We start from the raw sequence: 115,076 nt of genomic DNA on the forward strand, positions 1-115,076 counted from the left end.
GTGCTGCGGTGGAAGTGGATCGGGCCGGGTTGTGCGCGGCGGCGGCCGCGCCCGCCGGTCACAGGTGACGGGTGGTGTCGATGCCCAGGGACATGCCCGCGAGCCCGCGGGAGCGCACGGCCAACTTGTTGGCGATCTCGGTGAGCGCGGTCCCTGCCGCCGACTGGGGGGCGCTGAGCACGATCGGCGTGCCGTCGTCGCCGGCCTCGCGCAGCGCGGGATCGAGCGGGACCTGACCGAGCAGTGGCACGGTCGCGCCGACCGCGCGGGTGAGCCGCTCGGCGACCGCCTCGCCGCCGCCGCTGCCGAACACGTCCATCCGGCTGCCGTCCGGCAGTTCCAACCAGGACATGTTCTCGATGACCCCGGCGACCCGCTGACGGGTCTGCAACGCGATCGCGCCGGCCCGCTCGGCGACCTCCGCGGCCGCCTGCTGCGGGGTGGTGACCACGAGGATCTCGGCGCCGGGGATCAACTGCGCCACCGAGATGGCGATGTCGCCGGTGCCGGGCGGCAGGTCGAGCAGCAGCACGTCCAGGTCGCCCCAGAACACGTCGGCGAGGAACTGCTGCAGCGCGCGGTGCAGCATCGGCCCGCGCCACACGACCGGGGTGTTGCCCTGGGTGAACTGGGCGATCGAGATCAGTTTCACGTCGTGCGAGACCGGCGGCATGATCATCCGCTCGACCTGCGTGGGCTTGGCGTCGGTGCCGAGCATGCGCGGGATCGAGTGGCCGTAGATGTCGGCGTCGAGCACGCCCACGGACAGCCCGCGGGCGGCCATCGCGGCGGCCAGGTTCACCGTCACCGATGACTTGCCGACCCCGCCCTTGCCGGACGCGACCGCGTAGACGCGGGTCAGCGAGCCCGGCTGGGCGAACGGGATGATCGGTTCGGCGGAATCGCCGCGCAGCGACTTGCGCAGGGCGGTGCGCTGCTCGTCGTTCATCACGTCGAGATCGACCTTGATCGCGCCCACACCGGGCACGTCGGCGACCGCGCGGGTGACCCGCTCGGTGATCTCGGTGCGCAGCGGACAGCCGGCCGTCGTCAGGTAGACGGTGATGTCGACGGCCCCGCCGGGGTGTACGTCGATGCTCTTCACCATGCCGAGCTCGGTGATCGGCTTGCGGATCTCGGGGTCGTCTACCTTGGCCAGAGCGGCGCGGATCGCTGACTCGGTCGGGCCGGGTTCGTTGATTTCGGACATCGACCTCGATGATAGTGCGTGTAACCGGCCGATCACCGGTCGAGCCGGGAGCGGGCTGTTACGGGTGCCGGGTCGCGGTGCCCTCGCCGGCGTCGGGGGACGGTTCGTCGAGGTGCGCGGCCAGCAGCTCGCGCAGGTCGTCGAGCTCGCGACGCAGGTAGTCGCGGGTGGCCACCTCGCCGACTGCGATCCGCACGGCGGCCAGTTCGCGGGCCAGGAACTCGGTGTCGGCCTTCGTCTGCGCCGCGCGCGAGCGGTCCTCCTCCAGGGCGACGCGGTCGCGGTTTTCCTGCCGGTTCTGGGCGAGCAGGATCAGCGGTGCCGCGTAGGCCGCCTGGGTGGAGAAGGCCAGGTTGAGCAGGATGAACGGGTACGGGTCCCAGCGCAGCCGCACGGCGAACACGTTGAGCGCGATCCAGGCCGCCACGATGACCGTCTGGATCAGCAGGTATCGACCCGTGCCGAGGAAGCGGGCGATGTCCTCGGTGACGCGGCCCGCGGCCTCGGGGTCGAAGCTGAGCCGGAAGCGGCGTCCGGTGCGCGGGGTGTCCATCCGCGAACGCGCGGACGAAGCGGAACGGTCGCTCATCGTCGATCACCTCCGTGCCTGGGGTGGGCGGCCAGGTCGTCCTCGTCCTCGTGTTCGCGCCAGTCCTCGGGCAGCAGATGGTCGAGCAGGTCGTCGACAGTCACCGCGCCGAGCAGGTGGTGCTGTGCGTCGAGCACCGGGCCACAGACCAGGTTGTAGGTGGCGAAATATCGGGTGACCGCGGTGATCGAGTCCTCCGGTTGCAGGCTGGGCAGATCGGTGTCGAGGATGCCGCCGACCAGGCTGGCCGGCGGTTCGCGCAGCAGGTGCTGCAGGTGCACGCAACCGAGATACCGTCCGGTCGGGGTCGCGGTCGGCGGGCGCACCACGAACACCGTCGACGCCAGCGCGGGAGTCAGGTCCGGGTTGCGCACGCGGGCGAGCGCCTCGGCGACCGTGGTGCTCGGGTTGAGGATCACCGGTTCGGGGGTCATCAGACCGCCGGCGGTGTCGGGGGAGTGGGTCAGCAGCCGGCGCACCGGCTCGGAGTCCTCGGGGTCCATCAACTGCAGCAGCGACTCGGCCTCGGCGTCGGGCAGCTCACCGAGCAGGTCGGCGGCGTCGTCGGGATCCATCGCCTCGAGCAGGTCCGCGGCGCGCTTGTCGCCGAGATGCATCAGCAGGTCGGTCTGGTCGTCGGCCGGCAACTCCTGCACGACGTCGGCGAGGCGTTCGTCGTCGAGCGCGGCGGCCACCTCGTGCCGGCGCTTGTCGGGCAGTTCGCGGATGGAGTTCGCGACGTCGGCGGGACGCATCCCCTCGAACTGCATGAGCAACTGCGCCACGCCCTGGCCGGGCAGCGAGAGCGTGTACTGGTTCAGCCCGTGCACGTTCTCCCAGTCGGCGACCTGGATCGCCGAGCGTCGACCCAGCCGTCCGCGATGTCCGCGCACCGCGACCCGGGAGACCACCCAGTCGCGGGTGCGGGTCAGTTCCAGACCCAGGTCCACGACCACCGAGTCCACGTCGGCGAGCTCGGGGTGCTCCGGGTCGTCGATGCGGACCTTGCTGTCGAGGACCTGCGCGAACGCGAGGGTCTCGGCGGGACGCTGGTTGAACCGGCGCAGCGATACGTTGCCGGTGGTCAGCGTGACCGCGTTCGGCTCGATCGCGGTCACCCGCAGGATCGGCACGAAAATCCTTCGCCGCGTGACCATTTCGACGACGATGCCGAGGACGCGCGGGGGCTGACGGCCGAACCGGATGGCGAGGACGATGTCGCGGACGCGCCCGATGGACTCGCCGTCCGGGCCGAGGACGACCAGACCGGCCATCCTCGCCGCGTACACCTTGCTCACCGCTGCCATGGCTGAAAGGCTAGAGCCTCGGTTGTGCGCCCGGGAAATGAACGGGTGGTGAGCGTGCGCACGTCGTGTGCGCGGGATCGGAGGAATCGGTGACGGGTGGTCAGGCGCGTGCGCGTCGGTCGGTGCTGGCGGTGCCGGGCAGCAGCACCAAGATGATCGCGAAGGCGCGCACGCTCGCCGCCGACGAGATCTTCCTCGACCTCGAGGACGCGGTCGCGCCGATCGCCAAGGAACAGGCGCGCGCGACGGTCGTCGCCGCCCTCAACGAGGGCGGCTGGGGCTCGAAGATCAAGGTCGTGCGTGTCAACGACTGGACCACCGAGTGGACCCACCAGGACGTCATCGAGGTCGTCACCGGTGCCGGTGAGCACCTCGATGCGATCCTGCTGCCGAAGGTCACCGAGGCCGCCCAGGTGCAGGCCCTCGACCTGCTGCTGACCCAGTTGGAGAAGCGCTGCGGACTGCCCGTCGGGCGGATCGGCATCGAACCGCAGATCGAGAACGCGCCGGGGCTGACCAACATCGACGCGATCGCGACCGCCAGCGGCCGGGTGCAGACGCTGGTGTTCGGTCCCGCGGACTTCATGGCCAGCCTGAACATGCGCACGCTGGTGGTGGGGGAACAGCCGGAGGGATACGACACCGGCGACGCGTACCACCACATCCTGATGACGATGCTGATCGCCGCCCGCGCCCACGGGCTGCAGGCGATCGACGGTCCGTACCTGCAGATCCGCGACGTCGAGGCGTTCCGGCGGTCGGCCGCCCGCACCGCCGCGCTCGGGTTCGACGGCAAGTGGGTGCTGCACCCCGGGCAGATCGACGCGGCCAACGAGATCTTCAGTCCGCGCCAGGCGGACTACGACAAGGCCGAGATGATCCTCGACGCCTACGAGTTCCACACGTCCGCGGCGGGCGGCGCACGCGGCGCCGTGATGCTCGGCGACGAGATGATCGACGAGGCCAGCCGGAAGATGGCGCGGGTGATCGCGGCGAAGGGTCGTGCCGCGGGGATGGCGCGCACCACGACGTTCACGCCGTAGCCGCCGGCCGGCGGATCGGGCGAAACGGGCACGAAAGGGGCCGGTCGCGCGTTGTCTGTGTGAGAGCATGCACGATCACACGCCGGAATGAACCCGCGTCCGATTGATCGCGTGCCCGACCGACCCCGTTCAGCAGCGAGGAGCCACGCCATGACGAACCCGATGGGCCGGCCCGGTCCGATGGGCCAGCCCGGTCCGATGGGCCAAGCGAACGCCCAACGCCGCGCGCCGCAGCTGCCGACGCCGCCGAGCGGATGGCCGATCGCCTCCTACCCGACGTACGCCGAGGCGCAGCGGGCGGTGGACTTCCTGTCCGATCAGCAGTTCCCGGTGCAGGACGTGACGATCGTCGGCGTCGACCTGATGCAGGTCGAGCGGGTGCTGGGCCGGTTGACCTGGAAGAAGGTCATCGCCGGCGGCATCGTCTCCGGCATCTGGCTCGGTGTGTTCTTCGGCCTGCTGCTCGGCATCGTCACCGGCGGGTTCCTCGGCCCGCTGATCGTCGGCATCATCGGCGGCCTTATCTTCGGCCTGATCTCGGCCTCGGTCCCGTACGCGGCGACCAAGGGGCAGCGCGACTTCTCGTCGACCATGCAGTTGGTCGCCGGCCGCTACGACGTGCTGTGCGACCCGAAGACGGCCGAGCAGGCACGGGACATGCTCAGCCGCCTGTCGCTGTAGGCTGTCCGGTCACTTCTGCCCGGTGAGCCGCGCGAGCAGCAGTGCCTCCGCGACCGCGAGCCGTTCGATCTCGGCCGGGTCGACGCTCTCGTTCGGGGCGTGGATCCGGCACTGCGGCTCCTCGACACCGATCAGCGCGATCTCGGCGTCCGGGAACCGTTCGGCCAGCGCATTGCACAACGGGATCGACCCGCCCTGGCCCGAGGCGACCATCGGCGCGCCGAACGCCTCCGCCATCGCCGCGGCCAGCGCCCGGTATCCGGGGCCGTCGGTGCGGGCCGCGAACGGTGCTCCGGTCGCCTCGCGCTCGACCGTCACCCGCGCACCCCACGGGGTGTGCGCGTGCAAGTGTGCGACCAGCGCATCCTGCGCGCCCTGCGGATCCATGCCGGGCGGCACCCGCAGGTTCAGCCGCGCCGACGCCCGCGGCGGGATCGCGGCCGCCGAGCCGACCACCGGCGGGCAGTCGATTCCCAGCACGGTCAGCGCCGGCCGGGCCCACACCTGTTCGGCGACTGTGCCCGACCCGACCAACTCGACGCCGTCGAGCACGCCCGCGTCGGCGCGGAAGCGCGCGGCGGGATACTCGGCGCCGGACCACGGCTGATCCCGGTCGAGACCGTCGACGGTGGTGTTGCCGCGGTCGTCGTGCAGCGTGCCCAGCAGTGTCACGAGCGCGGTCAACGCATCCGGGGCGGCGCCGCCGAACATGCCGGAATGCACCTCGCCGGTGAGGGTTTCGAGCCGGACCACCACGTTGGCGATTCCGCGCAGGGTGGTGGTCACCGTCGGCACACCGACCTCGACGTTGCCGGCGTCGGCGACGACGATCAGATCGGCCTCGAACAGGTCGGGCCTCCGGTGCACGAGGTCTTCGAGACCGCCGGTGCCCATCTCCTCGGACCCCTCGGCGACGATCCGCACCCCGACCGGCAGTTCCCCGGCGGGCAGGACGTCGTCGAGCGCTCGCAGCGCGGTCAGGTGCACCGCGAGGTTGCCCTTGCAGTCTGCGGCCCCACGCCCGTACCAACGGCCGTCGCGCTCGGTGAGCGTGAACGGATCACTGTCCCACAGTCGTTCGTCACCGGCGGGCTGGATGTCGTAGTGGCAGTACAGCAGTACCGTCGGCGCGCCGGCGGGGCCGGGACGGTGACCGATGACCGCGCTCGACCCGTCGCTGGTCTCGATCAGCTCGACCGAGCCGATGCCGGTCGCGGCGAAGGCGTCGCGCACCCACCCCGCGGCGCGCGCGCACTCCTGTGGCGGGGCCTGCCGCGGATCGGCGATCGACCGCATCGACACCAGTTCGGCCAGATCGGTCCGGGCCCGCGGCATCAGTGAACGCACCGCGGAACGCAGCGCGTCGACGGTGGGGATGCGGGGTGTCTCGGCCATGGCGGTCCTCCGGTTCGGTGTGGTCGGGTGCCGCCCCGGACGGTAGCGCGGTCCGGACCGATCGGCGGGCCGCACGGGTGCGGGCGTGTTAGATGGGGTGGTGGCAGAGAACGTCAGTGATGCCGTCCGAGCGCACCTGCACCGGTGCATCGGCGGACCGGAACCGGAGTCCGCGTCGGTGACCTTCCTGGGCGTCGAATCGCTGGAGGTACTGCGGTTCGCGCCCCCCGCGCCGGACGGGGACGTCCGGTACGTCTCGCTCGGCTGCTCCCGGTATCCGATGGGCGACCCCACCGCGATGGTCTCCGATCCCGAGAGGGGACCGCGCGCCGAATTGGAGCTCACGCTGCACGCCTACACGCCGACCCGCGGTGTGCACCGGGCGCTCGCGGTGCTCGCCGCGACCCCGGCGGTCGAGGGCCTGGTGCTGGTCGCGGACGCGCTGCTGGACCTGGGCGAGCCGCTGTGGGAGGGCTCGCCATTCACCGGCGTGCTGCTCGGTCCCGGCGACATTCCCGACCTCGAACTGCCCGAGCCGCGCGACCCGGTCCGGTTCTTCGACGCGGTGCCTGTCACCGGCACCGAGGCCGCCTGGGTGCGGGTGCGCGGCGCCGACGCGCTGCGCGAGGCCTGGGTGGAGGCGGGCATCGACATCCGGGATCCGCGGCGCTCCTCGGTGAACCTGTAGCGCCCGTGCATCTGCCGGCGCCGGTGAACCGGTAGCGCCGTGCTGGGTCGAGAACGGCCGCGGAGCTGACAGACTGGGGCGGTGCGCATCGACCTCCACACCCACACGAACGCTTCCGACGGCACCGACACCCCCACCGAGCTGATGCGCAACGCGGCCGCGGCGGGACTGGACGTCGTCGCGGTCACCGACCACGACACCACCGACGCATGGCGGGAGGCCGCCGCCGCGCTGCCGGACGGGATGACGCTGATCCGCGGCATGGAGATGTCCTGCGAGGGACGCGACGAGCGCGGCCGCCCGGTCGCCGTGCACCTGCTGGCCTACCTGTTCGACCCCGACCACGCCGACCTGGCGGCCGAGCGGCGACGGCTGCGCACCGAGCGCGCCACCCGCATCCGCGCGATGGCCACCCGGATGGCCGACGCCGGGCTGCCGATCGACCCGCAGCAGGTCCTCGCCGACGCGGGCCCGTCTGCCGGGCGTCCCCACCTGGCCCAGGCGCTGATCCGGGCAGGGGTGGTGGCGTCGACCGACGAGGCGTTCGCCGGTCCGCTCAGCGCACGCAGCCCCTACTTCGTCGACAAGGTCGACACCCCGCTCGAGGACGCGGTCGCGATGATCGCGGCGGCCGGCGGCGTCAGCGTGCTCGCACACGCCCGCGCCGCCACCCGCGGGCGGCTGATGGCGGTCGAGCAGATCCGGGAGCTCGCGGGTGCGGGCCTCGGCGGGCTCGAGGTCGACCATCCCGAACACGGCGAACAGGACCGGGCGCTGCTGACGCGCGTGGCCCGGGACCACGACCTGATCGTCACCGGCTCGTCGGACTATCACGGCCGCAACAAGACGGTCGAGCTCGGTCGCTGTACCACCGCACCGGGCCAACTCGACGCGATCGTGGCGCGGGCGAGCGGGGTCGGCGTGCTGGTCGGCGGCGCCCCGGACGCGGCGGGGCGGATCTGATGCGGCCGAGGACGAAATGGGTGACGTCGGCGGGCCGGCCCGGCCGCGATCCGGCGACCGACGCCCACGATCCGGACGCGAACGGGTTCGAGGACATCCTTTTCGGGGAGGGCGTCGTCGAGGACGACGCCTGTGACGGCCGCGTTCCCGAGGGTCGCGCGCTCGGGGAGGAGGGCCTCCGGGAGGGACGGTCCGGCGTCGGGATCGACGACGGTCCGGGCGGGGCGAACGTGGTGGTCCGCGGATTGCGGGCGTGCAGCGGCGCGGTCGCGGTCGGCGTCGTTGTGCTGGCACTGGTCGTGGTGGTCACCGCGGTGCTCGGCGCGCGCCGGCATTTCCCGGGCCCCGGCGCGGAGTCGCTGACGGTTCACGTCCTCGCGGCGGTCGCGGTGCTGGTCGCCCAGCACTACGCGGATCGGCGGCGCGGCCTCCTCGCCGTGGCGGCCGCGCTGGTGGTGCCGGTCATCGCGGGCGCGGTGCTGTGGACGCAGTGGTGGACGTGACGACCTGCGGGTTTGAGCGGAGTCGGGTCGATCTGCGATACTGACGGTCACGTACATCGGGCCGACCGCACCGATGCGCGCCGATCACAACAGCACGATCTTGCATACCGGGGCGGACCGCCAGGTATTTCATCGCGCCGGGACCGTGAACCCGACCTTGGTGAGTAACCCACGTCACCGTCCCGGTAGTCTGCTTTAACTATCTTGTCGGGATGCCGGAGCTCGGCGCCCGAAGCCCAGACCCGCGCTGGGCCCAGAGCATGCAGGAGTGACACGTGTCTACTGTTTCGGAAGCCGGTCGGTCGCAGCAGGGTGCCCTGTCCGAGATCACCACCGAGGAGATCTTCGCCGGACATCTCGGCGGCAAGCTCTCGGTCGAACTCACCGCTCCGCTCGAGACCCAGCGTGACCTGTCGATCGCGTACACCCCGGGAGTCGCGCAGGTCAGCCGCGCGATCGCCGCCGACGAGACGCTGGCCAAGCGTTACACCTGGACGGACCGGCTGGTCGTCGTCGTCTCCGACGGATCCGCCGTGCTCGGTCTCGGCGACATCGGCGCCCGCGCCTCGCTGCCCGTGATGGAGGGCAAGTCCGCGCTGTTCAAGAAGTTCGCCGACCTGAACTCGATCCCGCTGGTGATCGACACCAAGGACCCCGACGCGATCGTCGAGACCCTGATCCGGCTGCGCCCGAGCTTCGGCGCCGTCAACCTCGAGGACATCTCGGCCCCGCGCTGCTTCGAGATCGAGCGCCGCGTCATCGAGGCGCTGGACTGCCCGGTCATGCACGACGACCAGCACGGCACGGCGATCGTGGTGCTCGCCGCGCTCAACGGTGCGGTCAAGGTGCAGGGGCGCGACGTCAAGGACCTGAAGGTCGTCATCTCCGGCGCCGGCGCCGCCGGTGTCGCCTGCGCGAACATCCTGCTGGCCGCGGGCGTCGACGACGTCGTCGTGCTCGACTCGAAGGGCATCGTCTCGCGTGGTCGTGACGGGCTCAACGAGTTCAAGGCGGATCTCGCCGAGCGGACCAACCCGCGCCAGGTGACCGGTGGTGCCGCCGAGGCCCTCGCCGGTGCGGACGTCTTCCTGGGCGTGTCGGCGGGCACGATCGGCGAGGAGCTGATCGCGAGCATGGCCGAGGGGGCGATCGTGTTCGCGCTGTCGAACCCGGACCCGGAGATCCACCCCGAGGTCGCCCGCAGGCACGCGGCCATCGTGGCCACCGGGCGCAGCGACTTCCCGAACCAGATCAACAACGTGCTCGCGTTTCCCGGCGTGTTCAAGGGCGCGCTGGACGCGGGCGCCCGCCGGATCACCGAGGGCATGAAGATCGCTGCGGCCGAGGCGATCCTGTCGGTGGTCGGTGACGAGCTGTCGGCCGACAAGATCGTGCCGTCGCCGCTGGACCCGCGGGTCGCGCCGGCGGTCGCCGCGGCGGTGGCCGCCGCCGCGCACGCCGAGGGCGTGACCGGCTAGACCGCGCGCAGAATTTTCGGGGAGGGTCCGTTCCGGGTTGCCGGGCGGGCCCTTTCCCGTCTGTGTGATCTGCTGTCTGGGTGAGCTTCTGGAGGCCGGTCCGGGGACGACCGGATCGAGTGCAGGACGTGCGGAGGAGGAACGGGTCGATGAGTGGTGGCGTCGGGCGCGCACGCGGTTGGCTGCGGGCGGTGTCGGCGATCGGGGTGGTCGCGGCGGTGCTGGCGTTGTCGGCGTGCGGGAGCAACGAGACCTCGTTGACCGGGCGTAGCGGGTCCGGCGAGGTCGTCGTCGGATCGGGGAGTTCCCCGCTGGGCGAGGTCGTCGCCGAGATCTACGCCGGCGCCCTGCGCGACGCGGGCGCAAAGGTGCGGACCGACCTCGGGCTCGGTGCGCGCGAGCAGTACCTCGCTGCGCTCGACGGCGGGAAGGTCAACCTGGTGCCCGAGCTCACCGGCCAACTGCTGGACCACTACGACCGCGGCGCCACCGCGACCGAGGGCAAGGCGGTCTACGAGGCGCTGAGCCGTTCACTACCCGAACAACTCTCGGTGTCCGATCCCGCCGCTGCGGAGGATCGCGAGGCCCTGGTCGTCACCGAGACCACCGCGCACCGCTTCGACCTCAAGAGCATCACCGACCTCGCGCCACACTGCGCACAGCTGACCCTGGGCGGGCCGTTCGCGGTCTCGGGGAGCAGGGCCGGACTGGTCGGGCTGCGCGAGGTCTACGGCTGCGGCTTCGAACAGTTCGCCGGATTCCCGCTCGACACGGCCACACCGGATCCCGCCTCCGCAGACCGGCAGTTGGCGGACGCTTTGAGGACCGATCGGGTGCAGGTCGCGGCGCTGTCCACTGCGACTCCGGAGGTCACGGCCGACTCGTTCGTCGTGCTGCAGGACGACAAGTCGCTCTTCCCCGCGCAGAACGTGATCCCGCTCTTCCGCAAGGGTGCGCTGACCGCCGATCAGATCAAGGTGCTCGATCGGGTGGCGGGTGAGCTGACCACGGGCGATCTGGCCGACATGATCGGCCGGGTGCAGGCCGGACAGAAGCCCGCGGCGGTCGCCGCCGAGTGGTTGCCTGCCCACGGACTCTGAGGCGGCTGCGCCGCCCGTACCCGAGTTGCGGGGCCGGGACACCGCAACTCGCTCACCGGTGGCGGAGCCGCACTCGCAGGAAGTCGTTGATCTCGTCGACGGCGACCGCGGCGTCGCGCAGCAGGGACGCCTGCAGCTGGGCCACGTGCCACAAGGTGGATTCGGACAGGGTCACCTCGACCCCACCGGCGCGCAGTTTCTCCGCGTACGCGAGATCCTGCGGGTAGAGGATCTCGCCGGTGCCGACCTGGATGAGAGTCGGCGGCATGCCCTCGGTCGCCGCATGCGCCGGGGCGAAGCCCGGATCGGTGGGGCTCGCATCGCCCAGGTACGCCCGGGCGGCGGGCCGGCTCCAGCCCGTGCTCACCACGAGATCCCGTGCGGCGGGCGCATTCTCGTCGGCGGGGTCGACCCACGGCGAGAGCAGCACGAGCGCGCCGGGCCGGATGCCGTGCTCGTCGATCAGCCGGCGGGCGCTCGCCGCGGCGAGCCCGCCGCCCGCGGAGTCGCCGACGATGGCGACCCGCTCCGGCGCCAGGCCGCGGCGCTCGAGCAGTTCGAGGTAGGCGGCCACCGCGTCGTCGACCGCCGCTGGATACCGATGCTCCGGCGCGAGCCGGTAGTCGAGGGTGACCACCATGGCGCCGGTGCCGCGGGCCAGGTGCCCGGCGAGCGACCGGTGTGTCTTGGGGGAGCCGATCGTGTACGCGCCGCCGTGCAGATACAGCACGGCGGTGTCCGGATCGCCGGCGCCGCGGGCGGTGAGCTTCTCTGCCGGACGCCCGCCGATCCGGATGTGTTCGACGACGACCCCGCTCGGGACCGTCTGGAGGACCGCCCCCGCGTCGAGCAGCGTGCGCTGCGCCCGCCACGACAGCCGCGGCGTGAGCACAAGGCGGTAGAAGACGCCCATACCCGCCGCGACCAGCGGCCGCGGCAGGTAGGGCAGTCTCATCGACCGGCCTTGGGCATGACCCGCCCGGTCACGACGGCGAAGATCCGCTCGTAGGAGGAACCGACCAGGCGTACGAAGACGTCCAGGAACCGCGCGTCGAGGCCGATCAGGACGCGGGGGCGGTTGCCCTCGACACCCTTGAGGATGCGGCGGGCCGCGGCCTCGGGGCTGGTGTGCGCGAGGTAGCGGTCGAAGAACTGCGCCAGGGCGGCCGCATCGCCGGAGGCGACGGTGCCGTTGCGGGCGATCGCGGTCTTGATGCCGCCGGGGTGCACACAGGTGACCTTGACGGGGTGCTTGGCGATCTGCATCTCCATCCGCAGCGCCTCGGTGAACCCGCGCACGGCGAACTTGGCCGAGTTGTACGCGGCCTGCCCGGGGATGGACAGCAGGCCGAACAGGCTCGAGGTGTTGATGACGTGGCCGTCGCCGGAGGCGATCAGGTGCGGCAGGAATGCCTTGGTGCCGTTGACCACTCCCCAGTAGTCGACGTCCATGACCCGCTCGATGTCCTTGAACTCGCTGATCTCGATGTCACCGGTGAAGGCGATGCCCGCGTTGTTGAACACCAGGTTGACCTTGCCGAAGTGCTGCGCCACCGTGTCGGCGTACTCGAGCACAGCCTCGCGTTCGGCGACGTTGAGCCGGTCCGTGCGGACCTCGGCACCGAGGGCCTCGGCCTGGCGCGCCGTCTCGGCGAGCCCCTCGGTGTCGACATCGGACAGGGCGAGCTTGGCGCCGCGGCGGGCCAGGTCGAGCGCCAGTGCGCGGCCGATGCCCGATCCCGCGCCGGTGATGACGGCGACCTTGCCGGTGAAGTCGGTCATTGTGCGTTCTCCGCTCCGCTGAGTTCGAGGTCGGTGTCGGCGTTCGTGCCGGCACCCGTGGAGCCATTCTGGGTGGCGACGGATTCCGGCGTGCGGTCGACCCGCGGAATCGCGCGGACCGCGGCGGACTCGGTGTGATACGCGGCGACGTCGAAGGTCCTTGTCTCGCGCCGGAACTCGAAGGTGAAGCCCGGCCACAGCGTGGTGTTGTTCCCGTGCTTGTCCAGGTACCAGCTGGCGCACCCGCCGGTCATCCACACCGACGGCTGCAGCTTGCGCTGCAGTTCGACGTTGTACTCGTGCTGCACGTCCGCGCGGACCTCGACGGTGCTCAGGCCCTGACGCGCCATGGTGCCCAGGGCGTCGGCCACGTAGTTGATCTGCGACTCGATCATGAGGACCATCGAGCTGTGTCCGAGGCCGGTGTTCGGCCCGACGAGGAAGAACATGTTGGGGAAGTTGGCGACCGCCGAACCCTTGTAGGCCTGCATGCCGCCGTCGTCGAACGTCGCGGCCAGCGTGCGCCCGTCGCGGCCGTGGATGGCCTCGAAGGTCGGCGAGTCGGTGACGTGGAACCCGGTTGCGACGATGATGGCGTCGACCTCGCGGACCGTGCCGTCCTTGGTGACGACGGCGTTCGCGGTCACCTCGGCGATGCCGTCGGTGACGACGTCGACGTTCGGCCGGTCCAGCGCCGGGTAGTAGTCGTTGGAGATCAGCATGCGCTTGCAGCCGATCTCGAAGTGCGGGGTGACCTTGCGGCGCAGCGCCGGGTCCTTGATCCCGCGGCGCAGTTGCACCCGGGCCGCGATCTGCAGCGGCTTCATCAGCAGCGGCTGCCGGGTCAGGCCGACGACCTGCGTCTCACGGATCGCGTACACGCCGGCGCGGGCCAGGCGCTGGAAGCCCGGGACGTACTTGTAGGCGAGTCGCTCGGCCTTGGTGTATTCACGGTCGGCGCGGGGGAGGATCCACGGCGCGGTGCGCTGGTAGACGTCGAGGTGGCCGACGCTCTTGGCGATGGCCGGCACGATCTGGATGGCCGAGGCGCCGGTGCCGATGACCGCTACCCGCTTGCCGGTCAGGTCGGCGTCGTGGTTCCAGCGCGACGAGTGGAAGATCTCGCCGGTGAAACCCTCGATGCCCTTGATGTCCGGCAGCGACGGCTCGCACAGCGCGCCGACCGCGGAGACGACGACCTTGGCCGTGAAGTCGCCCTTGGTGGTCACGACGTTCCACTGCTCGGCGGCGGCGTCCCAGGTGGCGTCGAGCACCTCGCACCCGAACACGTGGCGGTCCAGCACGCCCGCGGTGCGGGCGGTCTTCTGGATGTAGGCCTGGATCTCCGGCTGCTTGGAGAACGACCGGCTCCACTCCGGGTTCAGCGCGAACGAGTACGAGTACAGCTGCGACGGGACGTCGCACGCCGCGCCCGGGTACGTGTTGTCGCGCCAGGTGCCGCCCACGTCCTGGCCGCGCTCGAGCACCAGGAAGTCGTGCCGACCCTCCTTCGCGAGGCGGATCGCGGCGCCGAGCCCGGCGAATCCGCTTCCGATGATCAGCACGTCGATGTGCCGTGAAGTCGCGGGTGCCGAGTCGTCCGGCTTCGTCGCTGTCGTCATGTCACCGAGCGTAGGTACCTATTGAGAACGAGTCAATAGCTATTGACTGCAATTCAGTAGATTATTGACTCTCGTTCATTAGTATGGGGGCATGGCAGGCAAACGCACCCGACTCAGCCCGGAGGCGCGCCGCGCGCAGCTGATCGAGCTGGGCGTGCAGATGCTCGCCGGGCGCCCCCTCGACAGCGTCTCGGTGGAGGAGATCGCCGAGCAGGCCGGGATCTCACGCGGGCTGCTGTTCCACTATTTCTCGTCCAAGCACGACTTCCACGTGGCGATCGTCCGGCACACCAGCGAGGAGATGCTCGCCGTCACCGAGCCCGACCCCGCACTGCCGCCATTGGGGATGCTGCACGCCTCGCTGACGGCGTACATCGATTACGTGACCGATAACCGCGGCGGCTACGTCTCGCTGCTGCGCGGAACAGCCAGCGGCGACCCCGCGATGCGGGAGATCTTCGAGCAGACCCGCACCGCGATGGCCGAGCGGGTGCTCGCGCAGGCGCCGAACATCGGCATCGAGCGCACGCCGCGGGCCGAACTGGCGGTCCGGGGGTGGATCGCGTTCGTGGAGGAGACGGCGATCAGCTGGTTGACCGACCCGAAGCTGACCAAGGGCGAACTGCTCGAACTCGTCGGGCAGGCGCTGCCCGCAGTGGCGTTGCCGCCCGAGGTGGCCGCCGCGCTGCTCGGGGCCATGCCGGTGACCGGCCGGCCTCCGGCGCAAGCGGCGGTGTGACGGCTAGAGGTGCCGGGTGAACCGGTGCGGATCCGCGAGGAACATCCGCCACCCGCGCACCATGTCGAGGTCCTCCCAGGTGCTCGGCATGGGGTCGTCGAGTGTGCCGTCGAGCACGCGGATGTCGGCGTCCGGGCAGGCCGCGAGGATCGGGGAGTGTGTCGCCAGGATCACCTGTGAGCCCTCGGCGGCGAGATCGCCGATGATGCCGAGCAGCGCCAGACACGACTGAAACGACAGCGCCGCCTCGGGCTCGTCGAGCAGCCACAGCCCGACCCCGACCGGACGGTCGGCGATGTATTGAAGAAACGACTGCCCGTGCGAGAGTGCGTTGAGTTGCTGGTCGCCCTCGCGGGGGCGGGTGGCGTCCGCACTGTCGAAGAGCGCGTGCATCGACTCGGCGCGCAGGAAGCACCCACCGTGCGGGCGGGGCCGCGGCCCGATGCACGTCAGGTGCCGGCCGAGGTCGGTGTCCTCTGTGGAAGAGCCGGCCGACCACAGGCGGTCGGCCGCGGTGAGCCCACTTCGCCAGGCCGCGGCGACCGCCTCCAACAGGGTTGACTTGCCGGTGCCGTTCTCGCCGACGATCACGGTGACGGGACGGTCGAACGCGAACCCGTCCGCGCACAACCGCTCGACGACGGGCAGCCGCAGATACCACGAAGCCGGGTCGAATCCACTCCGCGGAGTGAACTCGACCCGGCTCAGTGGCAGGTCGCTCATGCGATCAGGCAAAGGCCTCGTCGATGATGGCCTGCTGCTCGACGGCGTGCACCTTGCTGGACCCGGACGACGGCGCCGACATCGCTCGGCGGGAGATCCGGCGGAAGTTGCCGAACAGGTCGGGCAGCATCTCCGGAAGCGCGAGGCCGAGGGACGGCCACGCACCCTGGTTCGCCGGCTCCTCCTGGACCCAGACGATCTCCTTGTGGTTCGGGTACCGCTGCAGGGTCTCGCGCAGGCGCTTGTCGGGGACCGGGTAGAGCTGCTCGAGGCGGACGATGCCGATGTCCTCGCGGCCCTCCTTGTTCTTGCGCGCCAACAGCTCCCAGTACAGCTTGCCGCTGACCATCAGCACCCGCTCGACCTTGCTGCGGTCCGCCTCGTTGTTTTCGTACGCCGGCTCCTCGAACACCGAGCGGAATTTGCCCGTGGTGAAGTCCTTGACGTCGCTGACGGCGGCCTTGTTGCGCAGCATCGACTTGGGAGTGAACACCACCAGCGGACGGCTGATGCCGTCGAGCGCGTGGCGGCGCAGCAGGTGGAAGTAGCTCGCCGGCGTCGACGGCACCGCGACGGTCATCGAGCCCTCGGCGCACAGCTGCAGGAACCGCTCGATGCGGCCGGAGGTGTGGTCCGGACCCTGGCCCTCGTGGCCGTGCGGCAGCAGCAGCACGACGTTGGACAGCTGACCCCACTTGGCCTCACCGGACGAGATGAACTCGTCGATGATCGACTGCGCGCCGTTGACGAAGTCGCCGAACTGCGCCTCCCACAGCACCAGGGCGTCGTGGTTGCCGACCGAGTAGCCGTACTCGAAGCCGACGGCCGCGAACTCCGAGAGCGCGGAGTCGTAGACGAGGAACTTGCCGCCCGGGACCTGCGGGTTCAGGTTGGACAGCGGGGTGTACTCGCCCTCGGTGACGCGGTCGATGATCACCGAGTGACGCTGGGTGAACGTGCCGCGCCGCGAGTCCTGACCGGACAGCCGGACCATGCGGCCCTCGTCGACCAGCGAACCGAAGGCGAGCAACTCGGCGAACGCCCAGTCGATGCCGCCGTTGCGGGACATCTCGTGGCGGCGCTCGAGCACCGGCTTGACGCGCGGGTGCACGTTGAAGCCCTCCGGCACGCCGACGAACGCGTCGCCGATCCGCTCGAGGACCGACTGATCGACCGAGGTGACCAGCTTGACCGGGATCTGCTGGTCCTCCTGGATCGACGGGCTCGGCAGCGGCTTGTACTTCTCGAGGTCGCGGACCTCGTTGAACACCCGCTCGAGCTGACCCTGGTAGTCACGCAGGGCGTCTTCGGCTTCCTTCATCGAGATGTCGCCGCGGCCGATCAGGGCCTCGGTGTAGCTCTTGCGGACGCTGCGCTTGGTGTCGATCACGTCGTACATCTCGGGCTGCGTCATCGACGGGTCGTCGCCCTCGTTGTGGCCGCGGCGCCGGTAGCAGATCATGTCGATCACGACGTCCTTGCCGAACTTCTCGCGGAAGTCGACGGCCAGCTTGGCGACCCACACGCAGGCCTCGGGGTCGTCGCCGTTGACGTGGAAGATCGGCGCGCCGATCATCTTCGCCACGTCGGTGCAGTACTCGGACGAGCGCGAGTGCTCGGGTGCGGTGGTGAAGCCGACCTGGTTGTTCACGACGATGTGCACGGTGCCGCCGGTGCGGTATCCACGCAGCAGCGCGAGGTTGAGCGTCTCGGCGACCACACCCTGACCGGCGAACGCGGCGTCGCCGTGCAGCATCAGCGGCAGCACGGTGAACCCTTCCTCGCCCTTGTCCAGTAGGTCCTGCTTGGCGCGCACCAGGCCCTCGAGCACCGGGTCGACCGCCTCGAGGTGCGAGGGGTTCGCCGTGAGCGAGACGGTGATGTCGTTGTCGCCGAACATCTGGATGTAGGTGCCGGTGGCGCCCAGGTGGTATTTGACGTCACCGGAGCCGTGCGCGGCCGCCGGGTTCATGTTGCCCTCGAACTCGGTGAAGATCTTCGAGTAGGGCTTGCCGACGATGTTCGCCAGCACGTTGAGCCGGCCGCGGTGCGGCATGCCGATGACGACCTCGTCGAGGCTGTGCTCGGCGGACTGGTCGATGACCGCGTCCATCATCGGGATGACCGACTCGGCGCCCTCGAGCGAGAACCGCTTCTGTCCGACGTACTTGGTCTGCAGGAACGTCTCGAACGCCTCGGCGGCGTTCAGCTTGCTCAGGATGTACTTCTGGTGCGCGACCGGCGGCTTGATGTGCCGGATCTCGACCCGCTCCTGGATCCACTGCTGCTGCTCGGGCTCGAGGATGTGCGTGTACTCGACGCCGATGGTGCGGCAGTACGCGTCGCGCAGCGTGCTGAGCACGTCACGCAGCTTCATCCGCTCCTTGCCGGCGAAGCCGCCGACCGTGAACACCCGGTCGAGGTCCCACATCGTCAGGTGGTGGGTGAGCACGTCGAGGTCGGGGTGGCTGCGGAAACGCTCGGGGTTGATCCGCAGCGGATCGGTGTCGGCCATCAGGTGACCACGGTTGCGGTAGTCGGCGATGAGCTCGAGCACCCGGGCGTTCTTGTCGATCACGCCCTCGGGGATGTCCTGGCGCCAGCGGACAGGCTCGTAGGGCACCCGCAGATCCGTGAAGATCTCGTCCCAGAAGTCGTCGGCGAGCAGCAGGTTGTGGATCGTGCGCAGGAAGTCGCCGGATTCCGCGCCCTGGATGATGCGGTGGTCGTAGGTGGAGGTCAGCGTCAGCAGCTTGCCGACACCCATCTCCGCGATCCGCTGGTCGCTCGCACCCTGGAACTCGGCCGGGTACTCCATCGCGCCGGCGCCGATGATCGCGCCCTGGCCCCGCATCAGGCGCGGCACCGAGTGGACGGTGCCGATGGTGCCCGGGTTGGTCAGCGAGATGGTGACCCCGCTGAAGTCCTCGGCGGTCAGCTTGCCTTCGCGGGCCCGGCGGACGATGTCCTCGTAGGCCGCCCAGAACTGCGAGAAGTTCATCGTGTCGCAGCGCTTGATCGCGGCGACGACGAGCGAGCGGCTGCCGTCCTTGCCGGGCAGGTCGATGGCCAGGCCGAGGTTGGTGTGCTCGGGGGTGACCACGTTGGGCTTGCCGTCGACCTCGGCGAAGTGGCGGTTCATGTTCGGGAACGCCTTGACCGCCTTGACGATCGCGTAGCCGAGGATGTGCGTGAACGAGACCTTGCCGCCGCGGGTGCGGGCGAGCTGGTTGTTGAGCACCAACCGGTTGTCGATCATCAGCTTGGCGGGGATCGCCCGCACGCTGGTCGCGGTCGGAATGTCGAGCGAGGCGGTCATGTTGCGTGCGACCGTGGCGGCGGCGCCGCGCAGCACCTTGTTCTCGGTGCCGTTGACGGGGGCCGCCGGGGCGGCCTTGGCGGCGGGCGCAGCGGCCGCGGGCTTGGCGGCGGGTGCGGTCGCGGCGGGCGGGGTGGTCGTGGCGGTGGAGGTCACAGTCGTGGGCTTCGCGGTCGGAGCGGACGGGGTGGCGGCGCCGTTGGCGGCCGCGGTGCCGTTGGTCGCGGCGGGCTTGCCGGATCCGGCGGCGGGGCGCTGAGCGGGCGCCGCGGTGGTCGGGGGACTCGGGGGGGAGGAGGTCGCCACCTTGTCGCCGTTGTCACCCCCCTGGCTGCCGGCACCCGGGGTGTAGTCGGCGAGGAACTCGTGCCAGCTCGCGTCCACGGACGACGGATCATCCTTGAACCGCTGGTACATCTCCTCGACAAGCCATTCGTTCTGACCGAATTGTGACGTCGAACTGCTGCTCACGGCAGGGTTTCGCCTCGTTTCCTTATCGCGCACGGATCGCATGCATCCCCATAGAGGCTAGCGCCATCCTCCGGGCAGGGTGTGGGCGGCACGACATAACTTTGCTCACCGCACCGGGGCCCGCGGATCGGCTTCGTCGGTACCGGTCGCCTGGGCCTCGCCGTAGGCCTCTGATCTGCCCGCTTCCCACAGTCGGGCGTAGTGCCCGCCCGCCTCGCGGAGCCGCTCGTGGGTGCCCGACTCCACTATGCGGCCGCCGTCGACGACGACGATGAGGTCGGCGCGGGCGGCGGTCGCCAACCGGTGCGCGACGACGACCGCGGTGCGCGAGCGCGCCAGGTGCCGGCCTGCCTCGAGCACGGCCAGCTCGGTGACCGGATCGAGCGTCGCGGTGGCCTCGTCGAGCAGCAGCAGGTCGGGGTCGACGAGCTCGGCGCGGGCCAGCGCGATGAGCTGGCGCTGGCCGGCGGACAGCCCCTGGCCGCGTTCGCCGACCGGATGGTTCATGCCGCCGGACAGCGCCGCGATCGTGGGGAGCGCGCCGACCGCCCGGGCGGCCGCGGCGATCTCGCGCCGGCTCGCATCGGGACGGCCGAAGGCGATGTTCTCGCCGACGGTTCCGGTGAACAGGTGCGCCTCCTGCGGGACCACGCCCAGCCGGTGCCGGTAGGCGTGCAGCGGATAGCGACGCACGTCCACCTCGTCGACCCGCACCGACCCGGAGGTCGGGTCGTAGAAGCGGGCCAGCAGTTTGACCACCGTGGACTTGCCTGCGCCGGTCTTGCCGACCAGCGCGACCGTGGTGCCCGCGGGGATGTCCAGCTCGATGCCGTGCAGCGCGTCGTCGTCGGCCCCGGCGTACCGGAAGCCGACCCGGTCGAAGGCCACGTCGCCGCGCAGGTGCCCGGCGATCGCCGTGGCGTGCTCCGGCCGGCTCTGCTCGAGCGTGCTGGGGGTGGCCAGTAGGTCCCCGATCCGGCGCAGGCCCACCCGCGCCTGCTGGTAACCGTCGAAGACCTGGGACAGCTGCTGGATCGGGCCGAACAGCAAGCCGAGATAGAGCACGAACGCGACGAGCGTGCCCTGACTGGTGTGGCCGGAGGCCACCTGGTGCGCGCCGACGAGCACGACCGCCGCCAGGACCAGGTCCGCGAGCAGCGTGATGAACGGGAAGAACACCGAGATGGCGGTCTGGGCGCGCATCCGGGCGCGGCGGTAGCTTTCGGCGCGGTCGGCGAACCGGCGGGCCGCGAAACCCTCGCGGCGGTAGGCCTGCGCGGTGCGCAAGCCCGCGATGTTCTCCTGGAAATCGGCGTTGACCAGGGAGATCCGCTCCCGTGAGGTGGTGTAGGCGGTCGAGGAGATCCGGCGGAACACCACGGTCGCGACGATCAGCGGCGGCAGCACGGCAAGCGCGACCGCCCCGAGCAGCACGTCGGTGGCCAGCAGTGCGGCGGCGATGCCGGTGAGGGTGAGGACGCTGACGACGGCGGTGGACATGCCCGTCTGCATGAACGAGGAGAGGGCGTCGACGTCGGTGGTCATCCGCGTCATGATCCGGCCGGACAGCTCGCGCTCGTAATAGTCCAGACCGAGCCGCTGCAGGTGCGCGTAGCTGCGCACCCGCAGCCCGTACAGCACCCGCTCGCCGGACCGGGCCGTGACCACGGTCAGGGTCGCCACCACCAGCCAGTCGGCGACGACCACGGCCAGGCCGGCCGCCGCGGCCCACCACAGCGCCGACGGATGACCGGGTACGACCCCATGGTCGATCGCGAAGCGAACGATGATCGGGAAGACCAGCCCGGCGGCCGCGTCGAGGGCCAGGCACACCACCACGGCCAGCAACAGCCACCGCACCGGCCGCAGCAGTCCGGCGAGCCGGAACCGGGGATTCTCCGCGCGCAGTGCGCGGTCGTCCATGTGCGGATCCTCGGTGGCCGGTGGCAGTGCGTCGACCGCGCGCCGCAGTTCTGGGGTCGCGCTCAGTCCGGCCAGCGCGCCGGCGCCGGGACCGGACCTTCCGCCGCGTCCGCCGCCGATCCGCGGCGCAGTCGCCGGAATCCGTGTCGCGCGGGCGGAGGAGGCGCCGTCCGTGGCGCCGTCGACCGGTGGCCACAGCGCGGACTCGTCGGGCTCGGCCGGCACCGGCACGAGCGCGGCCGGAGCGCTGTCGGGCGTGGTGGCGAGCAGCGTGCGGAACAGCTCGCAGCGCGCCTCCAGCTCCGCCTCCGTGCCGATGTCGACCACCCGGCCCCCGTCCAGGACCGCGATCCGGTCCGCGAGCGAGAGTGTCGAACGACGATGTGCCACAGCGATCGTCGTTCGTTGTGCGCGGCCCGAGCGGAGCGCGGCGAAGATCTGCGCCTCGGTGGCCGCGTCGACCGCGGAGGTCGCGTCGTCGAGGATGAGCAGCCGCGGATCGCCGAGGATCGCGCGCGCCAGCGCCACCCGCTGGCGTTGTCCGCCGGACAGCGTCAGCCCGCGTTCGCCGACCACGGTGTCGTAGCCCTCGGACAGGGCGGAGATGAACTCGTCGGCCATCGCCGCGGTCGCGGCGGCACGGATCTCCTCGGCGCTGGCGTCGGGCCGGCCCAGCGCGATGTTGGCCGCGATCGTGTCGGAGAACAGGAACGGCTCGTCGAACACCAGCGTGACCGACTCGCGCAGCTGGTGGGCGGCGAGGTCGCGCACGTCGATGCCGACGCTGCCCGCGGTCAGCTCGATGCGCCCGGCGTCGGCCGCATAGAAGCGGGGCAGCAGCAGCGACAGCGCGGTCTTGCCCGAACCCGACGGCCCAACCAGCGCGATCGACTCGCCCGGCTCGACGGTCAGGTCGACGCCGTCGAGCACCGGCAGGTGCGGGTCGAAACCGAACCGCAGGCCCTCGATGCGCACGCCGATCGGGCCGTCGGGCAGATGACGCGGATGCGGGAGGTCCGCGACCTCCGGCTCGGTGTCGATCACCTCGAACACCCGCTCCACCGCGGCGCGGGAGAGCTGTGCCATCACCACCATGCTCGAGACCACCCGGGCGACCGAGGCCATCGAGGTCACATAGGTCGCGAAGGCGAGGAAGGTGCCGATCGAGATCGACCCGTGCAGCGCGAGATAGCCGCCGACCGCTACGACGCCGACCAGGCCGACCTGGGGCAGCGCGGCCATGGTGGGGGCGAAGCGGGAGTTGATCCGCGCCGCCCGCATCCGTTTCGCGTACAGCGACCGGCCCAGCTGCTCGAGCCGGCCGACCGCGCGCGCCTCCTGCCCGAAGCCCTTGACGACGCGCACCCCGGTGACCGTCTCCTCGACGTGCTGGGCGAGGTCTGCGGCGCTCTGCTGCGCCGACCAGGTGGCCGCGAACAGCGACCGCCGGCTGACGTAGGCGGCGAGCGCGATCGCGGGGGTGATGGCCAGCGCGACCACGGTCAGCAGCGGCGAGAGCAGGAACATCACGACCAGGGCCAGCACGAACTGCAGTGCAGACCCGACCGACATGGGTGCCATGGCCAGCAGGCTCTGCACCAGCTGCAGGTCGGTGATCGACCGCGAGACGACCTGTCCGGTGCGGATCTCGTCCTGGCCGCGGCCGTCGAGTCGTTGCAGTGAGCCGAGCAGGTCCAGCCGCAGGCTGTGCTGGACGTCGAGGGACAGCTTGCCCGCCAGCATGCGCCGGCCGAACTGACAGCCGAACCGAACTGCGCCGAGCGCGGCGATCGCGACCGCGATCCCGACGATCGCGTCGGTCCGGCCGCGTCCGGCGTCGTCGACCGCGGCGCGGGTGAGCAGAGGGAAGGTCACGTCGATGACGGTGGCGAGCGCGGCCACCGCGAGCGCGCCGACGACCGACCACGGATGCTGCCAACACGCGCCGAGCACCCGCCGCAGCCACCCTCTGGGCCGGTCGGCCGGATTCGCGGGGGTCTCGGAGTATGTCATCGCATCGACGAATCTATCCCTGACCCACGACAACGCCGGTCGACGCCGGGCGCGGACACCACGAGCGGGCGGACCGCGCGTGGCCCGGGTGCGGGCGGAAACTAGAGTTCTCGCAGTGGCAACCCGAACCGCGCCGCCGGCGCACGGTACCCGGCTGATCGCGCTGCGCGCGGCGACGGCCCTGGTGGTCGCGATGGGCGTCGGCCGCTTCGCCTACACGCCGATACTGCCGCTGATGGAGTCCCAGGCGGGCCTGTCGCGGTCGGCGGGCGCGGCGCTGGCGACCTCCAACTATTTGGGCTATCTGGTCGGCGCGATCGTCGCGAGCGTGCTCGCCGGTCCCGCGCGCAGCACCGCCGTCCTGCGCGGGTCGCTGGTCGCGGTGGTCGCGACCTTGGCGTTGATGCCGGTGACCACGGCGCAGCCGGTGTGGCTGGTGCTGCGGTTCGTGGCCGGTGTGGCCAGCGCGCTCGTCTTCGTGTTCGCGGCGCGGGTCGCGCACGACCAGCTCAAGGGCTCGCCGCACGGGGCGGGCTGGGTGTTCGGCGGGGTGGGTGCGGGCATCGCGCTGTCAGGGGCCGCGGTGCTGGCGCTCGGGGACCAGGGATCGTGGGTGGCCGCCTGGGCGACCGTGGCGGCGCTGGCCGCGGCGGGCGGCGCGATCGCATGGAATCTGCCCGGCGGCTCGGTGACCGGGACGTCGGTGGCGGACGAGGCGGTGAACGGCCGGGCCGGCGGCGCCGGTGGGGGCAACCGGTCCCGGTTCGGCTGGCTGGTCGCCGCGTACTTCTTCGAGGGCCTCGGCTACATCGTGACCGCGACCTTCCTGGTCGCGGCGCTCGCGGCCTCCGGTGGGCCGAGTTGGCTCGGCAGCAGCGCCTGGATCGTCGTCGGACTCGCCGCGTTCCCGTCGAGCGTCGTGTGGGCGTGGCTCGGCCGGCGGGCATCGCGCCCACTGCTGTTGTTCGTCGCGATGCTCGTGCAGGCGGTGGCGGTCGCGTTGCCCGCGTGGTCGGGTTCGCCGGCGGCGGCGCTGGTCTCCGCGGTGGTGTTCGGTGGGACCTTCATGGGCATCGTCGCGCTGGCGCTGGGCGAGGGCAACGAGCTGATCGGTCCGCGTGCGCCCGCGGTGCTCACCGCCGCCTACGGCGTCGGCCAGGTGATCGGCCCGCTCGTCGTCGCGCCGCTGCTCGCCCACGGATACAGTGCCGCGCTGGTCGTCGCGGCCGGCATCGTCGCGGTGGGTGCGCTGTGCGTGCTGCCGTTGCTCGCCCGGCGCCGCGGCCCGGCCGGGGCGCGGGGATCGCACGGATTCGCCGCGCCCGCGGCCGGTGACGGGGCCGAGGTCAGCCCGCCAGCATCTGCTTCATCTGGCCGATCTCGGCTTCCTGACCGTCGATGATCGACTGGGCCAGCTTCTTCGCGTCGGGGTTCTGTCCCTGAGCCAGTTCGGTGCGGGCCATGTCGACTGCGCCCTGGTGATGCTCGATCATCATCTCCAGCCACGCCTTGTCGAACGCGGAACCGGTCAGCTGGTGCAGCGAATCCATCTGCTCGGGGGTCATCATGCCGTCGCCGTGGCCCATCGAGGAGTGGTCCATCGCGCCGGGCTGGGCGTTCCATAGCTTCAGCCACGCGCTCATCTGCTCGATCTCGGGTCCCTGGGCGGCGTCGATCTTGCGGGCCAGCTCGATGAGCTCGGTGTTCTGGGTGCGGCCGTTCACCATCGCGGTCATGTCGATGGCCTGCTGGTGGTGCGGGACCATCATCGACGCGAACATGACGTCGGCCTCGTTGTGCGCCGCCGCGCTCGCGCCCGGGGCGGGGCTCGCGGTGGCGGTGGCCGTGGGATGGGTCATCGCCGAATGGTCGGAGGAGTCGGTACCGCTGCCGCAGGCGGCGAGCACGACGGCGGCGCCGAGGACGCCGGCGATGGACATGACGGACTTCGTCGTGAGGTTGCGCATGGTCTTCCTGTCTGCTGACTGAACTTCGCTGAGGGGTCGGGCCGGAGCCACGGCACGCAGGCGCGCCGCGGTGGGCCTGTCACACCCGCAGGATGCTCAGTGCAGACAGTCGTCGAGAGGTCGATGGCGACGGGGGAGGTCCCCGCCCGATCCGCCGTATCCGGGTCAGCACGGCTCGCAGAGCCGACCGTAGGTCGTCGAGGACGCCGAGCGCGAACAGCGCGATCGTGAGCAGCAGCACGGCCACGAGGGTCGCGGGGCAGTCGTGCAGCATCGCGTGCCCGCCGAGCGGCGCCGCGAGGACGGACTCGGCAAGGTCCGGGGGTGCGGCCGTCGGGGCGAGGGCCGGATGTACGGGCGCGGGGGTGACGTGTGCGGGGGTGACGTGCCCCGAGACCGCCTGCGCCGGCCCGGCGTGCACGGCGCCATCGTGCATCGAGCCGCCGTGGACGACGAGATGGTGCATGGCGAGCAGACCGACCGCCACCGCGAACGCGAGCAACGCACGCGCCAGCAGCGGGGCACGGTCCGACGACATGCCCACCACGGTAGCGTGCGCCGGCGACGGACCAGGTCAGCCGTGCTTCTCGAGCCAGTCACGCAGGACAACCGCCTGGTTGTGCTCGGTGTCCTTGGCCGAGTACAGGAGCACGATGTCCCCGTGCGCCGCGGCGTCGAGGATCGGGCGCGCGGCGTCGGCGTGGTCGTCGAGTTCGGCGAGGTAGCGGCGGCGGAAACCGTCGTACTTCTCCGGATCGTGGCCGAACCACTTGCGCAACTCCGTGCTGGGTGCCACGTCCTTGATCCAGTCGTCATAGGACAGGTCACTCTTGGCGATGCCGCGTGGCCACAGACGGTCCACCAGGAATGTCGGGGTGTGCTTCTGAGTTCCACGCGCGTCGTAGGCGCGTACCAATTCGATCGTGCCCATGACCCCATGCTAGGACCGCGGGGCCGAGGCTCGGGGGTCGAATCCGTTGCGTCGCGGCCGACGAAGCCGGTCCGGCTGCAGCGGATCAGCGCGTCGGGCTCACCGTGACCAGCCACCCGCACTCGGCGAACCCGACGGACACGGCGAGCCGGCGCGCGGTGTGGTTGTCCGGGTGGATGCGGGCCTGTGCGATCAGGCCCGCATCCAGGGCGTCGAGTGCGGCGAGCCTGCAGACGGTCGAGCCGTCTCCCGTGCGCCGCGATCGAGGGTCGGTCAGCACCCGCAGGTCGGCGAGGAAGCCGTCCCGAACGGCGTATCCGCTGCAGGCGCGCGGGGTGTGCGCGTGGTCGAGGAGGGTGAACGACCGCTCGAGTCCGGCGACCGCGGCCTCGTTGACGTCGTCGGGCGGGCAGGTCCCGGCCACCGCGTCGACGTCCGAACTGTCGTGCGAGATCAGCGGTTCGGCGCCGTCGGGACTCGGACCGTACGCGTCGAGGTACCAGAGCGACTCGGTGGTCGCCGGCCGGATCGCGCCGACGGCGCGGGCGAGTGCGGCTGCAGTGGTCGCAGCAGCAAACGTGCCGGTCGCCGCCGCACGGGGATCCCGGAGCATGGCCGGGTCGATCCGGTCGAGCGCGCCGGGGGGACCGGTCAGGACCGTGCTGCCGAACACGTGCAGGAGTCGCACTCGGTCGGCGGCCTCGTCGGCCACCCGGTGGGGTTCGTCCACACGGGTGAGGGTGTCGTCGTCGAGGCCCAGCCTCCGGGTCCATGCCAGCAGCACGATCGCGGCGGTGTTGGTGTTCATCAGGTCACGGTAACGAGTGGTGCGGGTGGCGATGGTCGAGGTTGCGATGGTCGGGGTGACGACGGTCACTGTTGCCTCGCCGTGTGGCACGGGCTTAATATTCCAGATGGAATAGTTCATGTGGGCCATGTTCAGGAGTCGCGTCGCCCACGATCAGGCAAGGGGGTTCGCGCGGTGGCGGTGTCGCTGACCCCGCTGGCGGTGGCCGTGTTGGCACTGCTGGCCGAACGTCCGATGCATCCGTACGAGATGTATCAGCTGACGATCGAGCGCCGAGAGGACCGTCTCGTCAAGGTCCGGCCGGGCTCGCTCTATCACACCGTTGCGCGCCTCGCCCGCGACGAACTGGTCCGCGCCATCGGTGTCGACCGCGAGGGCAACCGCCCCGAACGCACGACCTACGAGATCACCGAGCCCGGGCAGGTCGCGTTGCGGTCGTGGATCACCGAGGCTCTCGGCACTCCCATGGCGGAGTATCCGCGCTTCTCGCTGGCGGTGGCCGAATCGCACAACCTGCCCAAGGACGAGGTCATCGCATTGCTGCGGCGGCGCCGTGAGCTCGTCGACCGCCGCCGCGACGAACTTGTCGGTGGGGTGGAGGATGCTGAGCGCGCGGGTGTGCCGGCGTTGTTCCATCTCGACATCGGTTATTCCATCGCCATCGCCGAGGCGGAGTCCCGCTGGCTCGGCGCCACACTCGACGACCTGACCTCCGGGCGGCTGGGCTGGCTCGACTGCCTGCCGACCGCACCTACGCATCGAACGAACTGAGGATTGACGATGGAACAACGCATCCGTCCGTGGCCGGCGCTGTGGGCGCTGTGTCTCGGGTTCTTCATGATCCTGGTGGACAGCACCATCGTCTCGGTCGCCACACCGGCGATCATGGAGGGGCTGCACGCCGACATCAACGCCGTGGTGTGGGTGACCAGCGCCTACCTGCTGGCCTACGCGGTGCCACTGCTGGTGACCGGTCGCCTCGGCGACCGTTTCGGCCCGAAGAACCTCTACCTCGTGGGGCTGGTCGTCTTCACGCTGTCATCGGCCTGGTGCGGGTTCGCCGGCGGCATCACGATGCTGATCGTCGCCCGCGTGGTCCAGGGTCTCGGCGCCGCGTTGATGACGCCGCAGACGATGTCGGTGATCACCCGGATCTTCCCGCCGGACAAGCGCGGCGCGGCCATGGGCATGTGGGGCGCGGTGGCCGGCGTGGCGATGCTGGTCGGCCCGCTGCTCGGCGGCGTGCTGGTCGACTCGCTCGGTTGGGAGTGGATCTTCTTCATCAACGTGCCGGTCGGCGTCGTCGGCTTCGCGCTGGCCATGGCGCTGGTGCCGAAGCTGCCGACCCACTCGCACAGCTTCGACATCCTCGGCGTGGTGCTCAGCGCGGGCGGCATGTTCTGCCTGGTCTTCGGCATCCAGGAAGGCCAGACCTACGACTGGGGCACCATCAAGGGCATCCTCTCGGTGCCGCTGCTGATCGTGGTCGGCGTGGTCCTGTTCGTGGCGTTCGTGATCTGGCAGGGCGTCAACAAGAAGGAGCCGCTGGTCCCGCTGTCGCTGTTCCGCGACCGGAACTTCTCGCTGGCCAACATCTCGATCAGCACGATGGGCTTCGCGGTCACCAGCATGGTGCTGCCGCTGATGCTCTTCACCCAGATGGTGCGCGGCTACTCGCCGACCCAGTCGGCGCTGCTGATGGTGCCGATGGCGGTGCTGTCCGGTGCGCTGGCCCCGGTGGTCGGCAAGCTGGTCGACCGCACCCATCCGCGCTACATCGCCGCGCCGGGTCTGTTGCTGTTGGTGATCACCCTGGTGTGGCTACAGCAGGTGATGACGCCGCACACCGCCGTGTGGAAGCTGTTGCTGCCCATGGCCGTGATGGGTGTGGCGATGGCCTGCATCTGGTCCCCGCTGTCGGCGACCGCCACCCGCAACCTGGCGATGAACGTGGCCGGTGCCGGCTCCGGCGTCTACAACGCGACCCGCCAGCTCGGCGGCGTGATCGGCAGCGCCGCGATCGCGGCGATGATGGAGTCCCGGCTGTCGGCCAACGGCATTCCGTCGACCGGCGGCGCGGAGGCCGGCGCGGGCAGCCTGCCGTCCTTCCTCTGGGACGGGTTCAGCCACGCCATGGGGCAGTCGATGCTGCTGCCGGCGGCAGCGTTGGTGATCGGCGTGATCGCGGCGGCCCTCTTCGAGCGGCCCAGCCATGCCGGGATGGTCAAGACCGACGCGCAGGCCGCCTCGGAGTCCGAGCCGGCCGGCGTCTGAGCGGGGTTCACCACCCGGTCAGGGCCCGCAGCCGGCTCTCGGTGCGGGCCCAGTCGACGTCGGGGACACCGCCGAAGGTGACCTGCGGAGGGTGCTCACCGGCCAGGACGACGTGTGCGTCCCGGTCGGTGAGCACGTCCAGCAGGTTGCAGAGGCGGCGCCGCGGCTCACGGTCGGCCTGGACGAGCACGGGGACGTCGGTAACGACCCAACTCGAGAAGCGGTCGGCGAGCAGGAGATAGTCCGCGGTCCCGGTCGGTGCGCCGCACAGGTCCGAGAACGTGAACCGCACCTCGGTGCCGCGCACCTGCCGTGCGGTGACCGATCTCCCGCCCAGATCCAGCGGGACCGGTTCGTCAGCCGGGTCCTCCGGCAACGCCGCCGGTGCGCCGCCGTCGTCACGACCCGCCCCGGGCCACAAGTAGGCACCGCGAGGGCCTGCGGTGGTGCGGTAATCCCGGCCGCCGTCGACCTCGACCACGTCGAGGTGCTTCTCGATGGCCGCGATCGTGGGTGTGAAGCGCTGGTGCGCAAGCGGATTGGGCAGGAGCTCGCCGGGTGGGTAGTTGGACGTGACGACCAGGATCAGCTTGCGCCGCAGCACCGCCTCGCTCAGCGCCGCCAGGTAGCGGGCGTCGGCTACGTCGTGCACATGGAACTCGTCGAAGCACAGCAATTCGGTGTCGCCCAGCAGACGGTCGAGGACGGCGTCGAGGTCGTGCTGGGTCGCCAGCATGCGCTGGAGTTCGTGCAGGAACTCGTGTAAATGCATGCGCCGCTTGGCGTCGACGGACGCGGTGGCGAAGAACGCGTTCATCAGCCACGACTTTCCCCGCCCCGAGGGGCCCCACAGGTAGAGCCCGCGGGCAGTGCTGCGCCGACGGTGTCGCCGACGGTCGGCACCGACCAGGCCGCGCAGTTTCTGCAGGGCTGCCTCCTGGGCAGGGTCCGGATTGTGGCCGGTGCGGGCGAGGTGTTCCGTCAACGGGTCCATGATCGACATACCGCGACTCTATAAATGTAGAGTGTGGTGAACAGGCGGGAGTGGGAAGTGTCACTCGACAACGGGTCATCTCCGGACCGGCGGGCTGCGATCGCAGATGCCGCGATCGCGGTCATCGCGGCCGACGGTGTGCGGGCGCTGACGCATCGTGCGCTGGACCGACGTCTGGGGCTCCCGCCCGGATCGGTGTCGTACTACCACCGCACCCGAAAGGCCTTGCTGGAGGCGGTGGTCCGGGAGCTCGCGGCCCGCAACCGTGCCGACTTCGTGGCGTCGGGACAGGGATTCTCAGCCCCAGCCCCAGCCCCAGCCCCAGGCCCGGGCGCGGACTCGGTCACCTCCGGGCCGGGCGCACGCCGGGACGACCTGGCGGTGGCGGTGCGGGGGATGGCGGTGCTGGTCGACCGGATGATCGGAGTGCGCCGCGCGGACTCGGTCGCCCGCTATGCACTGACCCTCGAACTGGCCGCGGACCCGGATCTGCGGGACCTGCTGGCGACACCGTTCTTCGCGCACGGCGCCGCCGCCGATCTGCTCGCCGGCTGCGGTGTGGCCGACCCGGCCGGAGCCGCGGACGACCTGATCAGCCTGGTCGACGGGTTGGTCTTCGACCGGTGTGTGGGGCGGCGCGCGCGGACCGCCCCGGCCGCGGGCACCGCGGCGAGCATCGACGAACTCGCCCGGGCACTGCACACGTTCGTGCTCGGGTGCCTACGCTGGCCGCATGACCGGTGACTGCACCCGACTCGAGCGATCCACCACCGACCGCGGGGCCGCCCTCGCCGTGCTCACGATCGACCACGGCGACCTGAACCTGTTCGACCGGGCCATGTTCGACTCGCTCACCGCGGACATCGCGGACTTGGCGGCGGGTCCGCCGCGTGCGGTGCTGCTGCGCGCCGAGGGGCGGGTCGTCTCCGGCGGCGTCGACGTTCACCTCTTCGACGGGTTGACCGTGGAGCAGGGAACCGTCTTGTGGCGCACGCTGTTCGAGCGGATCATCGCGCCGATCGAGGCCCTGCCGTGCCCGGTGGTCTTCGCTGCGCACGCGCTCACGCTCACCGCGGCCTTCGAGATCGCGCTGGCCTGCGACCTGATCCTCGCCGCGCCGAAGGCGAAGTTCGGTCTGGTCGAGACCGTGGTCGGCCTGACCCCGTCGATGGGCGGTCCGCAGCGGCTGGCCGAGCGTGCGGGCTCCGGCAGGGCACGCGAGTTGGTCATGACAGGCGACCGCTACGACGCGGCGACCCTGCACGACTGGGGCGTGGTCAATCAACTCCACGACGACGTCGATGCCGCCGCGCGTGCACTGGCCGTGCGGCTGGCCGACGGGCCGACCCGTGCCCATGACGCGACCAAGCGGATCATCGCGGGGTGGCGCTCGGCCGGGGTCGGGCACGCCGACGCGGTGACCCCCGAGGTCTCGGGTGCGCTGTTCGGCACCGAGGACCTGCGTGGCGCGGTGCGCAGCTTCCTGGAGGCCGGCCCCGGCAAGGCGGTCTACACCGGTCGCTGAGCCATCTACACCGGGCGCTGGGCGGGCGGCCCCGGTGTCGGCCAGTTCGCCGGCGGCGGGCCGAATGCCTTGCGCGCGTTGCGGATCAGCACGTGCCCGAGCGAGCGGTTGCCGCCTGCGCCGACCACCGCGCCGATGCCCATCGGCGCGAGCTTGCCGAGGGTGACCAGGCCCTGCTTGGTGCCCACCTTCAGCGCGAACTTGCGCACCAGCGCGCTGTTGACCACGCGGACCGCGGTGCCGGGGACCTGACCCGGATACAGGACCGTCAGCCACCCGTTGCCGAACCGTTCCATCGCCCGCTGGACCAGCATCGTGCCGGAGTCGCCGAGGGCCACCGCGAGCACCAGCGTGCGGCGGCGTTCGACGTCCTCGACCGGCAGCCCGTACACCTCGGCGATCGACAGCGTCAGCAGGGCGGCGGCCGCCATGAAGAAGGCGGTCTCGCCGCCCACCGCGGCCAGTGCGGTCCCGGTGCCGGCGGCGGGGATGGGCGCCGCCGCGCCGACGGCGGCGCCGCTGGAGGTGACCGTGTCCAGGAACCGCTTCTCGAGCCGGGCGAGGATCAGCGCCGGCGGCTCATCGGGGTGTGCCCGACGGATCCGTGCGACGGACTCGACGATGACCGGGGTCGGCACCGCGATGCCCTTGTCGAGGGCGGCGAGCAGCGGATGCGCGTCACCCGTTGGTCGAAACCAGTTCCTGGCCACCGGCCCTCCCACCGTCCTGCTGTCGTGCCGCCAGGATACGGGCCGCCGGCTTCGCGGCGTCGGCCCTGCCGGTGTCAGTCCAGGACACGCTCGAGGTACTCGTTGCCGAACATCCGGTCCGGGTCGACCTTGTCGCGCACGGTGACGAAGTCGTCGAAGCGGGGGTAGGCGGGACGCAGGTCGTCGGCGGTGCGCTGGTGCAGTTTGCCCCAGTGCGGGCGACCGTCGACCGACCGCATGATCGCCTCGACGTCCCGGAAGTACGCGGTGTGGTCGAGCCGGTGGTATTGGTGTACGGCCACGTAGGCGCTGTCGCGTCCGTGCGCGGTCGACATCCAGACGTCGTCGGCCTGCGCGAAGCGGACCTCGACGGGGAAGCTGATCTTGTGGCCGGACAGCTCGAGGCGACGACCGAGCTCGGCGAGCACCCGGGGGAGCGCCTCGACGGGTATCGCGTACTCCATCTCGCGGAACCGCACGCGGCGGGGCGACGCGTAGACCCGGTAGCTGCGGTCGGTGAACTCGCGCGCGGACAGCACCCGGGAGGAGAGCCGGTTGATCGACGGCACCAGGTCCTGGCGCCGCGCAGCCAGCCGGTTGACGCCCTCGAAGACGGTGTTGGAGAGCAACTCGTCGTCGATGTATGCGCGAACGGGGTTGAGCGGCGCCATCTTCGCGGTGCGCGGCAGCCGGGTGTTGCGCTTGGTGAGTACGCGGTCGGTGTGCGGGAACCAGTAGAACTCGAAGTGATCGACCGAGTCGCGGTCGTGGTCGAGGCGTTCGAGGGTGGCGCCGAGCGTGTCCGGGGCCTCGATCGCGTGCAGGGCGAACGCCGGCTCGCACAGCAGGGTCAGCTTGGTCAGGATGCCGACCGCGCCCAGTCCGAGCCGGGCCGCCTCGAAAAGTTCCGGGTTGTTGTCGGCGTCGCAGTCGAGCACCGAGCCGTCGGCGGTGACCACCTGGACGCCGCGCACCTGGGTGGCCAGTCCGCCGAAGCGTGCGCCGGTGCCGTGGGTTCCGGTGGAGATGGCGCCGGCGACGGTCTGGACGTCGATGTCGCCGAGGTTGGTCATCGCCAGCCCGAGGCTCCACAGCATCCGGTTGAGTTCGTGCAGGCGGGTTCCGGCGAACACGGTGACCAGGGTGCCGCCCTCGGTCGGCCGGACCGATTCGATGCCGACGAGCCGGTCCAGGTCGAGCAGGACACCGTCGGTGACCGCGCACGAGGTGAAGGAGTGTCCGGCGCCTACGCTCTTGACGCGTAGGCCGTCCTCCGCGGCGCGGAGTACCTCGGACCGCACCGCGTCGACGGTGGCAGGGGTGCTGATGCGGTGCGGTCGGGCCTGGGCGCAGTCCGCCCAGTTGCGCCAAATGGTCGATTCCACACCGGTAATACTATGTGGACGCTTGTTCAAGTCAATGCTTTCGTCACGGTAATTGTGACCGCCGGTTTGTTTGACACGATGTCACCGGGCCGTATCTACTCAGGCCATGCTTTCGAGATTGCCTGCCGAGGAACGCCGGGTGCAGCTCGTCCAAGCGGCGCTGGCCCGAGCCGAACAGGACGGCATCGGCTCGGTGACCATCCGGCGGGTCGCCGAGGATGCCGGCGTGTCACTCGGTGTGGTGCACTACTGCTTCGAGAACAAAGAAGAGCTGATGTCCGCCGCGATCGAGACGATCGTGACGGACCTGTCCGGCGCGCTGCGGAATGCGTTCGCGCAGGCCGGCGACGCGGCCCGTGGCGACCGGGGCGCCGAGGCGCTGCGCGAGATGTTGCGCGCCGGGATCCGTGGGATGTGGCAGTTGATCGAGAACACCGCCAACGTGCAGCTGCTCACCTACGAGATCACCACCTACGCGCTGCGGGGTGGGTCCGAGGAGTCGCGCGGGCTGGCCACGCGCCAGTACGAGTTCAACACCGCCGAGGCGACCACGTTCCTACGTGACTGCGCCGCGCGCACCGGGACCCGGTGGATCCGGCCGGTCGAGCACGTCGCGCGGCTGAGCCTGTCGGTCATCGACGGCATCGTCCTGCGCTGGCTCGTCGACCGCGACAGCGAGGCCGCGCTGGCCCAGTTCGACGACGTCCTCGAACTCGTGGTGGGGCTGGCCGCTCCGGCCGAGTGATCGTCGCGTCCGACGCCGGAGCGCGGCGATCCCCATCAAGATCAACTCCTGCCTGTCGGGGCTGATCCCGAGGCGGGTACGGTCGGTGCCGATCACACCCGGTTCGATGTCGGCGCGCCGGGTGCTGTTCGTGCTGCCCGAGACCGCCGACGTGGGAGTGGTTGGGGTGGTTGTGGAGCGTCTGGATCCTGCCGATGTCGCACTGGTACGCGAGAACGCGGCGATGTTGCGGCCGCGCGCCGATCGGATCGGCAAGTACTTCTACGCACACCTCTTCCACGCCGAGCCCGCCCTGCGGGCGATGTTCCCGGACACGATGCGGGTGCAGACCGATCGCTTCGTGGAGAGCCTGCTGCAACTGGCCGAGGGGCTCGAGGATCCGGACTCGCTCGCGGTGTACCTGCGGCGCCTGGGTTTCGGCCACCGGCGCTATCGGGTGCGACCGGAGCACTATCCGGTTGTGGGGGCGAGCCTGCTCGCCGCCCTCGAGCATCTGTCCGGGCCCGTGTGGAACCCACGGCTCGCGCAGGCCTGGCTGGGCGTCTACACGGCGGCCGCCGACGTCATGGCGCCGGCGGAACACCGCTGACCCGGCCGGTCACGCCGGTGTCGCGACCAGCGTCACCCGCTGGGCGCCCGCGGCGCTGCGGACCTGCAGCACAGGGGAATTCGGGGCGGAGACCACCTCTGCTCCGATGACGTTGACCGTGTAGCCGGTCGGGTACTCGATCTGCGGCATGGCGACGGTGGTCATCGATCCGGCGCCGAAGCTGCCGCGTCCGTCCGCGCGCGCCGTCGAATACCGCACCCGCAGTGTCGAACTCGCGCGGTCGAATCCGTAGGACTCGGGAGTGCCGGCGATCAGGCGCGGGTGGGGGACGGCGAGGGTGCGGACCTTGCTCCAGCGGACGTTGTCCCCGGTGGGCGGCTTCGCGGGGTCGAGCACGAGGGCCTGGCCGGCGAGGTCCTGGGTGGTCGGGTCGTCGCATCCGCAGTACGCCCAGTACTGCCAGCCGACCCGGTTCTGCGCAGCCCGGTCCACGATCGAGGCCAGGACCGACTCGTCGTCGGTGGCGCCGAACTCGGTGAGCAGCAAACCCGATCCAGTGGCGCGCGAGTGTGCTTCGGCATTGGCGAAGACTGCCGAGTCGAACGGGTTGCACACGGTTCCCGGGGAACCGGCTGATCCCGCCGACCCGCTGCCGAGGGCCGCGAGCGTGCAGTAGTCGTGGAAGGACAGCGCCTCGTTCGGGTCGCCGGCGGTGCCCGGGTTGGGCGGGAGACCGGTGTTCGAGAGCGAGAACGGTTCGTAGAACAGCGTGGTGTTCGGGTCCTGGGTCCGGATGGCCCGCGCGACCCGGTGGTGCAGGTCGGTCAGGCGCTCGTTCGCGGACCGGCACACGCCGAGCAGGCAGGCGGGGTAGGAACTGCCCGGCCACGGCTCGTTGAACAGGTCGTAGCCCATCACGCCGGGCGTGCCGCGGAAGAAGCCGGCGGTGTGCGCCCACGCCGCGGCGAACCGGTGCTGCACGCCCACGCCGCCCGGTCCGGGCCGGTTGTCAAGGAAGTTGTCGTAGGTGGTCAGCAGCGCGGGCATCGTGAACTGGTTGAAGGTGAAGCCGAGTTTCGGCACCGCGGGGATCTTGTCGTCGAGCACCGCCCAGTCGGGCATGCCCTCGCCCTGGAAACGCTCGTTCGCCAGGTCCTGGTGCATGTCGATCAGCGAGGAGATGCCGTGTCGGGCAAGTGTTTCGACGGTGCCCTTGATCCGTGCCAGGTAGGCGTCGTCGTAGACGCCGGGCTGCGGCTCGATCGCCTTCCAGATCACGCCGAGTCGCACGCTGTCGAATCCGTTGTCGGCGAGGAACCCGGCGTCGTCGTCGCCGAAGCCGAGGGCGTCGGGCGCGTACGGCGGCCTCTTGGCGACCATGTTGACGCCGCTGGTGATCAGCACGCGTCCCTCGGCGTCGGTCAGCCAGCGGCCGGTGTCGGCGATCCCGGCGGGGGTGTCCGGCGACGATCCGGGTGCGGCCCCGGCGATCGCCGGCGACCAGCATCCGAGTACGAGCGCTGCCGCCGCGGTGAGCACGGTCAGCATCCGCGCGGAGACGGTCGGGGTGCGGCGGGAGGACATGGCCGGTGCGGTCTCCTGACGATGCGACTGCGACCTGGACGGTTGTCCTGATCGGCTGCACAGTGTCTACCATCCCCGGACGGTCCGGGGCGCCGAACGCGCCGATCACGACGCGCGCCTGTGCATTCCGGGCGGGGCCAGTGCCCTCCCCGTCGCCTTCCCCGTCTGCGCCGCTGTGCTTTGCCGCCGATCGGCCTACGCTGGGAGCCGTGGCGTTGACATTGGGCATCGGCCCCCTCGCCAGGCCGTCGGGTGGCCGGATCAACGGTGACCTGTGGTCGGGGCTGCCAGGGCATGCGGTCTTCACTCATCCCGTGCACAAGCGCCTGCGTGCCCGTTTCGGCGGCATGACGGTGCTCGAGACCACCGCGGCGGTGATGCTGCACGAGACCGGTCTGCTACCGGTCTATTACCTGCCGTTCTCGGATCTCGCCCCCGGTGTGCTCAAGCCGAGCGAGACGGTCACCACCTGCCCGTTCAAGGGCGTCGCGCGCTATCACCATCTGATGGTCGGGGACCGGATCGCGCAGGACGCGGTGTGGTCGTATCCGGAACCGATCGAGGGGATGGAGGTCCTCGCCGACCTCTGTTCGCTGCGCTTCGAGGTACCCGACCAGTGGTGGGAGGAGGACGAGCCGGTCCACGGGCACCCGCGCGACCCGTTCCATCGCGTCGACTGCCGCCCCAGCGGACGGCACGTGCTCGTGCGTCGCGGCGACACCGTGCTCGCGGAGAGTCGCCGTTCGGTCGCACTGTTCGAGACCGGACTTCCGCCGCGGTTCTACGTGCCCGTGGAGAACGTGCGGGTTGCGTTGTCGCCGAGCAAGACTCGCACCTTCTGCCCCTACAAGGGCGAGGCCACCTATGTCAGCGTCGACGGCGTCGAGGACGCGGCGTGGCGCTATGCGGAGCCCTACGACGAGGCCCGTGCGGTCGCCGGGCGGTACTGCTTCGCGGGGCCGGGCATCACGACGCTGGTCGACGGGAGCGCGGTGGAGTAGCGAGCAGCCGGCAGACGTCCTCGCTGTCGGTCTGGGTGAAGTCCAGGTACCACGCCCCGACGCCCATCAACTGGGCGGGGACCAGCGGGCACACGAGTTCGTCGACGTGGGGGCGCAGCCGCGCCACGGCCTCGCGTGAGGCCACGGGGACCGCCAGCACCACCCGGTCGGCGCCGTCGGCGCGGGCCACCCGGCACGCCGCCTCGGCGGTCGCGCCGGTGGCCATGCCGTCGTCGACGACGACCACCGTCCGCGTCCGCAACGGGGTTCGCGCTCGGCCCGACCGGAACAACGCGACCCGCCGGTCCAGTTCGGCCTGCTCGCGCCTGGTGACCGACTCGAGCGTCTGGGGGTCGATGCGCGCGCCACCGATGATGTCGGGGTTGAGGATCCGGACGCCACCCTCGCCGAGCGCGCCCATGGCGAGTTCGGGATCGCGGGGGACGCCCAGTTTGCGGACCACGATGACGTCGAGGCGGGCGCCGAGCGCGCGGGCGACTTCGAAGGCCACCGGCACGCCACCGCGGGGGAGCCCCAGTATCAGCGGCTCGGACGCTCCCAGATGGTCGAGCCCGGTGGCCAGGACCCGGCCGGCGTCCACACGATTGCGATACGACATGATCGGCCTCGAGGTGTCTCGACGCTCACTTGGAAGCGTACTCCCGGAGCAGGACATCGACGCGGATGCGCGTGTGCCCCGCCCGAGGCTGCGACGGCAGACTGCGGGCGGGGCACACGGGGCCGATCACTTGCTGTAGATCGCCTCGATCTCGTCGGCGAACGACTCGTGGATGACCTTGCGCTTGAGCTTGAGCGTCGGGGTCAGTTCGCCGGTCTCGACCGTGAAGTCGACGGTGAGCACGCTGAACTTCTTGATCGCCTCGGCCTTCGACACGGCCTGGTTCGCCTGCTTGACCGCCGCGTCGATCTCGGCGATCAGGTCGGCGTCCTTGACCAGCTTCTCGATCGGCAGGTCGGCGGGCTTGCCGTTACGTTCCATCCACCCCGGCACCGCCTCCGGGTCGAGGGTGATCAGCGCACCGATGAACGGCTTCGCATCGCCGACCACCAGCGCCTGGCTGATCAGCGCGTGGGCGCGCAGGGTGTCCTCGAGACCGCTGGGCACCACGTTCTTGCCTCCGGCGGTGACGATGATCTCCTTCTTACGGCCGGTGATCGACAGAAACCCCTCGTTGTCCAGGGAGCCGAGGTCGCCGGTGTGGAACCAGCCGTCGCGGATCGCGTCCTCTGTGGCCGCCTCGTTGTGCCAGTAGCCGGAGAACACGACGTCGCCGCGCAGCAGCACCTCGCCGTCGTCGGCGATGCGTACGCCGTTGCCGGGCACCGGCTGTCCGACCGTGCCGACGCGCTGCGAGCCAGGCCTGTTCACGGTGACCGCAGCCGTGGTCTCGGTCAGGCCGTAACCCTCGTAGATGGTCACGCCGACGCCGCGGTAGAAGTGGCCGAGCCGGGCGCCGAGGGGCCCGCCGCCCGAGACCGCCGCCTCGCACTGCCCGCCGAGCGCGGCGCGCAGCTTGCCGTAGACCAGCTTGTCGAACAGCAGGTGCTTGAGCTTGAGCAGCAGCGACGGCCCGCCCTTGTCGAGGGACTCGCTGTATTCGATCGCGGTGGACTCGGCGGCGCCGAAGATCTTGCCCTTGCCGCCGTCCTCGGCCTTCTGCTTGGCGGTGTTGAAGACCTTCTCGAACACACGCGGCACCGACAACACGAACGTCGGCTTGAAGACGGCGAAGTTCTCGACCAGGTGAGGGATGTCGGCGAAGTGTCCGACGAGGATCTTGGTCTCGAAGGAGGCGACCGAGATGACACGGGCGAAGATGTGCGCCATCGGCAGGAACAGCAGCGTGCTCTTGCCCTCGACCATCATGTCGCCGAGTGCATCCTTGACCGACGCGGACTCGGCGAGCAGGTTGAAATGGGTCAGTTGGGCGCCCTTGGGGCGGCCGGTGGTGCCGGAGGTGTAGACCAGCGTGGCCGGATCCTCGGAGGTCACCTGTGCACGGTGCTGGTGGACCTGCTCGTCGGTGATGTCCTTGCCGCGTTCGACGAGCAGGTCGATGGCGCCCGGAGTGCCGTCGATCTGCAACAACTCGCCGACGTTGTCGAGTTCCGCAACCACGGCGGCGACGGCCTCGGCGTTGCGCTCGTGCTCGACGACGAGGATCTTGGTGCCGGAATCCTGCAGGATCCAGCGGGCCTGGTCTGCGGAGGAGGTCTCGTAGATCGCGACCGTGACGCCGCCCGCGGTCCAGATCGCGTAGTCGAGCAGCACCCACTCGTATCGGGTCGCCGACATGATCGCGATCCGGTCGCCGTGCTCGACGCCGCCGGCGATCAGCCCCTTGGCGACCGCCGTGACCTGCGCAGCGAACTCGGCCGCGCTGACATCGACCCAGCGTCCGCCGACCAGTCGACGGAACGGCACATGGGTCGGGCAGTCCGCGGCGAATCGGAAGACGGTATCGGCGAGCGATGCCTCCTTCTCGACGGTGTACGGCGCCGGGACAACAAACTCACGCACGAGAACCCCCTATGGGATACGGGTGTAGGCGGTGACCGCGGGCACCGCTGTGGTCGGAAAACCCTAGCGGAACCCACGATCCTGGTGTGTCTGGCGTCATGCTCCGGGTGAGGGGGCGATGACGGTCACAGGCAGCGGAGATGATGTTACTCATGGGTACGGTATCTGCCCCCATCCCGGTCGCGGAAGCGCGGCGCACCGCCGTTGCCGGCCGCATCCGCTAGCTGCACCCGCTGGTCGAGCCGCAACCCTCGCAGACGAAGCAGGACCCGGCCGGACGCATCTTGGTGCCGCAGGTCATGCACAGCGGCGCGTCGGCGGAGGACCCGGTCATGGACTCGAGCAGTTCGGTGGAACTGTGCGCCCCGCGACGGGGGGAGTCGGCCTCCGGGTCGTCGGACGTCGGCGCGGACTGCGCGAGCGTCTCGAAGTCGACGGCCTCGGTGTCGGGGGTCGCGGGCTCGGCAGTGTACGAGCCGGTCTCGACCTGTCGGGTGCGCTCCTCGGCGGTGAAGATGCCCAGCGCCGCACGTGATTCGACCGACAGGTGATCGAGTGCGAGGCGGCGGAAGATGTAGTCGAGGATCGACTGCGCCATCCGGATGTCGGGGTCGTCGGTCATGCCGGCCGGGTCGAAGCGCATGTTGGTGAACTTCTGCACGTAGGTCTCCAGTGGCACCCCGTGCTGCAACGCGACGGAGATCGCGATCGAGAACGCGTCCATCACCCCCGCCAGTGTCGAGCCCTGCTTGCCGAGTTTGAGGAACACCTCGCCGAGCCCGTCGTCCGGATACGAACCGGCGGTCATGTAGCCCTCGGCGCCGCCGACTGTGAAGGAGGTCGTGCGCGACGGGCGCGACTTGGGCAGTCGCTTGCGGGTGGGCAGCACCCCGTGCGGGCCCGCGACCGCGGACCCCGTGGCGGCGGACTCGTTGGTGGTGGTGGACTCGGGGCCGTCCGACTGCGCCTTCGCCGACCTGCCCGCAGAGAGCGGCTGTCCGACCTTGCAGTTGTCCCGGTACACCGCCAGCGCCTTGAGCCCCAGCTTCCAGCCCTGCTGGTACACCTCGGCGATCTCGTCGACGGTCGCGGACTCCGGCAGGTTCACGGTCTTCGAGATCGCGCCGGACAGGAACGGCTGGCAGGCCGCCATCATCCGGACATGGCCCATCGGGCGGATGGCCCGGATGCCCATCGCGCAGTCGAACACCTCGTAGTGCTCCGGTCGCAGCCCCGGCGCGTCCACGACGTGACCGTGCTCGGTGACGTACTCGACGATCGCCTCGATCTTTTCCTCGCCGTAGCCCAGCGCGTGCAGGGCCCGCGGCACCGTCTGGTTGACGATCTCCATCGAGCCGCCGCCGACGAGCTTCTTGAACTTCACCAGCGCCAGGTCGGGCTCGACGCCGGTGGTGTCGCAGTCCATCATCAGCCCGATCGTGCCGGTGGGTGCGAGCACGCTGGCCTGGGCGTTGCGCCAGCCGTTGCGTTCGCCGAGCGCGTTGCCCTCGGCCCACTCGGTGGTGGCGGCGGCGAACACCTCGCGGTCGATCGCGTGCATGCGGCGGGCGTCGTCGTTGGCCGCGGCGTGTTTGCGCATCACCCGGGCATGCGCGTCGGCGTTGCGCGCGTAGCCGTCGTAGGGGCCGACGACGCCGGCGAGTTCGGCCGAGCGCCGGTACGCGGTGGCGGTCATCAGCGAGGTGATCGAGGCGGCCAGCGCGCGCCCGCCGTCGGAGTCGTACGCGTGGCCCGAAGCCATCAGCAGCGCACCGAGATTGGCGTACCCGATGCCGAGCTGGCGGTAGGCGCGGGTGTTGGTGCCGATCGCCTCGGTGGGGAAGTCCGCGAAACAGATCGAGATGTCCATCGCGGTGATGATCAGTTCCACGGCCTTGACGAAAGTCGCGGTGTCGAAGCGCGTGTCGTCTGTCCCGTTGTCATCGGTGAGGAACGTGAGCAGGTTCAGCGAGGCCAGGTTGCAGGACGTGTCGTCCAGGCTCATGTACTCCGAGCACGGGTTCGACGCGGTGATGCGGCCGGTCTCGGGGTTGGTGTGCCAATCGTTGATGGTGTCGTCGTACTGGATGCCGGGATCGGCGCACTCCCAGGCCGCCTGGGCGATGTCGCGGAACAGCTTTCGCGCGTCGACGGTGTCGGTCACCTCGTGGGTGGTCCGCGCGCGGAGGCCGAACCCGGTGCCGTCCTCGACGGCTCGCATGAACTCGTCAGACACCCGCACCGAGTTGTTGGCGTTCTGATACTGCACGCTGGCGATGTCCGCGCCGCCGAGGTCCATGTCGAACCCGGCGTCGCGCAGCACACGGATCTTGTCCTCCTCGCGCGCCTTGGTGGCGACGAACTCCTCGATGTCCGGGTGGTCGACGTCGAGGACGACCATCTTCGCGGCGCGCCGGGTCGCCCCGCCGGACTTGATGGTCCCGGCCGACGCGTCGGCCCCGCGCATGAAGCTGACCGGACCCGACGCGGTGCCGCCCGACGAGAGCAGTTCCTTCGACGAGCGGATCCGCGAGAGGTTCACCCCCGAGCCCGACCCGCCCTTGAAGATCTGTCCCTCCTCGCCGTACCAGTTCAGGATCGACTCCATGGTGTCGTCGACCGAGAGGATGAAACACGCCGAAACCTGCTGCGGCGAGGCCGTTCCCACGTTGAACCAGACGGGGGAGTTGAAACTGAACACCTGGTGCAGCAGCATCCAGGTCAGCTCGAGCTCGAAGACCTCGGCGTCCCGTTCGCCGCGGAAGTAGCCGTGCGCCTGGCCGGTGTCGCGGTAGGTGCGGACCACGCGGTCGATCAGCTGCCGCAGCGACCACTCGCGCGCGTCGGTGCCCACCGCACCCCGAAAGTACTTGGACGTGACGATGTTCGTCGCGTTGACCGACCAGGACGACGGGAACTCGACGCCGCGCTGTTCGAAGACGACCGAACCGTCGCGCCAGTTGGTCATCACCACGTCGCGGCGTTCCCAGCTGACCTCGTCGTACGGGTGCACGCCGGGGGAGGTGAACACCCGCTCGACCACGAGCCCGTCCGGCGGGTACACCGGCAGGGCGGGCTCGGCGGCCGAGCGCGTGCCCGGCCTCCCGTTGCTCGCCGCGCGGTCCTCGGTCGAATGCTGCCGGGTTTCACTCATCGGTGCCGGATCCTTCCTCGCGCGCACGCGGGGGCCGAGGGTGTGCGCATCGGAAGCCGGACGGTCGATGCGTCGACTGACCCCAAATTGTGGATGACTCACATCGGTGTAACCACTAGATCTTGTGGTTACACGCTAGAACCGCGCGGAGGCTTCCGCAAGCGTTTCACGCCGCGCGTCGCGCCGGCGGCGTTTCGCCCGGGACGCTGCCCGACGTCCGGCCGGAGGGCGCGCACAATCGAGGCATGCCGTTCTTCACCGGGGTCTCGGGGCAGGTCTTCTACCGCCGATGGGAGGTCGACGACCCCAGCGCCGTCCTGGTGTTCCTGCACGGTCTCGGCCAGCACACCGGCCACTATCACCGCTTCGCCAAACACCTGCGCGGCGGCGGCGTCGAACTGTGGGCGCTCGACCATGTCGGGCACGGCATGACCGAGGGGGACCTGGGCGAGGTCGCGGCCCTGTCCGAGCTGGCGGAGAACTCGCGGCGGCTGGTTCAACTCGCCCGCGCCGCCCGGCCCGGCCTCCCGTGGGCGCTGATGGGGCACTCGCTCGGCGCGGCGACCGCGATGACGGCGGTACTGGACGACCCGGCCGACTGCGCCGCGGTCGTGCTGTGCGGATCCCCGATCGGGGCGGCCCGGCGCCGCGGCGCGGCCGACCCCGAGGCGGCCGCCCGGCGTACCGAGGCGGATGCGGAGCTGCGCGCCCGGTTCGCTCACGGCCTGGAAGGGCTAGGGGTGCCGATCCTCGCGTTGCACGGCACCGACGACCGGATCATCCCGATCGACGGGGTGCGCGAGTGGATCGGCTCCGTCGCCGGCGTCGAGTTGATCGAATACCGCGATGCCGGACACGACCTGCTGCACGAGAAGGTGCACCGGGAGGTCGCCGACGACGTGCTGCACTTCCTGCGCGCGCGGGTATGAGGGTCGGCCGTTTCTGTCGACCGGCAGTTCGGGGGTATGTTGTCGGCCATCTCACGGGAGCCTGACAGGCGAACGGAGTTGTGGGCACAGCCCGCCGACAGCTTTCGCGCCTAGGGTCGCGGAGGTCCCAGCCACTCCCTGCCGACGATGAGGTGCCGTGCCCGACCGTGACGTGATCTATCTGGTGGCGCTCGCCGGGAACCCGAATTTCGGCGACGAGTTCATCACTCGTGCGTGGCTGCGCCGCCTGGCCCGGGTCCGTCCGGACGCCGACGTGGTCGTCGACTGCCCGAACCCCGGTCAGGCCGCCGTGCTCCACCACCCGACGCATCCGCGGGTGCGGTTCGTCGACACCGTGTGGCGGATCTGCGCGGAGGTGCGCGAGCGACCGACGGCCGAGGCGGTCGACTTCGCGCGGCGGGTCGTCGCCGAGCCCGGACTGCTGTGCCGGTGCGTGGACGGCATCGAGCTGCTCGGGCGGGCGCAGACGGTGCACGTGATCGGGGGCGGCTATCTCAATGCGGTGTGGCCGCAGCACCTGCCGGCGTTGGCCGCGGCGGTGGCGGCGGCGCAGCGGTCCGGTGCGCGCCTCGTCGCCACCGGCCAGGGACTGGCTCCCGGCGGTGACGACGAGTGGGCCGAGCTGATCCGGTCCCTCGCGCGGGCGTGCGAGATCTTCGATGTGCGGGACACGCCGTCGTGGGAACTGCTCGGAGACTCGGTCTCCACCCGGTCCTTCACCGGGGACGACGCCTGGCTCGGGATCCGCGATCACGGCGTCTACGACGCCGAAACCGAGGCCGCCCGCCGGCGCTACGTGCTGTGCCTGCAGACCGACCTCGTCGAGGACTTCGCCGGTGGTCGCGGCGTCGACGGGCTGGTCGCGCTGGTCGGGGACCTGATCGAGCGGTGGCGGATCCGCGGGGATGAGGTCGCCGTGGTCGAGGGCATCCCCGGCGTCGACCGGATCGTGTACGACCGGCTCGGACCGCTGCTCGACGGCGCCCACTTCACCCCGTTCACCGATCTCTGGCGGTGGGGGCTGCCCGCGCGTCATGGTCAGGTCTGGATCAGCACGCGTTTCCACCCGCATCTGCTGGCCGCGGCGGCCGGCGTCAGCGGCCTGGCGGTGAGCGGACGTGCGGACTACTACCCGGTCAAGCACCGCTCGTTGCAGGAGGCGGGGTCGCGGTGGTCCCTGCTCGACGGCGCGACGACGGAGAGCGAACTGCCGATCCGGCCGCCGGATAGCGGCGGATTCGAGCGGCGCGACGTGGAGCGGTTGCGGCGTGGCAAACGCGAACTCGCCGAACGGATCTATCCGAGGTGGTCGTCGCGGATCCGGCGCGGCGTGCGCCGGTCCCAGGGCGCCTGACCCCAGGCCCCCCGACCTCAGGCCACCACGCGCAGCGGCCGGCGGTCGCCCGTCGACTCCGGAAGCGGGACCCGGTCGGTGCTGTTGCATTCCCACCGCCAGATCGCGTGATCGAGATCGGCGGCGGACAGCTGCAGGTGGTCGGCGGCGGCGTGGATCAGTTCGCGGGTCAGTGCGGTCGGTGCCTGGTCGCGGCCGAGCGCGGTCGCGACGAACCTGGAGTCCGACCCGTGCTGCTGCCGGCCGGGCACCCCCGCCAGCGAAAGGAAGTACTGCCAGTTGGCCTCGTCCATGTCGTCGGACACCGACAGCCAGGCCCGCTCGAGTTCGGCGAGCAGGGCCGGCCGGCCCGCCGCGGCGCGCAGGTCCTCGGCCGAGTCGATCCGCAGGCGGTACAAACGGTCGGCGGCGTCCTCGATGCTCTGGGCCCTGGGCGGCTCCTCGTCGTCGCAGTAGCGCCGTTTGTAGCAGCCGATCTTGCCGGCCCAGGCCATCGACCCGCCGACCTCCTCGAAGCTGTGCAGCAACGCGCGGGCGCCGTCGGTGGGGTCGGTGTCGGCGCCGCGGGCCCGACGGTAGGCACGGTAGCGGTCCACCACCTGGACCACCCGGTCGTAGCGCGCGGCGGCCGACTGCACCGCGTCGATGATGCACAGCGCGAGGTCGTGGCGATACTCGTCGGGATCGGTCCACTCGGCGGGATCGCCCAACCGGTCACGGCACGATGCGATCATGGTGTCGAGTTCATTGGCTGACGTGCTCACCGCAAGGCCTCCGTCGCTGGAGTCTCAACTGTCTTCTGTTGACCTATCGCCGTCGAGCGCGAAAGCGTTGCAGCACCGGAACACATGCGGCGCGGATGCCTTCGCCGGGTCCATGATTCAGGCTTAGCACCGAACACCGACAACCTCCGGTAGGCGCGGCGGTAGGCTGCGGATCTGTACGGTTCCCTGACCCCGTCGCCGGGTCCCGTCGACCAGGGTGGTCGCGGAGTGGCCTCCGCCACGTCCGGACCATCGGAATGATCGGTATAAAATGCAGGTCAAATGAGTGAATCCGAGCAGCACCCCGAGTTGGACACCGACACCACCACCTTTGCCGATCTCGGCATAGACGAGCGGGTGCTGCGGGCACTGAGCGACGTCGGTTACGAGTCGCCGTCGCCGATCCAGGCGGCCACCATCCCCGCACTCTTGGACGGCCACGACGTGGTCGGCCTCGCGCAGACCGGCACCGGCAAGACCGCGGCGTTCGCGGTGCCGATCCTGAGCCGGGTGGACCCCTCGGCCAAGCACACCCAGGCGCTGATCCTCGCGCCCACCCGCGAGCTGGCGCTGCAGGTCGCCGAGGCGATCGGCAAGTACTCGACGCACCTGCCGGGCCTGCACGTGCTGCCGATCTACGGCGGCCAGAGCTACGGGGTGCAGCTGTCCGGGCTGCGACGCGGCGCGCAGGTCGTCGTCGGCACCCCGGGTCGCGTGATCGACCACCTGGAGAAGGGCACGCTCGATCTTTCTCGTCTGGACCACCTGGTCCTCGACGAGGCCGACGAGATGCTCAAGATGGGCTTCCAGGACGACGTCGAGCGCATCTTGGCCGACACCCCGGACACCAAGCAGGTGGCACTGTTCTCGGCAACCATGCCGTCGGTGATCCGCAAGATCTCCAAGCAGTACCTGAAGAACCCGCGCGAGATCACCGTCAAGGCGAAGACCGCGACGGCCTCGAACATCAGCCAGCGCTGGGTCTCGGTCGCCCATCAGCGCAAGCTCGACGCCCTCACCCGGATCCTCGAGGTCGAGGACTTCGAGGCGATGATCATGTTCGTGCGCACCAAGTCGGCCACCGAGGAACTGGCCGAGAAACTGCGCGCCCGGGGGTTCTCGGCGGCCGCGATCAACGGCGACATCCCGCAGTCGCTGCGTGAGCGCACCATCGACCAGCTCAAGGACGGTCGTCTGGACATCCTGGTGGCCACCGACGTCGCGGCCCGCGGACTCGATGTCGAGCGGATCTCGCACGTGGTCAACTACGACATCCCGCACGACACCGAGTCGTACGTGCACCGCATCGGCCGCACCGGCCGCGCCGGGCGCTCGGGCCAGGCGCTGCTGTTCGTCTCGCCGCGCGAGCAGCGGCTGCTCAAGGCCATCGAGCGGGCCACCCGTCAGCCGCTGACGGAGATGAGCCTGCCGACGGTCGAGGACGTCAACGCGCAGCGCGTGGCGAAGTTCGGCGACTCCATCACCGCCAGCCTCGACGCCCCCAACACCGAGCTGTTCCGCAAGCTCATCGAGGACTATCAGCGCGAGCACGACGTGCCGCTGGTGGACATCGCGGCCGCACTGGCCACCCACTCGCGCGAGGGCGAGGAGTTCCTCATGCCGCCCGAGCCGGAGCGTCCGGTCCGGGAGCGTCGTGAGCGGCCCGACCGCGGCGACCGACCCGAGCGGCGTGACCGCCCGCAGCGCCGCTTCGACGACGAGGACTCGCATCACCGCAAGACCGGCACCGAGCTGGCGACCTACCGGATCGCCGTGGGCAAGCGGCACCACGTGGTCCCCGGCGCGATCGTCGGCGCGATCGCGAACGAGGGCGGGCTGCGCCGCAGCGACTTCGGGCACATCAGCATCCGGCCCGACCACAGCCTCGTCGAACTGCCGGCCCACCTGTCCCGCGAGACCCTCGACGCGCTGCGCAGCACCCGGATCTCCGGCGTACTGATCCAGCTGACCCCGGACCAGGGGCCGCCGTCGCAGCGTTCCGGGCCGCGCGCCGGTCGTCCCGACCGTGCGGGCGGCAAATTCAGCAAGGACCGCAACAAGGGCGGCAAGTTCTCCCGGGACGACAGGTTCTCGCGCGACGACCGGTACCCGAAGTCCGGCAAGTTCTCGCGCGACGACCGGTCCGGCTCGGGCGACCGGTCCGGCTCGGGCGACAAGTTCGGCTCGGGCGACAAGTCCGGCTCGGGTGACAAGTTCGGCAAGCGGCGCCCGCGGGACTGAGTCAGCTGGTCCCGCCGCGGGCGCGACGCCGCGCCGTCAGCCCGCGGCCGGGTCCGCCGCCGCCGCGAGCGTCTCCGCGTTCGCGGCGAACAAGAGCTGGTAGAACGCGCGCTCGCACAGGTCCAGCAACTCGTCGCGGGTCATCGCATCCGTGGTCATCCCCGAGTCGTCGACCCCCGCGCTGTCGACCCAGGACAGCGTGACCTCCTCGACGAACGCCTGCCACCCGGTGACCGCCGCGGACAGCGCCGGTGTCGGTGCCACGCCGAGCCCGCCGAGGGTCTCGAGGATCCGGTCGGTGAAGGCCATCCGGGTGCCGCGGTAGATCCGGCGCATGTCCTCGTCGCCGCTCGCCGCCAGCCGCATCACGGCGCGATACATCGTCGGGTGGGCGATCACGACGTCGACGAACGCCTCGACCCCGTCGCGGAGCTGTCCCGGCGCCGGTGCATCCCCTCCGGGCACGAGCGCCTCGATCACCGCTGTGGCCGACGCCTCGAGCACCGCGTGCTGGAACCCCGCCTTGTTCTTGAAGTAGTGGAACAGCAACGGTTGGGACACGCCTGCCGCGGCCGCGACCCGGTCGATCGCCAGATCCTCGAACGATGCGGTCTGCAGCATCTCGACCGCGACCCCGAGTATCTGCGCGCGCCGGTCGGAGCGGGGGGTTGCGGCCATGGGCGCAGTCTAGTTGAGTTCGACTCAACAAACCGTTGACTGAAACTCAACAGTGTCTGTACCGTCGGGTGACATCAACTCGTGAGGAGTGGCGCATGACCGACGTCGACATGCCCGAATTCGATCTGGTGGTCCGGGGCGGACTGTGGTTCGACGGGACCGGCGCGCCCGGGGCCCGGCGCGACCTCGGCATTCGCGACGGGCGGGTCGCGGCGGTGTCGGCCACGCCGCTGCCGACGGGCCCGGACACCGAGGTGATCGACGCGGCCGGCAAGTGGGTCATGCCCGGCTTCGTCGACGTGCACACGCACTACGACGCGGAGGTGCTGGTCAACCCGGGGCTGCCGGAGTCGGTGCGGCACGGCGTCACCACGGTGGTGCTCGGCAACTGCTCGCTCTCGACGGTCTACTCGGATCCGAGCCAGTGCGCCGACCTGTTCAGTCGCGTCGAGGCGGTGCCGCACGACTCGGTGCTCGCCATCCTCGACGAGCACAAGTCCTGGCAGCGGCCGTCGGACTACGTCGACGCCCTCGAGTCGTTGCCGTTGGGGCCCAACGTCACCGGATTCATCGGTCACTCCGACATGCGCTCGGACGTGCTGGGGATCGGCCGCGCGACCGATCGCAGGACGAAGCCGACCGCGGCTGAACTGGACCGGCTGGGACAGATGCTGACCGAGGCTCTCGACGCCGGCTTCCTCGGGATGTCGTCGATGACCAACGCGCTCGACAAGATCGACGGCGACGAGTATCGCTCGCGCTCGCTGCCGTCCACCTACGCGCGCTGGCGCGAGTTCCGCTTCCTCAACCGCATCCTGCGCGAGCGCGGCAAGATCCTGCAGTCGGCGCCGACGATCAACCTGCACCCGAACGTCGCGGGGTTCTTCGCGGAGAGCTCGGGGCTGGGCCGTCGCCGCCCGTTGAAAACGTCGCTGCTCTCGGCTGCGGACTCCAAGGCCTACCCGGTGATCGTGTACTTCATGCTGGCCGCCGCGCCGCTGCTGAACCGGTTCGCCAAGACCGACTTCCGCTGGCAGCACCTGCCGGTGCCGTTCACCGTCTACGCCGACGGCATCGACCTCGTGGTGTTCGAGGAGTTCGGTGCGGGGGCCGCGGCGCTGCACCTGCGCGACGAGGTCGAGCGCAACGAATTGCTCAAGGACGAGAAGTATCGGCGCTGGTTCCGCAAGGACTACGACAACAAGTTCTCGCCGCGCATCTGGCACCGCGACTTCTACGACGCGGTGATCGTCGCCTGCCCCGACGAGACCGTGATCGGCAAGACGTTCGGCGAGGTCGGCGACCTGCGCGGGGTGCACCCGGTAGACGCGTACCTGGACCTGGTCGTGGAGTACGGACGAAAGCTGCGCTGGCGCACCACGATCGCCAACCACCGGCCCAAGTTCGCCCGCAAGCTCGCGGCGAGCCCCGGCGTGCAGATGGGCTTCGGCGACGCCGGCGCGCACCTGCGCAACATGGCGTTCTACAACTTCCCGATCCGATTGCTCAAGCGGGTCAACGACGACCAGATCCGCCGCAAGCCGTTCCTCACGATCGAGCGGGCGATCCACCGGCTCACCGGCGAACTGGCGGACTGGTACGACATCGACGCCGGTCACCTGCGGCTCGGCGACCGCGCGGACCTGGTCGTCGTGGACCCGGCCGGACTCGACGACACCGTCGACGGCCTGTTCGAGGAGGCGGTCCCCGTCTACGGCGGGCTGCGGCGCATGGTCAACCGCAACGATCGGGCTGCGGTGGCGACGGTCATCGGCGGCCGGATCGCCTTCCGGGACGGCGAGTTCACCGACGTCAGCGGCCGGGTCAAGACCGGGCGGTTCCTGCGCGCGGGGCGCTACGATGCCCGAGAGCAGGCGCCGACCCCGGCGGCGAGCGGACTGTAGCGCGACGGGAGTGCTGGTGAGCGAGAAGCGGATCGACACATTCACCCGCGACGGGCTGACCTTCGACGTTCGGGACACCGGGCCGATCGACGGGGTGCCGGTGGTGCTGTTGCACGGTTTCCCGCAGGACTCTCGGAGCTGGGACAAGGTCGTGCCGGTGCTGCACGCCCACGGCTACCGGACTCTCGCACCCGACCAGCGCGGCTATTCGCCCGGGGCTCGGCCGCGGCGTCGGCGCGACTACCGCGGCGACGAACTGGTCGCCGACGTCGCCGCGCTGATCGAGCAGGCAGGTGTGGGGCCGGTGCATCTGGTCGGCCACGACTGGGGAGCCGCGGTGACCTGGATGACCGCCGCTGCCCGGCCCGAACTGCTGCGCACCATGACCGCGGTGTCGGTGCCGCACGTAGAAGCCTTCGTGCGGGCGATGCTCACCAGTACCCAGGGTCTGCGGTCCTGGTACATGTTCTTCTTTCAGCTGCCGTGGCTGCCCGAGCGGGTGCTGACCGATCCACGGCTCGCACGCCGGGCACTGCGCCGCACCGGCCAGTCGGAGGAGGGAGCCGCGCGGGACGCGGCACGGATGGCCGACCCACGCACCGCGCGCGGGGCGGTGAACTGGTACCGGGCGATGGTACTGACCACGCCGGACATCGTGCGTTCGACGGTTCATGTTCCGGCACTGCAGGTCTGGAGCGATCACGACACCGCGATCGGCCCCCGGGGGCCCTCTCTCAGCCTCCGTTTCGTGGAGGCGCCGCTGGCCTGCGTCACGCTGCCAGGCGTCTCGCATTGGATCCCCGACGAGGCGCCGGACGCGTTGGCCGGACTGATCGTCGAGCATCTCCGCGGCCACGACCGAGGCGATTCCGCTGAATCCTGACGCATCGTTGCAAATAAACTGGTACGTGTTCTAGATTTGCCCTTCCATACCTGTGCGTAACGGTTTAGGTTCGCTGTGGGATGGCTCACTGCTGGGCCTCGTGGCTTTCGATGAAAGGGCAATACGGATGAAGACCAAGGGTGCGATTCTCTGGGGCGTGAACGAGCCGTGGTCGGTCGAGGAGATCGAACTCGGTGACCCCCGCGACGGCGAGGTTCAGATCGAGCTGGCGGCTTCGGGCCTGTGCCACTCGGACTACCACCTGGTCACCGGTGACATCGCGATCCCGTCGTTCCCGGCGCTCGGCGGGCACGAGGGCGCGGGCGTGATCACCAAGGTCGGCCCCGGGGTCAAGGACCTCAAGGAGGGCGACCACGTGGTGCTGTCGTTCATCCCGGCCTGTGGCCACTGTGAGCCGTGCTCGACCGGGCACCAGAACCTGTGCGACCTGGGTATGTACCTACTCACCGGGCAGTCCATCTCGGACGGCACCAACCGCGTCACCGCGCGCGGCAAGGGCGTCATCCCGATGAGCCTGCTGGGCACCTTCTCGCCCTACGTGACCGTGCACCAGTACTCGGTCGTCAAGATCGACGAGTACGTGCCGCTCGAGGTCGCCGCTCTGGTCGGCTGCGGCGTGACCACCGGTTGGGGTTCGGCCACCAACATCGCGCAGGTCAAGGCCGGCGAGACGGTCGTCGTGGTCGGCATCGGCGGCATCGGCATCAACTCGGTGCAGGCGGCGGCCGTCTCGGGCGCCAAGTACGTCATCGCGATCGACCCCGTCGAGTACCACCGCGACCAGGCCAAGAAGTTCGGCGCGACCCACACCTTCTCGTCGATGGCCGAGGCCATCGCGCCGGTGATGGAGCTGACCTGGGGCAAGATGGCCGAGAAGGTCCTGCTGACCATGGGTGTGGTGCGCGGCGAGGACATCGACCCCGCGATGACGCTGACCGGCAAGGGCGGCCGCTGCGTGGTCGTCGGCCTCGCCTCGATGGCCGACATGGACACCAAGATGAACCTGTTCCTGCTCTCGATGCTGCAGAAGGAACTGTGCGGCTCGATCTTCGGTGGCGCCAACCCGCGCAAGGAGATCCCGTCGCTGCTGTCGATGTACCGGGCCGGCAAGCTCAACCTCGACGACCTGATCACCAACACCTACAAGCTCGAGGACATCAACCAGGGCTACCAGGACATGCTCGACGGCAAGAACGTGCGCGGCATCATCAAGTACACCTCCGCCGACCGCAACTGACCGACCCTCCGCGTCGCCCGGGCGACGCACCGCGAACGCCGACCGGCAGTGTGCCGGTCGGCGTTCGTGTTTCGCCTCCCAAACGGCCGGCCCGCGGCTATGTTCCGAGTGCGGGCGCGGGTCGACTCGCCCGCATCGGCATGGTGATCGGCATTGACGGAAGGCGAGCGGACATGAAGACCAAGGGTGCGATCCTGTGGGGCATCAACGAGCCGTGGTCGGTGGAGGAGATCGAACTCGGCGATCCCCACGAGGGTGAGGTCCAGGTCGAGTTGGCGGCCTCGGGCCTGTGCCACTCGGACCACCACCTGGTCACCGGCGACACCCCGCTGCCGTTCTTCCCCGCGATCGGCGGGCACGAGGGCGCGGGCGTGATCACGAAGGTCGGCCCGGGCGTGAAGGACCTCAAGGAGGGCGACCATGTCGTGCTCGCCTTCATCCCCGCCTGCGGGAAGTGTGAGCCGTGCTCGACCGGGCACCAGAACCTGTGCGACCTGGGCGCGAATCTGCTGACCGGGCAGTCGATCAGCGATGGCACCGCGCGAATCCAGGCGCGCGGCAAGGACGTCCTGCCGATGTGCCTGCTGGGCACGTTCGCGCCGTACGTGACGGTGCACCAGGCGTCGGTGGTGAAGATCGACGAGTACATCCCGCTGGAGGTGGCGGCGCTGGTCGGCTGCGGTGTGACCACCGGGTGGGGGTCGGTCACCAACGTCGCCGAGGTGCGGCCGGGGGAGAACGTGGTCGTGGTCGGAGTCGGCGGTGTGGGCATCAACTCGGTGCAGGCGGCCGCCGTGTCCGGTGCGAAGCACATCATCGCGATCGACCCGGTCGAGTACCACCGTGAGCAGGCGAAGCGGTTCGGCGCGACCCACACCTTCGCGTCGATGGCCGAGGCGATCGGCCCGGTGATGGAGCTGACCTGGGGCAAGATGGCCGAGAAGGTCGTCATCACCGTCGGCCGGATAGGCGGCGAGGACATCGATCCCGCGATGACGCTGACCGCCAAGGGAGGCCGTTGCGTGGTCGTCGGCATGGGCGCGATGTCCGACATGGACGTCAAGCTCAACCTGTTCCTGCTGGCGATGCTGCAGAAGTCCCTGCAGGGTGCGATCTTCGGCGGCGCCAACCCGCGCAAGGAGATTCCGTCGTTGCTGTCGATGTACAAGGCGGGCAAACTCAACCTGGACGGGCTGATCACCAACACCTATCGGCTCGAGGACATCAACCAGGGCTACCAGGACATGCTCGAGGGCAAGAACCTGCGCGGCATCATCAAGTACACGGAGGCGGACCGGTGACGGACCTCGACTACAGCAAGATCTACATCGACGGCGCGTGGACGGACTCCGACGGCGCGGGCCGGATCGACGTCGTCGACCCGACCACCGAGGAGACCATCACGGCCGTCGCGGAGGGCACCGCGGCCGACGTCGACCGGGCCGCGAAGGCCGCGCGCGCCGCGTTCCCGGGGTGGGCCGCGCTCAGTGGCGCCGAACGCGCCGACTACCTGCAGCGCGCGCACGAGACCGTGATGGCGCGCATCGACGACCTGACCGCGCTGGTGTCCAAGGACATGGGCATGCCGCTGGGGCTGGCCAAGCCCGTTCAGATCGGGATGCCCGCGGCGAACCTCGCGGCCTTCGCGGAACTGGCACGCACGTACCGGTTCGATTCGGGCGAGGTAGGCAACTCGCTGATCGTGCGCGAGCCGATCGGCGTTGTCGGCGCCATCACCCCGTGGAACTACCCGCTGCACCAGGTGGTGCTCAAGGTCGGCGGCGCGCTGGCCGCAGGGTGCACGGTGGTGCTCAAGCCCACCGAGGTCGCCCCGTTGATCACCTACGCGCTGGTCGACATCTTCCACGAGATCGGCCTGCCCGCGGGGGTGCTCAACCTGGTCAGCGGTTACGGTCCGGTGGTCGGTGAGGCGATCGCCGGGCACCCGGAGGTCGACATGGTCACCTTCACCGGGTCGACCCGGGCGGGTCGGCGGGTGGCGACCGTGGCCGCCGAGACCATCAAGAAGGTCGCGCTCGAGCTGGGCGGCAAGTCCGCGAACGTCATCCTCGACGACGCGGACCTGACGACGGCGGTGACCGACGGCGTCGGCAAGTGCTACCTGAACTCCGGTCAGACCTGTTCGGCGCTCACCCGGATGCTGGTGCCGCAGGACCGGATCGACGAGGTCGCGCAGATCGCGGCGGCGGCGACGGCGAACTATCCGGTGGGCGACCCGGCCGCGCCGACGTCCGCGCTGGGCCCGCTGGTCAACGCCAACCAGCTCAAGCGGGTGCGCGACTACATCGACAAGGGCGTCGCCGAGGGGGCCACACTGGTGGTCGACGGCCGCGAGACCGCCGAGAGCAGTGGCTATTTCGTCGCGCCCACGGTCTTCTCGAACGTCACCGAGAACATGACGATCGCGCGGGAGGAGATCTTCGGCCCGGTGCTCTCGATCATGGGATACCGCGACGAGGACGACGCGGTACGCCTCGCCAACGCCACCGACTACGGGCTGGCCGGCGGGGTGTGGTCCGGCGACGCGGAGCGGGCGCAGCGGGTGGCGCGCCGTATGCAGGCCGGGCAGGTCGAGGTCAACGGAGGGGCGTTCAACATCAGCGCGCCGTTCGGCGGCTACAAGCAGTCCGGCGTCGGCCGCGAGGGCGGGACCTTCGGAATCGAGGAGTTCTTGGAGGTCAAGGCGATTCAGCGCTGAGCGGTGACTGCGGCGGGTCGGGGCGTGCGGTCAGGCCCCGGCCAGCCGCAGTGCCAGTTCGCCGTAGAGCCCGGCGAGCTGATCGGGTTCGGTGTAGCGGCCGGCGGGGAACCATCGGCAGATGTCGACGCACAGCGACGTGATCGCCAGCGTCACACCCTCGGCGTCGGGAACGGCGAACGACCCGTCCGCGGCGCCGGCGTCGACGATCCGGCGCACGATCTGCGTGCTCTGCCGCCGCAGCCCGAGGATGATCCGGTAGTGCTCGGGGGACAGGGCGGTCAGCTCGTACTGGATCACCCGTCCGCGCGCGTGATGGGTGGCGTGCCAGGCGGCGAAGGCGCCGACCACCGAGCGCAGCCGGGTCGCGGGGTCGGCACCGGCCGGGTCGTGGTCGGTCAGCAACTCCACGCATCGGCGGTGGCCCTCGTAGCTGATCGCGTAGAGCAGGTCCTCCTTGGAGCGGTAGTGCGGATACATCGCCGCCGGGCTGAGGCCCAACCGTGCCGCGATGTCCCGGGTGGTGGTGCCGCCGTAGCCGTTCTCGGCGAACGCCTCGGCCGCGGCGTCGCGAATTCGCTTGGCCGCCTTCGAATCCTTCACCACTTCCGCGCCGGCCGGGTCTTCGCGGGCCGGGTGTGCGTCGGCCACGTCCGCATCGGCAGTCTCGTCGCTCAACCTCGTCCTCCGTTTCGCCGACTCCTTGACAATGATGGCCACGATGGTAGACATAAGCAAGCGCTTAGATTTGGTTCGGACGCGGCCCGGCGGCCTCGGGGACCGGTCGGGCGCGGCGATCTGACGTCTGCCGATCCGACACGGAAGCGCATCATGAACCTGAAAATGACCGATGAGGAACTCGCCTTCCGGGACGAGTTGCGAACCTTCTTCACCACGCAGATCCCCGCGGAGATCCGCGAGCGGGTCGCCCGCGGCGAGTTCCGGCGTGAGGACATGGTCGAGGCGCAGCGGACGCTGAACGCCCACGGGCTGGCGGTGCCGCGCTGGCCGGTCGAGTGGGGCGGCAAGGACTGGACTCCGCTGCAGCACGACATCTGGCAGAGCGAACTGCAACTCGCGGCGATCCCCGAGCCGCTGGCGTTCAACACCGCCATGGTCGGCCCGGTGATCGCGGCGTTCGGCTCCCAGCAGCTCAAGGAGCGCTTCCTGCCGGCCACCGCGAACCTCGACATCTGGTGGTGCCAGGGCTTTTCCGAGCCCGACGCCGGATCGGACCTGGCCTCGCTCAAGACCCGCGCGGTGCGCGACGGCGACAGCTACGTCGTCAACGGCCAGAAGATCTGGACGACACTCGCGCAGCACGCAGACTGGATCTTCTGCCTGGTGCGGACCGACCCGAACGCGCCGAAAAAGCAGGCCGGCATCTCGTTCCTGCTGATCGACATGAAGACTCCCGGCGTGACCGTGCGGCCGATCAAGCTGATCGACGGCGGTTACGAGGTCAACGAGGTGTTCTTCGAGGACGTGCGGGTGCCCGCCGAGAACCTCGTCGGCGAGGAGAACGCGGGCTGGTCCTACGCGAAGTTCCTGCTCGGCAACGAGCGCACCGGCGTCACCCGGGTGGGTGCGTCGAAGCTGCGCATCGCCGCGGCGAAGGCCCGCGCCGCCCAGACGAGGTTCGGCGACGGCTCGCTGCTCGACGACCCGCTGTTCGCGGCCCGCGTGGCCGAACTCGAGAACGAACTCCTGGCGCTGGAACTGACCCAGCTGCGGGTGGTCGCCGGCTCGGCGGACGGCCGCCCCAACCCGGCGTCCTCTCTGCTCAAGCTGCGCGGCTCCGAGCTGCAGCAGGCGGCGACCGAACTGCTGATGGACGTCGCCGGCCCCGACTCGCTGCCGTTCGATGCGGGCGCCGACGCGATGTCGCCGCTGTGGGCCCAGCACAGCGCGCCGACCTACCTGAACTACCGCAAGGTGTCCATCTACAGCGGATCGAGCGAGGTGCAGCGCACCATCATCGCGTCCTCGATCCTCGGCCTCTGACCGGCCGCGCACCAGGAGATTGTGAGGAACTGCAATGAACTTCGAGCTCACCGACGAGCAGCAGATGCTGGCCGACACCACCAAGGACCTCCTCGCGCGCAGCTATGACGCGGAGAAGCGCAACGCCGTCACCGCCACCGAACGCGGGTGGTCCACCGAGGTGTGGCAGAAGCTGGCCGAGCTCGGGCTGCTCGGCCTGAGCTTCGCCGAGGACGACGGCGGCATGGGCGCGGGGCCGGTCGAGTCGATGGCCGTGATGACCGAGATAGGTCGCCGCCTGGCGCCGGAGCCGGTCCTCGACGCGGTGCTCACCCCCGGTGGGCTGATCACGGACGCCGGCACCGCCGACCAGCGCGCCAAGATCCTGCCCGGGGTCGCCGAGGGCACCACGCTGCTGGCCTTCGCCCACGCCGAGCCGGGTCGCCGCTGGCCCGACCTGCGGGTGGACACCGTCGCCGAGCGTGAGGGCGAACTGTGGTCGCTGACCGGGTCGAAGAACCCCGTGCCGCACGGCGACTGCGCGGACCTGCTGGTCGTCACCGCGCAACTGCCGCACGACGAGGGCATCGGGCTGTTCGTGGTCCGGGCCGACGCCGAGGGGCTGACCCGCCGCGGGTACGCGACCCACGACGGTCTAAGGGGCGCCCAGCTCGAACTGCGCGAGGTCGAGGCCGAGCCACTCGGCGACGGCGGCGACGAGTCCACGACCATCACCGCGGCCATCGTCCGCACGCAGGCGGCGCTGTGCGCCGAGGCGGTCGGCGCGATGGAGGAGGCGCTGCGTCTGACCACCGAATACCTCAAGACCCGCAAGCAGTTCGGTGTGCCGCTGGCGAAATTCCAGACGCTGACCCAGCGGGCGGCGGACATGTACGTCCTGCTGGAACTGGCGCGCAGCATGAGCCTGTACGCGACCATGTCGCTGTCCGACGGCGTGGTCGACCCGGCCATCGCGTCGCGGGCCAAGCTGCAGGTCTCTCGCTCCGCGCACAAAATCGGCCAGGAGGCCATCCAGATGCACGGCGGCATCGGCATGACCGCCGAGTATCCGGTCGGCCATTACGTCAGCCGGCTGACCGCGATCGAGCACACCCTCGGCGGCGGCGACGACCACCTGCGGCTGCTCGCCGCGACCGTCGCCGACCACGACCGCGCGGAGTTGTGAGCGACATGTGAGGGCCGGCCCGCGCATTTCACGCACGGGCCGGTACGGTGCAGCACAATCGTGGGGTGTCGACGGCGGCGGGGCTTCTCGGACGCATCGGGCGCCAGATGGCGGTGTCCGATCCTGGGTTCGTGCGGCTGCACAAGGCCGCCGCCACCGCGCTGACGGTGCTGCTGACCATCGGCGTGATGATCGGGTTCATCGCCGCGACCGGCGACGCACTGCCGGTCGCGGTGCTCGGCGTGATCGTGTCGATGCAGGCCGCGTGGGCGGTCAAGGACCGCACGGTCGAGGGCCGACTGCTCACCACCTTCCTGCTGCCGTTGCCCGCGGCGGGCTCGATGGCGTTGGCGAGCGTGCTGATGCCCTACGGCAAGCTCGCCGACGTCGGGTTCATCCTGGTGCTGTTCGTGGCCGTGTGGGTGCGCCGGTTCGGGCCCCGCGGTCAGGCGCTGGGGATGCTGGGGTTCATCTCGTACTTCTTCGCGCTGTTCCTGCACGTGGAGCTGCGGCAGTTGCCGTCGCTGGTGGCGGCGATCGTGCTCGGGGTGGCGGTGGCGTTCACGGTGCGCCGGTGGCTGATGCCCGATCGTCCGCGCGGCGAGGTGCGGCGGCTGGCCCGGGCGCTGCGCGCGACGTCGAGCTGGGTGTTGGCGGTGCCCGGACCCGACCGCGCACATGATGTCGAGGAGCTGCGCCGGCGGCTCGCCCGGCTCGCCGACACCGGGCTGCTGATCGAGGACTGGCTCGACCGCAACGACGCGTCGCTGCACCTGGACGTCACCGGTCACGAGTTGTCGCTCAAGCTCTTCGAGGCCCAGATCGCGACCGAGCAGCTGGCGATCGCGCTGTGGTCGCTCGGCCCGCAGACGCGCTGGCCGCCGCAGCTGGGCAAGGCGATGACCGCGGTCGCGTCGACGCTGCAGGACCGGCCCTCGGCGGAGTCGCTGCGGGCCGCGCGCCGGCTGGCCGCGGAGGCGGCGCGCGGCGAGGATTCGGCCGGCCGCTCGGGCCTGGCCACGCTGCTCGCGCTGCGGGTGGTGCAGGCACACACGGCCATCCACCGCATCACCGCGCACGCCACCGCGGACCCGTCGCCGAGCCCCGTCCCGAAGCCCCACGCCGAGCCGGAGGTCTCCGAGTCGCGCGGACTCGACCCGAACACCCGCGCCGCCATCCAGGTCGCGGTCGCCACCTCGGCCGCGACGATCCTGGGCGAGCTGGTGTCGCCGGCCCGTTGGTACTGGGCAGTGCTGACCGCCTTCCTGGTGTTCACCGGGGTATCCACCCGCGGCGAGATCCTCACCAAGGCCGGCAACCGGGTGGCCGGCACGGTGGTCGGCGTGGCCGCCGGTGTGCTGCTGGCCCTGGTGGTCGGGCAGCGGCCGGTGCTGCAGCTGGCGCTGATCGTGGTGTGCGTGTTCTTCGCGTTCTGGCTGGTGTCGGTCAGCTACGGCTGGCTCGCCTTCTTCATGACCGTCATGCTCGCGATGCTCTACGGCCTGCTGGGCAGGTTCAGCATCGACGTGCTCGAACTGCGCATTTACGAGACCGCGGTGGGCGCGGTCGTGGGCATCGCGGCCGCCTACTTCGTGCTGCCGGTCAAGACCCGGGCGACGTTCGTGGACGCGGTCGAGCGGTATCTGGCGCAGATGAGCGAGCTGATCGAGGAGTCGGTCGAGGCGGTGCTCACCCGTGGTGACGGGCAGGACCTGGTCACGCATGCGCGGGCGCTGGACACCGAGCTGCAGGCGGTCCTCACGGCAGGCAAGCCGCTGGTGTTCGGTCCGACCAGCCGCGGTCGTCGCGGCACCCGCCGGCTGCTGCGCGTGCTGCAGGTGGCCGGACAGTCGGCGCACGCGCTGGCGCGCACGGGCGTGAACGCGGCGGGCATGCCGCCCGAGCAGGCGCCGTCGCCGGAGACGGCGGCCGCGCTTCGCGACGCCGCGGCGCTGGTGCGCGAGCGGATCGACCTGGCAGCCAAGGTGGTCGTGGGGAAGGGGCCGGTGGTGCTGCCGGAGCGGATGGTCGACAGCCCCGTCCTCGACGTGCTCGAGACCGCACCGAACGAGCCCGGTCCGTTGCGGGCCTCGGTGCGGTCGCTGAGCCGGCTGCTGCGCACGATCATGGAACTGCTCGGCTGATCAGCGGTGTCGCGGGCGCCAACTCGACCGGTGACGGGGCGGTTCCGGCTCAGTAGTGTTGGCGTCATGACGAAGTGGACCGTGGGCGACATCCCCGATCAGCAGGGCCGCACCTTCATCGTGACCGGCGCGAACAGTGGGCTCGGTGAGGTCGCCGCACGGGCGCTCGGCGCCGCGGGCGCCACCGTCGTGCTGGCCTGCCGCGACACCGCCAAGGGCGAGGCGGTCGCCCGCGAGATCGGCGCGAACGCGCAGGTGCGCGAACTCGACCTGGCCGACCTGTCCTCGGTGCGCGAGTTCGCCGCCGGCGTCGACGGCGCGGACGTGCTGGTCAACAACGCCGGGGTGATGGCCGTGCCGCTGCGGCGCACCGCCGACGGTTTCGAGATGCAGATCGGCACCAACCACCTCGGGCACTTCGCGCTGACCGGCCTGGTGTTGGACCGGATCCGAGATCGGGTGGTCACCATGTCGAGCGGCTTCCACGTGCTCGGCAGCATCGACCTCGACGACCTGAACTGGCAGCAGCGCCGGTACCGCCGGTGGGCCGCCTACGGTCAGTCGAAGCTGGCGAACCTGCTGTTCACCTATGAGCTGCAGCGTCGGCTCTCGCGCGCCGGATCCACCGTGCGGGCGGTGGCCTCGCACCCCGGGTACGCGTCGACGAACCTGCAGGCGCACACCGAGTCCGTGCAGGACAAGATGATGGCCGTCGGGAACCGGGTGTTCGCGCAGAGCGCGCAGATGGGGGCGCTGCCGATGCTGTACGCCGCCACGTCCGCCGACGTGGACGGCGGCAGTTACTACGGGCCCGACGGGCCGTTCGAGCAGCGCGGCTACCCCAAGGTGGTGCACTCCAACAAGAAGTCGATGGATCACGCTGTCGCGCAAGGGCTGTGGGATCTGTCCGAGGAGCTGACCGGCGTCCGGTACGCCTGAAGGAGATTGGTGAGATGGCAATCAAGCGGCTCAATCACGCGGTGCTGTTCGTCGGCGACCTCGAACGCAGCCTGGCGTTCTATCGGGAGGTGCTCGGGTTCCGGGTGCTGCCGGGTGGCTTCGCGGGCGCCGCGTTCCTCCAGGCGCCGGGCTCGGCCAACGACCACGACCTCGGGCTGTTCCAGAGCCCGCACACCGACGCCCGTTCGGCGAGCGGGCAGGTCGGCCTCTATCACCTGGCGTGGGAGGTCGACACGCTCACAGACCTGGCGGACATGCGGCGGCGTCTCGAACTGGCGGGGGCGCTGACCGGGGCCAGCAATCACGGCTCGACCAAGGCGCTGTATGCGCGCGACCCGGACGGCATCGAGTTCGAGGTGTGCTGGCTGGTGCCCGACAAGCACGTGCTCGACGAGCTGGTGCCGGGGATGCCGCCGACCCGGCCGCTCGACATCCGGGCCGAGATCGAGCGCTACGGCGCGGACACCCCGAGCGGCCCGCGCACGGACTTCGGTGTGTGGGAGCAGCTGTTCGCCTCCCGCGGCGGCGCCGGCTAGACCAGCCCGTCAGACAGCGCCTGGCCGCCCCGGCGCGGTCACACCGCCTCGAAGCGGGCCTGCACGTCGGCGTCGAGGACCAACGGTTCGGGCCGCAGGTCGATGCGGGGCTGCTGGTCGGCCCGGAACGACACCCCCGCCATCCGCACCCCGGCGGACGCCGGGGGGCCGGCGAGCAGGCCCTGGTCGGATATCTCGACCGGACGGATCTGCCTGCGCCCCAGCGCCCGCGCATAGGTCAGCGCCTTGGCGTGCGCGTCGTCGACGGCATCCGCGCGGATCGACCGGAGGTGCCGGGCGGTGGTCTTGCGGGTCAGCGACCAATCGATCCCGTGCACCGCGACCGCGTCCATGTCCGCGAGCGCGTCGACGAACCCGGCGACCGCGGACAGGTCGCGGAAGGTGACCAGTCCGTCGGCGGACGAGTTGTAGACGAAGTCGAGTTGCAGCCCCTCGCTGTTGTAGGGCCGGTGCCGCGAATGCCGGACCTGACCGAGCGACCACCGCTTGAGCGGGTGATCCGGCCGGTCGTCGACCGCGGTGATCAGTGCGGTCAGCTCGTCGACGGCGCGTGCGGCCCGCGTGTGCGCCACCGTCGGGTCGTGGCCCTCACAGCCGACCCCGAACCGCACTCCCGCGCGCAACGGATCGACCCGGCGCGACGCGTGACCGGTGACGCTGATGAGGACGGGCTTGTCTGACATGTCGGCCAGTGTGCCATGCACATTCGCACCACCGCGGCGGAAAGCGAGGCGCCGAAATGACGTCGCCGCCGTCGGTGGCCGCTTACGATGCGGGCGAGTCGAATTCACCGACCGGGAGACAGGGGTGAACGTGATCGTCGAGGCCGGCGCGAACTATGTCGGGGTGATCGGAGCCGGGGAGGGGGCGACCGGCGAGCAGATGGTGCAGGCACGCCGGGTGGGGGAGTTGTTGGCGCGGAAGGGTGTTCGCGTGGTCACCGGCGGGCTCGGCGGCGTCATGAGGGCTGCCTGCGAGGGGGCGGTCGGGGCAGGCGGGGTCACGCTGGGGCTGCTGCCGGGCAGCGACCGCGCCGACGGCAACCAGTTCCTGACGGTGTCGGTGCCGACCGGGCTCGGCGAGATGCGCAACGCTTTGGTGGTGCGCAGCAGTGAGGCGATCATCGCGGTCGGGGGCAGCTGGGGAACGCTCAGCGAGATCGCGCTCGCGGTGCGCACCGGTGTGCCGGTGATCGCGCTCGGCGGCTGGCCGCTGCCCGGGGTCGAGGTGCTGGTCGCGCAGTCGCCGGAGGAGGCGGTCGAGGCGGCGGTGCGCACGCTGGCCCGGTGACGGCTCGGGCCTGCGCGCCTGCCCCGCCCGCCCGGCCGTCACATCATCTCGATGACGACCTTGCCCTGCGCGTGACCGGATTCGACGGCGGCGAGCGCCTCGCCCGCCTGCTCGAGTGAGAAGAGTTCCTGCACGTGCGGGCTCAGGCTGCCGTGTGCGGCCAGTTCGGCGATCCGCGCCAGGGTGTCGGCGAGGGTGCCCCGTTCGATGTAGGCGCCGCCGAGCGAGGCGGCGGTCTCCGGGTCGGCCGTGGTCACGATCAGATGTGAGTCGTTCGCAGCGCCGGCAACCTCGCGCAGTGCGTCGCCACCGACCAGGTCGAGGATCGCGGTGACCCCGTTCGGGGCGGCCTCGTGGAGCCGCTCGGCGACGCCGTCCCCGTAGGTGATCGGCATGGCGCCGAGCGCCGCGACGAAGCCGTGTTTGGCCGCGCTGGCGGTACCGACCACGCCGACCCCGCGGTAGCGGGCGATCTGGGTCGCCGCGGCGCCCACACCGCCGCCGGCGCCGTTGATCAGCAGGGTGTCGCCCGCACGCAACTGGAGTTGCTCGATGGCGTCGTAGGCGGTGGCGGACGCGACGGGCAGCGCGGCGGCGTCGATGAACGAGACCGTCGGGGGTTTGCGCGCGATCGCGTCGGTGCGGACCAGCGTGTACTCGGTGTAGCCGCCCTCGGCGCCGGTGTTGCCGAAGATCTCGTCGCCGATCTCGTACCGTTCGACGCCGGGGCCGAGGGCGGCGACGGTGCCGGCCACCTCGCGCCCGAGCACGGCGGGGAACTGCAGGGTCATCGCGCCGGAGAGCAGACCCGAGCGGATCTTCCAGTCGACCGGATTGACGCCCGCCGCATGGACTTTGACCAGGATCTGGCCGGGTCCGGGCTCGGGCTTGGGCAGGTCGAGCATCGCTTGGGTGCCGGCGTCGCCGTACTGGGTGAACCCATATGCCATCACCATCGTGACCGCCCTTCGCGGTTGGATTCGCACGTGTTCAGTTGATGCTCAGATGGTATCGCGGTCGGCCGCTTCGGCGCCGTGCAAGATCAACTCGGGCACCACCGGCCCGCACGGTGCCCGCGGCGAGACCATCAGTCCAGTGCGCCGCGGGCCGCCGAGAACAACCTCGCGCACACGTCCACCAACTCGCCGGGCGACTCCTGTGAGCCGGTCATCAGCCAGTTGACCAGCAGATGGTTCACGCCGCCGACCAGCGCGACCGTTGTCAACCGGTCGGCCGTGTCCATCGGCCGGGCCTCGGCGGCGCCCCACGTCGCGGTCACGACCTCGGAGTAGTCGCGCAGCACCGCGTGCCGGCGCTCCTCCATCCCGGGGGAGACGCCGACCACCTCGACGAGGACCACCCGCGCGCGGCGGGGGTCGTCGGTCAGGTAGCGGACGAAGCCGTCCAGCCCGGCCCGGGCGATCTCGTCGACGTCCGGTCCGGCGGCGGCGATCGAGGCGAGCGTGGCGGCGTACATCTCGCCCGCGAGTTGGTCGTACAGCTTGGCCAGGCAGTCTTCGCGGTCGGTGAAGGACTCGTAGAAGTAGCGCTCGGTCAGTCCCGCGGCGCGGCAGACCTGCTTGACCGAGGTGGCGGGGTAGCCGGCGGTGCCGAACAGGTCGAGAGCTGCCTCGAGTACTGCGGCACGCCGCGCCTGGGTGCGCTGCTCGGTGGACAGTCCTGCATATCTCCTGCCGGTGCTCGTCACCTGTTCCTCACCTCTGCGATCTGTGGCACACTGTCGGGCGTCATTTGACATAACAGTGTGTCAGATCGGAGGGAGAGTGCATATGCGGCTCAGGAAACGCGCGATCGACGGTCTGGTCATCGCGGTGACCGGGGGTGCCCGCGGGATCGGCCGGGAGATCGCGGCCCATCTCGCGGCGGCCGGTGCCCAGGTGGCGATCGGCGACCGTGACGGGGCCGCGGAGGCGGCGAGCGAACTGCCGGGAACCGCGGCCGGGTTCGACCTCGACGTCACCGACACCGAGTCCTTCCGCACCTTCCTCGGCGCCGTCGAAACGCGGTTCGGCACCATCGACGTGCTGGTGAACAACGCCGGCGTCATGTGGGTCGGCCCGTTCGACGAGGAGCCCGAGTCCGCCACCGACCGCATGCTCGCGGTGAATCTGCACGGGGTCATCCGCGGCGTGCGGTTGACCGCCCCGGTCATGCGGGCTCGCGGCCGGGGCCAGATCGTCACCATCGCGTCGGCGGCCGCGCGCGTTGCCCCGCCCGGCGAGTCCACCTACGCCGCGACCAAACACGGTGTGCTCGGCTATCTCACCGGTGTGCGTGAGGAATTGCGCGGCAGCGGGGTGCTGTTGTCGGCGATCCTGCCGGGCGTCGTCGACACCGAACTCGCCGTCGGCACCGACACCGGGACGGTGCGCCTGCTGCAGCCCGCCGACGTCGCGCGCGCCGTGGTCGACGTCATCGAACGGCCGCGGTTCGAGGTGACCCTGCCCGGCTACGTCGGCCCGCTGATCCGGGTGGTGAACCTGCTCCCGCAGGTGCTGCGCGACCCGCTGGTGCGGCGCATGGTGCCCGACCAGGTTGCCGCGGTGAGCGGCAGTTCCGTCCGCACGTCGTACGAGTCCCAGGCGCTGTCCGCCAACCACGATCGAGGAGCACAGTCATGACCGCCGCCCAAAAGAACGAGCTCCGGCCCATCCCCGAGTTCGACGGCGTGCACGAGGTGTGGCCGCGCGGCGACCGGCTGACGGCGGTGCGCGAGGCGGCGGTGAAGTACCGCGAGCGCTTCCTGTCGCAGGGGCAGGTGAAGGCGATCAAGTCCGTGGACATCGCCACCGCGCCGTATCCGTCGCGCTTCGCGTTCCAGGGCTACTCCATCGGGGTCAACCCGTTCATCAGCATCACCAACCGGATGATGGTGATCCAGTTCGAGGGCTTCGACGGCAAGCTCAAGACGCTGGTCTGGGAGCCGACGGTCGCGGTCGGGTCGGCGGAGGCGCCGTTCTACAACCAGATCCAGCAGCTCGGGCGCAGGTTCAAGGTCGAGCGGTTCTTCGCCGACTACATCAACGACCCCGACGACGTGCTGCCCAGCCTCGGGCTGCGCAACGAGGACGTCGACTACGTCAGCTTCGATCACCTGCACGTGCAGGACGTGCGGATGATCATGGGCTCCACCGAACCGATCGAGGGCGAGAGCGAGCCGCGCAAGCCGCTGTTCCCCAACGCCAAGCTGCTGGTGCACCGTAAGGAACTCGCCACCTTCGAGTCGATGCATCCCATGCAGACCGCGTGGTACGTGGACAAGGGCATGGCGGGGGTTCCGCAAGACCGGCTCGAGATCTTCGACGGCGACGTCGAACTCGGCGTCGGTGTCAGCCTGCTGTGGACGCCCGGTCACACCGACGGCAACCACTCGTTGTGCGTGAACACTCCCGACGGCGTGTGGGTGCAGTCCGAGAACGGGATGGCGCCGGACAACTGGCAGCCGGAGTTCTCGAAGATCCCCGGGGTCAAGGCGCAGGCGCAGTTCTATCGCCGCGAGGTGGTGCTCAACAGCAACACCCTCGAAGACCCGCAGGACCAGTACGACTCGATGATCAAGGAGAAGACGATGGCGTCGCGTTCGAAGCGCGACCCGCGCTGGGTGCAGGTCATCCCGTCGTCCGAGTGTGCGAGCTTCAAGCGCCAGTGGCCGCTGCGGCCGACGTTCAGCCACGGCAGCCTGGACTACGGCGTGATCGTCGCGCCGGATCGAGCGGCCGGGTGAGCGCCCGTCAGGCCGAGGGCGCGGTGACCGTCCACGAAACGCCGAGTGTGCCGGCGCTGCTGCTGTACTGGCCGGCGCGACTGCTGTTGAAGACGGCATACCGGCTCTGGCCCCTGGGCGACAGGGGGATTCGAGTGCTCACCTTCATCGAGGTGCTGTTCGGGTGGCTGCCGAACCCGCCGAACGTCGACCTCACCACGGTCGACCTGGGCGGTGTCGAGGCGGAGCTGTCCGTGCCGCGCACGTCCGCGCACGATCAGCTGCGCGGTGTGTCCGTGCTGTACCTGCACGGCGGGGGATTCCTGTTCTGCGGTCCGGCCACCCACCGGCGGGTGTGTGCCCGGCTGGCGGAAACCCTGGGCGTGCCGGTGTATTCGCTGCGCTATCGCCAGCTCCCCGAGGCGGGGGCGGGCACCTCGGTGCAGGACGCCTGTGATGCGTACCGGGCCCTGCTGGACCGGGCCGACGCGCCGGACAAGGTCGTGGTCGCGGGCGACTCCGCCGGCGGCTTCCTGGCCGCGAAGATCTGCGAACTGGCGGCGACGGACGGCGTCCCGCGTCCGGCGGCGTTCGTGGGCTACTCGCCGCAGTTGAGCCTGGATCCGGACCGGCACGATCCGGCGCTGCTCAAGCGCGACGCGTACATGCCGCTCAGCGCGATCCGGCGGGCCAAGCCGCGGTGGGAGCGCGGGCCGGTCGCGCTGCGTGGCACCCGCTCACCGGTCGACGCGCCGGTCGAGGTCTTCCCGCCGACCTTCCTGACCGCCGCGGACCGGGAGCTGCTCGAACCGGACATCCGGGCGCTCACCGGCCGGCTGCACGCCGCCGGACGGGCCGTCGAGACGCACGTGTGGCGGCGCGGCGTGCACGCGTTCCCGGTGCTCGACGCGCTGACCTCGGAGAGCCGTGCGGCGATGCGGCTGACCGGGGAGTTCCTGCGGGAGGTGTTCGGCCGCACCGACACCGCTCGCCTCGAGACCGTCGAGGTGGCGGACGACCGGGCCGGGTGACGACGACGTCTATCGCCCGGCGCCCATCATCTGCTCCCACGAGGCGGGTGAAGGTTCGCCGTTCCACGGGTTCGACTCGGCCTCGGGCCGGTACCCCTGCGGGCTGTCGCACAGGGCGACCGTCGGGGCCCGCCGGCCCGGGTGGTCCGGACACGGCAGGTTCCGGGCGCCGCGCACGGTGCTGGGATCGCTCTGCGGCAGTTTGCAGTACAGGTCGTTCGGCGTCGGCGGGGTGTCCAGTTCGGTGGGTGAGCGCCGCGCGGACGGCGGCAGGAACCCGGTGGTGCACGGCGGCGGCGCGTTCAGCTGGTCGGCGAAGAACGTGTTCTGGGCCGGGTCGGCGGAGTTCGGCAGTCCCGCCGACTGGGTCGCGGCCATGATCGCCGGGTACAGCACCAGGATCAGTTCGATGCCCGGATTGTAGACCGCGGCAACCTGTTCGACGCTGGTCAGATTCGCCAGCAGCAGCGGCACCGTGGGGCGCAGGCCCGCGAACAGCCGCGTCGCCTCGTCGGCCGCGGGGGCACCCTGCGCGAGCACCCCGCGCAGTTGCGGGTCGCTGCCGCTCAGGTGCCCGGTGAACGACGCCAACGACTGCGCCCACTGTCGGATCGCTGCGCTGGTGGCGGTCTGGGTGTCGAGCAGCGGCCCGATCCCGTCGATCAGCGTGCCGGTCGGTTCCCGCGCCCCGTCGGCGGTGGCCGTGAGCGCGTGCGCCGAGTCGAGCAACCGGCGCAGATCGTCCTCGGTGCCCGACAGCGCCGTCGAGCCCTCGTCGACCACCGTCCGCACGTTGTCGGGTCCGGCGGCGCGCAGGGTCGCCTGCAGTTGGTCGAGGATCGGGCCGACCGGTGCGGGCACGGTGGTGCGCGGCCGCGGGATCACCGCCCCGTTGCGCAGTCTCGGGCCGCCGGGGCCGCGCGGCACCAGGTCGACGTACTGCTCGCCGATGGCGGACATGCTGTGGACCTGCGCGTCGAGGTCGGAGGGGACGGGCACCGACGAATCGAGTGACAGGGTGGCCTCGGCGCCGGCCGGGGTCATCCGCAGCGCGGTGACCTTGCCGATCGTGGTGCCGCGGTAGGTGACGTTCGCGTCGGGATACAGCCCGCCGCCCGAGGCGATTTGCACCGTCACCGTGTACTGCCCGATCCCGAGGGTCTGCGGGATGCGCGCGTAGCGCACGGAGGCGAAGCCGATGCCGAGCACCGCGAGGATCGCGAAGACCGTCAGCTGCACCCGGGTCCTGCGGGCGAGTCTCATCGGCCACCTCCCGCGGATGCCGGTGCGGGGCTGAGCAATTGGCCCAGCCCTCTTGCGTGGGCGGCCGTCGGCGGCTCGGGCTTGCCGATGATCGCGGGCAGCCCGGCGAGCGCGCCCTGCAGGCCGGTGCCGAGCAGCAGGGCGTTGTCGAGGGTCTTGACCCGCAGGTCGAGGGTGACCTCGCCGTTGGCGTAGTCGCCGCGGACCGCGTTCGCGTAGGTGTCGATGGGGAAGGGGAACGTGAGCAGGTACCGGGTGGATTCGGTCAGCGCACTGCCCGAGTCGGCCAGCCCCTTGAGCACCGGTTGCAGATCACGCAGGTTCGCCACCAGTTCGGTCCGGGTACCGTGCACTGCCCTGGTCGCCGCGTCGCCGAGCGCGCCCAACTGGTCCAGCGCCGTGGTGAGGTCGTCGCGACGGTCGCTCAGTGCGGTCAGTGCCGGACGCAGCGCCGAGATGGAGTCGGCGAGAACGTCGTTTTGCTGCGCCACCTGTGCGGACAGCCGGTCGAGGCCGTCGATCGCCGCCACGATGTCCGACTTCTGCGCGTCGAGGCCGGTCAGCACGGTGTCGAGGTGGGCGAGCAGTCCGCGCACCTGGTCCTGCCGGCCGCTCAGGGCGGTGTTCAGCTCCCGGGAGATCTGCTGGATCTGACCGATCCCGCCGCCGTTGAGGACCAGCGAGAGCGACGACAGGGTCTGCTCGGTCGTCGGGTAGTCGCCGGACCGCGCCAGCGGGATCGTGTCGCCGTCGTGCAATGTACCTTCGGCCGGCTCGGTGACCGGCGCCGCCAACTCGACCTGCGCGGCGCCGAGCAGGCTGGCCTGACCGATCTTCGCGGTCGCGTTCCCCGGCAACCGCACATCGCCGTCGAGACGCACCGTCACCAGCGCGTGGTCGCCCTGCAGACGCAGATCCGCGACCCGGCCCACGGTGACGTCGGCGACCCGCACCTGCGCGTTGCGGGTGAGCGTGGCGACGTCGGGCATCTGGATGTACACGGTGTAGGCGCCCGCACCGTGACCCTTGGTACCCGGCAGCGGCAGCGAATTCAGCCCGCGCCACCCGCAACCCGACACCCCGCCGGCGGCGAGGACCAGCAACACTGTCACCACCGTCGCCCGCACCGCGCGCCGCATCAGCGACCGCCCGGGGTCATCAGGCCCGGCAGTCCCGCGGGCGTCGACATGCGTTCGGTGCCGGCGGGGACCAGCTGGCCCGGCAGCGCCCCGACCCCGCGGGTCGGGTTGGCGGCCAGCGGCGGATAGTCCATCTGCAGCATGCCCAGCACCGGGCCCAGATACTGCACACACAAGCGGGCTCCCTCCTGCGCGTCCTTCTGCTCGGCGGCGGCGAGCGCCGAGCAGATGAAGTCGACGGGGTTGGCGAAGTTGCTCATCGCGAGCGCGGACACGACCGTGTTGTGGGCCGGCTGATAGATGTTGGCCAGGTTCGACAGTGCGGTCGGCGCGACGTGCAGAATCTGCTCGAGTCCCTGTCGTTCCTTCGCGAGTTCGCCCGCCACGTCCGAGAGCTTCGCGGTGGTGGTCGTCGCCTGGTCCCGGTTGTCGCGGACGAACGAGCCCACCAGTCCCAGCGCCGAATCCAGCTTGCCCAGTGCGGTGTCCATCTCGCCGCCGTTGTCGGCGAGTACCTGCGTGACCGTGGACATGGTGTTGTCGAAGTCGACGATCTGCTCGCCGCTGCCGGCGAGCGCGCCGACGAACACTTGCAGGTTGCGGACCAGATCGAACAGGTCGGTGCGACCGTCGGACATGGTCTGCATCGCCTCGGAGAGCCGCACGAGTGTCTGGTGCAGGCTCAGCCCCTGGCCGTCGAGGTTGCGCGCGGCCTGCCCGACGAGGCCGCCGAGTGCTCCACGCGGATCGGACTCGGACGGTCCGACCGCGGTCGCCACCCGCGACAGCTGGGCCTTGATCTGGTCCCACTCGACGGGAACGGCGGTGCGGCGCAGCGGGATCGTCGCGCCGTCGGCCATCCGCGGGCCGCCCCGGTAGGCGGGGGCGAGCTGGACGAACCGGGCGGACACCAGGGACTGCGAGACGATCACCGCCTTCGCGTCCGCGGGCACCGGTTGGTCGCCGTCGACGGTCAGCCGGACCTCGACCCGGTCGCCGCGCGGGGTGATCGCGTCGACCGACCCGACCCGCACGCCCATGATCCGCACGTCGTCGCCGCGGTACAGTCCGGTCGTGCTGGTGAAGTACGCGGTGACGGTCAGGTCGCGATGCCGGGGTACGAGCGCGAACGACAGCGCGGCGAGCAGCAGCACCGTGAGCGCACCGCCGAGCACCCGGCGTGCGAGTACCCGGGTCGCTGCGTCGGTGCGCGACCGGCCGCTCACCGCGGCTGCCCCGTGATGCCGGCGGCGTGCAGCGCCTGCTGCACGAACGGGTCGATGATCTGGCCGGGGACCAGATTCTGGATGTAGGAGTTGAAGAACGGCCCGCTGGCGACGGCCTCGCCGAGTTCGGTCACATACGGGCCGAGCCGTTCGATCGCGGCGCCGATGTCGTCCTTGTCCTTCTGCAGCACCGACAGCACCGAGTTCACCTGGTCCAGTGCGGGTGTCAGCTGCGCCTGATTGTCGTGGACCGCGGCGGTGAGCTGGTCGGCGAGGGTGGCGACGTGCTCGAACAGGGTGTCGATCACCGCCGACCGCTGCTGCAGTTGGCCGAGCACCGCGTCGGCGTCGCCGATCATCGCGCTGATCTGGTTGCTGCGCACCGCAAGGACCGACGTGGCCCGCTCGGCGTGCTGCAGCAGTTCGCGCAGCGACCGGTCGCGGGTGCTGACGGTCTTCGACAGCCGGGTCACCCCGTCGAGCGCACCACGCAGGTCGTCGGGGGTGTGCTGCAGGGTCGCAGAGAGCGCGTTCATCGAATCCGCGAGTGTGCCGGTGTCGATGTCGCGTTCGGTGTCGGTGAGGTCGCCGAGCGCGTCGGTCAGCTGGTAGGGGGAGCTGGTGCGTGACAGCGGGATCGTGGCGCCGCGGCGGAGCGTGCCGGGTCCGGACGGGGTCACCCGCAGCAGTTTGGTGCCCAGCACCGTGGCGGTACCGATGTCGGCGCGGGTGTCCTCGCCGAGCGAGATCGTGTGGTCGACGGTGAAGTCGACGACGACGGTGGCGCCGTCGATCCGCATCCCGGACACCCGGCCCGCCTGGACGCCGGCCACCTGCACCGGATCTCCCCGTTTGAGGCCGGCGGTCTCGGTGAAGACGGCGTGGTAGCCGGAGCCGCGGTCGACGAACGGCATCGCCTCGAGGTTCAGCGCGATCAGGGTGACGGCGATGATCGCGGCGGTGCCGACGATGCCGACGATCAGCGGATTGCGTTCGCGGAACTGGAACTTCATTTCGGTGCGCACCTCCCGGTGGTCTGCCCGAACATCGGGGTCGAGACGTCCGAACCGTCGGCGCCGGTGAACTTGATCCGCAGCCCGCACAGGTAGTAGTTGAAGAAGTTGCCGTACGCGCCGAGCCGGCTCAGCGCGGCGTAGGCGGTCGGCAGCCGGGTGATGACGCTGTCGAGCGTCTGCTTTCCCGAATCGAGTTGGCTTGCGGTGCGCCGCAACTGGCCGACCGTGCCCTGCAGCGGGGTGCGCGCGTCGGTCAGCAGATCGGCCACGGCGGCCGCTCCGGAGTCGATCCGGGTCAGCGCGGCGCCCCAGTGCTCGTTGTCGGCGGCGAGCGCGCCGGTGAGCTGCTGGGCCTTGTCGAGCGCGGACGACAGATCCTGGTCGCGGCCGGCGACAGTGCCGAGGACGGTGTTCAGGTTGGTGACCACCTGCCCGACCACCTCGTCCCGGTCGGCGATCGTGTTCGTCAGGGATGCGGTGTGCGCCAGAATGTCCTGCACCGTGCCGCCCTCGCCCTGGAACACAGCGATCAGCTCCTGGGTGAGGCTGTTGACCTGCTTCGGGTCCAGTGCGCGGAAGAGCGGTTTGAAGCTGCCCAGCAACTGGTCGAGGTTCAGCGCCGGCGCTGTCCGGTCGGTGCCGAGGCGCGCGCCGGCGGGAAGACGCTGCGCTGAATCGGGCCCGGGCAGCAGCGCCAGGTAGCGGTCGCCGACCAGGTTCGCGTAGCGCACCACCGCGCGGGTGGCGGTGGTCAGCGGGTAGCTCGAGTCGACGTCCATCTCCACGACGGCGTGGTCAGCGCCGTCGACCCGCACGCCGGCGACCTTCCCGGTCTCGACGCCTGCGACCCGGATGAAGTCGCCCTTCTTGAGCCCGGACGCGTCGGTGAACACCGCCTCGTAGCGGGTGTAGTCGTCGAACCGGTACTGGCCCAGCACCAGGACGAGCCCGCCGAGCACGGTGACCATCACGGTCACGAAGATCGCCAGCCGCCAGCCGACCGCGCGCAGATTCGTCGTCATCTGTGGCCTCCCGGTGCGGGTGCGCTCGGCGCCGACGGTCTCGATACGGCGGGTGTCCCGAGCAGGTTCGTCAGCAGCGTGTCGAAGCGCACCTGCGGACTCGTCTGCACCGCGGCGAACGGGTTCGCGCCGGTGTCGGCGACGACGTAGGGCGCGGGGACCTGGTCCATCGACAGCTTCGGCAGGCCCCCGCAGCGCGGGCCGCCGCGCGCGCGGACGACGGGTAGGTCGGTCGGGTACGCGTACGGTTCGACGCCGAGCAGGAACGTCGAGTTCAGCTTCATGGTCGCCCCGTTGCCGCCGGACACCGGTTCGGCCATCCTGCGGGTCTGGTCGGCGCCCTGCAGGAAACAGGTGATGCCGCCGGAGTATTCGTGCAGCAGCCCGGCGGTGGGGCGCAGCAACGACATGGTCGCGGTGAGGGCGGGCGTGTTGTCGGTCAGCAACGGTGTGCCCTGGCCGGCCAGTCCTGTCACCGACAGCAGCAGCGCGTCGAACTGGGTGCGCCGCTGCGAGAGGGTCCGGGCGGTGGTCGTCAGGTTGCGCAGGTCGGTCATCACATCGTCGGCGGCGTCGCGGTAGATGCCGGCGACGGCGGCCGTCTGCGTGACGTCGTGCTGCAGTTCGGGGGTGCGCTCGGCCACGGGTTCGAGAAACGAGTTCGCCTGCTGCAGGGTCGTCCCCAGCGCGCCGCCGCGCCCGTCGAGCCCGTCGGACAGCGCGGTGAGCAGGGAGTTGAGCTTGGCCGGGTCGACCGCCCCGAGCAGGTCGTTCAGCGACTCGAACAGCGTGTCCACCTCGACGGTGACCGATCCGGCGCGGATCGTGGTGCCCGCGGCGATACGTTCGGCCGTCGGCCGGGGCGGGTCGGTCAGCGTGACGTACTTGGCGCCGAACAGCGTGGTCGCGCGGATGTCGGCACCGACCCCGGCGGGGATCTGCCCGGCCGCCGACGGATCGAGCCGCACCGAGATGACCGCGCCCGAATCGTGCTGCGCGACAGCGGTGACGGTGCCGACCTGGACATCGTGCATCTTGACCATCGCGCCCGGCTCGAGCACCAGCCCCGACCGGGCGCTGTCGATGGTGATCGGCACGCCGCCCTCGAGACCGTCCCCATACGACAGCGCGACCGCCGTGACGACGGCACCCAGCACGACGGCCAACCCGAGGGCGGCGACCTTCTTCGGCAGCGGGAGCATCGGCGCTCACCCGGCGAGGTGGAGCTGTCGGGCGCCGCCGTAGAGCGCCAGCGAGATCAGCAGCGTCACCGTCACCACCGCGATCAGCGACGACCGCACGGCCCGCCCGGTCGCGATGCCGACCCCCGACGGCCCGCCCGCCGCGTAGTAGCCGTAGTAGCTGTGGATCAGCATGACCACGGCCGCCATGGCGATCGCCTGCACGAACGACCACAACACGTCCGACGGGATCAGGAATGTGTAGAAGTAGTGGTCGTACACGCCGGCCGACTGGCCGAGGATATGCACGGTCGCGACCCGGCTGGACAGGAACGAGGTGGTCACCGCCAGTGCGTACAGCGGGACGATCGCGATCAGCCCGGCCAGGATGCGCGTGCTGACCAGGAACGGCATCGACCGGATCGCCATCACCTCGAGCGCGTCGATCTCCTCGCTGATCCGCATGGCACCCAGTTGCGCGGTGGTGCCCGCACCGATGGTCGCGGCGAGCCCGACCCCTGCGGTCACCGGGGAGACGACCCGGATGTTGACGTAGGCGCTGAGGAAGCCGGTCAGCGACGAGACCCCGATGTCGCCGAGTGAGTCGTATCCCTGGACGGCGACCGTTGCGCCCGCGAACAGTGTCAGGAAGCTGACGATGACCACCGTGCCGCCGATCACCGCGAGCAGGCCGGTGCCCATGGAGATCTCGGCGAGCAGCCGCATGGTCTCGCGACGGTACGCGCGCGCGGCCTTGCCCAGCGAGAACAGTGCGGCGAGAAAGAAGTTCGCTTGATCTCCGGCGCGGTCGATCGAGCGGCCCACGCGGTCCAGGGGGCGGATGAGCGTGCCGAACCGGCGGCTCGGCAGCGGGGGGACACGGTCGACGGTCATTGCGATCAACTGCCTTTCAGCGCCAGGCCGACGGACGTGAGGACCAGGTTGGCGACGAACAAGGCCATGAAGGCGAACACGACCGTCTCCTGCACCGCCTCGCCCACCCCCTTGGGCCCGCCGGCGACGGTCAGGCCCCGGTAGCAGGCGACGAGCGCGGCGATCAGACCGAACACCGCGGCCTTGACCTCCGACAGCACGAGGTCGCCGACCCCGATCAGCAGCGTCACGCCGGACGCGTACGCCCCCGGCGAGACGTGCTGAACGAACACCGAGAACAGGAAGCCGCCGGACAACCCGATCGCGCACACCGCGCCGTTGAGCAGCGAAGCGACGAACACGGACGCCAGCACCCGCGGCAGCACCAGTCGCGGCACGGGGTCGATGCCGAGCACCTGCAGCGCGGCGATCTCCTCGCGGATGGTGCGCGACCCGAGGTCGGCGGTGATCGCTGTGGCGCCGGCGCCCGCCACGACGAGCACCGTCACCAGCGGGCCGATCTGCGTGACCGCACCCAATCCCGCACCCGCTCCGGACATGTCGCCCGCGCCGATCTGGGTGAGCAGCGAGTTCAGCGTGAACACCACCAGCACCGTGAACGGGATCGACATCAGCACCGCGGGCAGCAGCGAGACGCGGGCGATGAACCAGGACTGGACGAGGAACTCGCGCCAGGCGAACGGGCGCCGGCCGAGCGCCAGCGCGGCGTCGAGCGACATGGAGTAGAACCGGCCGAGCGCGCGCACGCCGCCGCCGACCGACTCCAGCGCGCCGGCGGTCAGCCGGGACACGGTGGGCGCCAGGTCCACCGGCATACGCAGGGTCACCATCGCCGGCTCACCCCTGTCCGGTCGTGGCGCCGAGGGAGGCGGCCGGGGTGCGCAGGCGGTCGCCGGCGCGGCCGACACCGCTCGCGAGGTCGTGGCCGACGACCCGGCGGGCGACCGTCGCCGCGTCGATCGCCGCGGACAGGTCGATACCCGTGCCCACCCCGCAGTCCTCGAGCAGATAGACGAGTTCCTCGGTCGCGATGTTGCCGCTCGCCCCCGGTGCGAACGGGCACCCGCCGAGTCCGCCGACGGAGGCGTCGAGGTCGACCACTCCGGACTGCACGGCCGCATAGGCGCTGGCCAGTCCCGCGCCCCGGGTGTTGTGGAAGTGCGCGCCGACCGAGCAGTCGCCGAGGTGCGCGCGCAGGCGGTCGAGCAGGCCGACGACGCGGACCGGGGTGGCGGTACCGACGGTGTCTGCGACCGAGATTCGGTCCGCGCCGAGAGCGATTGCGTGCCCGGCGATCTCGACGACCCGCTCGGGCGGGGTCGGGCCGTCGAACGGGCAGTCCCACGCGGTCGCGATGATCACCTCGCAGGTGCCGCCGCCGTCGTGGACGATCTCGGCGATCTGCTCGGTCAACCGCACCGACTCGTCCACGCCGCGGCGGACGTTTGCCTGGCTGTGCCCCTCGGCGGCGGAGAGGACGTACTCCACGTCCGGGATGCGGGCGGTGACCGCGCGGCGGGCCCCGCCGGGTCCTGCGACCAGCGCGGAGAACTCGAGCTGCGGCCACCGGTGCGCCTGCGCGGCGAGCGCTTCCGCGTCGGCCATCGCCGGGACCGCACGCGGGGATACGAACGCGGTGAGTTCGACGCGCCGGACTCCGGTGACGGCGAGGGCGTCGAGCAGCCGGAGCTTCGCCTCGGTCGACACAGGCCGCTCGTTCTGCAGACCGTCGCGCAGCCCGACCTCACGGATGCTGACAGCCGGCGGCAGCGTCGGAATCATCAGATCACCCCGACGTCGTGGAGGTCGCGCAGTTGCGGCGCGGACAGTCCCAGCAGTTCGGTGTAGACCGCGTCGTTGTCCGCGCCCGGGCGGGCCGACCCGGCGCGTCGGACCGAACCCGGTGTGTCGCTGAGCACCGGCACCACACCCGGCCCGGCGACCGCCTCCCCGATGCGCTCGTCGTAGTGGTCGACGACCATGTTGCGCGCGCGCAGTTGCGGATCGTCCATCACCTCGGCGACGGTGTTCACCGGCCCGGCCACCACCCCTGCCTCGGTGAGCGTCTTGATCAGCACCTCGGCGTCCAGGCGCCGGGCCCAGTCGGCCACGATCTCGTCGAGCTCGTCCTGGTGCCGCCCGCGCGCCAGGTGGTCGGCGAAGCGTGGGTCGTCGGCCAACTCGGGCCGCCCGAGCGCCCCGCACAGCCGACGGAACACCGTGTCCTGGTTGGCGGCGATCACCACCCAGCGCCCGTCGCGGGACCGGTAGATGTTCGACGGCGCGATGCCGTCGAGCCGGGTGCCCGACGGCCCGCGCACGACACCGCCGCGGTCGTAGTCGGGGACGGTCGACTCCTGCACGGCCAGACAGGCTTCGGTGAGCGCGACGTCGACGACCTGCCCGCGTCCTGTGCGCTCGCGGGCGAGCAGCGCCGCGAGGACGCCCTGCGCCGCGAACATGCCCGCCAGGCTGTCGCCGAGGGACAGTGCCATACGCGGCGGCGGCTGATCCGGGTAGCCGTTGAGGTGCCGCAGTCCGCTGACCGCCTCGGCCACCGAGGCGTAGCCGGGGTGCTGCGCCATCGGCCCGGTCTGCCCGTAGCCGGAGACGCGGGCCAGGACGATCCGCGGATTGCGTTCGGACAGCACGTCGTAGCCCAGGCCCCAGCGTTCCAGGGTGCCGGGCCGGAAGTTCTCCACGACCACGTCGGCGCGTTCGACCAGGCGCAGGAACATCGCCCGGCCCTCCGGACGGCGCAGGTCCAGCGTGATCGACCGCTTGTTGCGCGCGTGCACCGTCCAGAAGAACCGGTGCCCGTCCTGCTCGGCGTTGCCCCAGGAGCGCAACGGGTCCGGCCTGTCCGGGGCCTCGATCTTGACGACGTCGGCGCCCAGGTCGCCGAGCAGGCGCCCGGCGTACGGACCGGCGATCAGTGAACCCAGTTCCAGGACCCGGTAGCCGTGCAGTGCCCCGGGCCCGGCCAGGCCGTCGCCGGGGTGTCGTGCGGATGCCGTCATACCCATACTCACTTCCGGTGTGCCTGTGCGACAGGGTTTTCGATGTTCAGAGGGCAGGCTCGATCACAGGCCCAGGTAGACGGTCTTCTCCTCGGTGTAGGCCTCGAGCCCGCTCTGCCCGAGCTCACGGCCGATGCCGCTGCCGCCGCGGCCGCCCCAGGGCAGCGAGACATCCGGGACGCCCCACCCGTTCACCCACACCGTGCCGACCCGCAGTTGCGGGATGATCCGGTGCGTGGCCGACAGGTTCTGCGTGTAGATCATCGCGTTGAGCCCGTACTTGGTGTCGTTGGCCAGCCGCACCGCCTCGTCGTTGTCGCGGAAGGGGATCACGGTCGCGACCGGGCCGAAGATCTCCTCGCGGGCGATGGTCAGGTCGTTGTCGCCGACGAACACGGTGGGCTCGACGTAGAACCCGCGTTCGCCGAGCCGGTTTCCCCCGGTGACCAGCTTGGCGCCCTCGCGCCGGCCGGCCTCCACGTAGCCGAGGATCCGTTCGAGCTGACGGTCGTTGACGACGGTACCCATCGTGCTCGCGGCGTCGAACGGATCGCCGACGGTGCTCGAGGCGGCGACGGCGGCGAGTCCCTCGACCACCTCGTCGACTCGGGACTCGTGGACGAGCACCCGCGTGCCGGCGGCGCATACCTGGCCCGTGTGATAGAAGTTGCCCATCGCGATCCACGGCATCGCCTGCTCCAGATCGGCGTCGGCGAGCACCAGTTGTGGTGCCTTGCCGCCCAATTCGAGCGTGACCTTGCGGAAGTTGTCGCCCGCGAGCGAGCCGATCTGCTTGCCGACCTCGACGCTGCCGGTGAAGCTGATCTTGTCCAGTCCGGGGTGTCGCGCCAGCGCCGCGCCCGCGACCTCGCCGAGCCCGGGCACCACGTTGAACACCCCGTCCGGCAGGCCCGCCTCGGCGAGCAGTTCGGCCAGGCGCAGGGTGGACAACGCGGCGTCCTCGGCAGGCTTGATCACCACCGTGCACCCGGCCGCGAGCGCCGGTGCCGACTTCCACGCGGCGATCACCGCGGGGTTGTTCCACGGGGTGATCGCGCCGACCACCCCGAGCGGCTGACGCAGCGTGAACCCGAACCGGGGCTGCGGCCCGAAGTCCGGCAGCATCGCGGTGCGCCCCGACAACTTGTCCGCCCAGCCCGCGAAGTGTCGGAACGTCGCCGCCGCGGCGGGGATGTCGCCGTCGACCGAATGGCTGTAGAGCTTGCCCATCTCCGCGGTTTCGAGCGCGGCGAGGTTTCCGGCGTCCTGCTCGATCAGATCGGCGGCCCGGGCCAGGATCTGGCCGCGCTGCGCCCCGCTCATCGTCGCCCACCGGCCGGATTCAAAGGCGTTGCGGGCAATGCGCACCGCACGGTCGACGTCCTCGGCGCCGGCCGCGGCGATCTGCGCGATCGGTTCCTCGGTCGCCGGGTTGATCGAGGTATAGGTCGCGCCGTCGGTCGCGTCTCGATGCGTGCCGCCGATGAACAGCCGTCCGGTGGGCAGCGTGTAGGTGGGGGTCATGGCAGGTCCTGTCGTCGGTGGGATCGGATCAGGGGCGAGGCGGGTCAGGGACGGGGGAAGTGGCGGCGCAGGCCCGACCAGGAACTGTCGTAGTCGGGTTGGCGGTGTTGGGCGGTGTGGGCGAAGTCGGTGACCATCAACGGCAGCCGCGTCTCGAACATGAACGGCAGCGAGCCGGCCAGGAACTGTGCATCCAACTCGGCGGTGGTCGCGGATGTGTAGGTGGCCTCGTCCGGGCCGTGCGCCGCCCACATGTTGTGCAGACTCGCCCCGCCGGGTACGAAGCCCTCGGCCTTGGAGTCGTGCACGCCGGTGACCAGTCCCATGAACTCGGTCATCGTGTTGCGGTGGAAATGCGGTGGGCGGAAGGTGTGTTCGGCGACCACCCAGCGCGGAGGGAACGCGACGAAGTCGACGTTGGCCTGGCCGGGAGTGCCGGACCGCGAGGTGAGGACCGTGCAGATCGACGGGTCCGGATGGTCGTAGGCGACGGTGCCCATCACGTTGAGCAGGCGCAGGTCGTACTTGCAGACACCGTGATTGCCGTACCAGCCCACCACGTCCAACGGGGAGTGGTCGTAGTCCGCCGCCCACAGGTGCCCGCCGAACTTCTGCACCACCTGCACGCGGCGCTCGATGTCCTCATAGGCGGCCACCGGATACCGGAAGTGGCGGGCGTGCGCCAGGCCGTTGGCGCCGATCGGGCCCAGTTCGGGCAGCGCGAACGGGCGTCCGTAGTTCTCGCAGACGTAGCCGCGGGCCGCGCCGTCTGGGACGTCGACCGCGAACCGGACGCCGCGGCCGATCAGCGCCATCTCGCCGGGCTCGACCGCGAGCAGGCCGAATTCGGTGCGTAGGCCGAGCATTCCGGTCTGCGGCACCAGCAGCAGTTCGCCGTCGCTGTCGGAGAAGTAGCGGTCGTGCATCGGCGCGGTCGCCCAGTACAGGTGGATCGCGATGCCGGTGCGGTCGAGCGCGCTGCCGTTCGCGCCGAGGGTGTAGAGCCCGTCGACGAAGTCCACCGGCCGTGCCGGCCGCGGCAGTGGATCCCACCGCAGCCGGTTGGGGTCGGCGACGCCGTCGAGCAGTGGGGCGCTGCGCAGCAGCCCGTCGTCGATCCGCTGAAACGCCGGATGCGCTGCCGACGGGCGGATCCGGTACACCCAGCTGCGCCGGTTGTTCGCCCGCGGCTCGGTGAACGCGGTCCCGCTGTGCTGCTCCGCATAGAGGCCGAGCGGGACGTGCTGCGGTGAGTTCTGCTGCGGCGGAACGGCGCCGGGCAGCGCCTCGGTGTGGTGCTCGTTGCCGAAGCCGCTCAGGTACGCCAGGTCCGCGTACCGGCCGCGGACATGATCCTGCGCGGTGCCTGCCTCCGACTCCGGCTCGGTGGACGTCGCGGTCACTTCAGCGCCACCATCTCGTGCAGGGTGCTGCCCTCGCGTTCGAAACGCTGCCCGTCGACGGTCGCCGAAAGTGTGAAGTCCGATTCGAACCGGAAGTAGCCGGGGCGGCCCACCAGGCGGTTGACCAGCGGCTTGACCAGCGGTGTGCGGACCACCGGCACGTCGGCGAGGAAGTCGTGCGCGTGGACGATGCGCCGCACGTTCAGCGACAGGTCGACCTGGCCGGGCGCGACCAGGCGCAGCGAGGTCGGGTACTCGCGGTTGGCGACCGCGTCGAAACGTATCGGCCCCGGCCGGACCTCGATCTCGCCGGTGCTCAGCACCACCCGATCGCCCAGGGCGAGCATCAACGGAGTGGACCAGTGTGCGCCGTAACCCTTCTGGGTCAGCACCGTCGCGTAGATGAGGGTGAGGTCGTCGACGTAGAGCCGGCCCCAGTACCAGCGGTCGATGATCCGCTTCATGTCGCCCACGCCCCAGTTGTGGTCGTGGTAGCCGAGCCCGGTGGCGTCGAGGACGCGGTCGCCGATGCGCACGGTCCCGCTCACCCGCGCGCGGGGGGCGCCGACCGCCCAGGCGAAGAACTCGCGGTCGCCGTAGGAGGTCTGCCCGCGGCCCGGCATCCATCCGGGCACCTCGCTGTGGAAGGTGAGGTCGAAGGCCACGTCCTCCTCGGCCAGGTGGATGCGGTGCACCGGCAGCGGGCCGGTGTGGTCGGACTCGGCGGTGTTGTCGCCGATGCGGATCCGGCACTCGTCGGGCGAGGCGCTGACCTGCTCGTCGGAGTAGTGGCGGACGATCTCGCGTCGGGTGCCGTCGGGGGAGTAGATGTGCAGTTCGACGCCGGGCTTGCGGCTGACCAGTTCGCGACCCTGGAAGAACCCGACGACGATGTGACCGTCGTCGAGTCGGGCGTCGAAGTACCAGTGCTCGAAGGCGTGCTTGTCGGTGCTGGGGTGGGCGGCGTTGTCGGCCGGGCGCAGCGCGGTGATGGTGCCGTCGCGCCGGCCGGGTCCGCTCCAGGCCTCGACCACGTTCTTGACTGCCATGGGATGTCCTCTCCGGTGCGGGAAGTGGGGTCAGCGGCGCAGTGCGCTCTTGGCCTGGAATTCGGCCTCGCGGCCCTGCATCTGGGCGCGGTACCAGTTGAGCCGGTGGCGGACGCTGATCTTCTCCTGCACGCCCGCGACGCCGGGGACGAACCGTCGGCCCAGTTCCATGGCGGTGACCAGCGGGATGCGGACGATCGGGATCAGGATCCACGGGAACGCGTTGGGCAGGTCGTAGCGGGCGCGGGTGCGCGGCGCCATGAACAGCGCGGTGTACGCGGAGTAGATGCGGTGGTTGTAGACGCCGCGCAGCCGCTGCAGCGTGCTCTGGCCGTCGCGGGGGCCGAACGCGGCGGGGAAGGATTCGACGAGTTCGGACCCGACCTCGCCCGCGTCGTAGGAGCGCGAGGCGATGGTCATCGCCAGCAGGCGCAGGCAGTCGCCGACGCCCTCCGGGTACCAGCGGGCGCGCACCCCGAGCAGGTGGCCGAGGTAGCGCTGGAAGTGCAGCAGCGCGCGCATCTCGGAGGGGGTGGTCTGGTAGCCGAGCGTCCACAGCGCCAGCGCCGGGGCGACGCTGCCGCCGATCAGCGTGAGCAGCATGTACGCCTGGGAGATCGGCAGCCCCCAGTCCTCCTCGCGCCATTCGGGATGATCGGCGACGCGGCGGCGCACGTTCACATGCATCACCCGCACGTGCATGGCGGTGGCCCGGCCGCGCGAGCCCGGGGTGAGCAGGGCGCCGGGTTCGGAGACGTCGATCCAGAAGCGGCTGGTCTCGAGGAACCGCCGCAGCGCGTTGTCGCCCGCGTAGCCGCCGGCGAGCGAGAGCGGGGTCGCGACGGCGGCCTCGGTGTAGATCTCCAGCGTGGTGCAGCCGGCGACCGTGAACAGCATGGTGCCCCAGCGTCGCCAGATCGCGGCGCCCTGCTCGACGAGGGCCGGGTCGACCCAGTCGGGCACCTCCTCGAACTCCCGGAACAGCGCCCGCATGGATTCCGGTGCGTCGGGCACCTGGCCGAGTGAACTGTCCAGGGCCCGGCCGAGCATGGCCCGGGTGGCGGCGGGGTCGGCGTCGTAGACCTCGTCGACGAAACGTTCGGCGACCGGGTCGCCAGCGAACAGGTCGTTGCAGAAGGCGGTGGCCTGCTCGTCGGTGGGGAACACGTCGAAGCCGGTGAGCCGCTTGATTCTTCGCACGCGACGCTGCATGCGCGGGGATCGTGCGCTGTCCCAGTATCGGAAGTGTGCGGGGCATCGGTCGGTCTCGGGCACTGTTCCCGTTGTGGGTTCCCGTGTCTCGGCGGTCATGAGGATCCTCCTTGTCGATGCGGTCAGCGGCCCAGCAGGCCCGTGCCGGTCAGCCAGTCGCGCAGTGCGGTGGCGATCGTCTGTGGCCCCTGCGGCTGGTCGACGAGATAGTGATTGAGCCCGGCGAACTCGAGGTGGTCGCGTTTGGCCGCGCGGGCGGCGTCGAACATCTCGCGCGACTCGCTGGGGAAGGCGGCCTGGTCGGCCATCAGCGGGGCGACCAGGACCGGCACGGTCACGCTCGGCAGGTTGCGCAGCGCGTCGGCGTTGGTCTGCCGGTAGCTCCAGGTGCTCAGCCAGCTGCGCGCGGTCGCGAACCTGGCCAGTCCGCCCGCGGCCGAGTTCGCCTGCCGCGGATCGCCGTACATGCAGCCGGGGGTGCGGTCGCCGGGGTCGAGCGTGACGTCGACGAAGCGGGGGTCGGCCACGGTGCGGTGCACCACGAATGCGCGGTCCGCGGCGCCGAGCCGGGCGACCCGGTCGAGTTCGGCGCGCGCCCAGTCGTCGATCCGGTCGATCCGCGCCAGCTGGGCCGCACGGTAGCCCTGCACCCAGTCCCGGTCCAGCGGCGCCGTCCGCCCGGCCGCGTAGAGGTCCCACTGCGGGTCGGTGGCGAACGGGTCGGATTCGTCGGTGACCGACGGGTCGATCCAGTGCCGGAGCACCCGGGCCCGTCCGGCGTGTGCGCCGACGAGCATCAGCCCGTCGGCGGGCAGCAGGTGCTCGGCGGCCAGGTCGGCCGGATCCCCGGCGGGGGTGTGCGTGACGGTCGGGCTCTCGGCCTGCGCCTGGTAGAACGACGACAGTGGTCCACCGCCGCTGAACCCGAGCAGCACCACCTTCTCGAAGCCCAGTCGCTCGCGCATCCAGCGCACGCCGGCACCCAGATCGGTCGCTGCGCGTTCCATGATCAGCGCCGGCTCGTTGGCGGTGTAGCGGGTGTTCAGACCCATCGCCGGCACCCCCGCCTCGGCGAGCGCGCGCAGCAGGAAGTGCGTGAGGAAGTTCGAGGCGGGGTGCGCCATCAGCACGCCGACCTCGCGGGAATGACCCGGCCTGGCAACGAGGTTGGCGTGCAGTGTCGGATAGTGCCGGGACAGGCCCGAGTGCATCTCGACGCGACCGTCGGTCGCCGGGTGGTACGGGATCCGCTGGAAGCTGTCGACGGGCGCGGTCATGCGATGGTCCGGTATCTGAGCATCATGTCGTGGTCCTCGTGGTCGAGTAGGTGGCAGTGCCAGACGTAGCCCTGCAATCGGTCGGTGGTCGCGTGCCCGGTCATGTCGTGCATGCCCGCCATCGGGGCCATGGGGTTGACGGCGGACGGGGCGGGTGTCGGTGGCCCGATGGTCGGCGCGGCCGAGAACGTCGCGTCCGGGTCGAAGCCGAGTTCGTCCGCGGTGGGGAAGCGGACGACGATCTGCGTGACGGTGCCGCCGTCGACCCGGACGGTGTCCTTCCACCCGGCCTCCCAGGGGGCGGGCGGGGACAGCGGTCCCGCGTAGAACCCCTCGGGCGACGGCGTCCACTTGATCCCGACCGGCGGTTGCGGATGGGCGAGTTGATAGTCGACGGTGCGCAGCGGCCGGCGGCCGAGGACCCGGAACATCACCAGGTGGATGTGGATCGGATGCGGGTCCGGGGTGATGTTGATCAGGTTCCAGACCTCGGTGGCGCCCTGGCGAGGCATCTCGATCTGCGGATCGCTGTAGCGCAGGTTGTTGAGCGTCATGATGGCCGGCGGGTCGCGCAGTTCGTACGGCTGGCTGATGGTCAGGTTGCGGACCTGGTGGGGGCGTTCGACCGGCGGTAGCGGGGCCGGGAGGCGGGGCCCGCCGCGCAGTCGTGTCGGGACGCCGCCGGTGAACCCGCGCGCGTGGCCGACGCGGAACCTGCAGAACAGCGGCATCGCCACCTCACCGAGGATCGCCGCCTGGAACGGCGGCCGCTCGTCGTTGCGCAGTTCGACGGTCGTGCCCGGGGCGAGTGCGCCGAAGTCGACGAGGATGTCCACCCGTTCGGCCGGGGTCAGCCGCAGCGAGGTGGTGGGCACCGGCGCGTCGAGCAGGCCGCCGTCGGTGCCGATCACCCAGAAGCGCATCCGGTTGGAGAAGAACAGGTGCCACACGCTGAACGACGCCGCGTTGATCAGCCGCAGCCGGTAGAGCCCGCGCGCGACCGTCAGCTGCGGCCAGACCACGCCGTTGACCAGCCCGACATCGCCGACCGCGCCGCCCTCCCAGCCGCCCTGCGGCACGATCGGCGTCGAGCGTCCGCTCTGCCGCCCGTCGGCGGTGAAGATCTTCTCCTGCAGCACCATCGGCAGCTCGAACTCGCCGGCGGGCAGGCCCAGGGGATTGTCGGCACGGCCGGTGTCGAACTCGTCGCGCAGCAGATAGGTCCCGGCGAGCCCGGCATAGACGTTCAGGCGGGTGATGCCCATCGCATGGTCGTGATACCAGAGATGCGCGGCCTCTTGGGAATTGGGGAAATGGTGCACATTGCCCTGGCCGCGGCGCGAGAGCTGCATAGGGTTGCCGTCGCTGTCCGGCGGGGTCGCGCCGCCGTGCATGTGGAACGACGTCGGCGGATCGGTGCGGTCGGAGCCGGTGACGTGCGAGAGCGACATGTCCATGTCCGACGCCAGCGGGTGTGTGGTGATCCGGTTGACGAAGCGGACGGTGGTGGGTGCACCGCGCTGCGCCTCGATGGTCGGGCCGAGGTAGTCCATCCCCGAATACGCCAGCGTCGGCGCCGGGGCGAAGTCGCGGTGGAACCGGTGGGTGGCACTGACGGCGTCGATGTCGAGCCGGCTGCCCCCGATGACCGGCAGCGGTGGCAACTCGTCGACGAACGGCGCCATCGGCGGCGAGTGGAAGATCAGCGGGCTCGGGTTGGCCGGCGCAACCGGGGCCGCCGCGGCCGTCCCGGACGGTCTGCTCGACAGTGCGATGCCGGCCGCGCCGGCGGCGAATCCGCGCAACACGGTCCTGCGATCGAGAGGGTGCGTCACTCGCCGCTCCTGGGGCTGTCCGGTCGGGCCCGATCTTCCATACCGCACTGTATGGTATGGAAATGCGCTTGCCTAGGAAACGAATGAAATCCGTGCTGCAGCAGGCCGAATGGAGAGTTCTGGTGTCGGCGACCGTCGCCGTTGTCGCCGCATCCGCCGCCTGTGCCGGTGCGGCGGCGTTCCCGGCGCACGCAGTGCCGGCGTCCTGCGCGGACCCGGTGCTGCTGGTGCACGACATGGGCCGTAGCGGCGCCGAATGGGCGTCGATGCGCTCGCGGCTCGAGCGTGCCGGTCACTGCGTCGACGACTTCACCTACGGCCCGGCCCTGCCGGCGGCGGGCGCGGCTGTGCCGGTCGCCGGGCTTGGCTCCCTCGAGGATGCAGCCCGCGAGGTCGGCGACCGGATCGCCGCCCTGCGGGCACGCAGCGGTGCACGGCAGGTCGACGTCGTCGCGCACGGCGCCGGCGCGCTGGCCGTCGACCGTCACCTGCAGCGGTCGGCGACGCCGCGGGAGGTGCGCTCGCTGATCGCGATCGGGCCGATGTGGCGCGGCACCGCGATCGCCGGGTTGGCAGACGCGGAGAAGATCAGCAGGTCCCTCGGCACCTACGACACGGTGCTGCGCATGGAACGTCCGCTGGTCGACCCGTTGTGTGCGGGTTGCCGAGAGCTCATCGCCGGATCGGACTTCCTCGAGGGCCTGGAGCGGCGCGGGACGGTGGTGCCGGGGGTGCGGTACGTCAACGTCATCAGCACGGCCGACGGGCTGGTCCAGCCGGCGCTGTCGGCGGCGTTGCCGGGCATGACATCCCGGCTCGTCCAGCAGGTCGCGCCGGTCGACGCGGTCGGCCACTTCGGCATGGTCGACGATCCGGTAGTGCAGCGGATGGTGATCGACGCCCTCGGCACCGGGAGTCCGACTGGCCGCGCGGCGCGGTGACCTCGACAATGGTGGTTCCCGAGGTGGTGTTTTCGGATGGTGCTGTTTCGGATGATGATTCGGATGGCGGTGGCAGTGGTGGTGTCGACGAGTGGGAAGTGATCGCAGATGGGCGTGAAGAACCCGGTGACCGGCTCCGCGCGTGGACGCCGCGGGCGCGGACGTTCGGATACCCGGCTCAGCCTGGGCGACTGGACGGCGGCCGCTTTGGACCTGCTTGTCCGCGAGGGCGTTTCGGCGGTCAAGATCACCCGGCTGTGTGACGACCTCGGGGTCACCAAGGGCAGCTTCTATTGGCATTTCGCGGATCTGAACGCGCTGATGGAGGCCGTCGCGGATCGATGGTGCGCCGAACAGCACGAGGCGGTGCGGGTCGTGGCGCAGCTGCAGGCACTGCCGGTCGACGTGCGGCTCGAGAAGATGGCCGAACTGCTGATGGAGCAGCAGGCGTGGGCGGTCCAGTTGGTGGTCCGGGACTGGGCGACCGGCAACGAGCAGGTCGCGGCGTCGGTGCGGGAGATGGACCAGCAGATCTTCGAGGTCGTGCGCGGCGCACTGCTCGGGCTCGGGTTCGACGCGGAGCAGGCGCGGCTGCGCGCGGGCGTGCTGGTGTACGCGGGCATCGGGTTCGTGTTCGGCCGCACCAGCCTGCCCACTCCGACCGCAGCCGAACTCGACGCGATCATGGAGATCCTCACGACGCGGTGACGTCGGGCCGCGTCTCGAAACGGTCTCGGCTACCACACAATCGACGTGTCGTGTGAGGGTTCGCACATCCTGCGTCTAAGGTTCCTCTCAGGAATCCGTCCGCCCCGGCGAAAGGAACTCGACATGGCGACTGCTGTTTCCAAGACGCTCGTCTGGGGTGTGCTCATCGCCGCCCTCGTGGGGGCGGGGCTCGGCGTGGCCGAGCTGCACGTGGTGTGGACGGTGTTCTGCCTGATCGCCGCGTCGGTGTCGGCGCTGGTGCTGCTTTCGAGCCGGGCGCGGGCCCGCGAGGCGGCCGCTGCCGCGACGGCGACCGCGGCCGCAGTGGCCTCGGCGGCCGCGTCTGCGGCGTCGTCTGCGGCCTCCGCCACCGCCGCTGTTGCCGCGGAGTCCGTCACCCCCAGCGCCGAGCCCGAGTCGGCCTGAATCTGCCGCGTGCCCGGATTTCTGCCACAGTGGAGTTCAGCTGTGGTCGAGGAGGGCCGATGACTGATGATGCGCGGGATCTGTGGGATCCCGACGAGATCGCGGTCCGCAAGCAACGCACCGCCGCGCAGGTCCGGTCCTGGTGTGACCGGGCGGTTCTGGACGGCCGACACCCCGAGCTGTCCGACACCGCCGCCGTGCTGGTCGCCGCGGGATATCTCGACGAGCCGCTGCGCGCGGTGCTCGCCGCCCGCCGCCGCGCCGGCCGGACCCTGCCCGGGATCGGCGGTTTCGCCGCGCTGCGGCTGATCTCCGACGAACACCGGCGGGTGCGCGTCAAGCTCGACGGCCCGCGGCCGGTCCCCGGACAGTTGCTGCTCAAGTACCGCGCCGGCGAGTTGGGCAAGCGGCTCCAGATGATGCGGTCGGCGTTCGTGATGTCCGGCGCCCACTACGCCAACGGGGTGCGGGCGGTGCGCCGGGACCGCCGCGACGGCCTTCACCTGGACCTGCCCCAGCGGGAGGCGCTGTTCGCCGCGCTGCAGCGCACGCCGACCCCGCAGGCCTCGCTGCGCTGGGATGTCGCCGGTCACGCGGCGCTGCTCGGCACGGTCGACCGGCTGGCACAGGTGTGGCAGGATCTGCGCGGCGCCGCCGGCTCACCGATCCCGGATCTGCGTGCGCGGGCGGCCGATCCACGACAGGCGCGGTTCGCGGACGGCTACGAGACGCTGCTCTATCTGGCCGGCGCCCTCTACGACCGCATCGACGGATCGCCCGCATGGCACTCGGATCACTTTGTGATGCAACGGGTCCAGTTGGACCTCGCCGAGGAGCTGACCCAGATCGCGGTCGACACGGTGGCGTTGCGCGGGCTGCTCGCCGAACTCGACGCGGTGCAGCGGTCGGCGCGCGATCAACGCACCCGCGAGCAGGTCGACGCCCGGCGCGACGCGCTGCGGCCGGTGTGGAACCAGCTGATCGAGCGGGTCGCGGCGCTGGTCCGCATCGCCGAGCTGCTCACCCGCGCGGAGGAGCAGTTGCGGTCGATCACTGCCATCGAGCGCACGATGAGCCTGGACAGCCGCATCGACGATCTCATCGCGCGGTCGGGGAACCGGGAGCTGTCGGCGGAGAACACCCACAACGTCGGCGACCAGTTCGGCGACCTCGACGCGCTGATGGGGGCGTATCAGAGCGTGCTCGCGGGCGACATCGTCGCTTTGACCGCGCGCACCGACCGGTGGACGCCGTGACGATCTGACGGACGTGTCCGAGTGCGGGCCGATCGGTGCGGGTCAGATCTTCGGCAGCGAGTCCACCAGCGGGGCGATGCCGGTGGCGTACCCGGTCGACCAGGCGAGCACGTTGGCGACGTAGGCCATCGAGTGGTTGTAGCGCAGGATCGCGTGGGTCTGGCCGCCGATGTCGCGCAGGTTCTCCCCGCCCGAGCACAGGTACTTGCCGGCGGTCAGCGCGGCGTCGTAGATGTTCTGCGGGTTCGCCCCGGGCGCGGCGTAGGCCGCCCATGTGGTCGGCATGAACTGCATCGGTCCTTCGGCGCGGGCGTAGCCGCTGCCGTCGGTGATGATTTCGTTGCCGGGTAGCGAACCGTCGAGCGCCGGGCCGTAGATGGGCGTGAGCATGGTGCCGTGCTCGTCGAACTGGCCGCCGTTGCCCTGATTCGACTCGATCCGGCCGATCCCGGCGAGCACCGTCCACGGCAGCCCGCAGGCGGGATCCTGCTGGGAGAGCGCGCGTTCCGCGCTGTGGTACGCGTCGTAGGCGAGGCCGGGGATGCCGTCCTGCGGCGCGTTGCTGACCGGCGGCGCCGCGACGGGGGCCGGCGCCGCGGCCGGAGCGGGCGCGGCGACCGGCGCCGACGCCTGGTGGGTCGCCGCGGCCGACTTCACGGCGGCGACCGCCACCGCGGCCGCGGCCGGCGGGGCCTGTTGGTCGGCGGGCATCTGCACGGCGTCGCCGGCCAGCCCCACCGTCCAGGTGTTGTGGACCGGTGCAGCCGACGGCCGGCCGTGTCCGGCGGCGGTCGTGGCGCCGATGGTGATCAGCCCGGCCGGCACGACGAGAGCCATCGCGACGGCGGCGCTGCGCTGCCGCTGCGGAGCCGGCTTGCGGTGGCGTCCCACGCTGTGTCGTCCCACGGATTCCTCCTGTCGCCCCGCCTCGGCGAGGCGATCACTGGAAAAGACGCGCCGACGCTACATGGAAAAGATATGCAACCGTTATTCGATCGTGATCGTTTGTAACGGGGTTGCGTCGGCGGCACGGCGCGACGGAGGGGCGGCGTCGGCGTGGGAGGGGCGACGGGTGGCGTCGCCGCTCGGGCGAGGCATGGCAATTGCGCTGGTCGGCCGGGCGCCGGGCGGGGCCGGGTGGCGTTCGCGGGCGGGCGATGGCCGGTGCGTGACCCCGCGGGTTGCGTGCCGTGCGGTCACGAAATGTGAATCGGGTCACATGAGGTCGGGCTGGGCGTTTCCGGCCCCCATCGGCGACGGCTTTGCCCACGGACCGTGCGACGCGACCGGACCGTGTCGGTGCCCGGGTCTACTGTGATCTGAGTTCACGAGAGGCAGTTGTCGGTACCTGGCCGGCTGCCCGGCAACCCCGTCGCCATCGACCGGGGTGCCCCAGGGGAAGAACCGGCCCGTGCCGCTCCCGCCGCACGGGCAAGTCGATGGAGGCGGCGCCTCCGGACAGGCAGGTGCGGTGACATGGGTGACCGGTACGACGGCCGCCACCGGGGCGAGAAGAAACGGACCGAGGAGAAGTGGTGGCCGATCCCACCCGATCGGCGGCGGTTGTGGTGCCAGGTGCTGCTCGACTTCCCACCGATCTGGTACGGGACGTTCCCGATGATCCACACCCGGCAGCGGGTGCTCGAGGGCGGCCACACGAACATCACCGAATGGGCCGATCTGGCCGTCCGCGCAGAGGTGGCGGGATTCACCCCGCTCACCTGGCTGATCTTCCGCCAGGACCTGGGCCGCAACACGCTGGTGGCCGAGTTTCCCGATCACCCCGAACATCGGCAGAAGGTCATGGGCAACCACGGCGTCGAGCGGACGATCGTCGACCCGGAGGAGTTCCGCGCGTGGCCGCGGTTGTTCGCGGCCGGCTACCGAGCCAGTGAGGCGACGTGGATGATCCTGGCGGGCCAGGTGCCCGAGGAGTTCGCATGGTGAGCGCATCGGCCGGGCTGTCGGGCCGGTGTGGTACTCCTGGTCCGATCCCACGGAACCAGTTGCGAGGAGGCCCCGTGCTGACCCTGCACCGCGCCGAGCGGTCCGACACCCTGGCCGTCACGCTGGGCGAACTGCTCGCGGTACCGCTCGCGGACCCGTTCGCCCGCGAGGTGGTCGCGGTGCCCGCCAAGGGGGTCGAGCGCTGGCTGACCCAGCACCTGTCCGCCACCCTCGGCGCCCGCACCGCCGACGGGGTGGCGGCGAATATCGAGTTCCCGTCGCCCACCGCCCTCGTCGACGCCGCTCTCGCGGCCGCCACCGACACCCGCGCGGAGGACGACCCGTGGGCGCCGCAACGGATGCGGTGGTTGCTGCTGGACATCGTCGATGCGCACCTCGGCGAGCCGTGGTGCGCGGTGCTCGCCCGCCACCTCGGCCACCCCGACCCGGCCGACTTCCGCCGCGGGCGGCGCTACGGGACGGTTGCGCACCTGACCGAGCTGTTCCGCAGCTACGCCGCTCAGCGTCCCGCGATGCTCGTCGACTGGGCCCGCGGCCACGACACCGACGGCGCAGGCGCCGAGTTGGGCGACCTCGCCTGGCAGGCGCAGCTGTGGCGCCTGCTGCGGGAACGGATCGGGTCGCCCGGTCCCGCCGAACGCCTCGAGGCGGCCTGCGCGCGGCTGCGTGACGAACCGGATCTGGTGGATCTGCCCGAGCGGGTGTCGGTGTTCGGCCCGACGCGGTTGACCACCGCGCAGTTGGCGGTGCTCGATGCGCTCGCGTACCGGCGCGACGTCCACCTGTGGATCGCGCACCACAGCCCGGCGTTGTGGCGGACGCTGTCCGAGTTGCCGGTCGGCCGGCCGCTCGTCACCCTGCCTTCCGCCATGGCTCGCGCCGCCGACGACAGTGCGCTGCGGGTGACCCATCCGCTGCTGGCCGCGCTGGGCCGCGACGTGCGTGAGCTGCAACAGCGGCTGTCCGGCCGCGAGATTCTCGACGAACATCACCGCGGCGCGCCGGCACCGCCGACGCTGCTGGGCAGGCTGCAGTCCGACCTCGTGGCGGATCGTGCGCCGGTCGCCGGTGCGGTCCCCGACGGCACCGTGCAGATCCACGCCTGTCACGGCCCGGCCCGCCAGGTCGAGGTGCTCCGCGAGTGCCTGCTGCACCTGTTCCAGCAGGACGAGACACTCGAGCCGCGGGACGTGCTGGTGATGTGCCCGGACGTGGAGACCTACGCGCCGCTGGTGCGCGCCGCCTTCGGTCAGGACGAGCACGGCCACCCCGGCCACCGGCTGCGGGTCCGGCTGGCCGATCGCGCACTACACCAGAGCAATCCGGTGCTCGGCGTGGTCGCCGCGCTGCTGGCGCTGGCCGACGGCCGGGTGGCGGTCAGTCAGGTGCTCGACCTCGCGGCCACCGAACCGGTCCGTCGCAAGTTCCGGTTCACCGATGACGACCTGGAACAGCTGCAGCAGTGGATGACCGACGCCGGGGCGCGATGGGGGATCGGCAAACGCGAACGGCGCAACTTCGGTCTCGGTGACTTCCCGCAGAACACGCTCGGTGCGGCACTCGACCGCGTCCTGCTCGGCGCCGCGGCCGACAGCGCGCAGGGACAATGGCTTTCGCTGGCGCTGCCGCTCGACGACGTCGACAGCAACGACATCACTCTGACCGGCCGGCTCGCCGAGTTCGTCGACCGGCTCGACGTGTCGCTGCGCGGACTGGCCGGGCCGCAGCCCACGCAGGCCTGGGGGCAGGCGCTGACACGGGCGCTGGACCTGCTCGTCGAGGTCGCCGACCGTGATGCGTGGCAACTGGGACAGGCGCGGCGCGAACTGGCCGCGGCCATCGAGCACGGCGACACCGCCGAGCTGCGCCTGGCCGACATCCGAGCGATGCTGGGTGCACGGCTGGCCGGCCGCCCCAGCCGCTCGAACTTCCGCACGGGCGAACTGACCGTGTGCACGATGGTGCCGATGCGGTCGGTGCCGCACCGGGTGGTCGTGCTGCTCGGCCTCGACGACGAGGTGTTTCCGCGGGTCGCCGGGATCGACGGGGACGACGTGCTCGCCCGTAACCCGCTGATCGGCGAGCGCGACGCGCGTAGCGAGGACCGGCAGTTGCTGCTCGACGCAGTCTGTGCGGCCGGTGAGCAGCTGCTGTTGTTCTACACCGGGGCCGACCCGGTCACCGGTGCGCCGCGGCCGCCCGCGATCCCGCTCAGCGAACTGCGTGACGTGCTCGAGGCGATGGTCGGCGCCGACGCGATGGGTGAGGTCGTGCGGCGGCATCCGTTGCAGCCGTTCGATGCCCGCAACTTCGATGCCGCCGGGCCGTTCAGCTTCGACCGGGCCGCGCTGGCCGGGGCACAGGCCGCGGCCACCGACGCGGCGCCCGAGCCGCGGCTGCTGCCGGCCGCGTTGTCGCCGCTGCCGCCCGGTGATGTGGACCTGTCCGACCTGGTCGCGTTCGCCCAGCACCCCACCCAGGAGTTCCTGCGCCAGCGGCTCGGCTTCCGGGTGCCCGACCTCGACGAGGAGATCGACGACACGCTTCCGGTGGAGCTGGATTCGCTGGCACGCTGGGGAATCGGTCAGCGCATGGTGGACACGCTGCTGGCGGATCCGCGTGACTTCGCATCCGCCTTCGCGGATTTCGGTGCGGCCGAATGGCGTCGCGGGACGCTGCCGCCGGCGAAGCTCGGTGCGGGTGTGCTGTCGGGCCTCGAGGCCGATGCGCGCGCGGTCGTCACCGCCGGGCACATGTCAGGGCTACCGGAGACAATCGACATCGACGTCGAACTGGGGGACGGCTGCCGCCTCACCGGAACCGTGGGCGGGGTGTTCGGGGACGTGATCGCGCGCAGCACCTTCTCCAAGCTCGGCGCGAAGCAGCGGCTGGCCGCCTGGGTTCAGTTGCTCGCGGTCGCGGCGTCGCGGCCGGGGGAGCGCAGTTGGCGGGCGGTGACCACCGGCCGCGGGCAGTTCAGCAACCCGACCGCGCAGTCGACGCTGCTCGCGCCCGCCAATGCCCGCGAGCATCTGCTGGCGCTCGTCGCGTTGCGGGCGCGCGGCCTGTGCGCGCCGCTGCCGTATGCGATCGGCGCCTCGAACATGTATGCCGAGACCCGCCGCGAGGGCAAGTCGGTCTCGATCGCACGCGAGAACGCGCGCCGCGCCTGGGAATCGAAGTTCGGCGACGGCGTCGATCGGCACATCACCTACGTCTACGGCGACGAACCGCCGTTCACCGTGGTGACCGACGAGCCGGATCCGGGTCCGGAGCAGAACGCGTTCGGCGCGCTCGCGCGCGCGGTGTGGGAGCCGCTGCTGGCGGCAGAGAGCATGGGACGTTGATGAGCGGCAACACCTTCGACCTGTGTGGACCGCTGCCCGCGGGGACGACCGTGCTCGAGGCGAGTGCGGGCACCGGCAAGACCTATGCGATCGTGGGCCTGGCGGTCCGCTACGTGGCCGAGGCCGGTGTGGATCCGGCGCGGATGTTGCTGGTGACGTTCTCGCGCAACGCGACCAAGGAGCTGCGCGAACGTACCCGCGCGCGGTTCGCCGCGGTCGCCGCGGGGCTGGCCGACCCGGCGCCTGGCGACGACCCCCTGGTGGCGCACCTCGCCGCGGCCGACGAGCAGACCGTCGCGTTGCGCCGCCGCCGGCTGCTGCAGGCGCTGTCGGACTTCGACGCGACCACGATCGCGACCACCCACAGCTTCTGTCAGCGTATGCTCGACGGCCTCGGACTCGCCGGTGAACGCGACCCCGGCGCGGTGGTCGTGGAGGAGGCCACCGAGATCATCGAGGAGACCATCGCCGACCGGTACCTGGCGGTGTTCGGCACGCGCGAGCAGCGCTCGCTCGGTCCCGGGGAGGCGCGCAAGGCCGCGCGCGGGGCGGTGTTCGACCCGCAGGCGGCGCTGGTGCCCGACGACGCGGCGGGCACCGCCGCCGGCGATGCGGTCGCGTTCGCCGGTGAGGTGCGCGCCGAGGTGTCGCGCCGCAAACAGGTGCTCGGCATCCGCGACTACAACGACCTGCCGACCCTGCTGCACGGGGTGCTCACCGATCCGGCGCACGGACCCGCGGCGTGCCGACGGGTGCAGGAGCGGTTCGAGGTGGTGCTGGTCGACGAATTTCAGGACACCGACCCGCTGCAGTGGGGGATCCTGCGCAGCGCCTTCCACGGGCACAGCACGCTGATCCTGGTCGGCGACCCCAAGCAGGCCATCTATGCGTTCCGCGGCGCGGAGGTGCTCGCCTACCTCGACGCGGTCGGTTCGGCCGACGCGCACCTGGAACTCGGTGTGAACTGGCGCACCGACGCCCCCCTCGTAGCGGCGCTGCACCACCTGTACGGCGGTGCGGCACTGGGGCATCGGAAGATCGTCGTGCACCCGGTCGGTGCGGACCAGCGGAAGTCGCGCGCCCCCGGAACGGCGCCGCTGAGGCTGCGGTACCTGCCGCGCACCGGCGCCGGACCGCTGAACAAGCAGGGTTTCCCGGTGGTCGGTCCGGTCCGGCGGCGGGTCGCCGAGGACGTCGCGGCCGACATCGTCGCGCTGCTCGAACGAGGCGCGCCGCTGCACCTGGCCGGCGAGGACCGTTCCGTCGCGCCCGGTGACATCGCCGTCCTCGTGCGCAAGAACGCTCAGGTCACGCAGGTGCACGCGGCCTTGGAGCGGGCCGGGGTCCCGGCCGTGATGGTGGGCGGGCAGAGCGTGTTCCTCACCGCCGCCGCGAAGCACTGGCTGTGGCTCCTGCAGGCGCTCGAACAGCCGCACCGTGCGGACCGCGTGCGGTTGGCCGCATTGACGCCGCTGCTCGGACGCACCGCGGAGAGCATCGACTCCGGCGGCGACGATGCGGTCGCCGAGATCGGGTCGGTGCTGCGCGAATGGGCGATGGTGTTCGCGCAGAGCGGCTTCGCGGCGCTGTTCGAGCGCCTGGCCACCTGGAGCGGGCTCGAGGAGCGGCTGCTGGCCCGGGCCGGCGGCGAACGCGGACTGACCGATCTGCGACACATCGCGCAGCTGCTCAACGGCGCCGCGGTCGCGGACTCGCTGGGCCTGGCGGCGCTGACCCGTTGGCTGACCGAGCAGATCCGGGACCCGAACGTGGGCGGATCCGACCGCAGCCGACGACTCGACAGCGACGCGGCCGCGGTGCAGATCGCGACCGTGCACGCCAGCAAGGGACTCGAGTACCCGTTCGTCTACGTGCCGTTCGGCTGGGACGCGGCCAAGCCGTTCGTGCCGGACCGGCTGTTGCTGCACGACCACGACGGCCGGCGCATCCTCGACGTCGGCGGCGAGTACGGACCCGGCTACCGCGACCGCCGTGCCGAACACGACGCGGAGGAGGCGGGCGAGGAGCTGCGCCTGCTCTATGTCGCGCTGACCCGCGCGAAATGCCGGGTGGTGGCCTGGTGGGCGCCGTCGTCGTTCACCGACCGCTCGGCCCTGCACCGGATCCTGCTGGGGCGCAAGCCCGGCGAACTGGACGTGCCGCCCAGGGCACGGGTCGCCGATGACGAGACCGTCGCGCGGCAGCTGTCCGAGTGGGCGGCGGGGTCGCCGCTGATCGCGCTCGAGGCCGTCGGCGACGGCGCGATCGCCGTGCCGACCTGGACGCCGCCGCATTCGCCGGGCGGCGAGCTGGCCGCCGCGGAGTTCACGCGCGCCATCGATTTCGAGTGGCGCCGCACGTCCTACTCGGCGCTGACCGCGGCCGCGCACGACATGGCCGGTCACGACATGAGCGATCACGCCGCGGCCGAGTCCGACGAGCAGGTGATCGACGACGAGCCGCAGGAGCCGCCGCTGAGCGAGAGCGCCGGCGAGGGGCTGCCGTCCCCGATGAACGGATTGCCGGCGGGCGCCGCGTTCGGCACCGTCGTGCACGCGGTGCTCGAGGTCGTCGACACCGCCGCGGCCGACCTCGCCGCCGAGGTCGGCGACCGCTGCCGGGAGGTCGTCGAAGCCGGATTCTCCGACGTCGATCCCGAGGCGCTGGCCGTCGCACTGGTGCCGGTGCTGCACACCCCGCTGGCCGGGGGTGCGACGCTGGCCCGGATCGCGCCGTCGGATCGCCTGCCGGAGCTGGACTTCGAACTGCCCCTCGCCGGCGGCGACGACTGCGACAGCGCCGTGCGGGTGACGCTCGGGCAGGTCGCCCGGCTGCTGCGGGCACATCTGCCGGCCGGCGACACGCTCGCCGGGTACGCCGACCAGCTCGACGCGCTCGGGCCGACCGTGTTGCGCGGCTACCTGACCGGCAGCATCGACGCGGTCCTGCGCCTGCCGGCCGGCGACGGGGCCGGGCACCGCTATGTGGTGGTCGACTACAAGACCAACCGGCTGTCGATCGGTGATCTGACCACCGCGGACTTCACCCGCGCCGCGATGGCCGCCGAGATGATCCGTGCGCACTATCCGCTGCAGGCGCTTCTGTATTCGGTTGCGCTGCATCGGTATCTACGTTGGCGACTGCCCGGATACGACCCGGCGGTCCACCTGGGCGGGGTGCAGTACCTGTTCGTGCGGGGCATGGCCGGGCCCGACACCCCCGACGGCGCCGGGGTGTTCGACTGGACGCCGCCCGCGCAGCTGGTGTGCGCACTTTCCGATTTGCTGGCCGGAAGTGAGGTGGCGGCGTGACCGAGGTGCGGGTGGCGCAGCGCGGCAAGGGCTTGCTGCGGGCGTTCAACGAGGCCGGGGTGCTCGACGCCGCCGATGTGCACGTGGCGCTGCGCCTCGGCGCGCTCGGCGGTGAGAACTCGGAGCCGGTGCTGTTGGCGACGGCGCTGACGGTGCGGGCGGTCCGATCGGGCTCGGTGTGCCTGGACCTGAGCCGGATCCGCGACGTCGCGGTCGACGAGTGGGCGGTCGCCGACGGCGAGGAGATCGACGTCGCGGCGCTGCCTTGGCCCGCGGACGAGGTGATCCGGGCCGGGCTCGCGGCCAGCCCGCTGGTCGCCGGCGGTCCGGCCGGGCCGCTGCGGCCGCTGCGGATGGTCGACGATTTGCTCTACCTGGAGAAGTACTTCCGACAGGAACAGACGGTCCGCAACGTGCTCGACACGCGCGCACAGGACCTGCCCGAGGTCGACGAGGTGGAACTCGCATCCGGGCTCGCGCACCTGTTCCCCGACGCGCAGGCGCCGGACCGGCAGCGGATCGCCGCGGCCGTCGCCGCGACCAACCGCACCGCGGTGATCGTCGGCGGGCCGGGCACCGGCAAGACGCACACGGTCGCGCGGGTGCTGGCGTTGCTGCTGGGCCAGCACGGGCCGCGGCTGCGCATCGGACTGGCCGCTCCGACGGGCAAGGCCGCGGCCCGGTTGCAGGAGGCTGTGCGCGACCAGGCGGAATACGTGGGCCTGCCGCCGGATCTGACCGCGATGACGCTGCACCGCATGCTCGGCTGGCGGCGCGCCGGCGCCACCCGGTTCCGCTACAACGCGAGCAATCATCTGCCCTACGACGTGGTGGTGGTCGACGAGACGTCGATGGTGTCGCTGACGATGATGTGCCGGCTGCTCGAGGCGGTGCGGCCCGACGCCCGACTGGTGCTCGTCGGCGACCCGGACCAACTGACCTCGGTCGACGCCGGGGCGGTGCTCGCGGACCTGGTGAAGCGGCCGGTGCGGTTGCCGGCGAACCCGGTGCTGGCTCGGGCCGTCCAGGCCGATCTGCAGGCCACGGACGACCCGGCCGAGGCGGCGCTGAGCGAGCGGGAACGGAACAGGTTGGGAGCCGGGGTCATCCGGCTCAGCCGCGGGCGACGGTTCGGCGGCGAGATCGCGCGACTGGCCGCCGCGGTGCGCGACGACCGGCCGGACGAGGCTCTGGAGATCCTGCGCTCCGGTGCCGAGGACGTCTCGTTCGTGGCCCCGGACGATCTGGGCGACCTGCGCAAGGACGTGATCGTGTCGGCCGAGGCGGTGACCGCGGCGGCCGACGAGGGTGATGTGGTGCGCGCGCTGCGCGAGTCGGAGCAGCACCGGTTGCTGTGCGCGCACCGGGACGGTCCGCACGGGGCGTCGTGGTGGGCGCGGATGTCGATGGACTGGATCGGTGAGACGACCGGGCGACGGATCGACCCCGACCGCTGGTATCCCGGGCAGCCGTTGCTGGTGACCGCCAACGACTACGAGGCGCGCATCTACAACGGTGACACCGGCGTCGTCGTGCGCGGCGGCGAGGGCGAACTGGTCGCGGCGTTCGCCCGCGGTGAGGATCCGCTGCTGCTGCACCCGAGCCGGTTGTCGTCGGTGCAGACCGTGTACGCGATGACGATCCACCGGAGCCAGGGCAGCCAGTACGACACCGTGTCGGTGGTGCTGCCCGCGGAGGGGTCGTCGCTGCTCACCCGCGAGCTGCTGTACACGGCGATCACCCGCGCGCGTTCGCACGTGCGGATCATCGGCACGGAAGACGCACTGCGCGAAGGCATTGCTCGGCAGGTGCTTCGGGCCAGCGGGCTGCGGCGCGAGTAGGGCGGGGCGCGGGAAGGGAGGAGCGCGGGAAGGGGGATCGCGGGAAGCGCGGGGCGGGACTACTCGTCCGGACCATACAGCGCGGCGATGTCCTGCGACTTCGCCCACCGGCTGTAGGTCGGCGACTGCGGCCAGCCGTCCGGGCAGTCCTGCCATTCCTCCTGCCGGCCGTAGGGCAGTGTGTCGATCAGCGCGAAGGTGTGGCTGAGCTGCTCGACGCCGCGGCCGGACGTGTGCCAGGTGCGGTAGACGGTGTCGCCGTCGCGTAGGAACACGTTGAGGTCGAACCCGCCGCCGGGCGGTGCGCCGACATCGGCGCCGAAGCTGCTGTTCGAGGTCGAGTACCAGGGCATCGTGTTGCCCACCCGTCGCCGGTATTCGAGCGCCTCGTCGATCGGGCCCTGGGTGACGACGACGAACCGCGCGTCCCAGTTGTCGAGGAATTCGAGCCGGGTGAACTGCGAGGTGAACCCCGTGCAGCCCGGACACTGCCACTGCTCACCCGGGAACCACATGTGGTGGTAGACGATCAGTTGCGAATTCCCGTCGAACACGTCCGCCAGCCGGACGGCACCGGCCTCGCCCTCGAGCGTGTAGTCGGGCATCCGCACCATCGGCAGGCGCCGCCGCGCGGCGGCGATCGTGTCGAGCTCGCGGGTCGCGGCCTTCTCCCGCACGCGCAGCGCGTCAAGCTCGCGCTGCCAGGACTCGGCGTCGACGATCGGCGGCAGTGGGGTGGTGGTCATGTCTTTGCTCCCTCGCGAATCGTGGTCGGCGGTGTACAGGTACCGACCGAAACGGAGCCGGGAACTCATCGGTCCGCGCGAACCCGCGCGACCATGTCCTCGACCGCCGTCATCACCACGTCGGGCCGGTCCTCGGGGATGTCGTGCGAACTCGGGTCGGCGTGGATGAGCGTCCGATTCGATGCGGCGCCCGCGAATTGGGCTTGCGCCGCCTTCCACAAACGCGCGTCCTGCGGGGTGTCGAAGGGGGTCTGCGAGGACACGATCACCGTCGCGGGAACGATGTCGGGCGAGGACATCCGGTGGTAGGCGCGGTGGGCGGGACCGTAGTCGGCGGCCTGGGCGAGTAGTTGGCGCGTCTGCCGCGTCTGCGGCTTCCCTCGCAGTTCCGCGATCTGATGGGCGTTCGCCGCGACGATCCTCGCTGTCTCGGCGTCGGTGTAGAACTCGGGGAGTGACGCGTCCACCAGCACCGCGCCGGCGACCCGGTCCGAGTCGGACCGTACGAGTTCGGTGGCGACCTCGCCCGCAAGTGAATGCGAGACCAGCACCGCGCCCCGCACCCCCAATGCGGTGAGGCCCGCCCGCAGGTCCGATGCCGCATTCGCGGCCTTCCACGGGCCGGGGACCTCGTCGCTCGCGCCTTCGCCCGCCCGGTCGTAGGTGATGACCTCCGACCCGGTCCGCTGCGTGAGGGCAGGCGCGATCGCGTGCCACTGCGAGGAGTCGAGCCCGCCGCCGGCGTCGAGAACGATGGCCGGCCAGTGGCCGGGGATCACATGAAACGCGAGTCGATGCCCCTCGTTGGCGATCATGTGTAACGACCCGGCGGAGGCAGCCGACTGCTCGGTGGTCGTTGCTGTGTCTGACGATGCGGCGCAGGCACCCAGGCCGCCCGCCGTGAGTGCGGCGAGCGTGACGACGATCGCCGCTGTGCGGCGTTGTGCGAGCGGACGGGGGATCATGGGGCGCACACCTTTCCGTGGACGAGATCTCGCCGGTGCCCGTTCCGACCGGCGCCGGTTCACAGCTTGCGGTGTGCGGGTGCTCGGGGACATCGCCCCGGCGAGCCATCCTCGGGTAGTTCCCAGGTATGAGGAGGGACTGTCGTACCGACAGGAGGATCGAGCGCCGCTGTCTGCGGGCTCACCCCAACAGTCGGCCCAGCGCGCTCGGTGGAAGCTCGGCACCGGCCCGCCGCCGGAACAGCTCGGCGGGCCGGCCCGCGCCTACCGACATCTCGCCGGTCGGTTCGAGCGCGTCGACGACCAGGCGGCGGAACGTGTCCTTCGGCAGGGCGCGCGCGAAGATCGCGTCGTACAACCGCCGCAGCGCGAGCACGGTGAATGTCTCGCCGATCAGCGCTGCCGGGTCGACGCGGCGCGCGTAACGCTGCCGCAGATCGTCGACGGCCGACTCGACCATCTCGGCGTGGTCGAACGCGAGCGGCAGGGTCGGTCGGCCCAGTTCCAGCGGGACCGTGAGGGTGCCCGGCGGCAACCGGTCGGCCGCCAGCGCGGCACCGTGCGCCATCGACAGCACCCAGCCGCGGTCGTCGCGCCCGGGTTTGTCGAACATCGCGAGCTGTTGGAAGGCAAGGTCTTTCAGTCGCGCCTTGCTGCGCAGCGCGCGTTCGGCGGCGTCCGACAGTCGCTCACCCGGCCGCAGGAAGGTGCCGGGTAGTGCGAGGGTGCCGCTCGGCGTGTGCACCACGACGACGTGCAGTTCGGCATCCACCACGGTGAGCACGGCGACGTCGACCGCGACCGAGGGGCGCGGATAGTCGGTCAACGTCTTGCCGTCTTTGTCGGTCCAGGTACTCACGGCTTGCACTTTAGCGCAGAAGTGCGCTAATAATTAGCGCAACAACGATCTAAAAGGAGTGGCGATGAGGCTGACCGACGATCAGAGGAACCGCGCGGCGGGTGTGCTGCTGGCGACAGCCGCGGGCGACGCGCTCGGCGCGGGATACGAGTTCACCACGCCGGCGCCGACCGCGCCGATCGAGATGATCGGGGGCGGGCTCGGCGACTTCGCGCCCGGCGAGTGGACCGACGACACCTCGATGGCGGTGGCGGTCGCGGAGGTGGCGGCGACCGGGGCGGACCTCGCCGACGAGTCGGTGCTCGACGCGGTGGCCGCGCAGTTCCTGCGGTGGTTCGACTCGAATCCGCCGGATGTCGGCAACCAGACCCGCGCGGTCCTGTCGGTGCGGCCGCAGTCGGGCCGCGCGATGGCCGAGCGGGCGGCGTCGCTGCCCGGGCGCACCGGCGGCAACGGTTCGCTGATGCGCACGGCGCCGGTGGCGTTGGCCTACCTCGACGACGAGGCGCGCTGCGTGACCGCGGCGCGGGCGATCAGCGACCTCACCCACGCCGATCCTCGCGCCGGCGAGGCCTGTGAGATGTGGTCCTACGCGATCCGCCACGCCGTCCTGCACGGCGACTTCGATGGCGTGCGCGGCTATCTCGACACCGCGGACGCGACGGTCCGCGCCTACTGGGGTCCGTTGCTCGACCGCGCCGAATCCGGCTCGCCCGCGGACTTTCCCCGCAACGGCTGGGTGGTCGACGCACTGCTGACCGCGTGGTGGGCGATCAGCGGGGTAGAGGAGAGCGGGCCGGACCAGTTGCCGGCGGCGCTGGAGCGTGCCGTGCGCGCCGGCAACGACACCGACACCACCGCGGCGATCGCCGGCGGGCTGCTCGGTGCGCGCTGGGGCGCGACCGCCGTGCCGGATCAGTGGCGCGCCATGCTGCACGGCTGGCCCGGCTACCGCGCCGACGATCTGGTGAGGCTGGCGCTGTCGACCGTCGACGGTGGGACGATGGCCACGGAGGTGTGCGCATGACCATCATCGAGGTCGTCGAGGGCGACATCACCAAGATCCGCGTGGACGCAATCGTCAATGCCGCGAACTCGTCGCTGCTCGGCGGCGGGGGAGTCGACGGCGCAATCCACCGGCGCGGGGGACCGCAGATCCTCGCCGAATGCCACCGCCTGCGGGAGACGACGCTGCCCGGCGGACTCGACGAGGGCGCGGCCGTGGCCACCACCGCCGGGAACCTGCCCGCGCACTGGGTGATCCACACGGTCGGCCCGCGGTACTCCACCCGCGAGGACCGGTCCGCGCTGCTGCGCTCGTGCTACACCCGCAGCCTCGCCGTCGCCGACTCGCTGGGTGCGGCGACCGTCGCATTCCCGCTGATCTCGGCAGGGGCGTTCGGCTGGCCAACGGCCGACGCGGTGACGAAGGCCGTGCACGCCATCGGCTCCGCGCGGACCTCCGTGCAGATCGTGACGATGGTTGCGTTCGGCCGCGAGGTCGCGGAACTGATGCGCCGCGCGGTCGGCTGACCCGGCGATTGACGGCGAAGGCGTGACGTGCCGTAAGGTTTCGCCCCGGGAATCGCTGACATGGGGGGATCATGGCCACGCTTCGTGGTGTCCGCGCGCGCTTCGGCATGGTGATGCTTGCGGCCGTTGTGACGGCGGGATGTGCTGGGGGACAAGATAGCTCGTCGGGGCCGTCGCAATCGTCGGCGCCTGGGCCCGTGGGCTACGGCGACCTGACGGTCGACGGGCAGACCGCAGGTGTTTCGGCGGCCTACAAACAACGGGTGGCCGACTACCTCCGCACCCTGGATCCGTGTGGCTTTGTCGACGCGGGGGTTTTCGGTCTGGGGAAGCCGGCGCTGTTGCGCGGACCCACCGCGATCGACAAGCTCACCGACTGCACGGAGGTGTTCGACGTCCGCAGTCTCGAGCGGGTGACGTTCCGGCTGGTCGCGGACCGTGACCTCCGGACCGATCCCGACGGCGCGGTCGCAGGCACTCCGGTCGACCGGTTACGGGACGGCTACCCCGATTGCACGCTGTTCTTCCCGCTGCCGATTGCCGTGCAACCGGATCGAAGCGGTGAGATCACGGCCCGTCCGCGACCGGTGCGCTCCGGTGTCGAGGTAGCAGGGCTGCCCGACGCCTGCGGGGTAGCCCGGAACGTCGTCGCGGCGACCATTCGGTTGGCCAGGACCGTGCCGCCGAAGCGTGCGCCGGGTGGCGTCCTGACCGGCCACTCCGCGTGTGAGGTCGGCGAGCACCTGCCACCGCAGGTGAAGGTGAGTCAACTCAAGGCTTCCCAGGATCCCTACACCTGCACGTTCGCGCTCGAACGCCCGCCCGGTGTGTCGCTCCCACCCCAGTACACGGTGACATTCGGTGTGCACGCCGCTGCGGAGCCGTTCGGGTTCGTCACAGGTCACGACTACTGCAAGAGCATCTACCGTGCGGGTCCTGTCGACACCGCCACAACGGCATGGGGGCCCGCCGTCGCCGCGATCGGAGACGGGTACCGGTCGCAGACCGCGATCGCGCCGCAGATCGAGGTGCAACTTCTCGCCGGCGTGGGCAACCGGTGCGACGTATCGGAGGCGATCTTGCGGGCGGCCAAGGAGTTGTTCATCGATGCGCATTGATCGCCCCTTTCAGCGGCTGCGACGACTCTCGGTTCTGCCGGCGGCGGTGCTGGTCCTGCTCCTGTCGGCCTGCTCGACGGTGTCCGGGCAGGCTGTGCCGGCCGGTGGCAACGCACCCCGCGCCGGCTCCGGTGAGACCACCCGGTCCGACACGACCGAGTCCTTCTACGCCCGGTTCGGGTCGCAGACCGCGGCGCGAGCGCAGGAGCGCACCGCAGCACAGCAATTGGACCCGTGCGGCTATCTCGATCTGCCCACCGTGACCAAGCTCGGTAAACAGATTGCGCTCGGTCCCGGGTCGACGCTCGACTCCTGCGACATCATTCTCGTCGACCCTGACACCAATCGACTGCGCTACGGATTCCGTATTCGCACCGGCAACCTCGACGACCCGGTCTTCGCGTCCGACACCGACCATGACGTACGGGCACACTTTCCCGAATTGTCCGTCGACGGAAAGCAACTGCCGGTCGCGGAGTACTCCAGCTATTGTCTGGCGCTGTTCCCGTCGGTGCAGGGCACCACATTCAACTTCCAGTTCACGGCACTGCAGAACGATGTACCGCATCCCTGCGACTTCGCTCGCGATGCCCTGAACGCCACGCTCCGGCTGGTGCAGACGCATCCACAGCGGCGGGATTCGCCTGCGCGCAACCCGTTCCGCCTGTCAACGGTCGATCCGTGCCTGGCCTTCGCCGCACTGCACGAGGTCGAGTCCGTCGATGCGATGGACACCACCTTCTGCCGGGCGAATCGCGGTGACGGTCAGCCGCACGAGATCAAGTTCGAGATCGACGAGACGTCACAGGCCGACCCTGCGGATCCCACAGCCGACACGATCGACGTGGTCGGGAAGACGGCGCTCGAGTTGCGGACCGTTCGAGGGGACACGGACAAGCTCATGTGCCAGGTGGTGGTGTTCATGGACACCGACCATCCTGAGCACACGATGACGATCGACGGTCCGCAGGAACGCAGTGGCGCCATCGTGGTGACGACTCCGTCCTGTCCGGAGTCCCGCACTCTGGCGGTGCGTGCGGTGCACCTGGCCGGCACCTGATCTCGGCCGGCCCCGCGCTCAACTCGGTTCGTCGAACAGTGAGGGTTCGTCGAACAGCGACGGCTCACCGGGCACGTCGAACAGTGCCCCCTGGTGCACGTCCGGTGGATGGGGGAGCTCGGGCGGGATGACCACCACCCGCAGCGCCGCGCGCAGCGAGTCGACGGTCCGCTGCCACGCCAGCATCTCGTGTTCGCACGCGTCGGCCTCCGCCGAATCGCCCTCGGCGCGGGCCGCTTCGGCGGAGGAGTGCCACGCGAGTACCTGCTCCCCGGACAGGTGCAGGTACTCGAGGATGTCGTCGCGGTCGTGATCGCATACGGCCGCCACCTCCTCGGCACTCAGCTTCGGCGCGTCACCGTCGGGGTCGAGTTCCAGCAGAGTCAGCAGCGCCGGCGGCAGGACCGCCTCGCCATCCGCGTCGTCGGCCGCGTGCTCGCCGTCTGCGGCGGCGGCAGCCCAGTCGTCGTACCCCTCGTCGCAGGGACGCTCGTCGTCATCGAGTACGGCGCTGTCGAGATCTTCGTCCTGCTCGTCGTCGGTGCCGTAGAGCCGTCCGGAGAACCGGTCGGCGAAGGCCGCGTCGGCGGTGGCGAGGAAACGTCCCATGTGGCCGAGCAGGTCCAGCAGATGCGCGGGCACGAACGGATCGCCGACCACGTCGATCTCGGCGTGCAGCCGGTCTTCGATGAGCAGCAGCCGCAGGTGCGCCCACCGCGGCACCAGGTCGGTGATCAGCTCGGCCGCCCGGGTGCGCCCGTTGATGCCGTGCAGCAACGGAACCCAGATACGCACCATCGGGCAGTGCTGCGTGACGATGACGTACACGCTGCGACCATGCACTCGCAGCTCGAAGTCGCCGTCCCGATCGACGTGCGGCGCCGCCCCGATCGCGGCGGTCAGCACCTCGTCGACGACCGCGACCAGATGGTCCCGGTCGTCGGGGCAGATCGGCTCGTTCGGGTCCGGTGTGGGAGCGTCGTCCCCGGCGGGCTCGGCGCCTGCGAGCGCGATCGGGTGCAGGCCGTCGGTGGTGCGCACGAACACCGGATGCTCGACGCCCCAGACCCGGCGCAGCGCGGCGACCGCCATCTGCGCGAGCTGATCGGCTCGGCGGGCCGGCAGGTCCACGAAGTACGCACACGAGCCGCCGCCGGGATCACCCTCGGGCGGGCAGGTCGGCGGGAACCAGCCGAGTTCGACCAGCCCCGACCGCTGCTCGTCGGACAACGGCGCGTCCGGGCCGTCCGCGAAGACCTCGCACCGCACGTGCTCGGCCGTCCACGCATGGAACCGGACGCGCGGCGGCCCGTCGACCGACTCCACGGCACCGGGGCGCAACTCGACCATGTCGCCCGCGTCCAGTGCGGCGAGGTGATCGGCGAGGCCGGCGCGGAACTGCCGCCAGGCCCGCTCGACCGCGTCGTCGAAGTCGGTGAAGTCGGTCATGGCAACCCCCTGTCGTACGCCGGCCCACTGGGTGCGGGCGGCCGATGTGGGAACAACGTAGCCCCGGGGACCGACAGAAAGCCTGTGTGCTCGACCACACCGCGCCCACCGGCGCGATGATGCCCCCTGGGGTATGTTGGAGGACATCGTTGTCGTGCCTGAGGAGGCTAATTGTGTGTCGAGCGGTGACCTGCCGGAAGTGCGGTAAGACGACGTGGTCCGGGTGCGGGCAGCACGTCGACGAGGTGATGCGGTCGGTTCCCAAGAGTCAGCGGTGCACCTGCCCGGAGGACGCGCCATCCGGCGGATTCCTCGGGCGGCTGTTCGGGAAGGGGTGATCGGCGTGGTCGACAACAACACGGCCGGCAGCGCGATCCGCCGCACGGTGATCGTCGGCGGAGTTGCGGCGGGCATGTCCACGGCGACGCGGTTGCGGCGTAACGACGAGAACATGGAGATCGTCGTCCTCGAGCGCGGCCCGTACGTGTCGTTCGCGAACTGTGGACTGCCGTATCACCTCGGCGGCACCATCGCCGAGCGCGACGAGTTGCTGCTGCACACTCCCGAGTCGCTCGCCGAGCGCTTCGACATCGACGTGCGCGCCTCCCATGAGGTCGTCTCGATCGACCGCGGGGCGCGCACGATCACGGTCGTCGACCGGTCTGCCGACACCACGGGCACGCTCTCGTACGACGCCCTGGTACTCGCCACCGGCGCGTCGGCCGTGGTGCCGCCGATCCCGGGCATCGAGCGCGCGCACACGCTACGCGACGTGCCCGACCTCGACTCGGTCATGGCCGATCTGGAGCGGGACCCGCGCAGCGCTGTCGTGCTCGGCGGCGGCTTCGTCGGGCTCGAGGCGGCGGAGAATCTCGCCGGCCGGGGCCTGGACGTCACGATCGTCGAGGCCGCCGACCAGATCCTCGCGCCGCTGGACGCGGAGATGGCCGCGGTCGTCGCCCGCCACCTCGAGGGCAACGGCGTGCGCGTGCGCACCGGGCTGCGCGCGGTCGCCATCGACGAGGACTCGGTGCGGCTCGACGACGGCTCGGTCGTTCCCGCCGCGCTGGTGCTCGCCTCGACCGGCGTGCGGCCGGAATCGGGCCTGGCTCGCGACGCCGGGCTCGAGCTGGGCGTGGGCGGGGGAGTGCTCGTCGACGCGCAGCGCCGCACCGGCGATCCGCGCATCTTCGCGGTCGGCGACGTGGCGGTCGAGTCCAGCGCGGTGACCGGGCAGGACACGCTGGTGCCGTTGGCCAACATCGCCAACCGGCACGGCCGGATGGTCGCGGACGTGATTTGCGGCCGCACCGCCGGGGCGTTGCCGAGCCTGGGCACCGCGATCGTCGGGCTGTTCGGCCTGGCCGCCGCGGTGGTCGGGGCGAACGAGCGCACGCTGCGACAGCAGGGCCGGGCGATCCACGTCATCCACACCCACCCGTCCGACCACGCCGGCTACTATCCGGGCGCCGAGATGATGAAGCTCAAGCTCGTCGTCGACGCGGAGACCGGGCTGATCCTGGGTGCCCAGGGCGTCGGACGGTCGGGCGTGGACAAGCGGATCGACGTGATCGCGACTGCGATGCGGGCCGGGCTCAGCGCCGCGGATCTGGCCGACCTCGAGCTCGCGTACGCGCCGCAGTTCGGCTCGGCGAAGGACCCGGTGAACATGCTCGGCATGATCGCCGACAACCTCGCCGCCGGTACCGTGGGCACCACCCAGTGGCACGAGGTGCACGCCGCGGTCGCCGCGGGCGCGACGGTCCTCGACGTGCGCACGCCCGAGGAGGTCGCCGCCGGCACCATCGCCGGCGCGGTGAACATCCCGCTCGACGAGCTGCGCAAGCGGCTCGACGAGGTGCCCGACGGACCCGTCATCGCCACCTGCCGCGTCGGCATGCGCGGCTACCTGGCCACGCGGATCCTCACCCAGGAGGGCCGCGACGCGACCAACCTGGACGGCGGGATGCTGACCTGGGAAGACGCGGGGCTGCCGCTGGCGTGAGCCGGAACACGGCGTCCGGGCGCCCGTCCCCAGAGTATGCTTGCTGATAGGCAAGTAATTGGAGGACGGGTGCCCGGACCGCGCAGCAGTGACGACCGCTTCGGTGAGGATGAGGTCAACCGCATCCGGATAGCGCTCGGGCGCATCGCCCGTCGCGTCGACCGGCACTCCTCCGAAGAGGGGATGACCCGCACCGAGTTCTCGGTATTGGCGACGACCGCGCGCCGCGGCCCGCTCGGGGTGCGTGAGCTCGCCGAGATCGAGGGCCTGAACCCGACGATGCTCTCGCGGATCCTCGGCAAGCTCGACGACCGTGGCCTCGTCGACCGTGCCGCCGACGCCAACGACAAACGCGCCGTACGTGTCTCTACCACCCCGGCGGGCAAGGCGCTGCACCGGCGGCTCAAGGCCAAACGCTCCGCACTGTTCGCCGAGCAGCTCAACCTGCTCACCCCCGAGCACACCGAGCAGCTGCTCACCGCGCTGCCCGCGCTCGAGGAGTTGGCGGATCATCTGGTGCGCCTGCCCACCCCGGCTGTCGGCGAGCCCGCGGGCGCCGCCCGATGACGGTCACCGAACCGAAGCCCACCCGCAGCCTCGCGTCGCTGCACCGGCAGACCTTCGCCGCGCTGGCCAACACCAACTTCCGCCGCTACATCTCCGGCCAGTCGTTGTCGCTGATCGGCACCTGGATGCAGTCGATCGCCCAGTCGTGGCTGGTGCTGCAGCTGACCGGCTCCGGCACCGCGATCGGTCTGGTCGTCGCGCTGCAGACGGTGCCGATGCTGCTGCTCGGGCCGTACGGCGGGGTCATCGCCGACCGCGTCGACAAGCGCCGGCTGATGGTCGTGCTGCAGTCGCTGATGGGCGTGCAGGCGCTGGTGCTCGGCCTGCTGACCATCACCGGCACCGTGCAGATGTGGCACATCTACCTGCTCGCGGTGGCGCTGGGACTCAACCAGTGTTTCGAGAGCCCGGCGCGCCAGTCGTTCATGCTCGAGATGGTCGGCCCGCGCGACCTGCGCAACGCGGTGAGCCTGCAGTCGGTGCTGGTCAACGTCGCCCGCGCGGTCGGGCCCGCGGTCGCCGGCCTGATCATCGCGACCGGCGGGCTCGGCCTGTGCTTCATGCTCAACGCGGTCAGCTTCGTCGCCGTGGTCGTCTCGCTGCTATGCCTGGACGTGTCCAAGCTGGAGCCGTCGCCGCCGGCGAAACGTGAACGCGGACAGCTGCGGGCGGGCATCGCGTACGTGCGGCGTACCCCGGCGCTGGCGGTACCGCTGGTGATGATGGCGCTGATCGGCTGCCTGACCTACGAGTTCCAGGTGGTGCTGCCGGTGGTCGCCGAGCACACCTTCCACGCGGGCGCCGACTCGTACGGGTTCCTCACCGCCGCCATGGGCGCGGGTGCGGTGGTCGGCGGACTGGCGATGGCGACCTGGGGCCGGACCGGCAACAAGGCGCTGGTCGTGACCGCGACCGCATTCGGCGTGGTGATGACGGTCGCCGCGCTGGCGCCGAGTCTGGGCACCATGATCGCGGCGATGGTGCTGGTCGGCGCGGTCAGCGTCGCCTACACCGCGACCACCAACAGCACCCTGCAACTGGAGGCCGACCCGAGCATGCGCGGGCGGGTGATGGCGCTGTGGGCGGTCGCGTTCATGGGGTCGACGGCGATCGGCGGGCCGGTGGCCGGCTGGGTCAGCCAGACGTTCGGCGGCCGCGCCGGGCTCGCGCTGGGCGCGGTCACCTGCTTCGTCGCCGCGGCGGTCGCGACCCTGGTGCTGCGGCGGGTGCGCGAGCGCCGACCGGAACTGGTCGAGGAGATCATCACCGCGGACTGACGGGTGGTGTCGGTCATTACCTCTCGGGTAATCGCGCGCACACCGGACGCGAAATAGCGTGATCGGCATCAGGATTCAACCCTCGACCAAGGAGTCACGATGCCGACCTTCGACACCCGCGACCACGTCCGACTCGCCTACGAGGACTACGGAACCGGCAGCCCGATCGTGTTCGTCGCCAGCTGGGTGCTGAGCGCCGACATGTGGGAATACCAGGTGCCGCACCTCGTCGAGCAGGGCTACCGCTGCATTCTGATGGACCGGCGCGGACACGGCCGGTCCGACCGCCCCGCCGCCGGCTACGACATCGACTCGCTCGCCGACGACCTCGCCGAGCTGATCGAGCTTCTCGACCTGCGCGACGTCACCCTCGTCGGCCATTCGGCCGGCGGCAACGAGGTCGCCCGCTACCTGAGCCGGCACGGCGAGGACCGGGTCGCGCGGGTGGCGTTCATCTCCTCGACGCTGCCGTACCTCGAGCTGACCGACGACAACCCCGAGGGTGTGCCGGAGGCCGCGTGCGAGGCGCTCGTCGACGCGATGCGGGTGGACCGGCCGAAGTGGTTCGCCGACCGCGCGCAGGGTTTCTTCGCCACCCACCTTGGCAACACCGTCTCGCCCGCGCTGATCGACCTGACCATGCGGCAGTGCCTGTCCGCCGCGCCGTGGGCGACGATCGCGTTCTGGCGCGCGGCCTTCCACAACGACGGCCGCCCGGACCTGCGGCGCCTCACCGTTCCCGTGCTGATCCTGCACGGGGCGGCCGACCAGTCCACCCCCGCCGAGCTCACCGGCCGGCGCACCGCGAAGCTCGTCCCGCACGCGGTCTACAAGGAGTACCCGACCGGCGGGCACGGCATGTACATCACGCACGCCGCGCAGTTGAACGCCGACCTGGTCGAGTTCGTCAAGGGCTGAGCGGTGGTGTCAGCCGCTGCAAGTGCCGACGACGCCCGGCACCTCGAACGTCTCCGAATGGGTGACCGAGGCGACCGGTGCGGTGGAGCCGGGGTTGATGGTGGGGAACGCCGATCGGCTCGCGGTGACCGTGACGGTCAGGTCGCCGGTGCCGGTCGGGATGTCCCGCACGCCGACCTCGCGTCCGTTGGTCTGGACCGTGTTCTGGCCCGACTTGCCGGTCGTGTGATTGGTCCAGGCGACGGTGGCACTGTTGAACGGCAGGAACTGGGCCACCAGATCGAACGGGTTCGAGGTGTTGACGCTGAGGTCGACGGGGTTGGCGCTGAGCATCTGTACCACCGGCGGGTTGTCGATGCCGTTGGGGAAGTGGCA

At 70.7% G+C, this 115,076-nt stretch carries 99 protein-coding genes and 1 riboswitch (2 of these 100 running past the window's edge); of the genes, 49 read left to right on the forward strand and 50 right to left on the reverse strand.

All coding sequences use genetic code 11. The annotated features are described in order from the left end of the window. The 4 genes in view from G4X40_RS20670 to G4X40_RS20685 are tightly spaced (at most 58 nt apart) and all read right to left on the reverse strand, a layout consistent with a single transcriptional unit that may run on beyond the window. A protein-coding gene (locus G4X40_RS20670; protein ID WP_277835340.1) for an alpha/beta hydrolase crosses the window boundary here: on the reverse strand, window positions 1–62 show its beginning. 952 nt of this gene lie to the left of the window's left edge; 62 of the gene's 1,014 nt are visible here — the first part of the coding sequence; it begins with the start codon at window positions 60–62; its stop codon lies off the left edge, out of view. Next, window positions 59–1,210 (reverse strand): Mrp/NBP35 family ATP-binding protein, encoded by a 1,152-nt coding sequence (locus G4X40_RS20675; RefSeq protein ID WP_277835341.1) that lies wholly within the window; start codon window positions 1,208–1,210, stop codon window positions 59–61. Before G4X40_RS20675 ends, G4X40_RS20670 begins: the two co-directional genes overlap by 4 nt. A gap of 58 nt (window positions 1,211–1,268) precedes the next feature. Next, window positions 1,269–1,799 carry a DUF1003 domain-containing protein gene (locus G4X40_RS20680; protein ID WP_277835342.1) on the reverse strand — a complete coding sequence of 177 codons (531 nt, stop codon included), beginning with the start codon at window positions 1,797–1,799 and terminating at the stop codon, window positions 1,269–1,271. Then, the gene (locus tag G4X40_RS20685; RefSeq protein WP_277835344.1) at window positions 1,796–3,106 is read right to left on the reverse strand and encodes a magnesium transporter MgtE N-terminal domain-containing protein; all 1,311 of its coding nucleotides are present in this window, start codon (window positions 3,104–3,106) and stop codon (window positions 1,796–1,798) included. Before G4X40_RS20685 ends, G4X40_RS20680 begins: the two co-directional genes overlap by 4 nt. A gap of 89 nt (window positions 3,107–3,195) precedes the next feature. Between G4X40_RS20685 and G4X40_RS20690 the strand changes: the two genes are divergently transcribed. Both G4X40_RS20690 and G4X40_RS20695 read left to right on the forward strand, forming a co-directional pair. Continuing rightward, window positions 3,196–4,149, forward strand: coding sequence for an HpcH/HpaI aldolase/citrate lyase family protein (locus tag G4X40_RS20690; RefSeq protein WP_277835345.1), 954 nt, complete (start codon window positions 3,196–3,198; stop codon window positions 4,147–4,149). Window positions 4,150–4,299: 150 nt separating this feature from the next. After that, entirely contained in the window at window positions 4,300–4,830 is a 531-nt protein-coding gene (locus G4X40_RS20695) for a general stress protein (protein WP_408642265.1), read from the forward strand. A gap of 9 nt (window positions 4,831–4,839) precedes the next feature. Here the strand turns inward: G4X40_RS20695 and G4X40_RS20700 are convergent, their stop codons facing one another. Next, window positions 4,840–6,225 (reverse strand): dipeptidase, encoded by a 1,386-nt coding sequence (locus G4X40_RS20700; RefSeq protein WP_277835346.1) that lies wholly within the window; start codon window positions 6,223–6,225, stop codon window positions 4,840–4,842. A 97-nt stretch (window positions 6,226–6,322) separates the two neighbouring features. On the opposite strand from G4X40_RS20700, the gene G4X40_RS20705 reads away from it, so the two are divergent. The 5 genes from G4X40_RS20705 (at window position 6,323) to G4X40_RS20725 (ending at window position 10,957) form a co-directional block, all read left to right on the forward strand. Beyond that, the gene (locus G4X40_RS20705) at window positions 6,323–6,913 is read left to right on the forward strand and encodes a suppressor of fused domain protein (RefSeq protein ID WP_408642270.1); all 591 of its coding nucleotides are present in this window, start codon (window positions 6,323–6,325) and stop codon (window positions 6,911–6,913) included. Between the two features lie 81 nt (window positions 6,914–6,994). Next, window positions 6,995–7,876, forward strand: a complete 882-nt coding sequence (locus G4X40_RS20710; protein WP_277835349.1) for a PHP domain-containing protein — start codon at window positions 6,995–6,997, stop codon at window positions 7,874–7,876. Window positions 7,877–7,896: 20 nt separating this feature from the next. After that, on the forward strand, window positions 7,897–8,379 hold the full coding sequence (locus G4X40_RS20715) for a hypothetical protein (protein WP_277835351.1): 483 nt from the start codon (window positions 7,897–7,899) through the stop codon (window positions 8,377–8,379). 275 nt (window positions 8,380–8,654) lie between these two features. Then, window positions 8,655–9,857 (forward strand): NAD(P)-dependent malic enzyme, encoded by a 1,203-nt coding sequence (locus tag G4X40_RS20720; RefSeq protein ID WP_277835353.1) that lies wholly within the window; start codon window positions 8,655–8,657, stop codon window positions 9,855–9,857. A gap of 149 nt (window positions 9,858–10,006) precedes the next feature. Next, on the forward strand, window positions 10,007–10,957 hold the full coding sequence (locus G4X40_RS20725) for an ABC transporter substrate-binding protein (protein WP_277835355.1): 951 nt from the start codon (window positions 10,007–10,009) through the stop codon (window positions 10,955–10,957). 52 nt (window positions 10,958–11,009) lie between these two features. On the opposite strand, the gene G4X40_RS20730 is transcribed toward G4X40_RS20725, so the two are convergent. The 3 genes from G4X40_RS20730 to G4X40_RS20740 are packed head-to-tail and all read right to left on the reverse strand — an operon-like array spanning window position 11,010 to window position 14,361. Beyond that, window positions 11,010–11,912: an alpha/beta hydrolase fold domain-containing protein gene (locus G4X40_RS20730; protein WP_277835357.1), complete on the reverse strand. Its 903-nt coding sequence runs from the start codon at window positions 11,910–11,912 to the stop codon at window positions 11,010–11,012. After that, a complete protein-coding gene (locus G4X40_RS20735; protein ID WP_277835358.1) occupies window positions 11,909–12,739 on the reverse strand; it encodes an SDR family NAD(P)-dependent oxidoreductase in 831 nt (276 codons plus the stop codon). Before G4X40_RS20735 ends, G4X40_RS20730 begins: the two co-directional genes overlap by 4 nt. Beyond that, window positions 12,736–14,361 (reverse strand): flavin-containing monooxygenase, encoded by a 1,626-nt coding sequence (locus G4X40_RS20740; protein WP_277835361.1) that lies wholly within the window; start codon window positions 14,359–14,361, stop codon window positions 12,736–12,738. Before G4X40_RS20740 ends, G4X40_RS20735 begins: the two co-directional genes overlap by 4 nt. 91 nt (window positions 14,362–14,452) lie before the next feature. Between G4X40_RS20740 and G4X40_RS20745 the strand changes: the two genes are divergently transcribed. Next, a complete protein-coding gene (locus G4X40_RS20745) occupies window positions 14,453–15,100 on the forward strand; it encodes a TetR/AcrR family transcriptional regulator (RefSeq protein ID WP_277835363.1) in 648 nt (215 codons plus the stop codon). 3 nt (window positions 15,101–15,103) lie between these two features. Here G4X40_RS20745 and G4X40_RS20750 read toward each other — a convergent pair whose 3' ends face one another. The 3 genes from G4X40_RS20750 to G4X40_RS20760 form a co-directional block, all read right to left on the reverse strand. Then, window positions 15,104–15,823: an AAA family ATPase gene (locus G4X40_RS20750; RefSeq protein WP_277835364.1), complete on the reverse strand. Its 720-nt coding sequence runs from the start codon at window positions 15,821–15,823 to the stop codon at window positions 15,104–15,106. Between the two features lie 4 nt (window positions 15,824–15,827). Then, entirely contained in the window at window positions 15,828–19,613 is a 3,786-nt protein-coding gene (locus tag G4X40_RS20755; RefSeq protein WP_277835366.1) for a multifunctional oxoglutarate decarboxylase/oxoglutarate dehydrogenase thiamine pyrophosphate-binding subunit/dihydrolipoyllysine-residue succinyltransferase subunit, read from the reverse strand. A gap of 105 nt (window positions 19,614–19,718) precedes the next feature. Further along, on the reverse strand, window positions 19,719–23,549 hold the full coding sequence (locus tag G4X40_RS20760; RefSeq protein WP_277835367.1) for an ABC transporter ATP-binding protein: 3,831 nt from the start codon (window positions 23,547–23,549) through the stop codon (window positions 19,719–19,721). A 115-nt stretch (window positions 23,550–23,664) separates the two neighbouring features. Here G4X40_RS20760 and G4X40_RS20765 point away from each other — a divergent pair, with 115 nt between their 5' ends. Beyond that, window positions 23,665–24,951: a YbfB/YjiJ family MFS transporter gene (locus tag G4X40_RS20765; RefSeq protein WP_277835369.1), complete on the forward strand. Its 1,287-nt coding sequence runs from the start codon at window positions 23,665–23,667 to the stop codon at window positions 24,949–24,951. On the opposite strand, the gene G4X40_RS20770 is transcribed toward G4X40_RS20765, so the two are convergent. From G4X40_RS20770 to G4X40_RS20785, 4 genes are all read right to left on the reverse strand, one after another. Further along, window positions 24,896–25,516 (reverse strand): DUF305 domain-containing protein, encoded by a 621-nt coding sequence (locus tag G4X40_RS20770; RefSeq protein WP_277835371.1) that lies wholly within the window; start codon window positions 25,514–25,516, stop codon window positions 24,896–24,898. The two genes, G4X40_RS20765 and G4X40_RS20770, sit on opposite strands and share 56 nt — an antisense overlap. A gap of 79 nt (window positions 25,517–25,595) precedes the next feature. Further along, complete coding sequence (locus G4X40_RS20775; RefSeq protein ID WP_277835373.1) at window positions 25,596–26,054, reverse strand: hypothetical protein; 459 nt, start codon at window positions 26,052–26,054, stop codon at window positions 25,596–25,598. A gap of 36 nt (window positions 26,055–26,090) precedes the next feature. Continuing rightward, window positions 26,091–26,447, reverse strand: a complete 357-nt coding sequence (locus G4X40_RS20780; protein WP_277835374.1) for a DUF488 domain-containing protein — start codon at window positions 26,445–26,447, stop codon at window positions 26,091–26,093. Window positions 26,448–26,532: 85 nt separating this feature from the next. Next, entirely contained in the window at window positions 26,533–27,375 is an 843-nt protein-coding gene (locus G4X40_RS20785; RefSeq protein ID WP_277835376.1) for a GNAT family N-acetyltransferase, read from the reverse strand. Between the two features lie 54 nt (window positions 27,376–27,429). Between G4X40_RS20785 and G4X40_RS20790 the strand changes: the two genes are divergently transcribed. Further along, a complete protein-coding gene (locus G4X40_RS20790; RefSeq protein WP_277835377.1) occupies window positions 27,430–28,026 on the forward strand; it encodes a PadR family transcriptional regulator in 597 nt (198 codons plus the stop codon). 9 nt (window positions 28,027–28,035) lie between these two features. Continuing rightward, a complete protein-coding gene (locus G4X40_RS20795) occupies window positions 28,036–29,529 on the forward strand; it encodes a DHA2 family efflux MFS transporter permease subunit (RefSeq protein WP_277835379.1) in 1,494 nt (497 codons plus the stop codon). Between the two features lie 7 nt (window positions 29,530–29,536). Here the strand turns inward: G4X40_RS20795 and zapE are convergent, their stop codons facing one another. Next, the gene (zapE, locus tag G4X40_RS20800) at window positions 29,537–30,532 is read right to left on the reverse strand and encodes a cell division protein ZapE (protein WP_277835381.1); all 996 of its coding nucleotides are present in this window, start codon (window positions 30,530–30,532) and stop codon (window positions 29,537–29,539) included. Window positions 30,533–30,580: 48 nt separating this feature from the next. Here zapE and G4X40_RS20805 point away from each other — a divergent pair, with 48 nt between their 5' ends. Together G4X40_RS20805 and G4X40_RS20810 are read left to right on the forward strand one after the other, a co-directional pair. After that, window positions 30,581–31,267 (forward strand): TetR/AcrR family transcriptional regulator, encoded by a 687-nt coding sequence (locus tag G4X40_RS20805; protein ID WP_277835383.1) that lies wholly within the window; start codon window positions 30,581–30,583, stop codon window positions 31,265–31,267. After that, window positions 31,257–32,048: an enoyl-CoA hydratase/isomerase family protein gene (locus G4X40_RS20810; protein ID WP_277835384.1), complete on the forward strand. Its 792-nt coding sequence runs from the start codon at window positions 31,257–31,259 to the stop codon at window positions 32,046–32,048. Before G4X40_RS20805 ends, G4X40_RS20810 begins: the two co-directional genes overlap by 11 nt. A 5-nt stretch (window positions 32,049–32,053) precedes the next feature. Here G4X40_RS20810 and G4X40_RS20815 read toward each other — a convergent pair whose 3' ends face one another. Both G4X40_RS20815 and G4X40_RS20820 read right to left on the reverse strand, forming a co-directional pair. Beyond that, entirely contained in the window at window positions 32,054–32,758 is a 705-nt protein-coding gene (locus G4X40_RS20815; RefSeq protein WP_277835385.1) for a hypothetical protein, read from the reverse strand. Between the two features lie 74 nt (window positions 32,759–32,832). Next, a complete protein-coding gene (locus tag G4X40_RS20820) occupies window positions 32,833–34,143 on the reverse strand; it encodes a D-arabinono-1,4-lactone oxidase (RefSeq protein WP_277835386.1) in 1,311 nt (436 codons plus the stop codon). Between the two features lie 106 nt (window positions 34,144–34,249). Here G4X40_RS20820 and G4X40_RS20825 point away from each other — a divergent pair, with 106 nt between their 5' ends. Together G4X40_RS20825 and G4X40_RS20830 are read left to right on the forward strand one after the other, a co-directional pair. Continuing rightward, window positions 34,250–34,888, forward strand: a complete 639-nt coding sequence (locus tag G4X40_RS20825; RefSeq protein ID WP_277835387.1) for a TetR/AcrR family transcriptional regulator — start codon at window positions 34,250–34,252, stop codon at window positions 34,886–34,888. Window positions 34,889–34,973: 85 nt separating this feature from the next. Then, on the forward strand, window positions 34,974–35,477 hold the full coding sequence (locus tag G4X40_RS20830; protein ID WP_277835388.1) for a globin domain-containing protein: 504 nt from the start codon (window positions 34,974–34,976) through the stop codon (window positions 35,475–35,477). Window positions 35,478–35,486: 9 nt separating this feature from the next. On the opposite strand, the gene G4X40_RS20835 is transcribed toward G4X40_RS20830, so the two are convergent. Further along, entirely contained in the window at window positions 35,487–37,022 is a 1,536-nt protein-coding gene (locus tag G4X40_RS20835) for a cellulase family glycosylhydrolase (protein ID WP_277835391.1), read from the reverse strand. Window positions 37,023–37,231: 209 nt separating this feature from the next. On the opposite strand from G4X40_RS20835, the gene G4X40_RS20840 reads away from it, so the two are divergent. Continuing rightward, a complete protein-coding gene (locus G4X40_RS20840; RefSeq protein ID WP_277835393.1) occupies window positions 37,232–38,023 on the forward strand; it encodes a DUF427 domain-containing protein in 792 nt (263 codons plus the stop codon). On the opposite strand, the gene G4X40_RS20845 is transcribed toward G4X40_RS20840, so the two are convergent. The 3 genes from G4X40_RS20845 to G4X40_RS20855 form a co-directional block, all read right to left on the reverse strand. Then, window positions 37,989–38,642, reverse strand: a complete 654-nt coding sequence (locus G4X40_RS20845) for a phosphoribosyltransferase (protein ID WP_277835395.1) — start codon at window positions 38,640–38,642, stop codon at window positions 37,989–37,991. The two genes, G4X40_RS20840 and G4X40_RS20845, sit on opposite strands and share 35 nt — an antisense overlap. Before the next feature lie 126 nt (window positions 38,643–38,768). Further along, window positions 38,769–40,565 carry an AMP-dependent synthetase/ligase gene (locus tag G4X40_RS20850; RefSeq protein WP_277835396.1) on the reverse strand — a complete coding sequence of 599 codons (1,797 nt, stop codon included), beginning with the start codon at window positions 40,563–40,565 and terminating at the stop codon, window positions 38,769–38,771. A gap of 220 nt (window positions 40,566–40,785) precedes the next feature. Then, window positions 40,786–43,719 (reverse strand): vitamin B12-dependent ribonucleotide reductase, encoded by a 2,934-nt coding sequence (locus tag G4X40_RS20855; protein ID WP_277835399.1) that lies wholly within the window; start codon window positions 43,717–43,719, stop codon window positions 40,786–40,788. 245 nt (window positions 43,720–43,964) lie between these two features. Here G4X40_RS20855 and G4X40_RS20860 point away from each other — a divergent pair, with 245 nt between their 5' ends. Both G4X40_RS20860 and G4X40_RS20865 read left to right on the forward strand, forming a co-directional pair. Beyond that, window positions 43,965–44,648, forward strand: coding sequence for an alpha/beta hydrolase (locus G4X40_RS20860; protein WP_277835401.1), 684 nt, complete (start codon window positions 43,965–43,967; stop codon window positions 44,646–44,648). Between the two features lie 157 nt (window positions 44,649–44,805). Further along, on the forward strand, window positions 44,806–46,023 hold the full coding sequence (locus G4X40_RS20865; protein WP_277835402.1) for a polysaccharide pyruvyl transferase family protein: 1,218 nt from the start codon (window positions 44,806–44,808) through the stop codon (window positions 46,021–46,023). Between the two features lie 17 nt (window positions 46,024–46,040). Here the strand turns inward: G4X40_RS20865 and G4X40_RS20870 are convergent, their stop codons facing one another. Continuing rightward, the gene (locus tag G4X40_RS20870) at window positions 46,041–46,787 is read right to left on the reverse strand and encodes a heme peroxidase (protein WP_277835405.1); all 747 of its coding nucleotides are present in this window, start codon (window positions 46,785–46,787) and stop codon (window positions 46,041–46,043) included. A gap of 282 nt (window positions 46,788–47,069) precedes the next feature. Here G4X40_RS20870 and G4X40_RS20875 point away from each other — a divergent pair, with 282 nt between their 5' ends. Continuing rightward, window positions 47,070–49,028: a DEAD/DEAH box helicase gene (locus tag G4X40_RS20875; RefSeq protein ID WP_277835407.1), complete on the forward strand. Its 1,959-nt coding sequence runs from the start codon at window positions 47,070–47,072 to the stop codon at window positions 49,026–49,028. A 36-nt stretch (window positions 49,029–49,064) separates the two neighbouring features. On the opposite strand, the gene G4X40_RS20880 is transcribed toward G4X40_RS20875, so the two are convergent. After that, a complete protein-coding gene (locus tag G4X40_RS20880; protein WP_277835409.1) occupies window positions 49,065–49,706 on the reverse strand; it encodes a TetR/AcrR family transcriptional regulator in 642 nt (213 codons plus the stop codon). Between the two features lie 110 nt (window positions 49,707–49,816). Between G4X40_RS20880 and G4X40_RS20885 the strand changes: the two genes are divergently transcribed. From G4X40_RS20885 to G4X40_RS20905, 5 genes are all read left to right on the forward strand, one after another. After that, entirely contained in the window at window positions 49,817–51,610 is a 1,794-nt protein-coding gene (locus G4X40_RS20885) for an N-acyl-D-amino-acid deacylase family protein (protein WP_277835698.1), read from the forward strand. 10 nt (window positions 51,611–51,620) lie between these two features. Further along, a complete protein-coding gene (locus G4X40_RS20890; protein ID WP_408642266.1) occupies window positions 51,621–52,493 on the forward strand; it encodes an alpha/beta fold hydrolase in 873 nt (290 codons plus the stop codon). A 127-nt stretch (window positions 52,494–52,620) separates the two neighbouring features. Further along, a complete protein-coding gene (locus G4X40_RS20895) occupies window positions 52,621–53,751 on the forward strand; it encodes an NDMA-dependent alcohol dehydrogenase (protein WP_277835412.1) in 1,131 nt (376 codons plus the stop codon). Window positions 53,752–53,924: 173 nt separating this feature from the next. Then, entirely contained in the window at window positions 53,925–55,052 is a 1,128-nt protein-coding gene (locus tag G4X40_RS20900) for an NDMA-dependent alcohol dehydrogenase (RefSeq protein ID WP_277835414.1), read from the forward strand. Further along, window positions 55,049–56,470, forward strand: a complete 1,422-nt coding sequence (locus G4X40_RS20905) for an aldehyde dehydrogenase family protein (RefSeq protein WP_277835415.1) — start codon at window positions 55,049–55,051, stop codon at window positions 56,468–56,470. Before G4X40_RS20900 ends, G4X40_RS20905 begins: the two co-directional genes overlap by 4 nt. 30 nt (window positions 56,471–56,500) lie before the next feature. On the opposite strand, the gene G4X40_RS20910 is transcribed toward G4X40_RS20905, so the two are convergent. Beyond that, complete coding sequence (locus tag G4X40_RS20910) at window positions 56,501–57,076, reverse strand: TetR/AcrR family transcriptional regulator (protein WP_277835700.1); 576 nt, start codon at window positions 57,074–57,076, stop codon at window positions 56,501–56,503. A gap of 225 nt (window positions 57,077–57,301) precedes the next feature. Between G4X40_RS20910 and G4X40_RS20915 the strand changes: the two genes are divergently transcribed. The 5 genes from G4X40_RS20915 to G4X40_RS20935 all read left to right on the forward strand — a co-directional run bounded on the left by G4X40_RS20915 (window position 57,302) and on the right by G4X40_RS20935 (window position 63,279). Continuing rightward, window positions 57,302–58,474, forward strand: coding sequence for an acyl-CoA dehydrogenase family protein (locus G4X40_RS20915; RefSeq protein ID WP_277835417.1), 1,173 nt, complete (start codon window positions 57,302–57,304; stop codon window positions 58,472–58,474). A 34-nt stretch (window positions 58,475–58,508) separates the two neighbouring features. Then, entirely contained in the window at window positions 58,509–59,639 is a 1,131-nt protein-coding gene (locus G4X40_RS20920; RefSeq protein WP_277835419.1) for an acyl-CoA dehydrogenase family protein, read from the forward strand. 65 nt (window positions 59,640–59,704) lie between these two features. Continuing rightward, window positions 59,705–61,783, forward strand: a complete 2,079-nt coding sequence (locus G4X40_RS20925) for an FUSC family protein (RefSeq protein WP_277835420.1) — start codon at window positions 59,705–59,707, stop codon at window positions 61,781–61,783. Between the two features lie 66 nt (window positions 61,784–61,849). Then, the gene (locus G4X40_RS20930) at window positions 61,850–62,722 is read left to right on the forward strand and encodes an oxidoreductase (protein ID WP_277835422.1); all 873 of its coding nucleotides are present in this window, start codon (window positions 61,850–61,852) and stop codon (window positions 62,720–62,722) included. 14 nt (window positions 62,723–62,736) lie between these two features. Continuing rightward, window positions 62,737–63,279: a VOC family protein gene (locus tag G4X40_RS20935; RefSeq protein ID WP_277835423.1), complete on the forward strand. Its 543-nt coding sequence runs from the start codon at window positions 62,737–62,739 to the stop codon at window positions 63,277–63,279. Between the two features lie 38 nt (window positions 63,280–63,317). Here the strand turns inward: G4X40_RS20935 and G4X40_RS20940 are convergent, their stop codons facing one another. Continuing rightward, entirely contained in the window at window positions 63,318–63,983 is a 666-nt protein-coding gene (locus tag G4X40_RS20940) for an SIMPL domain-containing protein (protein WP_277835424.1), read from the reverse strand. A gap of 124 nt (window positions 63,984–64,107) precedes the next feature. Between G4X40_RS20940 and G4X40_RS20945 the strand changes: the two genes are divergently transcribed. Next, window positions 64,108–64,590, forward strand: coding sequence for a TIGR00725 family protein (locus G4X40_RS20945; RefSeq protein WP_277835425.1), 483 nt, complete (start codon window positions 64,108–64,110; stop codon window positions 64,588–64,590). Between the two features lie 38 nt (window positions 64,591–64,628). Here the strand turns inward: G4X40_RS20945 and G4X40_RS20950 are convergent, their stop codons facing one another. Beyond that, window positions 64,629–65,546, reverse strand: coding sequence for an NADP-dependent oxidoreductase (locus G4X40_RS20950; protein ID WP_277835426.1), 918 nt, complete (start codon window positions 65,544–65,546; stop codon window positions 64,629–64,631). 131 nt (window positions 65,547–65,677) lie between these two features. After that, on the reverse strand, window positions 65,678–66,298 hold the full coding sequence (locus G4X40_RS20955) for a TetR/AcrR family transcriptional regulator (protein WP_277835427.1): 621 nt from the start codon (window positions 66,296–66,298) through the stop codon (window positions 65,678–65,680). An 82-nt stretch (window positions 66,299–66,380) separates the two neighbouring features. Between G4X40_RS20955 and G4X40_RS20960 the strand changes: the two genes are divergently transcribed. Genes G4X40_RS20960 through G4X40_RS20970 form a run of 3 tightly spaced genes read left to right on the forward strand, consistent with a single transcriptional unit; the run spans window position 66,381 to window position 69,345 of the window. Continuing rightward, the gene (locus tag G4X40_RS20960) at window positions 66,381–67,232 is read left to right on the forward strand and encodes an SDR family oxidoreductase (protein WP_277835429.1); all 852 of its coding nucleotides are present in this window, start codon (window positions 66,381–66,383) and stop codon (window positions 67,230–67,232) included. Then, window positions 67,229–68,335 (forward strand): MBL fold metallo-hydrolase, encoded by a 1,107-nt coding sequence (locus G4X40_RS20965; RefSeq protein WP_277835431.1) that lies wholly within the window; start codon window positions 67,229–67,231, stop codon window positions 68,333–68,335. The genes G4X40_RS20960 and G4X40_RS20965 overlap by 4 nt, the downstream gene beginning before the upstream one ends. Further along, window positions 68,332–69,345 carry an alpha/beta hydrolase gene (locus G4X40_RS20970; RefSeq protein WP_277835432.1) on the forward strand — a complete coding sequence of 338 codons (1,014 nt, stop codon included), beginning with the start codon at window positions 68,332–68,334 and terminating at the stop codon, window positions 69,343–69,345. The genes G4X40_RS20965 and G4X40_RS20970 overlap by 4 nt, the downstream gene beginning before the upstream one ends. 9 nt (window positions 69,346–69,354) lie before the next feature. On the opposite strand, the gene G4X40_RS20975 is transcribed toward G4X40_RS20970, so the two are convergent. The 16 genes from G4X40_RS20975 to G4X40_RS21050 are packed head-to-tail and all read right to left on the reverse strand — an operon-like array spanning window position 69,355 to window position 88,406. After that, complete coding sequence (locus G4X40_RS20975; protein WP_277835434.1) at window positions 69,355–70,608, reverse strand: MCE family protein; 1,254 nt, start codon at window positions 70,606–70,608, stop codon at window positions 69,355–69,357. Continuing rightward, window positions 70,605–71,723, reverse strand: a complete 1,119-nt coding sequence (locus tag G4X40_RS20980) for an MCE family protein (RefSeq protein ID WP_277835436.1) — start codon at window positions 71,721–71,723, stop codon at window positions 70,605–70,607. The genes G4X40_RS20975 and G4X40_RS20980 overlap by 4 nt, the downstream gene beginning before the upstream one ends. A gap of 23 nt (window positions 71,724–71,746) precedes the next feature. Beyond that, a complete protein-coding gene (locus G4X40_RS20985) occupies window positions 71,747–72,973 on the reverse strand; it encodes an MCE family protein (RefSeq protein ID WP_277835437.1) in 1,227 nt (408 codons plus the stop codon). After that, window positions 72,970–73,986 carry an MCE family protein gene (locus G4X40_RS20990; RefSeq protein ID WP_277835438.1) on the reverse strand — a complete coding sequence of 339 codons (1,017 nt, stop codon included), beginning with the start codon at window positions 73,984–73,986 and terminating at the stop codon, window positions 72,970–72,972. Before G4X40_RS20990 ends, G4X40_RS20985 begins: the two co-directional genes overlap by 4 nt. After that, the gene (locus G4X40_RS20995) at window positions 73,983–75,011 is read right to left on the reverse strand and encodes an MCE family protein (protein WP_277835440.1); all 1,029 of its coding nucleotides are present in this window, start codon (window positions 75,009–75,011) and stop codon (window positions 73,983–73,985) included. Before G4X40_RS20995 ends, G4X40_RS20990 begins: the two co-directional genes overlap by 4 nt. Then, entirely contained in the window at window positions 75,008–76,213 is a 1,206-nt protein-coding gene (locus G4X40_RS21000) for an MCE family protein (protein WP_277835442.1), read from the reverse strand. The genes G4X40_RS20995 and G4X40_RS21000 overlap by 4 nt, the downstream gene beginning before the upstream one ends. A 6-nt stretch (window positions 76,214–76,219) precedes the next feature. Further along, complete coding sequence (locus tag G4X40_RS21005; RefSeq protein WP_277835444.1) at window positions 76,220–77,086, reverse strand: ABC transporter permease; 867 nt, start codon at window positions 77,084–77,086, stop codon at window positions 76,220–76,222. Window positions 77,087–77,091: 5 nt separating this feature from the next. Further along, window positions 77,092–77,901, reverse strand: coding sequence for an MlaE family ABC transporter permease (locus G4X40_RS21010; protein ID WP_408642271.1), 810 nt, complete (start codon window positions 77,899–77,901; stop codon window positions 77,092–77,094). Between the two features lie 22 nt (window positions 77,902–77,923). After that, on the reverse strand, window positions 77,924–78,868 hold the full coding sequence (locus G4X40_RS21015; protein ID WP_277835445.1) for a hydroxymethylglutaryl-CoA lyase: 945 nt from the start codon (window positions 78,866–78,868) through the stop codon (window positions 77,924–77,926). After that, complete coding sequence (locus G4X40_RS21020; protein ID WP_408642267.1) at window positions 78,868–80,112, reverse strand: CaiB/BaiF CoA transferase family protein; 1,245 nt, start codon at window positions 80,110–80,112, stop codon at window positions 78,868–78,870. Before G4X40_RS21020 ends, G4X40_RS21015 begins: the two co-directional genes overlap by 1 nt. A gap of 57 nt (window positions 80,113–80,169) precedes the next feature. Beyond that, the gene (locus G4X40_RS21025; protein ID WP_277835447.1) at window positions 80,170–81,630 is read right to left on the reverse strand and encodes an aldehyde dehydrogenase family protein; all 1,461 of its coding nucleotides are present in this window, start codon (window positions 81,628–81,630) and stop codon (window positions 80,170–80,172) included. Window positions 81,631–81,674: 44 nt separating this feature from the next. Further along, a complete protein-coding gene (gene hmgA / locus G4X40_RS21030) occupies window positions 81,675–83,033 on the reverse strand; it encodes a homogentisate 1,2-dioxygenase (protein ID WP_332844346.1) in 1,359 nt (452 codons plus the stop codon). Continuing rightward, entirely contained in the window at window positions 83,030–84,082 is a 1,053-nt protein-coding gene (locus G4X40_RS21035; RefSeq protein ID WP_277835449.1) for a lipocalin-like domain-containing protein, read from the reverse strand. Before G4X40_RS21035 ends, hmgA begins: the two co-directional genes overlap by 4 nt. Before the next feature lie 30 nt (window positions 84,083–84,112). Next, a complete protein-coding gene (locus tag G4X40_RS21040; protein ID WP_408642268.1) occupies window positions 84,113–85,393 on the reverse strand; it encodes an oxygenase MpaB family protein in 1,281 nt (426 codons plus the stop codon). Between the two features lie 23 nt (window positions 85,394–85,416). Next, the gene (locus G4X40_RS21045) at window positions 85,417–86,571 is read right to left on the reverse strand and encodes an alpha/beta hydrolase (RefSeq protein WP_277835453.1); all 1,155 of its coding nucleotides are present in this window, start codon (window positions 86,569–86,571) and stop codon (window positions 85,417–85,419) included. Further along, window positions 86,568–88,406 (reverse strand): multicopper oxidase family protein, encoded by a 1,839-nt coding sequence (locus G4X40_RS21050; RefSeq protein ID WP_277835455.1) that lies wholly within the window; start codon window positions 88,404–88,406, stop codon window positions 86,568–86,570. Before G4X40_RS21050 ends, G4X40_RS21045 begins: the two co-directional genes overlap by 4 nt. Before the next feature lie 83 nt (window positions 88,407–88,489). On the opposite strand from G4X40_RS21050, the gene G4X40_RS21055 reads away from it, so the two are divergent. The 4 genes from G4X40_RS21055 (at window position 88,490) to G4X40_RS21070 (ending at window position 91,737) form a co-directional block, all read left to right on the forward strand. Then, on the forward strand, window positions 88,490–89,347 hold the full coding sequence (locus G4X40_RS21055) for an esterase/lipase family protein (protein ID WP_277835457.1): 858 nt from the start codon (window positions 88,490–88,492) through the stop codon (window positions 89,345–89,347). Window positions 89,348–89,455: 108 nt separating this feature from the next. Continuing rightward, window positions 89,456–90,055: a TetR/AcrR family transcriptional regulator gene (locus G4X40_RS21060; RefSeq protein WP_277835459.1), complete on the forward strand. Its 600-nt coding sequence runs from the start codon at window positions 89,456–89,458 to the stop codon at window positions 90,053–90,055. A gap of 123 nt (window positions 90,056–90,178) precedes the next feature. Further along, the gene (locus tag G4X40_RS21065) at window positions 90,179–90,481 is read left to right on the forward strand and encodes a hypothetical protein (RefSeq protein ID WP_277835461.1); all 303 of its coding nucleotides are present in this window, start codon (window positions 90,179–90,181) and stop codon (window positions 90,479–90,481) included. 59 nt (window positions 90,482–90,540) lie between these two features. Further along, complete coding sequence (locus tag G4X40_RS21070; RefSeq protein ID WP_277835462.1) at window positions 90,541–91,737, forward strand: hypothetical protein; 1,197 nt, start codon at window positions 90,541–90,543, stop codon at window positions 91,735–91,737. A gap of 42 nt (window positions 91,738–91,779) precedes the next feature. Here G4X40_RS21070 and G4X40_RS21075 read toward each other — a convergent pair whose 3' ends face one another. After that, a complete protein-coding gene (locus G4X40_RS21075; protein WP_277835463.1) occupies window positions 91,780–92,643 on the reverse strand; it encodes a lytic transglycosylase domain-containing protein in 864 nt (287 codons plus the stop codon). Window positions 92,644–93,060: 417 nt separating this feature from the next. Next, a riboswitch (SAM riboswitch) is annotated at window positions 93,061–93,181 on the forward strand. Between the two features lie 32 nt (window positions 93,182–93,213). Here G4X40_RS21075 and G4X40_RS21080 point away from each other — a divergent pair. From G4X40_RS21080 to recD, 4 genes are all read left to right on the forward strand, one after another. After that, window positions 93,214–93,684 carry a mandelate racemase/muconate lactonizing protein gene (locus tag G4X40_RS21080; protein WP_277835464.1) on the forward strand — a complete coding sequence of 157 codons (471 nt, stop codon included), beginning with the start codon at window positions 93,214–93,216 and terminating at the stop codon, window positions 93,682–93,684. 74 nt (window positions 93,685–93,758) lie between these two features. After that, entirely contained in the window at window positions 93,759–97,052 is a 3,294-nt protein-coding gene (gene recC, locus G4X40_RS21085; RefSeq protein ID WP_277835466.1) for an exodeoxyribonuclease V subunit gamma, read from the forward strand. Further along, entirely contained in the window at window positions 97,052–100,363 is a 3,312-nt protein-coding gene (locus G4X40_RS21090; protein ID WP_277835467.1) for a UvrD-helicase domain-containing protein, read from the forward strand. The genes recC and G4X40_RS21090 overlap by 1 nt, the downstream gene beginning before the upstream one ends. After that, the gene (gene recD, locus G4X40_RS21095; RefSeq protein ID WP_277835470.1) at window positions 100,360–102,204 is read left to right on the forward strand and encodes an exodeoxyribonuclease V subunit alpha; all 1,845 of its coding nucleotides are present in this window, start codon (window positions 100,360–100,362) and stop codon (window positions 102,202–102,204) included. The genes G4X40_RS21090 and recD overlap by 4 nt, the downstream gene beginning before the upstream one ends. A 59-nt stretch (window positions 102,205–102,263) precedes the next feature. Here the strand turns inward: recD and G4X40_RS21100 are convergent, their stop codons facing one another. From G4X40_RS21100 to G4X40_RS21110, 3 genes are all read right to left on the reverse strand, one after another. After that, complete coding sequence (locus G4X40_RS21100; RefSeq protein ID WP_277835472.1) at window positions 102,264–102,950, reverse strand: DUF899 domain-containing protein; 687 nt, start codon at window positions 102,948–102,950, stop codon at window positions 102,264–102,266. A gap of 65 nt (window positions 102,951–103,015) precedes the next feature. Continuing rightward, window positions 103,016–103,915 (reverse strand): alpha/beta fold hydrolase, encoded by a 900-nt coding sequence (locus G4X40_RS21105; protein ID WP_277835474.1) that lies wholly within the window; start codon window positions 103,913–103,915, stop codon window positions 103,016–103,018. A gap of 181 nt (window positions 103,916–104,096) precedes the next feature. Continuing rightward, the gene (locus tag G4X40_RS21110) at window positions 104,097–104,774 is read right to left on the reverse strand and encodes an NUDIX hydrolase (protein ID WP_277835475.1); all 678 of its coding nucleotides are present in this window, start codon (window positions 104,772–104,774) and stop codon (window positions 104,097–104,099) included. Window positions 104,775–104,838: 64 nt separating this feature from the next. On the opposite strand from G4X40_RS21110, the gene G4X40_RS21115 reads away from it, so the two are divergent. The 4 genes from G4X40_RS21115 (at window position 104,839) to G4X40_RS21130 (ending at window position 108,485) form a co-directional block, all read left to right on the forward strand. Beyond that, complete coding sequence (locus tag G4X40_RS21115; RefSeq protein WP_277835477.1) at window positions 104,839–105,801, forward strand: ADP-ribosylglycohydrolase family protein; 963 nt, start codon at window positions 104,839–104,841, stop codon at window positions 105,799–105,801. Further along, entirely contained in the window at window positions 105,798–106,307 is a 510-nt protein-coding gene (locus tag G4X40_RS21120; protein ID WP_277835479.1) for an O-acetyl-ADP-ribose deacetylase, read from the forward strand. Before G4X40_RS21115 ends, G4X40_RS21120 begins: the two co-directional genes overlap by 4 nt. Window positions 106,308–106,570: 263 nt before the next feature. Further along, entirely contained in the window at window positions 106,571–107,425 is an 855-nt protein-coding gene (locus G4X40_RS21125; protein ID WP_277835481.1) for a hypothetical protein, read from the forward strand. Beyond that, window positions 107,415–108,485 (forward strand): hypothetical protein, encoded by a 1,071-nt coding sequence (locus tag G4X40_RS21130; protein WP_277835483.1) that lies wholly within the window; start codon window positions 107,415–107,417, stop codon window positions 108,483–108,485. Before G4X40_RS21125 ends, G4X40_RS21130 begins: the two co-directional genes overlap by 11 nt. An 18-nt stretch (window positions 108,486–108,503) precedes the next feature. Here G4X40_RS21130 and G4X40_RS21135 read toward each other — a convergent pair whose 3' ends face one another. Continuing rightward, window positions 108,504–109,934 carry a T3SS (YopN, CesT) and YbjN peptide-binding chaperone 1 gene (locus G4X40_RS21135; RefSeq protein WP_277835485.1) on the reverse strand — a complete coding sequence of 477 codons (1,431 nt, stop codon included), beginning with the start codon at window positions 109,932–109,934 and terminating at the stop codon, window positions 108,504–108,506. Window positions 109,935–110,307: 373 nt separating this feature from the next. Between G4X40_RS21135 and G4X40_RS21140 the strand changes: the two genes are divergently transcribed. The 4 genes from G4X40_RS21140 to G4X40_RS21155 all read left to right on the forward strand — a co-directional run bounded on the left by G4X40_RS21140 (window position 110,308) and on the right by G4X40_RS21155 (window position 114,701). Then, window positions 110,308–111,939 carry an FAD-dependent oxidoreductase gene (locus tag G4X40_RS21140; RefSeq protein ID WP_277835703.1) on the forward strand — a complete coding sequence of 544 codons (1,632 nt, stop codon included), beginning with the start codon at window positions 110,308–110,310 and terminating at the stop codon, window positions 111,937–111,939. Between the two features lie 69 nt (window positions 111,940–112,008). Then, window positions 112,009–112,506, forward strand: coding sequence for a MarR family winged helix-turn-helix transcriptional regulator (locus G4X40_RS21145; RefSeq protein WP_277835487.1), 498 nt, complete (start codon window positions 112,009–112,011; stop codon window positions 112,504–112,506). Continuing rightward, window positions 112,503–113,783, forward strand: coding sequence for an MFS transporter (locus G4X40_RS21150; RefSeq protein WP_277835489.1), 1,281 nt, complete (start codon window positions 112,503–112,505; stop codon window positions 113,781–113,783). The genes G4X40_RS21145 and G4X40_RS21150 overlap by 4 nt, the downstream gene beginning before the upstream one ends. A gap of 99 nt (window positions 113,784–113,882) precedes the next feature. Next, window positions 113,883–114,701: an alpha/beta fold hydrolase gene (locus tag G4X40_RS21155; protein ID WP_277835493.1), complete on the forward strand. Its 819-nt coding sequence runs from the start codon at window positions 113,883–113,885 to the stop codon at window positions 114,699–114,701. A gap of 9 nt (window positions 114,702–114,710) precedes the next feature. On the opposite strand, the gene G4X40_RS21160 is transcribed toward G4X40_RS21155, so the two are convergent. Next, window positions 114,711–115,076 carry the 3' portion of a hypothetical protein gene (locus tag G4X40_RS21160; protein ID WP_277835494.1) on the reverse strand. It continues 186 nt past the right edge of the window, so the window shows 366 of its 552 coding nt (coding positions 187–552); its start codon lies beyond the right edge, outside the window — the gene reads right to left on this strand; it ends in the stop codon at window positions 114,711–114,713.

The organism is Speluncibacter jeojiensis (assembly GCF_029589495.1).
GTDB lineage: Bacteria > Actinomycetota > Actinomycetes > Mycobacteriales > Mycobacteriaceae > Speluncibacter > Speluncibacter jeojiensis.

Coding starts and splice junctions, on each gene's coding strand:
- G4X40_RS20675 (WP_277835341.1), bottom strand. CDS start 1,210: ATGTCCGAAATCAACGAACCCGGCCCGACCGAGTCAGCGATCCGCGCC.
- G4X40_RS20680 (WP_277835342.1), bottom strand. CDS start 1,799: ATGAGCGACCGTTCCGCTTCGTCCGCGCGTTCGCGGATGGACACCCCG.
- G4X40_RS20685 (WP_277835344.1), bottom strand. CDS start 3,106: ATGGCAGCGGTGAGCAAGGTGTACGCGGCGAGGATGGCCGGTCTGGTC.
- G4X40_RS20695 (WP_408642265.1), top strand. CDS start 4,300: ATGACGAACCCGATGGGCCGGCCCGGTCCGATGGGCCAGCCCGGTCCG.
- G4X40_RS20700 (WP_277835346.1), bottom strand. CDS start 6,225: ATGGCCGAGACACCCCGCATCCCCACCGTCGACGCGCTGCGTTCCGCG.
- G4X40_RS20725 (WP_277835355.1), top strand. CDS start 10,007: ATGAGTGGTGGCGTCGGGCGCGCACGCGGTTGGCTGCGGGCGGTGTCG.
- G4X40_RS20730 (WP_277835357.1), bottom strand. CDS start 11,912: ATGAGACTGCCCTACCTGCCGCGGCCGCTGGTCGCGGCGGGTATGGGC.
- G4X40_RS20735 (WP_277835358.1), bottom strand. CDS start 12,739: ATGACCGACTTCACCGGCAAGGTCGCCGTCATCACCGGCGCGGGATCG.
- G4X40_RS20740 (WP_277835361.1), bottom strand. CDS start 14,361: ATGACGACAGCGACGAAGCCGGACGACTCGGCACCCGCGACTTCACGG.
- G4X40_RS20745 (WP_277835363.1), top strand. CDS start 14,453: ATGGCAGGCAAACGCACCCGACTCAGCCCGGAGGCGCGCCGCGCGCAG.
- G4X40_RS20750 (WP_277835364.1), bottom strand. CDS start 15,823: ATGAGCGACCTGCCACTGAGCCGGGTCGAGTTCACTCCGCGGAGTGGA.
- G4X40_RS20760 (WP_277835367.1), bottom strand. CDS start 23,549: ATGACATACTCCGAGACCCCCGCGAATCCGGCCGACCGGCCCAGAGGG.
- G4X40_RS20770 (WP_277835371.1), bottom strand. CDS start 25,516: ATGCGCAACCTCACGACGAAGTCCGTCATGTCCATCGCCGGCGTCCTC.
- G4X40_RS20775 (WP_277835373.1), bottom strand. CDS start 26,054: ATGTCGTCGGACCGTGCCCCGCTGCTGGCGCGTGCGTTGCTCGCGTTC.
- G4X40_RS20780 (WP_277835374.1), bottom strand. CDS start 26,447: ATGGGCACGATCGAATTGGTACGCGCCTACGACGCGCGTGGAACTCAG.
- G4X40_RS20785 (WP_277835376.1), bottom strand. CDS start 27,375: ATGAACTATTCCATCTGGAATATTAAGCCCGTGCCACACGGCGAGGCA.
- G4X40_RS20795 (WP_277835379.1), top strand. CDS start 28,036: ATGGAACAACGCATCCGTCCGTGGCCGGCGCTGTGGGCGCTGTGTCTC.
- zapE (WP_277835381.1), bottom strand. CDS start 30,532: ATGTCGATCATGGACCCGTTGACGGAACACCTCGCCCGCACCGGCCAC.
- G4X40_RS20810 (WP_277835384.1), top strand. CDS start 31,257: ATGACCGGTGACTGCACCCGACTCGAGCGATCCACCACCGACCGCGGG.
- G4X40_RS20825 (WP_277835387.1), top strand. CDS start 34,250: ATGCTTTCGAGATTGCCTGCCGAGGAACGCCGGGTGCAGCTCGTCCAA.
- G4X40_RS20835 (WP_277835391.1), bottom strand. CDS start 37,022: ATGTCCTCCCGCCGCACCCCGACCGTCTCCGCGCGGATGCTGACCGTG.
- G4X40_RS20845 (WP_277835395.1), bottom strand. CDS start 38,642: ATGTCGTATCGCAATCGTGTGGACGCCGGCCGGGTCCTGGCCACCGGG.
- G4X40_RS20855 (WP_277835399.1), bottom strand. CDS start 43,719: ATGAGTGAAACCCGGCAGCATTCGACCGAGGACCGCGCGGCGAGCAAC.
- G4X40_RS20860 (WP_277835401.1), top strand. CDS start 43,965: ATGCCGTTCTTCACCGGGGTCTCGGGGCAGGTCTTCTACCGCCGATGG.
- G4X40_RS20875 (WP_277835407.1), top strand. CDS start 47,070: ATGAGTGAATCCGAGCAGCACCCCGAGTTGGACACCGACACCACCACC.
- G4X40_RS20880 (WP_277835409.1), bottom strand. CDS start 49,706: ATGGCCGCAACCCCCCGCTCCGACCGGCGCGCGCAGATACTCGGGGTC.
- G4X40_RS20885 (WP_277835698.1), top strand. CDS start 49,817: ATGCCCGAATTCGATCTGGTGGTCCGGGGCGGACTGTGGTTCGACGGG.
- G4X40_RS20895 (WP_277835412.1), top strand. CDS start 52,621: ATGAAGACCAAGGGTGCGATTCTCTGGGGCGTGAACGAGCCGTGGTCG.
- G4X40_RS20900 (WP_277835414.1), top strand. CDS start 53,925: ATGAAGACCAAGGGTGCGATCCTGTGGGGCATCAACGAGCCGTGGTCG.
- G4X40_RS20915 (WP_277835417.1), top strand. CDS start 57,302: ATGAACCTGAAAATGACCGATGAGGAACTCGCCTTCCGGGACGAGTTG.
- G4X40_RS20920 (WP_277835419.1), top strand. CDS start 58,509: ATGAACTTCGAGCTCACCGACGAGCAGCAGATGCTGGCCGACACCACC.
- G4X40_RS20930 (WP_277835422.1), top strand. CDS start 61,850: ATGACGAAGTGGACCGTGGGCGACATCCCCGATCAGCAGGGCCGCACC.
- G4X40_RS20935 (WP_277835423.1), top strand. CDS start 62,737: ATGGCAATCAAGCGGCTCAATCACGCGGTGCTGTTCGTCGGCGACCTC.
- G4X40_RS20940 (WP_277835424.1), bottom strand. CDS start 63,983: ATGTCAGACAAGCCCGTCCTCATCAGCGTCACCGGTCACGCGTCGCGC.
- G4X40_RS20950 (WP_277835426.1), bottom strand. CDS start 65,546: ATGGTGATGGCATATGGGTTCACCCAGTACGGCGACGCCGGCACCCAA.
- G4X40_RS20960 (WP_277835429.1), top strand. CDS start 66,381: ATGCGGCTCAGGAAACGCGCGATCGACGGTCTGGTCATCGCGGTGACC.
- G4X40_RS20965 (WP_277835431.1), top strand. CDS start 67,229: ATGACCGCCGCCCAAAAGAACGAGCTCCGGCCCATCCCCGAGTTCGAC.
- G4X40_RS20975 (WP_277835434.1), bottom strand. CDS start 70,608: ATGAGACTCGCCCGCAGGACCCGGGTGCAGCTGACGGTCTTCGCGATC.
- G4X40_RS20990 (WP_277835438.1), bottom strand. CDS start 73,986: ATGAAGTTCCAGTTCCGCGAACGCAATCCGCTGATCGTCGGCATCGTC.
- G4X40_RS20995 (WP_277835440.1), bottom strand. CDS start 75,011: ATGACGACGAATCTGCGCGCGGTCGGCTGGCGGCTGGCGATCTTCGTG.
- G4X40_RS21000 (WP_277835442.1), bottom strand. CDS start 76,213: ATGCTCCCGCTGCCGAAGAAGGTCGCCGCCCTCGGGTTGGCCGTCGTG.
- G4X40_RS21005 (WP_277835444.1), bottom strand. CDS start 77,086: ATGACCGTCGACCGTGTCCCCCCGCTGCCGAGCCGCCGGTTCGGCACG.
- G4X40_RS21010 (WP_408642271.1), bottom strand. CDS start 77,901: ATGCCGGTGGACCTGGCGCCCACCGTGTCCCGGCTGACCGCCGGCGCG.
- G4X40_RS21015 (WP_277835445.1), bottom strand. CDS start 78,868: ATGATTCCGACGCTGCCGCCGGCTGTCAGCATCCGTGAGGTCGGGCTG.
- G4X40_RS21020 (WP_408642267.1), bottom strand. CDS start 80,112: ATGGGTATGACGGCATCCGCACGACACCCCGGCGACGGCCTGGCCGGG.
- G4X40_RS21025 (WP_277835447.1), bottom strand. CDS start 81,630: ATGACCCCCACCTACACGCTGCCCACCGGACGGCTGTTCATCGGCGGC.
- G4X40_RS21035 (WP_277835449.1), bottom strand. CDS start 84,082: ATGGCAGTCAAGAACGTGGTCGAGGCCTGGAGCGGACCCGGCCGGCGC.
- G4X40_RS21040 (WP_408642268.1), bottom strand. CDS start 85,393: ATGACCGCCGAGACACGGGAACCCACAACGGGAACAGTGCCCGAGACC.
- G4X40_RS21045 (WP_277835453.1), bottom strand. CDS start 86,571: ATGACCGCGCCCGTCGACAGCTTCCAGCGGATCCCGTACCACCCGGCG.
- G4X40_RS21055 (WP_277835457.1), top strand. CDS start 88,490: ATGAAATCCGTGCTGCAGCAGGCCGAATGGAGAGTTCTGGTGTCGGCG.
- G4X40_RS21060 (WP_277835459.1), top strand. CDS start 89,456: ATGGGCGTGAAGAACCCGGTGACCGGCTCCGCGCGTGGACGCCGCGGG.
- G4X40_RS21065 (WP_277835461.1), top strand. CDS start 90,179: ATGGCGACTGCTGTTTCCAAGACGCTCGTCTGGGGTGTGCTCATCGCC.
- G4X40_RS21070 (WP_277835462.1), top strand. CDS start 90,541: ATGACTGATGATGCGCGGGATCTGTGGGATCCCGACGAGATCGCGGTC.
- G4X40_RS21080 (WP_277835464.1), top strand. CDS start 93,214: ATGGGTGACCGGTACGACGGCCGCCACCGGGGCGAGAAGAAACGGACC.
- G4X40_RS21090 (WP_277835467.1), top strand. CDS start 97,052: ATGAGCGGCAACACCTTCGACCTGTGTGGACCGCTGCCCGCGGGGACG.
- G4X40_RS21100 (WP_277835472.1), bottom strand. CDS start 102,950: ATGACCACCACCCCACTGCCGCCGATCGTCGACGCCGAGTCCTGGCAG.
- G4X40_RS21105 (WP_277835474.1), bottom strand. CDS start 103,915: ATGATCCCCCGTCCGCTCGCACAACGCCGCACAGCGGCGATCGTCGTC.
- G4X40_RS21115 (WP_277835477.1), top strand. CDS start 104,839: ATGAGGCTGACCGACGATCAGAGGAACCGCGCGGCGGGTGTGCTGCTG.
- G4X40_RS21120 (WP_277835479.1), top strand. CDS start 105,798: ATGACCATCATCGAGGTCGTCGAGGGCGACATCACCAAGATCCGCGTG.
- G4X40_RS21130 (WP_277835483.1), top strand. CDS start 107,415: ATGCGCATTGATCGCCCCTTTCAGCGGCTGCGACGACTCTCGGTTCTG.
- G4X40_RS21135 (WP_277835485.1), bottom strand. CDS start 109,934: ATGACCGACTTCACCGACTTCGACGACGCGGTCGAGCGGGCCTGGCGG.
- G4X40_RS21150 (WP_277835489.1), top strand. CDS start 112,503: ATGACGGTCACCGAACCGAAGCCCACCCGCAGCCTCGCGTCGCTGCAC.
- G4X40_RS21155 (WP_277835493.1), top strand. CDS start 113,883: ATGCCGACCTTCGACACCCGCGACCACGTCCGACTCGCCTACGAGGAC.